This is a genomic window from Microbacterium sp. Se5.02b, assembly GCF_019464375.1.
Lineage (GTDB): Bacteria > Actinomycetota > Actinomycetes > Actinomycetales > Microbacteriaceae > Microbacterium.
Genome location: NZ_CP080491.1, coordinates 336709 through 450604, shown reverse-complemented (window position 1 = coordinate 450604; position 113896 = coordinate 336709). Strand labels below are relative to the sequence as shown.

Annotated in this window: 106 protein-coding genes and 11 pseudogenes (2 of these 117 running past the window's edge); 59 read left to right on the top strand and 58 right to left on the bottom strand. The window is 68.0% G+C overall.

Annotated features, from left to right (window positions below; genetic code table 11):
* The 3 genes in view from K1X59_RS02270 to K1X59_RS02260 are tightly spaced (at most 55 nt apart) and all read right to left on the bottom strand, a layout consistent with a single transcriptional unit that may run on beyond the window.
* Nucleotides 1–696, bottom strand: partial view of a hypothetical protein gene (locus K1X59_RS02270; protein WP_183151699.1) — the 5' portion only. It extends 342 nt beyond the left edge of the window; 696 of the gene's 1038 nt are visible here — the first part of the coding sequence; it begins with the start codon at nt 694–696; the stop codon falls past the left edge of the window.
* Nucleotides 697–1317 carry a hypothetical protein gene (locus K1X59_RS02265; RefSeq protein ID WP_183151698.1) on the bottom strand — a complete coding sequence of 207 codons (621 nt, stop codon included), beginning with the start codon at nt 1315–1317 and terminating at the stop codon, nt 697–699.
* A gap of 55 nt (nt 1318–1372) precedes the next feature.
* Nucleotides 1373–1663: a hypothetical protein gene (locus K1X59_RS02260; RefSeq protein WP_183151697.1), complete on the bottom strand. Its 291-nt coding sequence runs from the start codon at nt 1661–1663 to the stop codon at nt 1373–1375.
* Nucleotides 1664–1766: 103 nt separating this feature from the next.
* On the opposite strand from K1X59_RS02260, the gene K1X59_RS02255 reads away from it, so the two are divergent.
* The 6 genes from K1X59_RS02255 (at nt 1767) to K1X59_RS02230 (ending at nt 9608) form a co-directional block, all read left to right on the top strand.
* Entirely contained in the window at nt 1767–3113 is a 1347-nt protein-coding gene (locus K1X59_RS02255; protein ID WP_258567027.1) for an ROK family protein, read from the top strand.
* The gene (locus K1X59_RS02250) at nt 3113–4057 is read left to right on the top strand and encodes a carbohydrate ABC transporter permease (protein ID WP_183151696.1); all 945 of its coding nucleotides are present in this window, start codon (nt 3113–3115) and stop codon (nt 4055–4057) included. The genes K1X59_RS02255 and K1X59_RS02250 overlap by 1 nt, the downstream gene beginning before the upstream one ends.
* Nucleotides 4050–4865 carry a carbohydrate ABC transporter permease gene (locus K1X59_RS02245; protein ID WP_183151695.1) on the top strand — a complete coding sequence of 272 codons (816 nt, stop codon included), beginning with the start codon at nt 4050–4052 and terminating at the stop codon, nt 4863–4865. The genes K1X59_RS02250 and K1X59_RS02245 overlap by 8 nt, the downstream gene beginning before the upstream one ends.
* Before the next feature lie 68 nt (nt 4866–4933).
* Nucleotides 4934–6193: a sugar ABC transporter substrate-binding protein gene (locus K1X59_RS02240; protein WP_183151694.1), complete on the top strand. Its 1260-nt coding sequence runs from the start codon at nt 4934–4936 to the stop codon at nt 6191–6193.
* Between the two features lie 72 nt (nt 6194–6265).
* Complete coding sequence (locus K1X59_RS02235; RefSeq protein WP_183151693.1) at nt 6266–7366, top strand: glycoside hydrolase family 15 protein; 1101 nt, start codon at nt 6266–6268, stop codon at nt 7364–7366.
* Nucleotides 7317–9608 carry a TIM-barrel domain-containing protein gene (locus K1X59_RS02230; protein ID WP_396652562.1) on the top strand — a complete coding sequence of 764 codons (2292 nt, stop codon included), beginning with the start codon at nt 7317–7319 and terminating at the stop codon, nt 9606–9608. Before K1X59_RS02235 ends, K1X59_RS02230 begins: the two co-directional genes overlap by 50 nt.
* 98 nt (nt 9609–9706) lie before the next feature.
* Here the strand turns inward: K1X59_RS02230 and K1X59_RS02225 are convergent.
* Nucleotides 9707–10351: pseudogene (locus K1X59_RS02225) on the bottom strand (GTP pyrophosphokinase family protein); the annotation flags it as partial.
* 107 nt (nt 10352–10458) lie between these two features.
* Between K1X59_RS02225 and K1X59_RS02220 the strand changes: the two are divergent.
* Nucleotides 10459–10821, top strand: a complete 363-nt coding sequence (locus K1X59_RS02220) for a nuclear transport factor 2 family protein (RefSeq protein ID WP_183151692.1) — start codon at nt 10459–10461, stop codon at nt 10819–10821.
* Between the two features lie 29 nt (nt 10822–10850).
* Here K1X59_RS02220 and K1X59_RS02215 read toward each other — a convergent pair whose 3' ends face one another.
* Entirely contained in the window at nt 10851–11945 is a 1095-nt protein-coding gene (locus K1X59_RS02215; protein WP_220173875.1) for a VanZ family protein, read from the bottom strand.
* A 115-nt stretch (nt 11946–12060) separates the two neighbouring features.
* Here K1X59_RS02215 and K1X59_RS02210 point away from each other — a divergent pair, with 115 nt between their 5' ends.
* A complete protein-coding gene (locus K1X59_RS02210) occupies nt 12061–14166 on the top strand; it encodes an APC family permease (RefSeq protein WP_244632331.1) in 2106 nt (701 codons plus the stop codon).
* A gap of 34 nt (nt 14167–14200) precedes the next feature.
* Here the strand turns inward: K1X59_RS02210 and K1X59_RS02205 are convergent.
* Nucleotides 14201–15606, bottom strand: a pseudogene (locus K1X59_RS02205) (PLP-dependent aminotransferase family protein).
* Here K1X59_RS02205 and K1X59_RS02200 point away from each other — a divergent pair.
* Together K1X59_RS02200 and K1X59_RS02195 are read left to right on the top strand one after the other, a co-directional pair.
* Nucleotides 15605–16540, top strand: coding sequence for a DMT family transporter (locus K1X59_RS02200; RefSeq protein WP_183151690.1), 936 nt, complete (start codon nt 15605–15607; stop codon nt 16538–16540). The pseudogene K1X59_RS02205 and the gene K1X59_RS02200 overlap by 2 nt on opposite strands.
* Nucleotides 16540–17148 carry an FMN-binding negative transcriptional regulator gene (locus K1X59_RS02195; RefSeq protein WP_183151689.1) on the top strand — a complete coding sequence of 203 codons (609 nt, stop codon included), beginning with the start codon at nt 16540–16542 and terminating at the stop codon, nt 17146–17148. Before K1X59_RS02200 ends, K1X59_RS02195 begins: the two co-directional genes overlap by 1 nt.
* 5 nt (nt 17149–17153) lie before the next feature.
* On the opposite strand, the gene K1X59_RS02190 is transcribed toward K1X59_RS02195, so the two are convergent.
* The 4 genes from K1X59_RS02190 to K1X59_RS02175 form a co-directional block, all read right to left on the bottom strand.
* On the bottom strand, nt 17154–17504 hold the full coding sequence (locus tag K1X59_RS02190) for a PASTA domain-containing protein (protein WP_183151688.1): 351 nt from the start codon (nt 17502–17504) through the stop codon (nt 17154–17156).
* A gap of 157 nt (nt 17505–17661) precedes the next feature.
* Nucleotides 17662–18063, bottom strand: coding sequence for a hypothetical protein (locus tag K1X59_RS02185; RefSeq protein ID WP_210274226.1), 402 nt, complete (start codon nt 18061–18063; stop codon nt 17662–17664).
* Nucleotides 18064–18188: 125 nt separating this feature from the next.
* Nucleotides 18189–18599, bottom strand: a complete 411-nt coding sequence (locus K1X59_RS02180; RefSeq protein ID WP_220173874.1) for a hypothetical protein — start codon at nt 18597–18599, stop codon at nt 18189–18191.
* A gap of 98 nt (nt 18600–18697) precedes the next feature.
* Nucleotides 18698–20284, bottom strand: a complete 1587-nt coding sequence (locus K1X59_RS02175; protein WP_210274225.1) for a hypothetical protein — start codon at nt 20282–20284, stop codon at nt 18698–18700.
* 661 nt (nt 20285–20945) lie between these two features.
* Here K1X59_RS02175 and K1X59_RS02170 point away from each other — a divergent pair.
* The 6 genes and pseudogenes from K1X59_RS02170 (at nt 20946) to K1X59_RS02145 (ending at nt 28710) form a co-directional block, all read left to right on the top strand.
* On the top strand, nt 20946–21035 hold the full coding sequence (locus K1X59_RS02170; protein ID WP_183151684.1) for a potassium-transporting ATPase subunit F: 90 nt from the start codon (nt 20946–20948) through the stop codon (nt 21033–21035).
* Complete coding sequence (kdpA, locus tag K1X59_RS02165; RefSeq protein WP_183151683.1) at nt 21035–22714, top strand: potassium-transporting ATPase subunit KdpA; 1680 nt, start codon at nt 21035–21037, stop codon at nt 22712–22714. Before K1X59_RS02170 ends, kdpA begins: the two co-directional genes overlap by 1 nt.
* Nucleotides 22715–22716: 2 nt before the next feature.
* A pseudogene (gene kdpB, locus K1X59_RS02160) lies at nt 22717–24856 on the top strand (potassium-transporting ATPase subunit KdpB).
* A gap of 36 nt (nt 24857–24892) precedes the next feature.
* The gene (gene kdpC, locus K1X59_RS02155; protein ID WP_183151682.1) at nt 24893–25495 is read left to right on the top strand and encodes a potassium-transporting ATPase subunit KdpC; all 603 of its coding nucleotides are present in this window, start codon (nt 24893–24895) and stop codon (nt 25493–25495) included.
* Nucleotides 25492–28042, top strand: a pseudogene (locus K1X59_RS02150) (ATP-binding protein). The gene kdpC and the pseudogene K1X59_RS02150 overlap by 4 nt, the downstream one beginning before the upstream one ends.
* Nucleotides 28039–28710 (top strand): response regulator, encoded by a 672-nt coding sequence (locus K1X59_RS02145; protein ID WP_183151681.1) that lies wholly within the window; start codon nt 28039–28041, stop codon nt 28708–28710. Before K1X59_RS02150 ends, K1X59_RS02145 begins: the two are co-directional and overlap by 4 nt.
* Before the next feature lie 100 nt (nt 28711–28810).
* Here K1X59_RS02145 and K1X59_RS02140 read toward each other — a convergent pair whose 3' ends face one another.
* Complete coding sequence (locus K1X59_RS02140; protein WP_258567024.1) at nt 28811–29521, bottom strand: tryptophan-rich sensory protein; 711 nt, start codon at nt 29519–29521, stop codon at nt 28811–28813.
* Between the two features lie 100 nt (nt 29522–29621).
* Entirely contained in the window at nt 29622–30188 is a 567-nt protein-coding gene (locus K1X59_RS02135; protein ID WP_183151679.1) for a TetR/AcrR family transcriptional regulator, read from the bottom strand.
* A 96-nt stretch (nt 30189–30284) separates the two neighbouring features.
* On the opposite strand from K1X59_RS02135, the gene K1X59_RS02130 reads away from it, so the two are divergent.
* The 3 genes from K1X59_RS02130 to K1X59_RS02120 are packed head-to-tail and all read left to right on the top strand — an operon-like array spanning nt 30285 to nt 32944.
* On the top strand, nt 30285–31127 hold the full coding sequence (locus tag K1X59_RS02130; protein ID WP_183151678.1) for an alpha/beta fold hydrolase: 843 nt from the start codon (nt 30285–30287) through the stop codon (nt 31125–31127).
* Between the two features lie 60 nt (nt 31128–31187).
* On the top strand, nt 31188–31838 hold the full coding sequence (locus K1X59_RS02125; RefSeq protein ID WP_220173873.1) for a TetR/AcrR family transcriptional regulator: 651 nt from the start codon (nt 31188–31190) through the stop codon (nt 31836–31838).
* 17 nt (nt 31839–31855) lie between these two features.
* Nucleotides 31856–32944: a zinc-binding dehydrogenase gene (locus K1X59_RS02120; RefSeq protein WP_183151676.1), complete on the top strand. Its 1089-nt coding sequence runs from the start codon at nt 31856–31858 to the stop codon at nt 32942–32944.
* Between the two features lie 53 nt (nt 32945–32997).
* Here the strand turns inward: K1X59_RS02120 and K1X59_RS02115 are convergent, their stop codons facing one another.
* From K1X59_RS02115 to K1X59_RS02065, 11 genes and pseudogenes are all read right to left on the bottom strand, one after another.
* Nucleotides 32998–33960, bottom strand: coding sequence for a siderophore-interacting protein (locus K1X59_RS02115; protein WP_220173872.1), 963 nt, complete (start codon nt 33958–33960; stop codon nt 32998–33000).
* The gene (locus K1X59_RS02110; protein WP_183151675.1) at nt 33950–34750 is read right to left on the bottom strand and encodes an ABC transporter ATP-binding protein; all 801 of its coding nucleotides are present in this window, start codon (nt 34748–34750) and stop codon (nt 33950–33952) included. Before K1X59_RS02110 ends, K1X59_RS02115 begins: the two co-directional genes overlap by 11 nt.
* Nucleotides 34747–35798, bottom strand: a pseudogene (locus K1X59_RS02105) (FecCD family ABC transporter permease). The gene K1X59_RS02110 and the pseudogene K1X59_RS02105 overlap by 4 nt, the downstream one beginning before the upstream one ends.
* Before the next feature lie 26 nt (nt 35799–35824).
* The gene (locus K1X59_RS02100) at nt 35825–36868 is read right to left on the bottom strand and encodes an iron ABC transporter permease (protein ID WP_183151674.1); all 1044 of its coding nucleotides are present in this window, start codon (nt 36866–36868) and stop codon (nt 35825–35827) included.
* Nucleotides 36869–36901: 33 nt separating this feature from the next.
* The gene (locus K1X59_RS02095) at nt 36902–37927 is read right to left on the bottom strand and encodes an iron-siderophore ABC transporter substrate-binding protein (RefSeq protein ID WP_183151673.1); all 1026 of its coding nucleotides are present in this window, start codon (nt 37925–37927) and stop codon (nt 36902–36904) included.
* A gap of 180 nt (nt 37928–38107) precedes the next feature.
* Entirely contained in the window at nt 38108–38311 is a 204-nt protein-coding gene (locus K1X59_RS02090; protein WP_017831237.1) for a cold-shock protein, read from the bottom strand.
* Between the two features lie 75 nt (nt 38312–38386).
* Nucleotides 38387–40777: a helix-turn-helix transcriptional regulator gene (locus K1X59_RS02085; protein ID WP_258567249.1), complete on the bottom strand. Its 2391-nt coding sequence runs from the start codon at nt 40775–40777 to the stop codon at nt 38387–38389.
* Complete coding sequence (locus K1X59_RS02080) at nt 40696–41274, bottom strand: AAA family ATPase (RefSeq protein ID WP_183151670.1); 579 nt, start codon at nt 41272–41274, stop codon at nt 40696–40698. The genes K1X59_RS02085 and K1X59_RS02080 overlap by 82 nt, the downstream gene beginning before the upstream one ends.
* A gap of 68 nt (nt 41275–41342) precedes the next feature.
* Complete coding sequence (locus K1X59_RS02075) at nt 41343–41570, bottom strand: hypothetical protein (protein ID WP_220173871.1); 228 nt, start codon at nt 41568–41570, stop codon at nt 41343–41345.
* Between the two features lie 109 nt (nt 41571–41679).
* Nucleotides 41680–42243, bottom strand: coding sequence for a DUF998 domain-containing protein (locus K1X59_RS20600; RefSeq protein WP_258567022.1), 564 nt, complete (start codon nt 42241–42243; stop codon nt 41680–41682).
* Nucleotides 42244–42784: 541 nt separating this feature from the next.
* The gene (locus K1X59_RS02065; RefSeq protein WP_183151669.1) at nt 42785–43240 is read right to left on the bottom strand and encodes an SRPBCC family protein; all 456 of its coding nucleotides are present in this window, start codon (nt 43238–43240) and stop codon (nt 42785–42787) included.
* A gap of 170 nt (nt 43241–43410) precedes the next feature.
* Here K1X59_RS02065 and K1X59_RS02060 point away from each other — a divergent pair.
* The 4 genes and pseudogenes from K1X59_RS02060 to K1X59_RS02045 all read left to right on the top strand — a co-directional run bounded on the left by K1X59_RS02060 (nt 43411) and on the right by K1X59_RS02045 (nt 48577).
* Nucleotides 43411–44446 (top strand): annotated as a pseudogene (locus tag K1X59_RS02060) (aromatic acid exporter family protein).
* Nucleotides 44447–44465: 19 nt separating this feature from the next.
* Nucleotides 44466–45134, top strand: coding sequence for a DNA alkylation repair protein (locus tag K1X59_RS02055; protein WP_183151668.1), 669 nt, complete (start codon nt 44466–44468; stop codon nt 45132–45134).
* Nucleotides 45135–45280: 146 nt separating this feature from the next.
* Complete coding sequence (deoD, locus tag K1X59_RS02050) at nt 45281–45994, top strand: purine-nucleoside phosphorylase (protein ID WP_183151667.1); 714 nt, start codon at nt 45281–45283, stop codon at nt 45992–45994.
* 48 nt (nt 45995–46042) lie between these two features.
* Entirely contained in the window at nt 46043–48577 is a 2535-nt protein-coding gene (locus K1X59_RS02045; RefSeq protein WP_183151666.1) for an RNA helicase, read from the top strand.
* 12 nt (nt 48578–48589) lie between these two features.
* Here K1X59_RS02045 and K1X59_RS02040 read toward each other — a convergent pair whose 3' ends face one another.
* The 5 genes and pseudogenes from K1X59_RS02040 to K1X59_RS02020 form a co-directional block, all read right to left on the bottom strand.
* On the bottom strand, nt 48590–48979 hold the full coding sequence (locus tag K1X59_RS02040; RefSeq protein WP_183151665.1) for a VOC family protein: 390 nt from the start codon (nt 48977–48979) through the stop codon (nt 48590–48592).
* Between the two features lie 40 nt (nt 48980–49019).
* Nucleotides 49020–50063: an acyltransferase family protein gene (locus K1X59_RS02035; protein WP_183151664.1), complete on the bottom strand. Its 1044-nt coding sequence runs from the start codon at nt 50061–50063 to the stop codon at nt 49020–49022.
* Entirely contained in the window at nt 50060–51010 is a 951-nt protein-coding gene (locus tag K1X59_RS02030) for a D-alanine--D-alanine ligase (RefSeq protein WP_183151663.1), read from the bottom strand. The genes K1X59_RS02035 and K1X59_RS02030 overlap by 4 nt, the downstream gene beginning before the upstream one ends.
* Nucleotides 51007–52001: pseudogene (locus tag K1X59_RS02025) on the bottom strand (alanine racemase). The gene K1X59_RS02030 and the pseudogene K1X59_RS02025 overlap by 4 nt, the downstream one beginning before the upstream one ends.
* 122 nt (nt 52002–52123) lie before the next feature.
* Nucleotides 52124–52795, bottom strand: a complete 672-nt coding sequence (locus K1X59_RS02020) for a M15 family metallopeptidase (protein ID WP_183151662.1) — start codon at nt 52793–52795, stop codon at nt 52124–52126.
* A gap of 87 nt (nt 52796–52882) precedes the next feature.
* Between K1X59_RS02020 and K1X59_RS02015 the strand changes: the two genes are divergently transcribed.
* Nucleotides 52883–53554, top strand: coding sequence for a response regulator transcription factor (locus tag K1X59_RS02015; RefSeq protein WP_183151661.1), 672 nt, complete (start codon nt 52883–52885; stop codon nt 53552–53554).
* Nucleotides 53555–53564: 10 nt separating this feature from the next.
* Nucleotides 53565–54645, top strand: a pseudogene (locus K1X59_RS02010) (sensor histidine kinase).
* Nucleotides 54646–54774: 129 nt separating this feature from the next.
* Here the strand turns inward: K1X59_RS02010 and K1X59_RS02005 are convergent.
* Nucleotides 54775–55431 (bottom strand): FMN-dependent NADH-azoreductase, encoded by a 657-nt coding sequence (locus tag K1X59_RS02005; protein WP_183151659.1) that lies wholly within the window; start codon nt 55429–55431, stop codon nt 54775–54777.
* A 77-nt stretch (nt 55432–55508) separates the two neighbouring features.
* On the opposite strand from K1X59_RS02005, the gene K1X59_RS02000 reads away from it, so the two are divergent.
* Nucleotides 55509–55847: a helix-turn-helix domain-containing protein gene (locus K1X59_RS02000; RefSeq protein ID WP_183151658.1), complete on the top strand. Its 339-nt coding sequence runs from the start codon at nt 55509–55511 to the stop codon at nt 55845–55847.
* Between the two features lie 13 nt (nt 55848–55860).
* On the opposite strand, the gene K1X59_RS01995 is transcribed toward K1X59_RS02000, so the two are convergent.
* Complete coding sequence (locus K1X59_RS01995) at nt 55861–57381, bottom strand: SDR family NAD(P)-dependent oxidoreductase (protein WP_220173870.1); 1521 nt, start codon at nt 57379–57381, stop codon at nt 55861–55863.
* 206 nt (nt 57382–57587) lie between these two features.
* Between K1X59_RS01995 and K1X59_RS01990 the strand changes: the two genes are divergently transcribed.
* Complete coding sequence (locus K1X59_RS01990) at nt 57588–57869, top strand: helix-turn-helix transcriptional regulator (protein WP_183151657.1); 282 nt, start codon at nt 57588–57590, stop codon at nt 57867–57869.
* The gene (locus K1X59_RS01985; RefSeq protein ID WP_183151656.1) at nt 57866–58258 is read left to right on the top strand and encodes a VOC family protein; all 393 of its coding nucleotides are present in this window, start codon (nt 57866–57868) and stop codon (nt 58256–58258) included. Before K1X59_RS01990 ends, K1X59_RS01985 begins: the two co-directional genes overlap by 4 nt.
* 24 nt (nt 58259–58282) lie before the next feature.
* Here the strand turns inward: K1X59_RS01985 and K1X59_RS20595 are convergent, their stop codons facing one another.
* The 10 genes and pseudogenes from K1X59_RS20595 to K1X59_RS01950 all read right to left on the bottom strand — a co-directional run bounded on the left by K1X59_RS20595 (nt 58283) and on the right by K1X59_RS01950 (nt 67526).
* On the bottom strand, nt 58283–58537 hold the full coding sequence (locus K1X59_RS20595) for an ROK family protein (protein WP_258567248.1): 255 nt from the start codon (nt 58535–58537) through the stop codon (nt 58283–58285).
* Nucleotides 58420–59202 carry an ROK family protein gene (locus K1X59_RS01980; RefSeq protein WP_220173869.1) on the bottom strand — a complete coding sequence of 261 codons (783 nt, stop codon included), beginning with the start codon at nt 59200–59202 and terminating at the stop codon, nt 58420–58422. Before K1X59_RS01980 ends, K1X59_RS20595 begins: the two co-directional genes overlap by 118 nt.
* A gap of 32 nt (nt 59203–59234) precedes the next feature.
* A complete protein-coding gene (locus K1X59_RS22265) occupies nt 59235–59660 on the bottom strand; it encodes an ABC transporter ATP-binding protein (RefSeq protein ID WP_309491614.1) in 426 nt (141 codons plus the stop codon).
* Nucleotides 59555–60901 carry an ABC transporter ATP-binding protein gene (locus K1X59_RS01975; protein WP_309491613.1) on the bottom strand — a complete coding sequence of 449 codons (1347 nt, stop codon included), beginning with the start codon at nt 60899–60901 and terminating at the stop codon, nt 59555–59557. The genes K1X59_RS22265 and K1X59_RS01975 overlap by 106 nt, the downstream gene beginning before the upstream one ends.
* Entirely contained in the window at nt 60898–61776 is an 879-nt protein-coding gene (locus K1X59_RS01970) for an ABC transporter permease (RefSeq protein WP_244632322.1), read from the bottom strand. The genes K1X59_RS01975 and K1X59_RS01970 overlap by 4 nt, the downstream gene beginning before the upstream one ends.
* Complete coding sequence (locus K1X59_RS01965; protein WP_183151655.1) at nt 61773–62795, bottom strand: ABC transporter permease; 1023 nt, start codon at nt 62793–62795, stop codon at nt 61773–61775. The genes K1X59_RS01970 and K1X59_RS01965 overlap by 4 nt, the downstream gene beginning before the upstream one ends.
* Before the next feature lie 12 nt (nt 62796–62807).
* Nucleotides 62808–64616, bottom strand: coding sequence for a peptide ABC transporter substrate-binding protein (locus tag K1X59_RS01960; protein ID WP_183151654.1), 1809 nt, complete (start codon nt 64614–64616; stop codon nt 62808–62810).
* Nucleotides 64617–64771: 155 nt separating this feature from the next.
* On the bottom strand, nt 64772–66046 hold the full coding sequence (locus tag K1X59_RS01955; RefSeq protein ID WP_258567021.1) for a M81 family metallopeptidase: 1275 nt from the start codon (nt 66044–66046) through the stop codon (nt 64772–64774).
* A 127-nt stretch (nt 66047–66173) separates the two neighbouring features.
* Nucleotides 66174–66218, bottom strand: a pseudogene (locus K1X59_RS22665) (hypothetical protein); the annotation flags it as partial.
* A 132-nt stretch (nt 66219–66350) separates the two neighbouring features.
* The gene (locus tag K1X59_RS01950) at nt 66351–67526 is read right to left on the bottom strand and encodes an ROK family transcriptional regulator (protein ID WP_220173868.1); all 1176 of its coding nucleotides are present in this window, start codon (nt 67524–67526) and stop codon (nt 66351–66353) included.
* A gap of 101 nt (nt 67527–67627) precedes the next feature.
* Here K1X59_RS01950 and K1X59_RS01945 point away from each other — a divergent pair, with 101 nt between their 5' ends.
* Nucleotides 67628–68071, top strand: a complete 444-nt coding sequence (locus K1X59_RS01945) for a hypothetical protein (protein WP_183151650.1) — start codon at nt 67628–67630, stop codon at nt 68069–68071.
* 125 nt (nt 68072–68196) lie between these two features.
* Here K1X59_RS01945 and K1X59_RS01940 read toward each other — a convergent pair whose 3' ends face one another.
* The gene (locus K1X59_RS01940; protein ID WP_220173867.1) at nt 68197–69405 is read right to left on the bottom strand and encodes a hypothetical protein; all 1209 of its coding nucleotides are present in this window, start codon (nt 69403–69405) and stop codon (nt 68197–68199) included.
* Nucleotides 69406–69470: 65 nt separating this feature from the next.
* A complete protein-coding gene (locus tag K1X59_RS01935) occupies nt 69471–70256 on the bottom strand; it encodes a hypothetical protein (RefSeq protein ID WP_183151648.1) in 786 nt (261 codons plus the stop codon).
* A 562-nt stretch (nt 70257–70818) separates the two neighbouring features.
* Between K1X59_RS01935 and K1X59_RS01930 the strand changes: the two are divergent.
* The 5 genes and pseudogenes from K1X59_RS01930 (at nt 70819) to K1X59_RS01910 (ending at nt 74606) form a co-directional block, all read left to right on the top strand.
* Nucleotides 70819–71888: pseudogene (locus K1X59_RS01930) on the top strand (M4 family metallopeptidase).
* Nucleotides 71863–72168, top strand: a complete 306-nt coding sequence (locus K1X59_RS01925; protein ID WP_183151647.1) for a protealysin inhibitor emfourin — start codon at nt 71863–71865, stop codon at nt 72166–72168. The pseudogene K1X59_RS01930 and the gene K1X59_RS01925 overlap by 26 nt, the downstream one beginning before the upstream one ends.
* A gap of 432 nt (nt 72169–72600) precedes the next feature.
* Complete coding sequence (locus tag K1X59_RS01920) at nt 72601–73371, top strand: ribonuclease H (protein ID WP_183151646.1); 771 nt, start codon at nt 72601–72603, stop codon at nt 73369–73371.
* A gap of 29 nt (nt 73372–73400) precedes the next feature.
* The gene (locus tag K1X59_RS01915; RefSeq protein ID WP_183151645.1) at nt 73401–73790 is read left to right on the top strand and encodes a DoxX family membrane protein; all 390 of its coding nucleotides are present in this window, start codon (nt 73401–73403) and stop codon (nt 73788–73790) included.
* 108 nt (nt 73791–73898) lie between these two features.
* A complete protein-coding gene (locus K1X59_RS01910; RefSeq protein WP_183151644.1) occupies nt 73899–74606 on the top strand; it encodes a Pr6Pr family membrane protein in 708 nt (235 codons plus the stop codon).
* Here the strand turns inward: K1X59_RS01910 and K1X59_RS01905 are convergent.
* Nucleotides 74597–75760: an FAD-dependent oxidoreductase gene (locus tag K1X59_RS01905; protein ID WP_244632640.1), complete on the bottom strand. Its 1164-nt coding sequence runs from the start codon at nt 75758–75760 to the stop codon at nt 74597–74599. The two genes, K1X59_RS01910 and K1X59_RS01905, sit on opposite strands and share 10 nt — an antisense overlap.
* Nucleotides 75761–76154: 394 nt before the next feature.
* Here K1X59_RS01905 and K1X59_RS01900 point away from each other — a divergent pair, with 394 nt between their 5' ends.
* The 6 genes from K1X59_RS01900 to K1X59_RS01875 are packed head-to-tail and all read left to right on the top strand — an operon-like array spanning nt 76155 to nt 84063.
* A complete protein-coding gene (locus K1X59_RS01900) occupies nt 76155–77816 on the top strand; it encodes an ABC transporter substrate-binding protein (protein WP_183151643.1) in 1662 nt (553 codons plus the stop codon).
* A gap of 31 nt (nt 77817–77847) precedes the next feature.
* On the top strand, nt 77848–78816 hold the full coding sequence (locus K1X59_RS01895; protein WP_183151642.1) for an ABC transporter permease: 969 nt from the start codon (nt 77848–77850) through the stop codon (nt 78814–78816).
* The gene (locus tag K1X59_RS01890) at nt 78813–79712 is read left to right on the top strand and encodes an ABC transporter permease (protein WP_183151641.1); all 900 of its coding nucleotides are present in this window, start codon (nt 78813–78815) and stop codon (nt 79710–79712) included. Before K1X59_RS01895 ends, K1X59_RS01890 begins: the two co-directional genes overlap by 4 nt.
* A complete protein-coding gene (locus K1X59_RS01885) occupies nt 79709–81370 on the top strand; it encodes an ABC transporter ATP-binding protein (protein WP_220173866.1) in 1662 nt (553 codons plus the stop codon). The genes K1X59_RS01890 and K1X59_RS01885 overlap by 4 nt, the downstream gene beginning before the upstream one ends.
* Nucleotides 81367–82617 carry an acyl-CoA dehydrogenase family protein gene (locus K1X59_RS01880; protein WP_220173865.1) on the top strand — a complete coding sequence of 417 codons (1251 nt, stop codon included), beginning with the start codon at nt 81367–81369 and terminating at the stop codon, nt 82615–82617. Before K1X59_RS01885 ends, K1X59_RS01880 begins: the two co-directional genes overlap by 4 nt.
* A 57-nt stretch (nt 82618–82674) precedes the next feature.
* Nucleotides 82675–84063 carry an NtaA/DmoA family FMN-dependent monooxygenase gene (locus tag K1X59_RS01875; RefSeq protein WP_258567019.1) on the top strand — a complete coding sequence of 463 codons (1389 nt, stop codon included), beginning with the start codon at nt 82675–82677 and terminating at the stop codon, nt 84061–84063.
* A gap of 92 nt (nt 84064–84155) precedes the next feature.
* Here the strand turns inward: K1X59_RS01875 and K1X59_RS01870 are convergent.
* The 4 genes and pseudogenes from K1X59_RS01870 to K1X59_RS01855 all read right to left on the bottom strand — a co-directional run bounded on the left by K1X59_RS01870 (nt 84156) and on the right by K1X59_RS01855 (nt 87640).
* Nucleotides 84156–85132, bottom strand: a pseudogene (locus K1X59_RS01870) (SRPBCC domain-containing protein).
* A 1-nt stretch (nt 85133) separates the two neighbouring features.
* Nucleotides 85134–85523, bottom strand: a complete 390-nt coding sequence (locus K1X59_RS01865; RefSeq protein ID WP_183151638.1) for a helix-turn-helix transcriptional regulator — start codon at nt 85521–85523, stop codon at nt 85134–85136.
* A 456-nt stretch (nt 85524–85979) separates the two neighbouring features.
* Nucleotides 85980–87329, bottom strand: a complete 1350-nt coding sequence (locus tag K1X59_RS01860) for an NAD(P)/FAD-dependent oxidoreductase (RefSeq protein ID WP_183151637.1) — start codon at nt 87327–87329, stop codon at nt 85980–85982.
* Entirely contained in the window at nt 87326–87640 is a 315-nt protein-coding gene (locus tag K1X59_RS01855; RefSeq protein WP_167163704.1) for a thioredoxin family protein, read from the bottom strand. The genes K1X59_RS01860 and K1X59_RS01855 overlap by 4 nt, the downstream gene beginning before the upstream one ends.
* A gap of 54 nt (nt 87641–87694) precedes the next feature.
* Here K1X59_RS01855 and K1X59_RS01850 point away from each other — a divergent pair, with 54 nt between their 5' ends.
* From K1X59_RS01850 to K1X59_RS01830, 5 genes are all read left to right on the top strand, one after another.
* Complete coding sequence (locus K1X59_RS01850) at nt 87695–88099, top strand: heavy metal-responsive transcriptional regulator (RefSeq protein ID WP_183151636.1); 405 nt, start codon at nt 87695–87697, stop codon at nt 88097–88099.
* Nucleotides 88100–88284: 185 nt separating this feature from the next.
* The gene (locus K1X59_RS01845; RefSeq protein ID WP_060921759.1) at nt 88285–88881 is read left to right on the top strand and encodes a recombinase family protein; all 597 of its coding nucleotides are present in this window, start codon (nt 88285–88287) and stop codon (nt 88879–88881) included.
* Between the two features lie 7 nt (nt 88882–88888).
* Nucleotides 88889–90277 (top strand): Mu transposase C-terminal domain-containing protein, encoded by a 1389-nt coding sequence (locus tag K1X59_RS01840; RefSeq protein ID WP_183152732.1) that lies wholly within the window; start codon nt 88889–88891, stop codon nt 90275–90277.
* Nucleotides 90277–91086: an AAA family ATPase gene (locus tag K1X59_RS01835; RefSeq protein WP_060921758.1), complete on the top strand. Its 810-nt coding sequence runs from the start codon at nt 90277–90279 to the stop codon at nt 91084–91086. The genes K1X59_RS01840 and K1X59_RS01835 overlap by 1 nt, the downstream gene beginning before the upstream one ends.
* Before the next feature lie 167 nt (nt 91087–91253).
* Nucleotides 91254–91565, top strand: a complete 312-nt coding sequence (locus K1X59_RS01830) for a hypothetical protein (protein ID WP_029153956.1) — start codon at nt 91254–91256, stop codon at nt 91563–91565.
* Between the two features lie 228 nt (nt 91566–91793).
* Here the strand turns inward: K1X59_RS01830 and K1X59_RS01825 are convergent, their stop codons facing one another.
* The 6 genes from K1X59_RS01825 to K1X59_RS01800 form a co-directional block, all read right to left on the bottom strand.
* The gene (locus K1X59_RS01825) at nt 91794–92327 is read right to left on the bottom strand and encodes a signal peptidase II (RefSeq protein WP_029264099.1); all 534 of its coding nucleotides are present in this window, start codon (nt 92325–92327) and stop codon (nt 91794–91796) included.
* Complete coding sequence (locus K1X59_RS01820) at nt 92324–92932, bottom strand: cadmium resistance transporter (protein ID WP_036275918.1); 609 nt, start codon at nt 92930–92932, stop codon at nt 92324–92326. Before K1X59_RS01820 ends, K1X59_RS01825 begins: the two co-directional genes overlap by 4 nt.
* A complete protein-coding gene (locus K1X59_RS01815; protein ID WP_197491836.1) occupies nt 92932–94857 on the bottom strand; it encodes a cation-translocating P-type ATPase in 1926 nt (641 codons plus the stop codon). The genes K1X59_RS01820 and K1X59_RS01815 overlap by 1 nt, the downstream gene beginning before the upstream one ends.
* Nucleotides 94854–95213 carry a helix-turn-helix transcriptional regulator gene (locus K1X59_RS01810; RefSeq protein WP_036275916.1) on the bottom strand — a complete coding sequence of 120 codons (360 nt, stop codon included), beginning with the start codon at nt 95211–95213 and terminating at the stop codon, nt 94854–94856. The genes K1X59_RS01815 and K1X59_RS01810 overlap by 4 nt, the downstream gene beginning before the upstream one ends.
* 321 nt (nt 95214–95534) lie before the next feature.
* The gene (locus K1X59_RS01805) at nt 95535–96053 is read right to left on the bottom strand and encodes a DUF305 domain-containing protein (protein ID WP_200838872.1); all 519 of its coding nucleotides are present in this window, start codon (nt 96051–96053) and stop codon (nt 95535–95537) included.
* The gene (locus tag K1X59_RS01800; protein WP_082750002.1) at nt 96050–96451 is read right to left on the bottom strand and encodes a four-helix bundle copper-binding protein; all 402 of its coding nucleotides are present in this window, start codon (nt 96449–96451) and stop codon (nt 96050–96052) included. The genes K1X59_RS01805 and K1X59_RS01800 overlap by 4 nt, the downstream gene beginning before the upstream one ends.
* A gap of 215 nt (nt 96452–96666) precedes the next feature.
* On the opposite strand from K1X59_RS01800, the gene K1X59_RS01795 reads away from it, so the two are divergent.
* From K1X59_RS01795 to K1X59_RS01730, 14 genes are all read left to right on the top strand, one after another.
* A complete protein-coding gene (locus K1X59_RS01795; protein ID WP_053095982.1) occupies nt 96667–96948 on the top strand; it encodes a metal-sensitive transcriptional regulator in 282 nt (93 codons plus the stop codon).
* Nucleotides 96949–96978: 30 nt separating this feature from the next.
* The gene (locus tag K1X59_RS01790; RefSeq protein WP_060921756.1) at nt 96979–97302 is read left to right on the top strand and encodes a heavy-metal-associated domain-containing protein; all 324 of its coding nucleotides are present in this window, start codon (nt 96979–96981) and stop codon (nt 97300–97302) included.
* 55 nt (nt 97303–97357) lie between these two features.
* Nucleotides 97358–99496: a heavy metal translocating P-type ATPase gene (locus K1X59_RS01785; RefSeq protein ID WP_183151635.1), complete on the top strand. Its 2139-nt coding sequence runs from the start codon at nt 97358–97360 to the stop codon at nt 99494–99496.
* 50 nt (nt 99497–99546) lie between these two features.
* Entirely contained in the window at nt 99547–99984 is a 438-nt protein-coding gene (locus tag K1X59_RS01780) for a DUF6153 family protein (RefSeq protein WP_220173864.1), read from the top strand.
* An 86-nt stretch (nt 99985–100070) separates the two neighbouring features.
* On the top strand, nt 100071–100667 hold the full coding sequence (locus K1X59_RS01775; RefSeq protein WP_026049681.1) for a DUF305 domain-containing protein: 597 nt from the start codon (nt 100071–100073) through the stop codon (nt 100665–100667).
* A 212-nt stretch (nt 100668–100879) separates the two neighbouring features.
* Nucleotides 100880–101656, top strand: coding sequence for a F510_1955 family glycosylhydrolase (locus tag K1X59_RS01770; protein WP_244632319.1), 777 nt, complete (start codon nt 100880–100882; stop codon nt 101654–101656).
* Between the two features lie 420 nt (nt 101657–102076).
* Entirely contained in the window at nt 102077–102331 is a 255-nt protein-coding gene (locus tag K1X59_RS01765) for a hypothetical protein (RefSeq protein WP_081859903.1), read from the top strand.
* A 324-nt stretch (nt 102332–102655) separates the two neighbouring features.
* Nucleotides 102656–103465 carry an RNA polymerase sigma factor gene (locus K1X59_RS01760; RefSeq protein ID WP_029264083.1) on the top strand — a complete coding sequence of 270 codons (810 nt, stop codon included), beginning with the start codon at nt 102656–102658 and terminating at the stop codon, nt 103463–103465.
* Nucleotides 103462–103626 carry a hypothetical protein gene (locus tag K1X59_RS01755; RefSeq protein ID WP_157547053.1) on the top strand — a complete coding sequence of 55 codons (165 nt, stop codon included), beginning with the start codon at nt 103462–103464 and terminating at the stop codon, nt 103624–103626. Before K1X59_RS01760 ends, K1X59_RS01755 begins: the two co-directional genes overlap by 4 nt.
* A gap of 189 nt (nt 103627–103815) precedes the next feature.
* The gene (locus tag K1X59_RS01750; protein ID WP_017201940.1) at nt 103816–104022 is read left to right on the top strand and encodes a hypothetical protein; all 207 of its coding nucleotides are present in this window, start codon (nt 103816–103818) and stop codon (nt 104020–104022) included.
* A 575-nt stretch (nt 104023–104597) separates the two neighbouring features.
* Nucleotides 104598–105425 carry a TnsA-like heteromeric transposase endonuclease subunit gene (locus K1X59_RS01745; protein ID WP_210274224.1) on the top strand — a complete coding sequence of 276 codons (828 nt, stop codon included), beginning with the start codon at nt 104598–104600 and terminating at the stop codon, nt 105423–105425.
* On the top strand, nt 105415–107451 hold the full coding sequence (locus tag K1X59_RS01740) for a Mu transposase C-terminal domain-containing protein (protein WP_183151632.1): 2037 nt from the start codon (nt 105415–105417) through the stop codon (nt 107449–107451). Before K1X59_RS01745 ends, K1X59_RS01740 begins: the two co-directional genes overlap by 11 nt.
* Nucleotides 107448–108491 (top strand): TniB family NTP-binding protein, encoded by a 1044-nt coding sequence (locus tag K1X59_RS01735; protein WP_183151631.1) that lies wholly within the window; start codon nt 107448–107450, stop codon nt 108489–108491. Before K1X59_RS01740 ends, K1X59_RS01735 begins: the two co-directional genes overlap by 4 nt.
* Nucleotides 108488–110815, top strand: coding sequence for a zinc-ribbon domain-containing protein (locus K1X59_RS01730; protein ID WP_183151630.1), 2328 nt, complete (start codon nt 108488–108490; stop codon nt 110813–110815). Before K1X59_RS01735 ends, K1X59_RS01730 begins: the two co-directional genes overlap by 4 nt.
* 185 nt (nt 110816–111000) lie before the next feature.
* Here K1X59_RS01730 and K1X59_RS01725 read toward each other — a convergent pair whose 3' ends face one another.
* The 5 genes in view from K1X59_RS01725 to trxB are tightly spaced (at most 25 nt apart) and all read right to left on the bottom strand, a layout consistent with a single transcriptional unit that may run on beyond the window.
* A complete protein-coding gene (locus K1X59_RS01725) occupies nt 111001–111408 on the bottom strand; it encodes an arsenate reductase ArsC (RefSeq protein WP_183151629.1) in 408 nt (135 codons plus the stop codon).
* Between the two features lie 25 nt (nt 111409–111433).
* Complete coding sequence (locus K1X59_RS01720) at nt 111434–112426, bottom strand: metalloregulator ArsR/SmtB family transcription factor (protein WP_029264079.1); 993 nt, start codon at nt 112424–112426, stop codon at nt 111434–111436.
* A gap of 2 nt (nt 112427–112428) precedes the next feature.
* Nucleotides 112429–113523: an ACR3 family arsenite efflux transporter gene (gene arsB / locus K1X59_RS01715; RefSeq protein ID WP_183151628.1), complete on the bottom strand. Its 1095-nt coding sequence runs from the start codon at nt 113521–113523 to the stop codon at nt 112429–112431.
* Nucleotides 113520–113846, bottom strand: a complete 327-nt coding sequence (gene trxA / locus K1X59_RS01710; RefSeq protein ID WP_183151627.1) for a thioredoxin — start codon at nt 113844–113846, stop codon at nt 113520–113522. The genes arsB and trxA overlap by 4 nt, the downstream gene beginning before the upstream one ends.
* Nucleotides 113843–113896, bottom strand: partial view of a thioredoxin-disulfide reductase gene (gene trxB, locus K1X59_RS01705; RefSeq protein ID WP_183151626.1) — the final stretch only. The gene runs 924 nt beyond the window's last position; only the last 54 of its 978 coding nucleotides appear in the window; its start codon lies beyond the right edge, outside the window — the gene reads right to left on this strand; its stop codon occupies nt 113843–113845. Before trxB ends, trxA begins: the two co-directional genes overlap by 4 nt.

Below are 113896 nucleotides of genomic sequence, written 5' to 3'. Positions count from 1 at the left end.
TACGCCGAAGACCTGGAGCCTCCGATCCCCGGGGACCACCTGTTCGGCTTCGTCGCTCACCAACGACAGCGCTGTCAGGATGCTCGACGTCGTGGCGAAGGTGGATTCGGGCATGTAGCGTTGTCCGACCTTCGCCTCGCAGATAGCGACTGCCGCAGCTCCGGCAGGCACCCAGAGGAAGTCCGTGAGATGGAATCCTCCGTCGTCGAAGGCCAGGCCGTCCGAATCCTGAATCGCGGACAGGGCCTCGAAGACGTCCCTGCTGAACCCGCCGGATGCATCGACCGAGTACCCCAGCACCGCGAGGGCCCGGCGGAGAGAGTCCACATCGGGACCGGTGTCACCCCAGCGAAGATCCCGGTAGAACGGCACGTCCGTGGACAACGCGACAACGGGGTTCCCATCGACGGCGAACGCCGCTTTGCCCGAGACCAGGGCGTGGCCCGGAACGCAGGCGCTCGACGTCACTGTTCCTGATGCTGCTGCTCGTAGCTCCGAGCCCTCCGAGAATGTCGGAGCCAACGGCAGCGTCCGTTCGTCGACGAAATCCACGAACCTCACCGGGTAGGTCCTGTCTTCCGGGGTGGGGGCCAGATCACCGCCCGGAGCCGGTAGGAGGTCGTACGCGACCGCCGCACCCACGACGACGCCACAGCTCAGGACGAACGCGACGGTCAGGGTGAACGCGCGCTTCACTCACTCAGCAATCTTCACGGAGTACCCCAGCGAGTACAGGCATGTCTGAGCCTCTGGGGACATCACGTCGAACGGATACTCGGCCGGCCCCGCTCCAGAACCAGACGCCTTCTCGAAATCAGCTTTGGTGAACTCGTCATCCACCACTCCAGCCTTCTTGAGACAGTTCACCGCGGCCTGAGGGAAGTCGGCCAAGAGGTCAGGATTCGCCTGCTGCAGGGTGAAGATCTCTTGGGTGACGGCATTCACCGAACACTCGTACTGCGCCTTCGCCTGCGCATCGATCTCGGCTTCGGAATAGTGCCCGGGCGGCGGCTGGAACTCGATGACGCCGTTCAGGAGGACCGTCCGGTCGAACTCGATCCCCGCCGATTTCAGGCATGCATCGAACAGATCCATCCCTTCGACGTAGTCTGCCTGCGAGATCTTGCCCTCGGCACTCGCCTTCTCCAGAGCTGCCCTGTCCCACTCCGACAGATCGTTTCGCCCCAGCGCCTGTTCGATGAGGGCATGCAACGACGGGGCAAGGTGCCCTGCACCTTCATCGGGTGCGGGCGTACATGCCGACGCCGTCAATGCCGACATCGCTGCCGCCACCAAGAAGAGTCCGCGTCTTTTCATCAATCCTCCTCCCTGCGGTGCAGGGCGTCGGCCCCCACCGCGACACCCTTAGTCTTCACCCTTGGGCTCGCGCCCAGATGATGCCGTCGCGGTAGAGGACGGCGTTGTGCGTGAGGTTGTAGCCGTTCACCTCTGCCTTCGTGTTGTACTGCGACTTCACCCCCCAGGAATGGGTGTTCCCCAGGTAGGCGTGGGCTTGAAAGACCCCGTTTCCGCCCGTCGAGGTGAGGGCTGCGACCGCCTGGAACCAACTGGAGTACACGTCCCAGAACCCGACGGTCGCCTGCGCCGGTGCAGCAGCACCCACCGCAAGACCGACGGCCATCGCACTCCCGACCGCGGTCATGGCGATCCGATTTCTCAACCCGACCTTCGTCGATTTCTTTCTCGATGGCATGAACATCACTTCTCCCTTGAAGTCGTCGTCACTGTATTGGGTAAAACTTTAGATGATACCTGCGGGATATTCAACTATTGCAGCAGGATCTCAAGTGCGCGCCCCGAATCGGCCTGGCATTGACACGACCCGGACTTGTTTCTATAGTTCATTTAGTCCTAAACAAAGGGGTTCCTGTGACTCAGTCCTCGGCACGGTCCGACATCATGCGCTCCGCCGTCCTCGCCCAGGTCGGCGCGCTCGGGCCCACGTCCCGAGCGAGCCTCGCGCGACTGCTGAGCGTGTCGCCCGCCCTGGTCACGCAGGTCACGAAGCAGCTGATCGCCGACGGCCTGCTGGTCGAACTCGACCACAGCCCCTCCCAGGGCGGACGCCCCGCCCGCCTGCTCGGTCTCGTCGCCGATGCCGGCCGCGTCATCGGGGTCAAGGTCGTCGCCGACCACATCACCGTCGTCGAGGTCGGCATCGACGGCACGGTCGTGCGCTCGGCGACGGAACCCTTCGACGCCGCATCCGCGACGGCGATCCCGACCCTCGCGAGCCTGCTGCGCACCTTCATCGCCGGCGGCAGCGACCGGCCCCTCCTCGGCGTCGGGGTGGGCGTGCCGGGGACGTCGATGACCAGAGCCTCGGCAACGTCGACTCGACCCAGCTCGGGTGGAGCCACGTGCCCCTCGGCGACGTGCTGCGGCGCGAACTGGCCCTCCCCGTGCTCGTCGAGAACAACGTCAACGCCCTCGCGATGGCGGAACTCCTTCACGGCCAGGCCCGCGGCCACGACAACGTGCTGGTCGTCACTATCGGCACGGGCATCGGCGCCGGCATCATCGCCGACGGCTCCGTGCTGCGCGGGCACGGCGGCGGTGCGGGCGAGATCGGCCACCTCCCCACTCAGGAGGACGGCCCCCGGTGCAGCTGCGGGGCGGACGGATGCCTGGAATCGCTGATCGGCGAAGGCGCCCTGGTGTCGGCGGCCCGCACCCGCGGGATCATCGGCGAGGCCGCGGGCATGTCCACGCTCCGTGGACGCGCCGACGCGGGCGACACCGCCGCACAGGAGCTGTTCTCACACGCCGGCCACCTGCTCGGCCGCGCGCTCGCGGGCGTCGCGAACGCGATCGACCCCGAGATCCTGATCATCCTCGGCGAAGGCGTCGAGGCCTGGAACCACTGGTCCTACGGTTTCGAGCCGGCGCTGCGCTCCGGACTCATGCCCCGCAAGCGCGGCATCCCCGTCGCGGTCGAGACCTGGCAGGACGACCGCTGGGCGCAGGGAGCCGCGAGCCTCGTGCTCGCGACGCCGTTCGACGCCGCAGGGCGCACCGGCGAGCAGGGCCGTCTGGTCCGCGAGCGCCTGACCGAGCCCTCCCTCCGCGACGGAGCACAGGAGTCCCGTTGATGACCGCGCTCGACTCCCGCCCGACCGTGGAGGCCCCGCCCCCCACGCGCACTCCCGCACGCGCCCGTCGCTCCCGCCGTGCGCGGTATGCGATCACCGTGCTGATCTTCCTGCTCCCCAGCGCGCTCCCGCTCGTGATGTTCACGCTGTACCCGATGGTCGGTGCGCTGTGGACGAGCCTGCACAGCTGGAACCTCCTGTCTCCGATGCAGTGGGTCGGCTTCGACAACTACATCCACCTGCTGCAGGACCCGGCGACGCACCGCGCCTTCCTCAACACGCTCTACTACCTCGTCGGGTACCTGCCCCTCGTCTACGTCGGGGGACTCGCCCTCGCACTGGCCCTCAACAGCGCGATCCCCGCCCGCAACTTCCTGCGCGGCGTGTACTTCCTCCCCGTGGTGACCAGCTGGATCGTCGTCGCACTCGTCTGGCGCTGGCTGCTCAACCCCGACATCGGCATCGTGAACGCGGTGCTGGGACTGGTCGGCATCGACGGTCCAGGATGGTGGACGGATCCCGCGTGGGCGATGCCCTCGATCATCATCGCGTCGGCGTGGAAGGACCTCGGCTTCGTGATGATCATCCTGCTGGCCGGCCTCCAGGCCATCCCGGCCGACCTCTACGAGGCCGCCCGCGTCGACGGTGCAGGGCCGTGGCGTCGACTGGTGAGCGTGACCATGCCGATGCTCTCGCCGTCGACGTTCTTCGTCATCGTCATCTCGCTCATCAACGGGTTCCAGGTGTTCGACCAGGTGTATGCGATGACCGGCGGCGGTCCGGCCGGTGCGAGCACGGTCGTCGTGCAGCAGATCTACGACCTCACCTTCCGCTACGGGCGGGCCGGCGAGGCATCCGCCCTCTCGTGGATGCTCTTCCTCGTCGTGCTCCTCATCACCGTCATCCAGATCCGCGGCCAGAAGAAGTGGGTGAACTATGCGTAAGCGTCTCGGCACCGTCGCCCTGACCACCGTGGTCATCCTCGGGGCGCTGGTCATGTTCTTCCCGTTCCTGTGGACGATCGTGACCTCGATCTCGCCCGGCGCCGGACTCTCCTCCACGCCGCCGTTGATCCCGGAGAACCCCTCGTTCTCGGCATACGCCGAGCTGTTCGCGAATACGCCGTTCGCCAGGGTCGTGCTCAACTCGCTCGTCCTCGCCGTGGTCGTCACACTGCTGCAGCTGCTCACGAGCTCGATGGCCGCGTACGTCTTCAGCCGCATGCCCTTCCCCGGTCGCGACGCCGTGTTCGCGGTGTACCTCGCGACGATGATGATCCCGATCCAGGTGCTGATCGTGCCGCTGTTCGTGCAGATGCGCGACCTCAAGCTCGTCGACACCTACCTCGGTGTGCTGCTGCCGAGCGTCGCGAGTGCCTTCGGGGTGTTCCTGCTCCGGCAGGCGATGAACTCGGTGCCGCGGGAACTCGACGAGGCCGCGACCCTCGACGGGGCGGGGCACTTCCGCATCTTCGGGACGATCGTGCTCCCCCTGGTCGGTCCGACCATCGCCACGCTCACGGTCTTCGCGTTCATGAGCAGTTGGAACAGCTTCCTGTGGCCGCTGATCATCCTGCGCTCCGCCGAGCTGCAGACGCTTCCGCTCGCGCTCGCCGGCCTGCAGGGGCAGTACACCACGCAGTGGGACGTGATGATGGCGGGCTCCGTCGTCTCGATCCTGCCGATGCTCGCCATCTACGTCTTCGCCCAGCGCTACGTCATCCAGGGCGTCGCCAGCTCCGGGATCAAATGACCTCGGAGCATCCGCACCGACTGCACCACCCGATCACGCACCACCCGATGAGAAGGAGAACCCCCACCATGTCACGCACAGCATGGACCCCGGTCGGCACCGTCGCCGTCCTCGCCGTCGTCGGCCTGACGGTCGCCGGCTGCTCGTCCGGAGGCACGGATGCCTCCGGCGATGGCGACCAGGTCACCATCACCTACTCGAACTTCATCTCGAACGGCGGCAACGAGGAGAACCTCGCCACCATCGTCGAGGCCTTCGAGAAGGAGAACCCCGATGTGAAGGTCGACGTCACGACACTTCCGTACGCCGACTACTTCACCGCCCTGCAGACCGACCTGGCAGGCGGCACGGTGTCGGATGTGTTCGACATCGAGTTCGCCAACTACGCCGCCTACCAGGCCAACGGCGTGCTCGCACCGCTCGAAGGCGTCGACACCGACGTGTACCAGACCTCCCTCGCCGAGGCCTACGCCACCGACGGCACCCAGTACGCCCTGCCGAGCTCGTTCTCGAACGTCGTGCTCTTCTACAACGCCGACCTGTTCGACGCCGCCGGACTCGAGTACCCGACCGCCGACTGGACCTGGGCAGACGAGCAGGCCGCGGCCGAGAAGCTCACCGATGCCGCCGCAGGCGTCTGGGGCGACTACCAGCCGATCAGCTACCACGAGTACTACAAGGCGGTCGCACAGGCGGGCGGCGACTTCCTGAACGACGACGGCTCGGCGGTCGCGTTCAACTCCCCCGAGGGTCTCGCCGCAGCGGAGTGGCTGGTCGGCAAGAGCGGCACCACGATGCCGACGGCCGAGCAGGGAGCGGGAACGCCCGACTTCGACAGCGGCCTCTTCGCCGAGGGCAAGCTCGCCATGTGGCACACCGGCATCTGGATGTTCGGCGGCCTCGCCGATGCCGGCTTCGCCTGGGACATCGCCGTCGAACCGGGCGACACGACCCCCGCGAGCGCGCTGTTCTCGAACGGCGTCGCCGTCTCGGCCGGCACGAAGAACGCGGACGCCGCCCAGCGGTTCGCCGAATTCCTCACCAGCTCGAAGACCATGGTCGACGTGCGCCTGGACAGCGGATGGGAGCTGCCGCCGATCGCCGACGAGAGCCAGCTCGACGTGTACCTCGACAAGGGCGACCCCGCCAACCGTCAGGCCGTGTTCGACTCGCTCGAGCAGGTCGCTCTCGCCCCGTCGATCGGCGAGGGCCAGACCGAGATGCAGGACATCGTGAGCGAAGAGCTCACCGAGGCCGCGGCCGGGCGCAAGAGCGTGCAGGAAGCCCTCGACTCGGCTGAAGAGCGCGTCAACGCGCTGCTCGGCTGACGCCACCCCACCCCGGGGCGGGCCGACCGGCCCGCCCCCTCCGACCCCAGGAGTCCCCACGATGACGTCCCCGTGCACACCGACCTCGGTGCGCTCCTCGCGCACTCGCGATCCGTGATCACCTCCCTGCAGGAGCCGAACGGCGCCTACCCCGCCAGCCCCGACTTCTCCGCCTACCGCGGATACTGCTGGTTCCGTGACGGGTCGTTCATCGCCGACGGCGTCTCGGCCGCCGGCGCCGTGGACTCCGCGACCCGATTCTTCGACTGGTGCTCCGACGTGCTGCTGCGGCATGCCGGCTCGATCGAGGAGATCGTCGCCGCCGCGCGGGCGGGGCAGCCGGTGCCGGACGATCGGATGCTCCCCGCACGCTTCACCTTCGCGGGCGACCTCGGCCACGACGACTGGTGGGACTTCCAGCTCGACGGCTACGGCACGTGGCTGTGGGCCGCGGTCGCGCACGCCGAACGGCACGGACTCGACGTGCAGCGCTGGCGCAGGGCGGCGGAGCTCACGGTCGACTACCTCGTCAGCTCGTGGCAGCGACCCTGCTTCGACTGGTGGGAGGAGCACTCCGAACAGGTGCACATCTCGACGCTGGGCTGCATCGCGGCCGGGCTCTCGGCCGCCGCATCGTCGGGCCTGATCGAGGGACCTCGCCTCGAAGCCGCGCTCGACGCCCGGTCCGCGATCGACGATCTGCTGCACGGCGACGGCACGGCAGACGGACACCTGGTGAAGTGGATCGGCGACGACGCGGTCGACGGCAGCCTCAGTGCTCTGATCTCGCCGCTCGGAGTCATCCCCGCGGCCGACCCGTTGGCCGCGGGCACGATCACGGCCGTTCGCCGCGACCTCTCGGTCGACGGCGGCGTGCACCGCTTCCGCGCCGACACCTTCTTCGGGGGTGGTCAATGGCCGCTGCTGACCTGCTTCCTCGGACTCGCGCAGGCGGCCGTCGGCGACCGCGACAGCGCCCGCCGGGCACTCGAATGGGCAGCGAACACCGCCACCGTCGACCTGATGCTGCCGGAGCAGGTCGACGATCACCTGCTCGACCCGTCGTTCCGTCAGGAGTGGATCGACCGGTGGGGCACCGTGGCTACCCCGCTGCTGTGGAGCCATGCGATGCTGCTGCGACTCGCGGTCGAGCTCGGGGAGGTCGTCGAATGATCCGCCATCGTCCGGCCGGTTCGGGCCACCCGTACTCCGACGACACCGAGCAGCGCTCGCCCGTGCATCCGTCGCCGGCGAACCGCTGCGGCTCGGCGTGCGCACCTCTGCCGATGCGGATGCCGTCGACGTCGAACTGGAATGGCGGGACGCGGCCGGCACTCGCCTGGAAGGGCATGCCCTCTCCCCCGTCGCCCGTTCGTCCCGCGGACAGGCAGTCGACGGTGGACACCTCGCCTCGGCGCAGGCCCGCCAGAACAGGGCCGCCGGCGGGTGGGAGCTGACCTTGCCGAGCGTCCCCTCCGGCGCGGAGCTGCGCTACCGTTTCACCGCGCAGCGCCGGGACGGTGCCGCCGAGAGCACCCGCTGGTTCTCGTGCCGGGTCGCTGCCTGGCGTCCGGGAGCCGCCGACACCGTGCGTGTGGACGCCGCATCATCCGTGCCTGCGCGCCCGAGCGAGGTCGAGGTGCTCGACGACGGCGAGCGCGTCCTTCGGGTGCGCTTCGCGCTGCCGCTGACCACCGGGGAGCATGTGACCGGATTCGGGGAGCGCTTCGACGCCCTCGATCACCGCGGGCAGCGGCTCGATTCCATGGTGTTCGAGCAGTACAAGAGCCAGGGCGCTCACCGGCGCACGTACCTGCCCATGCCCTTCGCGCACGTCGTCGGAGGCGCGGGGTGGGGCTTCCATGTGCGCACCTCCCGGCGCGTGTGGTTCGACATCGGCGCCTCCGATGCGTCACGTCTGGTCGTCGAGGCCGAGACGGATGCTGTCGCCGAGGCCGCCGCGATCGAGCTCGCCCTCTACACCGGCGCACCAACGGAGGTGCTCGACGCCTTCCTCGCCGAGGTCGGGCGTCCGACCGAGCTGCCCGACTGGGTGTTCCGACTGTGGGCCAGCGGCAACGAGTGGAACACGCAGGCCGAGGTCGAGCGGCAGATGGCGCTGCACCGCGAGCACGACATCCCCGTCGGCTCCGTGGTGATCGAAGCCTGGAGCGACGAGAGCACCTTCACGGCGTTCCGTGACGCCCGGTACGAGGTGCGCGCCGACGGCGGTCCGTTGCGGTTGGACGACTTCGACTTCCCCTCCGAAGGCGCATGGCCCGACCCCAAGGGCATGGTCGACGCGCTGCACGAGAGCGATGTACGGGTGCACCTGTGGCAGATCCCGCTCATGAAGATGCGCCCGCATCCGCAGGGGCAGGCGCGCGCCGACGCGGATGCCGCGATCCGTGAGGGCGTGCTGATCAAGGAGGTCGCCCCCGACGGGTCGCTTCGGCCCTACCGCAACCGCGGCTGGTGGTTCCCGCTGGGACTCATGCCCGATCTGACCGACGAGCGCGCTGCACGGTGGTGGACCGAGAAGCGCCGCTACCTCGTGGAGGAGGTCGGCATCGACGGGTTCAAGACCGACGGGGGCGAGCACGCGTGGGGCGCGGACCTGCGCTATCTCGACGGCAGCCACGGCGACGTGTCGAACAACCTGTTCCCCGTGGCCTACGCCGCGGCATACGGACGACTGCTCGCGTCGGCGGGCAAGGCGCCGGTGACGTTCAGCCGTGCGGGCTTCACGGGCTCGCAGGCGCACGGTGCGTTCTGGGCGGGCGACGAGAACTCCACGTGGGAGGCCTTCCGGTGGTCGATGCTCGCCGGGCTCTCGGCCGCAGCCAGCGGCGTCCTCTACTGGGGATGGGACATCGCCGGGTTCTCGGGCGACATCCCGGACCCCGAGCTCTACGTACGGGCGATGGCCGCGAGCGTGTTCGTGCCGATCATGCAGTATCACTCGGAGTTCAACCACCACCGGCTGCCCTCGCGCGACCGCACGCCGTGGAACATCGCCGAGCGCACGGGGGACGACGCCGTGATCGCCGAGGTGCGGGAGCTCGTGCACCTGCGCGAGCGTCTGGTGCCGTATCTCGCCGCGCAGGCCCGGGAGTCGATCCGCACGAGCCGTCCGCTGATGCGACCTCTGTACTTCGACCACCCGGGCGACGAGGAGGTGTGGGCGCATCCGATCCAGTGGATGCTGGGCGATGACCTGCTCGTGGCCCCGGTGCTCGAGCCAGGGGTCTCCGCGTCGACCGTGTACCTGCCGCCCGGAGACTGGGTCGATGTGTGGACCGGGAGCGCTGCGCGCGGTGGAGCGGTGGTGACCGCTGCGACGACGCGCGACCGCGTCCCGGTGTTCGCCCGTGCCGAGTCCTGGCCCGCACTCGCCTCGGTGTTCGGGGACTGAGGGCTCCGATCAGACGCCGACGACTCGAGGGTTTTCGGGGCCGCGGGCGACGTGCGGGGGGCGGGCGGGGGCGGCGGGGCGAGCTGGCGCTGCGGCACGCCGTGGGCTTCGCGGTGCAGCCGCTCCATGCGGCTGTCGAGCTCGGCGGCGGCGTCTGCGGCATCCGACAGACTGTCGACGAGGTGCGAGGGGACCTGGTTCGAGAACTTGTAGTAGATCTTGTGCTCGAGGCTGGCCCAGAAGTCCATCGCGATCGTGCGGAACTGCACCTCGACCGGCACCGACAGCGCGCCGGTGGAGAGGAAAACGGGCACCTCGATGATCGCGTGAAGACTCTTGTAGCCATTCGGCTTCGGGTGCGCGATGTAGTCCTTGACCGTGCGCACCGTGATGTCGTCCTGCGCCGTGAGCAGGTCGAACAGCCGGTAGACGTCGGCAACGAAGCTGCACGTCACACGGACGCCGGCGATGTCGGTGATGTCGGCACGGATGCGGTCGAAGTCGGGTTCGTCGATGCCTTTGCGGGCGAGCTTCTCGACGATGCTGTCCGGCGACTTCAGCCGGCTCTTCACGTGCTCGATCGGGTTGTACGCGTGATCGTGCGTGAACTCGTCACGGAGGATCGAGATCTTCGTCTCGACCTCGCGCATCCCGAACTCGTACTCGCGCAGGAACCGCTGCAGCTCGTCGCGCAGCTCGCGGGCCTGGTTGATCGTGTCCTCGGTGACGTGAACGGTCGTCATGCCCTCGACGTTACGCGTTCGTGATCGGAAACCGCTGTGGATCCCCGATGTCCCTACGATTCCCGAACGGGTTGACGCGGCGTCCGCAGCGGCTTAGAACGGAGCACATGACGACAGCAGGCGAGGACTGGACGAGGGCTTACATCGACGCGTGGCGATCGAACGATCCCGAGCGGATCGGGACGCTCTTCACGCACGACGCCCGATACCTCACGAGCCCCGACTCGGAACCGCGGGTCGGACGCGACGCGATCGTGGCCGGCTGGCTGGAGGATAGCGACGAACCGGGCACGTGGACTTTCGAATGGGAGGTCCTCCACGAGGTCGGTGGATTCGTGGTCGTCCGGGGCCGGACCGAATACCCGGCGGAGCGCGACTACCTCAACCTCTGGATCATCCGGCTCGCACCCGACGGGCGCGCCACGGAGTTCACGGAGTGGTACATGCCGCGAGCCCACGCGGAGGGTTGACCGCAGGGCGCCGTCGGCCTCCCCACCCGTCACGCATCATGCGAAGCGGCCGCGGGACCTTCCGCGCCGGATACTCGGACCACCCCGCCCGCCCTGGCATCGGAGAGCTGCTGGCCGGACAGGAGTCCGGGCAGCCCTCGTCCGAGCCGCGTGGTGAAGAGCAGCACGACGGCGACGAAGATCAGCACAGAGGACGCGGGATCGAACAATCCGCCGAGCAGCGGAAGCGCGCCGAGTCCGCCGATGCCACCCACCCAGCGCAGGAATCGCGCGACGGGGGCGGGCATCCTGGAACCCGTGTAACGCAGCTGCACGGCGAGATCGCCGACGGAGCGGCCGCCGGCGAGGATCAGCACCAACCACAACGCCGACGCGGTGATCGTGCCCGCGGCGTTCGCGACACCGCCGTCGAGGACCGCCGCCCGGTCGCCCACGACGAACTGCAACCAGAACTGCACCGCGACGCTGACCCCCGCCCCCACGAAGAAGTAGGCGAGACCGTCGCACAGCATCGCGAGTGCGCGGCGACCGCGGGTCACGGGGCGTGCCCGGTCGGCGTCTGCGCGCGCCTCACTGCCGCGCAGCGACCGAGGGACGACGAGCGCCAGCGTGCATCCGACGACCGCGCCGAGCGTGTTGGTCATGAGGTCGCCGACGTCGAAGAAGCGGTACGCGCAGGGGTAGAGGCCCCAGACACCCGTCAGCTGCGTCGTCTCGACCAGGAGCGACAGACCGAAGCCCGCGGCGAGCGCGACCGCGATGCCGCGCCCGGCGAGCACACGCACGAACACCCCGAGCGGAACGAACAGCAGCACATTGAATGCGAGCTGCAGAAGCGCCGGGTGTCGCAGCGGGTTCCCCGGTGCGGCGAGCGCGGTCTGCACGTCGCGGACGACGGACATCGGATCGGTGATCGCCCCGACGCAGCGGATCGCGTCGGGGTCGGGCAGGGGGAGGAGCGTGTAGGTCCAGATGGCCCAGAAGTAGATCAGTGCGGAGAGCCAGAGCAGAGTGCGGCCGAGCCCCAGGCCACCCCGTCGGCGATAGCTGATCGCCACGAAGGGGACGAAGAGCACGACGCCGAAGGCCATGCCGATCCCGATCGCGATGAACCCGAGCAGCATCTGATCTCCCACAACGTGTCAGTGTAGGCGTCGCCCTGACCCCCGGATGACGGCCGTAAGGATTCCGTGAGGAGAGGGGAGCCGCCCGTAGGGATTCCGTGAGGATCACGTGAGGATGGCGCATGTGGGCGTAGTGTCGCGGGACGTGTCAGACGAAAACAGGGAGAGCGCGGACGCGCCGCCACGCGCGAAGCGCATCCTCATCGGGGAACCGCTGACGAGTCAGCAGGTCGACGATCAACTGCTGCCGAAGCGGATGGCTCTGCCGATCTTCGCCTCGGACGCATTGAGCTCGGTGGCATACGCCCCGCAGGAGCTCGTGATGATCCTCCTGATCGGCGGATTGACGTTCCTGTCGTTCACGCCCCTCGTCGCCGTCGCGGTGGTGGTGCTGCTGCTCGTGGTCGTCCTCAGCTACCGGCAGCTCATCAAGGCCTACCCCTCGGGCGGCGGAGACTACGAGGTCGCCTCGAAGAACCTCGGCGAGATCCCCGGTGTGGTCGTCGCCGCGGCGCTGCTCGTCGACTACGTGCTGACCGTGGCCGTGTCGGTGGCCTCGGGCGTCGACAACATCATCTCCGCGGTGCCGGGGCTCGATCCGTTCCGCGTCGAGCTGGCGGTCGGCTTCGTGATCCTGATCATCATCGTGAACCTCCGTGGCGTGCGCGAAGCCTCGCTCGTGTTCGCGATCCCGACGTACGTGTTCATCGGCTCGGTGGGGGTCATGATCGTGACCGGCCTGATCCGGACCTTCCTCGGTGACGCCCCCGTGGCCTCGAGCGCCGAGTTCTCGGTGCAGGCCGAGAGCCTGAGTCAGGCCGCCGTGATCCTGCTGATCCTGCGGGCGTTCTCGAGCGGCTGCTCCGCTCTCACCGGTGTCGAAGCCGTGTCGAACGGCGTGCCCGCCTTCCGCGCCCCGAAGGTGCGCAACGCGCAGTCGACCCTGGTGCTGATGGGGACGATCGCGATCTGCCTGTTCTCTGGTCTGACCGCACTGGCGTTGATCACCGGTGTGCACTATGCCGAGAACCCCTGCGACCTGATCGGCTTCGACTGCACCAATCCGCAACCGAGCCTGATGGCGCAGATCGCCTCGGCGACGTTCGGCGGGGGGAGCATCGCCTTCTTCATCGTGCAGGCGGCGACCGCGTGCGTGCTGCTGCTCGCCGCGAACACCGCGTTCAACGGCTTCCCCCTGCTGGGCGCCGTGCTCGCCCGTGACGGCTACGCCCCCAAGTCGCTGAACACCCGCGGCGACCGCCTCGTGTTCTCGAACGGCATGATCCTTCTCGGCATCGCCGCGATCGCGGTGCTCGTCGTGTTCCAGGCGAGGCTGACGACGCTGATCCAGCTCTACATCATCGGCGTCTTCGTCTCGTTCTCCCTCGGGCAGATCGGCATGGTCCGGCACTGGCGGCGCGTGCTGCGCGGACCCGTGGAGGGCGCGGCGGGGTCCGGTATCGACGGGGCTTCGGCATCGGACCGACGCTCGGCCAAGGTGGGACTCCTCATCAACTCCGCGGGAGCGACCCTGACCGTGCTCGTCCTGGTGATCGTGACGATCACCAAGTTCACTCACGGCGCCTACCTCGTCTTCTTCGCCATCCCGGTTCTCGCCTTCCTGATGATGGGCGTGAAGCGGTACTACCGCGATGTCGAGCACGAGATCGCGATCGACGACACCACGAAGTTCGGCGCGACCGGCGACCTCGCCATCGTCCTCGTCAACCGCCTGCAGAAGCCGGTGGTCAAGGCGATCGACTATGCGATCGCGGCGAAGCACGGCAAGACCCTGGCCGTGCACGTCGCCGTGGCCTCCGACGATGCGACGGCGCTGCAGCAGGAATGGGCCGACCATCTCGTGCCGATCCCTCTCGTGATCGTGGAATCGCCGTATCGATCCTTCGCCCAGCCGATCACGCAGTTCATCAAGCAGTATCGCGAGAAGCACGGCTCCTCGGTCGTGACCGTGTACCTGCCGCAATACATCGTGGGGCACTGGTGGGAGTCGTTCCTGCACAACCGCCGCGCCCGCCGCCTCGCCAACCAGCTCATGCTCGTGCACGGGGTGTCGATCACCCTCGTGCCGTGGCTGCTCGACTCGTCGGAGCTCATCTACGGCCGCCGCTCCCGCCCCCTGCCCGGCCAGGAACGTGCAGGGCGCCCGGTGGTCGTGAACGGTCGCCGTGCTCATCGGCCGGCCGGCCCGCCGCAGGAGTAGTCCGTCACCCGCTCCCTTCGCGAGCGAACGGGAATCAGGTGGCCAGCACCTCGCCCAGGATGCCCGCAGCCTCGGGGAATCGGGCCGGATCGGCGTTGGCGTAGTTGAGGCGCACGAAGGCACCGGAGGGCTCGGCGGGGAACCACTCCGACCCTGGCGCGATGATCAGGCCCCGCACCTCGCAGTCGCGTACGACCTGAGCGACATCCGTCCCCTCAGGCAGCCGTACCCACAGGTTGAGGCCACCGACGGGCACGTGCTCCACCTTCGCGCGCGGCACCGAGGCAGCCAGACTCGACACCAGCAGATCGCGACGCGCGCGCAGGTGCTCACGGAACCCGCGCTGGTGGGTCCGCCAGGCGGGCTGCGTGACCACGTCGAGCGCGGCGGCCTGCAGCAGGCCGCTCACGTACATCGACTCGGCGGCACGGTCGGCGAGGATCCGATCCCGCGCGGGTCCCCTGGCGATCACCGCTGCCACGCGCAGTGCGGGTGAGACGCTCTTGGTAAGCGAGCGCAGGTACACGACATGGCCGTCGTCGTCGGATGCGGCGATCGGTCGTGGCTCGGCGTCGATTCCGAGGTCGTGCGCCCAGTCGTCTTCGATCAGGAAGGCGCCGTGGCGTCGGACCGCCTCCAGGACGGCGGCTCCGGTGGCTGTCGGCCACTGTGCGCCGGTCGGATTGGCGAAGGTCGGCTGTGCGTAGAACGCCCGAGCGCCGGTCAGCGCGAACGCGCGCTCGACCTCGTCCGGGTCGGGACCCTGGGGTCCGGAAGGGACCGGCACCAGCACCACCCCCGCCTGTGCCGCCGCGAGCAGCGCACCCCAGTAGGTCGGCGACTCGATCAACAGCGGCTGTCCGACGCCGACGACCGCACGGAAGATCGAGCTCAGCCCGCTCTGACTGCCCGAGATGATCAACGCGTCGCGCCCCGACGCCGGCGTCGCCCCCGCCGGGGCCGAGGCGGCGAGCTCGCCGGCGAACCAGGCCTGCAAGTCGGGATTCCCGGCCGCCGGAGAGCGCGTCAGCGCCGCCTCGGATCGCGCGGCCCGCACGATCGCCTGCCGGACGAGCCGCTCCGGCAGCAGGTCTCTGCCGCCGGGTATCCGGAGTGCAGTCCGATGGCGTCTGGGGCGACGGTGCGCTGGGTCGACGAGAGCCCGGCGAGTCCGGCCGGCGCTGCGCCGAGAGCGGCGGTCTGCCAGCCGTAGTCGGCTGCGCGCACGGTGGGCGTCGCCCGCACGAAGGTGCCAGCGCCGGGGCGCGACTCGACCAGCCCGAGCCGGACGAGCTGCCGCATCGCCTTCTGCACCGTCACCGGGCTCGCCCCGTATTCGGCCATCAACGCCCGGTTCGAGGGCACCCTGGCACCCGCAGACGCGGACGCGATCCAGGTACGGACTCCCGCGACGATCCGGTCACTGCTATCCTGACTCATGAAAATAGAGAGTAGCGTTATCGCTCCGCGCGAGCCAGTGCTATCGACTCGCGCCGGACTGTGGTGGGGACTCCTCGGCGTCACCGCCTTCTCCTTCACCCTCCCGTTCACGCGTGTCGCGACCGGCGGACTATCGCCCCTGTTCACCGGATCGGGTCGCGCCGTCGTCGCCGCGCTCCTCGCGGGCATCGCCCTTGCCGCCACCCGTCAGCCGCGCCCCACGATGAGGCAGGTGGCGCGACTCGCGATCGTCGCCGGCGGCGTCGTGGCCGGGTTCCCGCTGCTCACGTCGTTCGCGATGACCACGACTCCGGCCAGTCACGGTGCGGTCGTGATCGGTCTGCTGCCCGCCGCCACCGCGGTCGCCGTAGTCCTCCGCACGGGCGAACGCCCCGCTCGGTCGTTCTGGGTCTTCGCGATCCTGGGCGCCGCCGCCACTGTCGTCTTCGCCGCACTGCAGAACGGCGGGATCGGTGCGCTCACCGGAGCCGACCTGCTGCTGTTCGGGGCCGTGCTCGCCGCCGCGGTCGGCTACGCGGAGGGCGGCCTTCTCGCCCGGGAGCTCGGGCCATGGCAGACGGTGTCGTGGGCGCTGATCGTCGCCGCTCCTCTCATGGCCGCGCTGACCGTGACGTCGGCGATCACGCAGCCGCCATCCGCAACGCCGGTGCAGTGGCTCGCCTTCGCCTACCTCGCCGCCGTGAGCATGTTCCTCGGCTTCTTCGCCTGGTACCGCGGCCTCGCGATCGGGCCGATGGCGCAGGTGAGTCAGATCCAGCTCGTGCAGCCGGTGATGGGCATCGCCTGGGCCGCGATCCTGCTCCACGAGCCGATCGCCTGGGCCACCGCCGTTGGTGGACTCGCCGTCATCGCCTGTGCCGCCCTGGCCGTGCGCACCCGTCTGATCACCCGCCCCCGCACCGAGGAGTCCTGATGCGACACACACCCCGCTACCTGATGACCGACCCCGACGAGGTCAAGCGCCTGATCCGCGGCAACCCGTGGGCGACGTTCGTCTCTCCGACGAGCACGGGCCTGATCGCCTCGCATTACCCGGCCCTGCTGCTCGAGGATGAAGACGAGATCGTGATCGCGAGCCACTTCGGACGTCCGGACGAGCAGCTGCATGAGCTCGGCCGACACGAGGTGCTGGTGATCATCCAGGGTCCCCACGACTACGTGTCGTCGAGCCTCTATGCGCCGGGCGACCTGGTCCCGACGTGGAACCACGTCACCGCGCACCTGTACGGCACCCCCGAGATCCTCGGCGAGGAGGAGAACTACGCGATGCTCACGCGTCTGACCGACCACTTCGAGAGTCGCCAGGAGCACGGTCGGCATCTGTCGGAGGACGAGCAGGGAACGCGCCGGGCGGCGAAGGGCACGGTGGGTCTGCGGATGCGCGTCGACCGCTTCGACGCGCGCGCCAAGCTCAGTCAGAACAAGCCGCCCGAGGTGCGAGACACCATCACGGCACGGCTGGCGGAGACGAACCAGGCACTCGCGGCGGAGATGCGGCGGGTGAGCGAAGGGCGGACATGACCGTCTTAGAAGTCACCGCCGGGATAGGTGCGCCCCCGCGGGCGCTCGTCGGGATCGTCATCCGCATGGCTTTCGAGCGACGGCAACGGCCCGGATGACTGCGCCGGCACGTCACTCCTGGCTTGACCATCCTCCACAAAAGTGACGCGCAACGGACTTCCGCGCTCGACGATCGCTCCCGCCTGAGGATCTTGGCTCGTCACCCAGAAGAGCCCAGGCCAGGTACGTGCGCGGATACCCGGGCCGTCGAGATCTCCGCTCGACAGAATCAACCCGATTGCGGCTGCGGTTTCGCCGGCGATGTCCACCGGTTGGCCGACCACATCAGGAACAATCACCATCGGGCGTTCAGCCATCTCTGGTTCCTCCGATCAGCTGGGTGAGCAGAGCGTGCGCGGGCTCAACTCATGGCGCGTTGAACTGCGAGCAGGCGGGGGCTGACCCGAGAGGTCAACCCCCAGTGCCCTCATTCAGCAGTGAATGCCACCGCACCACCTCCTGTCCACCCCACGCTCAGAAGTCACCGCCGGGATAGGTACCCTCCGGGAGCGTGAAGCACACCGACCAGGAGTCGATCACGATAGTTCCTTCGTCGCCTTGCCCGAGAAGAACAGCCTCTCCCGTCGTCTTCGACTGCGCCGTCAGCGCGTAATCGCCGAAGATGTCGCTTCGATGCGAAACGGTGAACTCGCCTCTGTGATGCAGCGCATCTGCGATCTGGCCCTCCAACGTTTTCAAGAGCGACTCGATGTCGACGCCGGGGACAAGAGTGAGTGTGGTGATCCCCGTCCATCGATGCCGTGTTTCATCACAACTGAACAGGCCTCCCTTCTCGTTCTGATCGACGCGAACGACATCCTTGTCCGGCACGAGGGCAGCGACCTCCCGTTCCATCGCCTGCGTTGAAGCCTTCACCTCCTCCCAGCTCCGGTCCGGGTTCCGTTCTGGTGGCACTTTCGCTCCAGAGCACCCGCATAGCCCCATCATGATTGCCACCGCCGCTACCGACGCCTGGCCACTACCTCTCGTTCGCCCCATGCTCAGAAGCTCCCGCCGGGATACATACCCTCCGGGAGCGTGAAGCACACCGACCAGGAGTCGATCGAGATCGTTCCCGGTTCATCCTCGCCGAAAAGGTACCCTTCGCCTGTCATCGGTGAGTCCACTGTCGCTACGTACTCGTCTGTGATTCCGCGATAATTCGCCACCTCGAATTCGTCGGAGAACAGATCCGCTACGCGCGCTTCTACTTTTCTCGTGGTCGCCTCGGCGTCAGCCCCCGGGACCAGCGTCACGTACGTGATCCCGGTCCACCGGTGCCGTCTGTCGTCGCAACTGAACAACGTCCCGGTCTCGTGCTGGTCTACAGCGACGACGTCCCCAGCCGGTATGAGTGCGACGATCTCCAACGTCTTCGCTTGCGCTGCTGCCTTCGCATCCTGCCAGGTCACACTCGACTCCTTGTCATGCGTTCGCGCTTCCGGTTGCGCGCACGCGGTTAACGCCACCAGAACTCCAGCCAGGCCCACGATCGGGACCCGGAACTTCTTCATTTCTTCACCAGCCTTTGCATATCGCGTAGGGCGCGTCTGTTGTCGGGATCATCGGTCGCGATCAGGCTGTGGTTCTCCGTCAACACCCGTATGTACTCGGGCGAGACATTGACCGTCGGGCCAACAAGGCTGCTCGCCTCCTCCTGATCGAGCACCGCGTCGTCCGGGCCGAGGTAGTAGCCGCCGTGCTCGAAAGCCGGGTGAGAGCGCGGGTTGTTGCCGTCCCAGACGAGTCCCATGTGCTGTCCCTCCTGAAGAAGATCTCGATAGGAGAGGTCGGCGTACGCTGTGTCGGGATCCGGGGACCACTCCGGCGGCATCCCGGCTCCGGAGAGCGAGATCACCTTGTCGAACTCGGCACCGGCGACCTCCGCGCTCGTCACGTTCGCAAGCCCCCAGCTGTGCCCCAACGCATCCTGCTCCGCTGCACCGGTCGCCGGATCTGCCCGCATCCCCGCCTCGAACCGCGCCAACTGCCGCCCCGCCTCGACGGCACGATCATGGTCGTTCGCCTCCCCGATCCGCATCGGGTTCACTCCACCCGCCTCGGAGTCCTCGCCAGGGAACTCACCGTCCTTGTACACGAACGCGAGGGTTCCAGGCACTTTGTCGACCAGTGATGTCGCGACCTGCTGCACGTCGCCGCTGTAGAAGCTCGCGAGGCTCGTGAACGTACCGGGCACATACGTGAGCACGTGCGTCGGCGCGACGCGGAGATCCCCGACGACCTCGACGATGCGCGAGAAGTCGCGGTCGTACAGATACAGCTGCACCCCGCCGTGCTCCACCTTCCGGAGGTAGGCGATCTCCTTCGCGAGAAACGCCGCTCGCTCCGATCCGTCCGGTTCACGCTCGCGCTCCGTCAGGGCCTCCTCGATCCACGCGGCAGCGCTCCGCTGATTCGCATGCACCCGCACAGCCGCGGGGAGGCCATCCAGAGCACCCAAGGCCGCAGGGTCCGCATCGATGAGTTCCTCCTGCAACTCGGGGTGCAGGAGCCACAGGGCGAGAACCTCCTGCGGCGAATCCGCCGCGAGCAGATCCTGCAGGAGGTCCCGCGACTCGTGCGAGAGGTTCACGCCCGCGCTCTCCCCGAGCGCGCGCACCGCTGTGTCGTAGGCCTCGTCCCAGGCTCCGAAATGGAACTCGTAGCGGGTCCAGAGGTCGTCGAGCTCCTCCTCCGCCCTTCGGCGATCCCTGATCAGGTCGGTCGCCAGCTCCTCCGCCGCCTGCGCGACGACCGGATCGTCGCCCTCTGCGGCAGCCAGAGCACCCCGACCCGCCTCATCCGACGCCGCGTTCAGTGTCAGCCACGCCGCGTGCGCCGACTCGATCTGCTCGATCAGGTCGTTCGCCCTGTGCGCGTGCTCGTCATAGGCCCTCGCATACCTCGACAGGGCCGCCGAGAGCCTCTGAGCGACCGCTACGTGCGGGCCGATCGTCGACAGGATCTCCCGCGCGTCGGTGCGCGCGGCGGTGACCGCCCTGCCCCGCCCCGGCAGAGCTGCGGCGCGTCCTGACGCGCCGCGCAGCGTGCGAAGGTGCGCTGCCACGATCTCGACCTGATCGACCGATCGGGACATCGTACCGACGTCCCCGGCGATCCGCTCCAGGGGGTATCCCCGCCGTGGCGACGACAGGTTCACGGCGCGCCCTCCCCGTCAGCTCCTCATCGAGGTCGGAGTAGGTCGCCGCGATCGCGAAGAGCGAGGCGGCGAGCGTCGATCCGGCATCGCCATGCGTGGCGGCGGCGTCGTGCAGCTCGACCATCCGGGAGTGCACCTCGACCTGCAGCCCATGGCGGCCGACCGGTGCCTCCACCCCGAAGTCACCCCCGCCGATGCGAGACATATCGAACAGGAGTCCCCTCGACGCGTCTTCGCACTCGCGAGCGGCCTCGTCCAGATCGCCGTAGAACAACTCCACCGTCGTCACGCAGGCAACCTCCTTCGCATGGTCGTCATATGACGACATAATAATCACATCCGTAGACATGAAGAACCACCAGCGTCGGTCCGCTCTGAGCGCGATCTCCGATCCGTGCCGCGACCGACGTCCGGAAAACCGCGGCTGCTGTGAGCAACGCGCATGCATCGGCGCCGGGGGCGTAGGGGAAGCGTGAGGATCGCCGTTCGCACGCTGCCGCGGGAGTTGTATCGGATCCGTGCTCGACATCATCTACATCGCGCTGACTCTCGCGCTGTTCGCCCTCGTATCCCTGGTCGCCAAGGCGGTGGACCGCGCATGATCGTCTTCGAGATCCTCGCGGCCGTGCTCGGCGTCGCCGCCATCGTCTACCTCGTGGTGGCACTCGTCGCCCCGGAGCGGTTCTGATGGACGCGACGATCTGGTTCGGCATCCTGCAGGTCACGGCCGTCGTGGTCGTGCTCGTGCTCCTCTACCGCCCGCTCGGCGACTACATCGCGCACGTCTACACCTCGGCGCGCGACCTGCGAGCGGAGCGCGGCATCTACCGGATGATCGGGGTCGACTCGTCGTCCGAGCAGACCTGGCGCGCGTATGCCCGCAGCGTGCTGGTGTTCTCGGTGGTCGGAGTGCTCCTCGTCTACGGGCTGCAGCGCCTCCAGGCGTTCCTGCCGCAGTCGCTCGGACTCCCCGCGGTGCCGGAGGGGCTCGCCTTCAACACGGCAGCCTCGTTCGTGGCGAACACGAATTGGCAGTCGTATTCGCCGGAGCAGACGATGGGCTACACCGTGCAGCTCGCGGGCCTCACGGTGCAGAACTTCGTGTCGGCAGCCGTCGGCCTCGCGATCGCGATCGCACTGATCCGCGGCCTCGCCCGCCGAGGCTCGACGACCATCGGCAACTTCTGGGTCGACCTGATCCGCGGCCTCGGGCGCATCCTGCTTCCGATCGCCCTGATCGGCGCGGTCGCGCTGCTCGCGGGCGGCGTCATCCAGAACTTCGCCGGGTTCACCGATGTCACCACGGTGTCCGGCGCGCCCCAGAGCATCCCGGGTGGGCCTGTCGCCTCGCAGGAGGCGATCAAGCTGCTCGGCACGAACGGCGGCGGGTTCTTCAACGCCAACTCCGCGCACCCGTTCGAGAACCCGACCGGATTCACGAACCTGCTCGAGGTGCTGCTGATCCTCGTGATCCCGTTCTCCCTCCCGCGCACGTTCGGCCGCATGGTCGGCGACCACCGTCAGGGCTACGCGATCGCGGCCGTCATGGGCGCGATCTTCCTCGTGTCGACCTTCGCCCTCTCGGCGCTCGAACTCGCCGGGCGCGGCAGCGCACCCGAGCTCGCCGGGGGCGCGATGGAAGGCAAGGAGGTGCGCTTCGGCATCCTCGGGTCCACCCTGTTCGGCAGCGCGAGCACGCTCACCTCCACCGGCGCGGTCAACTCGATGCACGACTCGTACACAGCACTCGGCGGCATGATGCCGATGCTGAACATGATGCTCGGCGAGGTCGCCCCCGGTGGCGTCGGCTCCGGCCTCTACGGCATGCTCGTGCTCGCGATCATCGCGGTGTTCGTGGGCGGACTGCTCGTCGGGCGCACGCCGGAGTACCTCGGCAAGCGGATCGGACCGCGGGAGATCACCCTCGCGAGCCTCTACATCCTCGTGGTGCCCGCGCTCGTCCTCGGCGGCACCGCCCTGAGCTTCGCGATTCCCGGCATCCGGGAAGACGTGGAGTCGACCAGCATCCTCAACCCCGGCGTGCACGGCATGAGCGAGGTGCTCTACGCCTTCACCTCGGCCGCGAACAACAACGGTTCCGCCTTCGCCGGACTCACCGCGAACACCCCGTGGTTCAACACCGCGCTCGGCATCGCGATGCTGCTGGGGCGCTTCCTGCCGATCGTGCTCGTGCTCGCCCTCGCGGGTTCGTTCGCCGCGCAGGAGCGGGTGCCCGCCACCTCGGGAACCCTGCCGACGCATCGCCCGCAGTTCGTCGGGCTGCTCCTCACCGTGACGGTCGTCGTGACCGCTCTCACCTACTTCCCCGTGCTCGCACTGGGACCCCTCGCCGAAGGACTCGTCTGACCATGACTCTCACCACCACCCCCTCCGAACGGCAGGATGCTCCGGCACCGGCCGCCGTGCAGCCGTCGCGCTCCTTCGGCTGGACGCAGCTCCTGCAGGCTCTCCCCGGCGCGCTCCGCAAGCTCAACCCCGCAGCGCTCGTCCGCAACCCGGTCATGCTCCTGGTGTGGGTCGGCGCCGCGTTCACCACCGTGCTCGCGATCGCCGAGCCCTTCCTCGGCGGCCCCGCCGACTCCGGCGGCACCCCGGTGCCGGCACCGTTCACGGTGGGCATCGCCGTGTGGCTCTGGCTCACGGTGCTGTTCGCGAACGTGGCCGAGTCGGTCGCCGAGGGACGCGGCAAGGCCCAGGCGGCGAGCCTGCGCAAGACCCGCACGAGCACCATGGCCCGCCGCGTCGTCGGCTACGACCCCTCGTCGGATGCCGCCGCAGAGCACGCCGCGACCGCGCAGGTGTCGTCGGCCGAGCTGCAGCGCGACGATGTCGTGCTCGTCACCGCGGGCGAGCTGATCCCCGGCGACGGCGACATCATCGCCGGGATCGCGACCGTCGACGAGTCGGCGATCACGGGCGAGAGCGCTCCGGTGATCCGCGAGTCGGGCGGCGACCGCAGCGCCGTGACCGGCGGCACCCGCGTGCTGTCTGACCGCATCGTGGTGCGCATCACCTCGAAGCCGGGCGAGACCTTCGTCGACCGGATGATCGCCCTGGTCGAAGGTGCGAGCCGCCAGCGCACCCCCAACGAGATCGCCCTGAACATCCTGCTCGCCAGCCTGTCGATCATCTTCCTGGTGGTGGTGCTCGCCCTCAACCCGATCGCGTCGTACGCCGCGTCGCCGGTCAGCATCCCGGTGCTCATCGCCCTGCTCGTGTGCCTGATCCCGACCACCATCGGCGCCCTCCTCTCGGCGATCGGCATCGCGGGGATGGACCGGCTCGTGCAGCGCAACGTGCTGGCGATGTCGGGGCGCGCGGTCGAGGCGGCGGGAGACGTCACCACGCTGCTCCTCGACAAGACGGGCACCATCACGCACGGCAACCGCCGCGCGCACGAGGTGCTGCCCCTCTCGGGCGTCGACGAGGAAGAGCTGCTCCGGGTCGCTGCCCTGTCGTCGCTCGCCGATCCCACGCCAGAGGGCGCCTCGATCGTCGAACTCGCCGAGGCGCGCGGCATCCGGGTGACGGCACCCGCCGACGCCGTGGTCGTCCCCTTCACGGCGCAGACCCGCATGTCGGGGCTCGACCTGGCCGACGGCACGCAGATCCGCAAGGGTGCAGGCTCGGCGGTGCGGGCGTGGCTCGGACTCGACAGCGACGACGAGCTCACCGCCTCGACCGACGGTGTCGCAGCGAGCGGCGGACACCCCTCGTCGTCGCAGTGCGCGCATCCGCTGTCGATGCCACGCGGATCCTCGGCGTCGTGCACCTCAAGGACATCGTGAAGGACGGACTGCGCGAGCGGTTCGACGAGCTGCGCAGCATGGGCATCCGCACGGTCATGATCACGGGCGACAACCCCTGACCGCAAAGGCCATCGCCGCGGAGGCCGGCGTCGACGACTTCCTCGCCGAAGCCACACCGGAGGACAAGCTCGAGCTCATCCGCCGCGAACAGCAGGGCGGCCGCCTGGTCGCGATGACCGGCGACGGCACGAACGACGCCCCCGCGCTCGCTCAGGCGGACGTCGGTGTCGCGATGAACACCGGCACCTCGGCGGCGAAGGAGGCCGGCAACATGGTCGACCTCGACTCGGACCCGACCAAGCTGATCGACATCGTGCGCATCGGCAAGCAGCTGCTCATCACGCGCGGAGCGCTCACCACGTTCTCGCTCGCGAACGACATCGCGAAGTACTTCGCCATCATCCCGGCGATGTTCATGGGGGTCTTCCCCGGCCTCGCGGCCCTCAACATCATGCAGCTGCACTCTCCGGCCTCCGCCGTCACCAGCGCGATCATCTTCAACGCGATCGTGATCGTGTTCCTGATCCCCCTGGCCCTGCGCGGGGTGAAGTACCGTCCGGCGAGCGCCTCCCAGATCCTGCAGCGCAACCTGCTGGTCTACGGCCTCGGCGGCATCATCGCGCCGTTCCTCGGCATCAAGCTCATCGACCTCGTGGTCAGCCTCATCCCCGGCTTCTGACCCGGCTCCGACCACGCACCTCAGGAAAGGCACCTCATGTCCTCCACCCGCACCGCCCTCCGCACCACCGGGGTCGCCGTCCGCGCGATGATCGTCCTCACCCTCGTGCTCGGGGTCGGTTACACGCTCCTGGTCACCGGGATCGGCCAGGTGCTGCTCCCGGGGCAGGCGAACGGCTCGCTGCTCCCCGACGACAAGGGCAGCGCGCTCATCGGCCAGTCCTTCACGGATGCCGATGGCGAGGCCCTGCCGCAGTACTTCCAGTCGCGCCCATCGGCGGCCGGCGACGGCTACGACGGAACCTCGTCCGGCGGCAGCAACCTCGGGCCGGAGAACCCCGACCTGGTTGCCGCCATCGAGGAGCGCAAGGCGGCGATCGCGGAGCGCGAAGGCGTCGACCCGTCGCAGGTGCCGGCCGATGCGGTGACGGCTTCCGGCTCGGGGCTCGACCCGCACATCGGCGTCGAGTACGCGCTGCTGCAGGTCCCGCGCGTCGCCGAGTCCCGCGGGCTCCCGACGCAGGAGGTGCGGGAGCTCGTGGAGTCTAGGATTCAAGGGCGGGATCTGGGATTCCTCGGTGCGGAGCGCCTCAACGTGGCCGAACTCAATCTCGCGCTCGACGACCGGGAGGGCGAATGACCGGAGAACCGCTCCGTCGAACCCCTGCGCGCCGCGGTCGGCTCCGGGTGCTGCTCGGGGCCGCGCCTGGCGTCGGCAAGACGTACGAGATGCTCGCGGAGGGGCGGCGCATGCTCGACGAGGGCCACGACGTGGTGATCGCGATCGTCGAGACCCATGAGCGCGCGGCGACCAGGGCCCAGACCATCGGCATCCCCGAGGTGCCGCGCCGCGTCGATCTCCACCGCGGGATCACCCTGACCGAGCTCGACATCGACGCCGTGCTCGACCGTGCGCCCGAGATCGCCCTCGTCGACGAGCTCGCGCACACGAACGCCCCCGGCTCGCGCAACGCGAAGCGCTGGCAGGACGTCGACGAGCTGCTCGACGCCGGCATCGACGTGGTCACGACGGTCAATGTGCAGCACATCGAGTCGCTGAACGCGGTGGTGGAGAAGATCACGGGCGTCGCGCAGCAGGAGACGATCCCGGATGCCGTCGTCCGGGCTGCCGACGAGATCGAAGTCGTCGACCTGGCCCCGCAGACGCTGCGGGACCGGCTGTCCGCGGGACTCGTGTACCCGGCGGAGCGCATCGACGCCGCGCTGTCGAACTACTTCCGCCTCGGCAACCTCACCGCCCTGCGCGAGCTCGCCCTCCTGTGGCTCGCCGACGAGGTCGACAGCGCGCTGCGCAGCTACCGCGCCGAGCAGGGCATCGAGGGTGCGTGGCAGGCCAGGGAGCGCGTGGTCGTCGCCCTGACCGGCGGCCCTGAGGGGGAGACGCTGATCCGTCGCGGCGCTCGGATCGCCGCCCGTTCGGCCGGCGGCGAGCTGCTCGCGGTGCACATCACGGCGCAGGACGGCCTGCGCGACGAGACACCCGGAGCCCTCGCAGCGCAGCGCACGCTCGTGGAGTCGCTCGGCGGCTCGTACCATCAGGTCGTCGGGGACGACATCCCCGGCACGCTCGTCGAGTTCGCCCAGGGCGCCGATGCCACGCAGCTCGTGATCGGCGTCAGCAGGCGCGGTCGTCTCACGGCCGCGCTCACCGGTCCGGGCATCGGGTCGGAGGTCATCCGGCGCTCCGGCGACATCGACGTGCACATCGTCACGCATGCGGCGGCGGGCGGACGCATCGCCCTGCCGCGCATCACGGGTGGGGCTCTCGGCTGGCGGCGACAGGCTCTCGGCTTCGGGTGGCCCTGGCGATCGGTCCCCTGCTCTCGTGGATCATGTTCACGTTCCGCAGCCCCGAGTCGATCACGGCCGAGGTGCTCGCGTATCAGCTGCTCGTGGTCGTCGTCGCCCTCATCGGCGGCATCCGTCCGGCGGTGTTCGCCGCTGTGCTCTCGGGCGTCACGCTCGACTTCCTGTTCGTCGCACCGCTGTTCACCATCACGATCGCGCATCCGCTGCACGTGCTCGCCCTCGCGCTCTACGTCGTGATCGCGATCCTCGTGAGCCTGATCGTCGACCAGGCGGCTCGACGCGCCCGCACGGCGCAACGTGCCGCCGCGGAAGCCGAGCTGCTCGCCGCCGTCGCCGGCAACGTGCTGCGCGGCGACAACGCCGTGCTGGCCCTCGTCAGTCGCACCCGCGAGGCGTTCGGACTGAGCGGAGTGCGTCTGCTCTCGCCCGACGGTGACGTGCTCGCGAGCGATGGGGAGCCCGTGGCCGACGGGCGCGCGACGACGATCCCGGTCGGCATCCGGCCCGGCGGCGGCCCCCGCGCGGTGCTCGAACTCAATGGCGACCCGCTGGCCGGACCCGAGCGGCGTCTGCTCGACGCGATCGTGGCGCAGTTGTCGGCCGCGATCGAGCACACCGACCTCCGGGCGACCGCGCGTGAGGCCGAGTCCCTCGCCGAGACCGACCAGGTGCGAAGCGCACTGCTCTCCGCCGTCAGCCACGACCTCCGTCGCCCGCTCGCATCGGCTGTCGCGGCGATCGGCGGTCTCCGCGGCGCGCACCGGCTGTCGGCCGCCGACCGCGACGAGCTGCTGGCCACCGCCGACGAAAGCCTCGCGACGCTGTCGACGCTCGTGACCGATCTGCTCGATGTGAGCCGCGTGCAGGCGGGCGTGCTCGCCGTCTCGGCCTCCCGGATGGATGCCGCAGGCACGGTGCTCGCTGCCGTCGACGAACTGGGCCTCGGACCGGCCGATGTCGAGCTCGCGCTCGACCCCGACCTGCCTCCCGTGTTCGCCGACCCCGTGCTGCTCCAGCGCGTGATCGTCAATGTGCTCGCGAACGCCCACCGCCATGCCCCGGACGGCACCAGAGTCATCGTCTCGACGAGTGCGCTCCTCGATCGCGCCGAGATCCGCATCATCGACCGGGGGACGGCGTCTCCCCGGAGCGACGCGACCGCATCTTCCAGCCGTTCCAGCGCTTCGGCGACACCGACAACACGACCGGCCTCGGTCTCGGGCTCGCCCTGTCGCGCGGGTTCACCGAGGGCATGGGCGGTACCCTGACACCCGAGGACACCCCCGGCGGGGGCCTCACCATGGTCATCTCCCTGCCTCTGGCCGCAGGACCCCGCGACACGGAAGGCTCGGAGTGAAGCTCCTCATCGCCGACGACGACCCGCAGATGGTGCGAGCGTTGAGGATCACGCTCTCCGCGCATGGCTACGACGTGGTCGTCGCACCGGATGGCGCGGCCGCGATCGCGGCTGCCGCGCAGACCCACCCCGACCTCATCATGCTCGATCTGGGGATGCCCCGGCTCGACGGCATCGAGGTCATCCAGGCTCTGCGCGGCTGGACGAACGTGCCGATCATCGTGGTGTCGGGTCGCACCGGGTCGGCCGACAAGGTGGAGGCGCTCGATGCGGGCGCGGACGACTTCGTGACCAAGCCGTTCCAGGTCGATGAACTCCTCGCCCGCCTGCGGGCTCTGTCGCGGCGTTCGGCCCCGGTGGGTGGCGAGTCGACCGTGTCGTTCGGCGATGTCGTGGTTGACCTCGTCACCAAGACCGTGACCAGGGCGGGCGCACGCGTGCACCTGACCCCGACGGAGTGGCGGATGCTGGAGCACCTGTCCCGGCACCCCGGAGCCCTCGTCACCCGACAGGATCTGCTCAAGGAGATCTGGGGCAGCGAGCAGGTCTCCGATTCCGGCTACCTGCGGCTGTACATGTCGCAGCTGCGGAAGAAGCTCGAACACGAGCCCGGTGCCCCGGTGCATCTGCTCACCGAGGCGGGGATGGGCTACCGCCTGGTGCTCTAGCGTCCGAGCGGCGCCGTGCGTGCTGCGGGGGCTTCGCGCCGACGACGGAGCACGGCGACGATTCCCACGACGACGAGCAGGACGGCGACGATGATCGCCGTCACCGCGGTCGGCGTGCTCTCGGGCTCCCCGTGAGCCGCCCGACCGCGAGCCAGCTCAGACCCCACGCGGTCGCGAGGGCCGGGGCGATGCGTCTTGTGAACCAGGCCGCTGCCGCGCCGATCACGAGCACCACGACCAGGACGGCCACGGCCCACGCGTCGGCCGCCTCGGCCCAGTCCTCTGGCGCGATCTGCGTGAGCCACGCGGCGGTGTTGGCCACGGTCGCGATCGTCACCCAGCCGAAATGCAGGCCGTTGGCACCGTCGGTGAGCACACGGTCGGCGAGGTTGCGGGCGGGGAATCGGCCGAGGATCACGATGATCCGCGCGAGCACCGCCAGGAGCGCCGCGATCACGAGCACCGTCAGCCACAGGGTCAGATACCGCGCCGTGACCAGCCACAGTCCGTTGAGCACCATGGAGGCGGCGATCCATCCGCCCACCGCCTGCTGGCGATCGTCCTGCCGCTGTGCGGGAAGCGCCTGCCACACGGTGTACGCGATCAGCCCGAGGTAGATCAGCGACCAGATCGAGAACGCCGGCCCTGCCGGTGCCAGGTACGAGCCCTGAGCCGAGAGCGCGCCATCCTGCAGGTCGTCGACGGATGCTCCGCCGAAGGCGCCCGCGCCCACCGCTGCCGCGATCAGCATGAACGACGCCGCGGCGATGGTCAGCGACTGGCGGACGATGCCTCTGGTGCGTGATTCCATGCCCCGACCGTAGGCATCCTCACCCTCGGACGCACCCGCCTTGACAGCGCTCCACGATTTCGCTAACCAGGTTAGCCACTCTTCACGGGCTGACCCGGCATCAGGTGCGGGCGAACGCCGCGTCGATCAGGACCTCGGCGGCTTGGCGCGCCTGCACGGCGACCGCAGGATCGGCCGAGATCGCCGCGGTGCTCTGGGCGCCCTCCGCAAGGATGGAGAGCTGGGCCGCGAGCGCCGCCGGGGCCCCGGTCGCGGCGACGAGTCCTGCCATGTACTCCTGGAACGACGCCTTGTGCGCGCGGACGATCCCGGCGACCTCGGGGTTCGTGCCGCCGAGTTCACCGAACGCGTTGATGAAGGCGCAGCCCCGGAAGTCGTCGGCGCAGAACCAGTCCTCGAGGTAGCCGTAGACGGCGAGCAGACGCGTCCGCGGGTCGTCGCCCGCATCGGTCACCGCTCCTGCGAGCCCGGACTCCCATTCGACGTGCTTGCGCGCGAGGACGGCGGCGACGATGTCGGACTTGGCCGGGAACAGTGCGTACAGACGGCGCAACGACACGCCGGCCGCCGAGCGCAGCTCGTCCATGCCCACGGCCGCGTACCCCTTGCGGTAGTAGAGCTCCTCCGCGGCGGAGAGGATGCGCTCGCGTGCCTCGTCTTCGGTCATACCCAGAAGTTTACTTGACATGAGAACGCACGTTCTCTATGTTGGTCATATCGAGCGAGAACGATCGTTCTCACCGGAACCGAAAGGACCATGATCATGGGTTACATCACCGTCGGAAACGAGAACAGCACCCCGATCGAGCTCTACTACGAAGACCAGGGAGCCGGCCAGCCCGTCGTCCTGATCCACGGCTATCCGCTCGACGGTCACAGCTGGGAGCGTCAGACCCGCGAGCTCCTCGCCCAGGGCTACCGCGTCATCACGTACGACCGCCGCGGTTTCGGGCAGTCGTCCAAGGTCGCCTCCGGCTACGACTACGACACGTTCGCGGCCGACCTGAACACCGTGCTCGAGACCCTCGACCTGCGCGACGTCGTGCTGGTCGGCTTCTCGATGGGCACCGGGGAACTGGCCCGCTACGTCGCCCGCTACGGACACGACCGCGTGGCCAAGCTCGCCTTCCTCGCCTCGCTCGAGCCCTTCCTCGTGCAGCGCGACGACAACCCCGAGGGCGTGCCGCAGGAGGTCTTCGACGGGATCGAGGCCGCCGCGAAGGGCGACCGCTTCGCGTGGTTCACCGACTTCTACAAGAACTTCTACAACCTCGACGAGACCCTGGGCTCGCGCATCAGCGAAGAGGCCGTGAGGGGCAGTTGGAACGTCGCGGTCGGCAGCGCTCCGGTCGCCGCCTACGCCGTGGTCCCTTCCTGGATCGAGGACTTCCGCGGCGATGTCGAGGCCGTCCGCACCGCCGGCAAGCCCACCCTGATCCTGCACGGCACGAAGGACAACATCCTGCCGATCGACGCCACCGCGCGCCGCTTCCACCAGGCCGTCCCCGACGCCGAGTACGTCGAGGTCGAGGGCGCCCCGCACGGGCTGCTGTGGACCCACGCCGACGAGGTCAACGCGGCACTGAAGTCCTTCCTCGCGAAGTGACCCCTCCGGGCATACGCCCGTTTCTAGACACATGTCCAGAAACGGGCGTATGCTCGTTCCATGCCTCGCGATGCAGCGACGGCGGACATCTCCGCCATCCGTGACACGATCCGGTCCTCCTCCGACCCCCGCGTGCTCGCGACCCGTTCCCGCCTGTACGAGGCCGTCCGCGCGCTGGCGGACTCCGGCGCGGAGATCACCGTCCGCAGCGTCACCGTCTCCGCAGGAGTCAGCCGGGCCACGTTCTACACGCACTTCTCGGGCGTGGAGGATCTCGCCCTCCACCTGCAGGAGCAGGCGTTCCATGACATCGCGGGCTCGGCCCGCAGCACCGACTCCGTGACCTCGTTCGACGAGACCGCGATGGCACGGTCGCAGCGCGCGCTCATCGCGCACTACGCCGCCTACCGTTCGCTGTATGCCGGCGCCTTCGCCGTCGCGACGCCCCGGGGAGCCGAATCCCGCGTCGCCGCCTTGATGCGGACCGAGATCCTGGCGCATATCCGTGACATCGCCCCTCCGCCTCCCGGCGTGGACCCGGAGATCGCGGCGACGTACATCGCACACGCCGCGACCGGCCTCATCGCCTCGTGGGTGCTGGGCGAGACCGAAGCGACGGAGGACGAGCTCGCGCAGCATCTGACGCAGCTCATGCCCCGCTGGATGCACACCGGCATCCCGTCGTCCGCCGGAGATCCCGACGGGCTCTGAAGAAAGAAGAATCAGGAATGAAGGCAACACTCGTCCGCGAGATCGGCGCGGGATTCGTCAGCGCAGACATCGACATCGCCGAGCCGATCGGCCGCGAGGTCCTGGTCGATGTCAAGGCTTCCGGCCTCTGTCACACCGACCTCACGATGTCGCGGTTCGAAATGGGCAACCCGCTGCCCGGCGTCTTCGGGCACGAACTGGCCGGGATCGTCACGCAGGTGGGCCCTGACGTCACCGACATCGCCGTGGGCGACCATGTCGTGGGATGCCTCGTGCAGTATTGCGGGGCGTGCGAGAAGTGTCTCTCGGGCAAGGTGTTCCAGTGCCTGCACCCGGAGAAGACGCTCCGCGCAGAAGGCAGCGCTCCCCGTCTCAGCGAGAACGGCGCACCGGTGGGCCAGGCGTTCGGCCTCGGGGGCTTCGCCCAGCAGGCTCTGGTCCACGAGAACCAGCTCGTGAAGGTGCCGGACGAGGTGCCTTTCGCGCAGGCGGCGCTCCTCGGCTGCGGCGTCGTCACCGGTGCCGGCTCCGTCCTGAACACCGCGAACGTGCAGGCTGGGGACTCCATCGTCGTGATCGGCGCCGGCGGCGTGGGGCTGAATGCGATCAACGGCGCCCTGATCGCGGGGGCGACCACGATCATCGCGATCGACATCGCCGACGACAAGCTCGCCAAGGCGCGCGAGTTCGGGGCAACGCACGTCGTGAACTCGAAGAGCAGCGACCCCGTCGCGGCCGTCCACGAGATCACGGGCAACGGCGCGGACGCCGTGTTCGACTTCGTCGGCACCAAGACGGTCGCGGAGCAGGGCCTCGAGATGGCAGCGCCCGGCGGCGGGCTCTACCTGATCGGGGTGATCGACCCGACGTCCCACATCGACGTGCACCAGGTGGGACTGATCGGATCGCAGAAGCGCATCCAGGGCGTGTACATGGGCTCGACCACCGCCAAGCACGACATCCCCATGTACGCGAAGCTCTACCTCGAGGGCCGCTTCGAGCTCGACTCGCTGCTGTCGAAGGAGATCGCGCTCGACGAGGTGAACGAGGGGTACGAGTCGCTCAAGGACCCGAACATCACCCGCGTGGTCATCACCTCGCTCTGAGCTCGGCGTTCCCCGAGCAGGTGCCTCCACGGCATCCGCTCGGGGAGGGCGGGTCAGCCGCGCATGGCGACGCCGCGGCGCCAGTAGCCCATGAAGGCCACCTGCCCGCGGTCGATGCCGAGGTCCTTGACGAGGTGCCGGCGCAGGGTGGTGACCACACCGCTCTCTCCCGCGATCCAGAAGTACCGCTCGGCCGGGGCCTCCCGCGTGGCGATGTCCTCCCCGAGGCCGGAGTAGTCCGGTGTCTCCCACAGCAGGTCTTCGCCGTCGATGTCCTTCACGCTGATGGCATCGGTCGCATCGGCGTCGCCGAGGTATCCGAGCACCGCGGGGATCAACCGCAGACCGTGCGGCTCTCCCGCATCGCGTGGCAGCCAGTGCACCTCCACCCCGACGGGCGCGTCGATGCGCAGGACGTCGGCCGGAGACGGCACCTCGATGAACGCGACACCGCGGACGTCCCGCGGCGCGTCCTCCAGAATCCGCGCGATCGCCGGAGCGGCCGTCTCGTCCCCGGCCAGCACGACCGAATCGGCGGCACCCGGGGCGTACTCCGCTCCGCCGTGCGCATCGACGTCGACGCCACGACGCGGCCCCACGACATACAGCTCCTGCCCGACGGCGGCCTGGCTCGCCCAGAGCGACGCGGGTCCGGTCAGGCCCGGTTCGAGGTGCAGGACGAAGTCGACGTCGACCTCGGTCCCGCCGTCCGTGTCGACCCGCAGCTCGCGCACCGAGTACGTGCGCATCGACCCGCGCTCGGCCTCCGGCACGGCGAGGAACGCCTGCCACCAGTTGTCCGAGCTCCGATCGAGATCGGGAAGGATTCCGGATGCTGGGGGGAAGACCAGCTTGATGCGGCTGTCGAACACCTCGCCGGGCGTGCCGAACTCGAACAGCTCATCGCCGCCGAACGTCACCCGCACGAACGACGGCGAGACACGTTCGACGGCCCGCACCTCGGCGCGGGTGAGGATGTAGGTCGGGCGCTCGGTCGTGGTGGTCTCAGCGGACATGGTGCCTCCCGATGGGTGTGACCATCGGCTTGCCGGAGACCGGATCGATGGTGATCTGATTGGCGAGGCCGAAGACCTCTTCGACGAGTTCGGCGGTGACGACGTCTTGCGGAGCGCCCGTCGCGTGCACCCGACCGTCCTTCATAGCCACGAGTTCGTCGGCGTAGCGCGCCGCGAGGTTGAGGTCGTGCAGCACCATGACGATGGTCGTGCCGCGCGAGACGCTCAGGTCGGTGAGCAGGTCGAGCACCTCGACCTGGTGCGCGACGTCGAGGAAAGTCGTCGGCTCGTCGAGCAGCAGGATGTCGGTCTCCTGCGCGAGGGCCATCGCGATCCAGACGCGCTGGCGCTGTCCGCCGGAGAGCTCGTCGACGCTCCGATCGGCGAGGTCGGTGATGCCGGTCGCGTCGAGGGCGTCGGCGACCACTTCGTAGTCGTGGGTGCTCCACCGCGCGAGCATCTTCTGGTGCGGGTGCCTGCCCCGGCCGACCAGGTCGGCCACGGCGATGCCCTCCGGGGCGACGGGCGACTGCGGAAGCAGTCCGAGCACCCGCGCGACCTCCTTGGTGGGCCGCGCGTGCACGGACTTGCCGTCGAGCACGATCTGCCCCGCGGACGGAGACAGCAGGCGGGCGAGCGAGCGGAGCAGGGTCGACTTGCCGCATCCGTTCGCTCCGACGATGGTCGTGATCCTGCCGGGTGCGATCTGCAGGTCGAGGCCGTCGATCACGGTGCGGTCGCCGTAGGCGAGAGTCACCCCGTCGGCAGAGAGGCTGTGCGACACGGTCATAGCGAACCCCCGGAACGGTTGGTGCGGATGAGCAGGTAGATCAGGTACGGCGCGCCGACCACGCCCGTGATGACGCCGACGGGATAGCGGGTGCCGAAGACGAACTGGCCGATCAGATCGCCGCCGAGCACGAGGACGGCTCCGACGAACGCCGACGGCAGCAGGAGGTTCGCCCCGGCCCGGTGATGCGCGCGGCGATGGGCCCGGCCATGAATGCGACGAACGCGATGGGACCGGTCGCCGCGGTCGCGAAGGCGAGCAGGGCCACCGCGCCGAGGATGAGCAGCAGCCGCGTGGCATTGACGCGGATCCCGAGCCCTGCGGCGGAGTCGTCGCCGAGCTGGAGAGCACCGAGGGCGCGCCCCTGCGACAGCATCACGGGTACGATGACGGCCGCGGCGATCGCCATCGGCAGCACTCGCTCCCACGACGCGTTGTTGAGGCTTCCGGTCAGCCATTGCATCGCGGTCTGGATGTCCCAGTTCGCGGCCCGCGACAGCAGATACGAGATCACGCTCTGCAGCATGGCCGCGACGCCGATGCCGATCAGGATGAGACGGGTGCCCGCGAATCCGCCCTTGATCGAGAGCAGATAGATCGCGAGGGCCGTGACGATGGCGCCGGCGAGGGCGAACAGCGAGACGAGCGGACCGTTGAGCGAGAGCACCACGATGCCGAACACCGCTGCGGCGCCGGCGCCGTTGGAGATGCCGATGATGTCGGGGGATGCGAGCGGGTTGCGCAGCATCGTCTGGAAGCACACGCCGGCCATGCCGAACCCGATCCCGGTCAGGACGGCGAGGACAGCCCTCGGCAGCCGCAGCTCGCCCACCGTGAACGAGGCGCCGGGCACGGTCTCGCCCAGGATCACCCGGATCACCTCGTCGGGCGTGTAGAACGTGTTGCCCACCATGAGTGCCACGGCGAAGAGCACGAACAGCACGGCGCCGAGGATGATCGTGGCGACCGCGTGCCGACGGTGTCGCGCACGCCTGCCCGTCACGATGCGGGCGACCCGTGCCGAGGCGGACTCCTCCGCGCGCGCCAGCGTGTGCTCGGTGTGCTCTGTCGTGGTCACAGCTCACGCACCTTCTGCCGACGGACGATCCAGATGAAGAACGGGGCGCCGATGACGGCGGTGATGATGCCGACCTGGATCTCCTCCGAGGAAGGAGCGATCACCCGGCCGACGATGTCGCTCGCAACCAGCAGGGCCGCGCCGGCGATGGCCGAGAACGGCAGCAGCCAGCGGTGGTCGGTGCCGACGAGCATCCGGCACACGTGCGGGATGATCAGTCCGACGAACCCGATGGGTCCGGCGATCGCGGTCGCAGCGCCCGCGAGGATCACCGCGCCGAGCGCCGAGATCAGTCGTGTGCGGAACACGTTCTCGCCGAGCCCCTTCGCCATCTCGTCTCCCAAGGCGAGCGAGTTCATGCCCCGGGCGCACAGGAAGCAGATGAGGGCGCCGAGAGCGAGGACCGGTGCGGTGAGGGCGATGCGCGGCCACTCCGCCCCGCCCACGCCGCCGATCTGCCACGACTGGAACGTCTGCAGCAGATCGACCCGCGGCAGCATGACCGCGCTGATCAGCGAGGCGAAGGCGGCCGACGTGGCTGCTCCAGCCAGAGCGAGCTTGAGCGGGGTCGCGCCACCGCGACCGAGCGAGCCGACCGCGTACACGAAGACGGCGGCGATGCCGGCGCCGGCGATCGCGAAGGCCATCTGCCCGTAGGGGTCGGCGAGGCCGAAGAACGCGATGCCGAGGACGACGGCGAGCGAGGCGCCGTTCGAGACACCGAGGATGCCGGGGTCGGCGATCGGATTGCGGGTCACGGCCTGCATGGTCGCACCGGCCAGCGCGAGCGCCGCCCCGACGAGGAGCGCGAGCACGGTACGAGGGATGCGCTTGACGATCGCGGCCTGGGCGATCGTGTCGGTGTGGCCGCCGAGGGCCGCGACGATGTCGTCGAAGGAGACCGCCCGCACGCCGAAGGAGATCGACAGGACGCTCAGGACCACGAGGATCACGACCCCGGCGACGAGCCAGAGGGTGCGCCGCAACACCGGGCGCCGCAGGTCTGCGGCGCCCGGTGCGAGGACGGTTGCTGAGGTCACAGGAAAGTCACTCCGCGGATGCGGACCGAACGACTACGACGCGAGCGGTGCGGCCAGGATCGCGAGGTAGTCGGTGAGACCCCACGGGATGGACAGCGGCGACGGGTTGGCCGAGGCCGCGATCGGGCTGGCGTCGGGGAGCACGGCGATGCGCCCATCGGCGATGGCGGGGATCTTCGACAGGAGCGGGTCGGCCTGCAGGAGCGGGATGATCGAGTCGTCGCCATAGGTGATGAACAGGTCGACGTCGTCGAACTTCTGCGCCTCCTCGGCGCTGACCGTCAGGTAGAACTGGTCGCTGTCCTTGTTCTCCTCGACGATCGACGGGAACGGCAGTCCCAGGTCGTGCAGGTATCCGGGGCGCGTGTCGATCGCGGTGTAGTAGCCGACCTGGCTGAGGTCGGTGGGGTCGATGTACGAGAAGAGGACCTTCTTGTCCTTCAACACGCTGTTGGCCTCGAGTGCCGTGTCGGCGTCGGCGTGCAGCTGCTCGATCAGCGCCTCGCCTTCCTTCTCGAGCCCGAGCGCCTTCGCGTCGAGCGCGATCATGTCGTCGACCGACGTGCCCCAGGCGACCTCGGGGTAGGCCACGACGGGGGCGATCTTGGAGAGGGTGTCGTACTCCTCCTGCGTCAGACCGGAGTACGCGGCGAGGATCACATCGGGCTCCGTGTCGGCGACCGCCTCGTAGTCGATGCCGTCGGTCTCGTCGAAGAGCACCGGCGTCTCGGCGCCGAGCTCGTCGAGCTTCTCCTCGACCCAGGGCAGCACGCCGTTGTCGTCGTCGTCGCCCCACGTCGCCTTGCTCATGCCGACGGGAACGATGCCGAGGGCCAGCGGCACCTCGTGGTTCGCCCACGCGATCGTCGCGACGCGCTCGGGCTTCGCCGAGATGGTCGTCTCGCCGTAGACGTGCTCGACCGTGACGGGGAACGCGTCGTCCGAGGCCGGGTTGCCACCGGTCTCCGCCGTCGACTGCGGTGCGGAGGAGGCACAGGCGGAGAGGCCGACGGCGAGCGCGGCGGCCGCGCCGATGGCGAGGATTCGAGAGATGCGCACAGGCGTTCCCTTCGGGTTTCGGGGTGGGGTTCGGCGCGAGAGCCGCGCCCAGCCTTTGGTAAGCCTGGCCTAATCTAACACGGAGGTTAGGTCCGCCTCACTTCGAGTCGTTCTCGCAGGGTACGAAAAAGCCGGCCGGATCCGTGAGGATCCGGCCGGCTTCAGGAAGTCAGCGCGCGCTCAGAGAGCGCGGATGTTCGCCGCCTGCATGCCCTTGGGGCCACGCTCAGCGTCGAATTCGACCTTCTGGTTCTCGCGGAGCTCCTTGAAACCGGAGCCGGCGATAGCCGAGTAGTGGGCGAAGAGGTCGTCCGAGCCGTCATCGGGAGCGATGAAGCCGAAGCCCTTTTCCGCGTTGAACCATTTCACAGTGCCAGTGGCCATGTGTTTTCTACTTTCTGTTGACTTAGCCGTTTGCACGGCCTACGCCGAGTCGGAACATCCGACACGCGCGCTCTGTCACGCTACCACGGCAGGCTGACCAGGAGCACCGAACGTCGGATTCCTCTGCAGGAGCGCGGCTTCGGTGCGCGTGCTCACCCCGAGTTTTCTCAGCACCGCCGAGACGTGCACGCTCACGGTCTTGACGCTGATGAACAGTCGCTCGCCGATCTGCCGATTGCTCAGACCTTCGGCGATGAGCTCGAGCACCTGCTGCTCGCGGGCCGTGAGGGCCTCGCCGCCCTGCGCGGATTCCGCAGTCGCCCGCGGGGCCAGTCCCGCGACGGCGGCGAATCGGGTGACGGCGGTCTGCAACTGCGCGTGCCCCAGCGCCTCGGCGATGTCGGCGGCGATGGCGAGCTCCATCGACGCCGTCGACCGGTCGCCGTCCCGCACCAGCAGCCGTGCACGTTCGAGCCGCAGGACGACCCGGAGTGTGACCGGCACATCGTCTCCGTCGGCCCGGCTCATCGCGGCATCGACCGCATCATGACGCGGGTAGAGCAGCGCATCGAGGATCGTCGACCAGGCATCGTCCTGCAGTTGCGGAGGCTGCGAGAGCCAGGCCCCGCGGATGGCGGCCGACGCCTCCTCGACGTCGACGCCCTCTGCGCGCAGCTCGGCGACGATCGCGGCACCCTCCAGCAGAAGTCGACGCTGATGCAGCAGCGCGGGTCGGTCGTCGTGCAACATCTCGAGGATCGTGGCGAGTGCGCCGCGGAGGTCTCCCTCGCTCTCGGCGACCGCGACCGTCATCATGACCCGGTCGTACCAGATCTGCCGCTCCGAGACACCCGTCTCCTCGAACGCCGGAAGCCAGTCCCGCAGCATCTCGGCCGCTTCTGCCGACCGGCCGCGCCAGGCCAGCACCCGCACTCGCGTCATGCTCATGTACATGCGGAACACGCGCAGAGTCCCCTGCACGAAGTCGCGGGACAGCATCTCCTCCACGCGCTCGATCTCGCCGAGCTCGAGCAGCGGCACGACCATGTTCTGCGCCATGATCGAACCCGAGGTGCGCTCGACCCGGAGCTCGCGTGCACGCCGAAGCCCCTCTTCTGCGACCTCAACCGCCTCGCGGTAGCGGCCGAGGAGCGTGAGCAGGTCGGAATAGTTCACGCGGTAACGCATCTCGGCATTCGACCCCGTCGCGAGCTCTCTGGCACGTTCGTATTCACGCACGCCCGCTTCGACCTCGCCCAGGTGCGCCAGCGAGCCGCCGCGCACGTTCGCCGCGATCGAGAGCTGATCGGCGGACCCCGCGCCCGCGGCCCCACGCTCGGCCTCATCGGCGAGCCGGATCGCCTCCTCGCGGTCGCCCGCGATCATGCGGCGGCTGGCGAGCTGATTGAGCAGCTCGGCGTGAAAGGCCTCGTCATCGATGTGCTCCTCGGCGATCGCCAGCGCCTGTTGCAGTAGCGGGATGGCACCGAGCCGACCGAGGTTGACCAGGTAGAGCGCCTTGTTGCGCAACAGTCGCGCATGCAGACGAGGATCGACCGTCGCGGGATCGACCTCGGCGAGGGCCACGTTCGCCACGGCCAGTGCACGTTCGCCGTCGCCGGCGTTGCGCAGGACCGACCCCAGCACGAGGAGCAGGTCGAGGCGCTCGACTCGGGCGGCCACCGCCGCATCGGGCACCAGTGGCCACAGCTCCAGCACGAGCTCACCGAAGCGGGCGGCACTGGCGAACGCGTACTGCGCCTTGGCGTGGCGCATGGCGTCTGCCGCGGCCACGAGCGCCTTCCGGTCGTCTTGCGCGAGCTGCCAGTGATACGCGAGCGCCGCGGCATCACCGTTCTCGGAGCCCGCGCCGTGCGCCTCGAGGGTCTCGGCATATGAACGATGCAGTCGCGCCCGCTCCCCCGGAAGCAGGTCGTCGTGCACGGCCTCGCGCAGGAGGGCGTGCCGGAAGCGGTAGTCGTCGTCGACCACGACCAGGATGCCGCTGCGCGTCGCCTCCCTGATCGCCTCGTCGAGCCGCTGCTCCGGGAGGTCGACCAGGCGCGTGATCAGAGGATGAGACAGCGGGCGCTCCGCTCCCGACACGACCTGCACGACGTGGCGGGCGTCATCGCCGAGCCGGTCGAACCGGGCGAGCAGCAGATCGCGAAGGCCATCGGGCAACGGGCCGTTCGAGCACCCGGCGATCTCCTCGATGAAGAAGGGCACCCCCTCGGCGCGCTCCTGCATGCGCCCCAACGCCGCCTCGCTGAGCGGGCGGCCCGTGATCTGCTCGGCCAGCTCCCGCACGGCGACCTCGTCCAATCGGCGCAGGGTCAGCCGTTCGAGCAGCCGCGCCCTGGTGGACTCGCCGATGAAGCGGCTCACCGCGTCTCCTCGGCGCACGTCGTCGGTGCGGCAGGTGATGAGCAGCAGGATGCGCCCGCGCCCGAGCGCCCGCAGCAGGAAGGAGAGGATGGCGAGAGTCGACTCATCCGCCCAGTGCAGGTCTTCGACGACGAGCACCTGGGGGCGCGCTCGGCCGCTGCCTCGATGAGCGAGGCGATCGCGTCGCGGAGTCGCTCCGGGCTCGTGCGGTCACGGTCGGCGGGGGCGTCGACCAGTTCGGGCAGCAGCATCCCGAGAGCCTCGGCGCCGACGCCGACCGACTCGTGCACCCGATCCACCCCCATGCGGGCCACGATCGAACGGAGGATGCCCGTGAGCGGACCGTACGGTGTGCGGGCGGCTCCGAGGTCGAGGCACCACCCGGCGTGCACGTCGGCGGTCTGCTCTATGCCCGCCGCGAACTCGCGCAGCAGCCGCGACTTGCCGATCCCGGCCTCGCCTTCGACCAGGAGCGCCGCCGGCATGCCGTCGCGCACGCCGGCGAACAACCGGCGCACCTCGGCGAGCTCGGCCGCGCGGCCGACCATCTCGGCGCTCGGAGCGGAAGGGGGCATGGATTCATCGTCCCACTCCCGACCGACATTCGGGCCGGGCCGCCGGCCGGGTTCCGCGACGACACCGCTCACCGCGCTGGCGCCGCCGTTTCGCAGACCTTCGTCGAACGTGCGGTCGCCGTGCGGGAGCGGTCGACGCCGAGCACGCGGTCGAGCATCCGACGCACCGCTCCCGCCGGACGCGGCACGATCTGGTCGGCATGCTCGATGAGGAAACGCCGCTGCGCGGCCGCGCGCTCCATCTGCTCTTGCTCGAACTGGGTGATCTGATGGGTGAGGTAGGGGTGCTCGTACATGGGTTCTCCTCGACGGTTCGCTGTATCCCTACACTCCGCTCTGAGGTACCCCGTCGGCATCGGACGGTTTCCCTATCTTCTTGGTGCGGTCGGCTAGGGATGCCGCGCGCTAGCGGGCCGGCGGTGCCTGGCGCAGGAGAGTCGGACGCGCCGATGGCCGGGACTGCGCCGGCGTCAGGATCGCCAGGACCCGCACCATGGTCAGCATCCACAGCAGTCCGAGTCCGACGATCACGGCTTCGACGGCCGTGACCGAGTACAGCCCGAACGGGATCCACAGAGCGAGGGCGACCACGACGAGCACCGCGACGCCGATCGAGGTGATCAGCAGAGCGCGGGGTCTGCCGGGGATCGCGACCACGGTGGCAGCGGCCGCAGCGGCGAAGAGCACCAGTGTCGCGAAAGCGGCGATGTCGTGCGGCACGGGCACCCTGTGCAGCGGCAGCAACCCGACGGCGGCCAGGGCGACCCCGCAGGCGGCCCAGAGGGCGACGATACCGGCGATGCGCCCGACCGCGGGATCACCCAGCATCCGATGCAGGTCGCGTCCGATGTACGACCCGACGGTCGCGACCAGCAGACCGGCCACGACGAGCGTGCCGTTGAAGGCCCACGACCCGCCCAGCTGCGAGAAGTTCTGCTCCCACCAGAGCGGATCGGCCGCCGTGACCATGGCGAAGAGCGTGCCGATCGCGAGGAAGCCGAACAGGAGCGCGGCGAGATCGGTCGTGCGCAGATCGATGCCCGCCCCGAATGCCGACCGCCCGCCGACCGCCGCGGCGACGCCCGTGAGCAGTCCCCGCCGATCGCTCCGAGCCGCAGCCCCTGGAGCCCTGCCGCGAGCACCTCGGCGGTGAGCAGCACCCCCATCATCGTGACGGCCCCGAAGGCGATCGTGAGCGCGAGTGACGACAGGTCCGACACCACCGCCTGCCAGCGCGGCATCGACGCCGTCTCGCCACGACGGTGCATCAGGGTGCTCGTGAGGAATGCGGCAGCAACGACGGCCGCGGCGATCGCCGCGGCCGGCATCGCCAGCGACCCCTCTCCGGTGAGCGGCCGCGGGTCGCCCCGCAGGAGCAGGACGCCCGCGGTCACACCGACGACGAAGCAGAACGCCGTCGCCCACACGGCCCTGGTCTCGCCGCGCAACCGCTCGTCCCGCTCCATGTGCTCATGCAAGCACGGGCAGCGGACACCCGAAAGCCCGGGCGTCAGGCGTCGACGTCACCGCGCCACGCGCCGGTCTCGACCCCGCGTCCCTCGATGAACTCCTTGAAGTTCTGCAGGTCCTTCTTCACGGCATGCGAACCCGCGCCCACCAGTGAGCCGAGCTTCTCGAGCAGACCCTCGGGCTCCCAGTCGAGCTGCACCGTGACCCGGGTGTTCGTGTCGTCGAGGGTGTGGAAGGTCACCACTCCGGCATGCTCCGTCTCGCCGCCAACACTGTTCCACGCGACCCGCTCGTCGGGGTGCTGCTCGGTGATCTCGGCGTCGAACTCGCGCGTCGCCCCGCCGACCTTCACCTTCCAGTGCGTGTGCGTGTCGTCGATCTGCGTGATCGACTCGACCTCGTCGAGGAACTTCGGGAAGCTCTCGAACTGCGTCCACTGGTTGTACGCCGTGCGGACGGGAACGTGGACGTCGATGGTCTCGATGATCTGCACCATGGGATGCTCCTCACTGTTCGTCGTTCGTGTGTTCCCATTCAGCCGGTGATCGCGAGGATCGGCGACGGGGTTGACATCCGCCGCCGATCCCGCGACCCTCGTCGGCTGCCCGACATCCGAGCGAACATCACGTCGATGTCGGCGGCCGTCGCACGACTAGCGTTGAGGTCATGCGCATCCCCGCCGCGATCCGCGCCTCCAAGCGCTCCCCGCTGCTGCAGGTCGTGAAGTCGGCCGCAGCGACGATCGCGGCGTGGCTGATCGCCGGATGGGTGTTTCCTGCGCAGCTGCCCGTCTTCGCCGCGATCGCCGCCCTGCTCGTGGTGCAGCCCAGCGTCAACCAGTCGCTGTCGAAGGCGCTCGAGCGCAGCATCGGGGTGATCGCGGGCGTCATGATCGCCGTCGCGCTGGGGCTGCTGCTCGGCTCGCCCAGCTGGATCGTGCTGCTCGCGATCGTGGTGGCCATGCTCGTGGCCTGGATCTTCCGCGCCTCCCCGGCACCGGCAACCAGGTCGCGATCTCGGCGATGCTCGTGCTGGCGCTGGGCTCCTCCAGCCCGGAGTACGCGTTCGCGCGCATCGTGGAGACGTTGATCGGCGTGGTGATCGGCATCGTGGTGAACGCGCTCATCGTCCCACCGGTGCTGGTCGCGCCCGCGCGCCGCGACGTCGGCCTGCTCGGTCGGGAACTCGCGGCGAGCCTCGACCGGTTGGCGGTCGCACTGCCCGAGCCGCAGACGCCGGCGAAGCTGCAGGAGCTGATGCTGGAGGTGCGCCTGCTGCGCCCGATGAAGGACGCCGCTGACGCGTCCATCGCGGCGGGGAGGAATCGCTCACCCTGAACCCGCGGCGCTCGACACACCGCGCGGAACTGCGTGAGCTGCGGGCCCTGCTCGAGCGTCTCTCGCCCATCGTCACGCAGACGATCGGCATGACGAGGGCGTACTTCGACCACTACGACGACACCCTCGGCGACGAGCCCGTCGTATCGGCCATCGCCGAGCAGCTGCGCAGGGCCGGCCACGACGTGCGGCTGGCCGTGCAGGTCGCGGAGGCCTCCCCCGAGCCCGACACGCTGACATCGACCATCCCCGCGCTCACGGCGCCGCTCGTGGTGCGGCCGCCCTCGTCGCAGCACTGGATCCTGATCGGCTCGCTCCTGGAAGACCTCCGTCGCATCCGCGGCGAGCTGCTGGACGAGGACTGAGCCCGCGTACCCTGAGAGCATGTCCGAGATGACCGTGCCCGAGGCTCTGGGCGAGCTCGCGGCCCTGGAAGATCCGAAGGTGCGCGCCGCAAACGAGAAGCGCGGCGATGACCACGGCATCAACCTCAGCCGGATGCGCGCGCTCGCGAAACGCATCAAGACCGACCAGCCGCTGGCACGCGAGCTCTGGGCGACCGGGGAGACACCGGCGCGACTGCTGGCCCTGTTGATCTGCCGCCCGCGCGACTTCACCGCCGACGAGCTCGACGCCATGCTGCGAGAGACCCGCCCGCCGAAGGTGAACGACTGGTTCGTGAACTACGTCGTCAAGAAGTCGCCGCTCGCCGAGGAACTCCGGCTGCGGTGGTTCGACGACTCCGACCCAACGGTGGCCGCCGCCGCCTGGTCGCTGACCACGGTGCGGGTGATGAAAGACGCGGATGGCCTCGACCTGCCGCACCTCCTCGACCTGATCGAGCGCGATATGAAGGACGCTCCGAGTCGTCTGCAGTGGGCGATGAACGAGACCCTCGCGAACATCGGCATCTTCCACCCGGAGCACCGTGCGAGGGCGTTGGAGATCGGCGACCGGCTGCAGGTCCTCGCCGACTACCCGACCGCCCCCGGCTGCACCTCGCCCTTCGCGCCGCTGTGGATCGGCGAGATCGTCCGACGCCGCGAGGGCTGAACCGCGCCTCCCGCGGGTCCGGGTCGCGCTACGGAGGAGATCCTCGGTTCGGAGGGCCATATCCGCAATTCCCACCTCCGAACTGCGGATCTCCTCCGCACCACGCGCATCGACGAACTCCCCGATAGAGCACCTACGCTGAGGACATGAGCACGCACATCGCCGCAGAGCCGGGCCAGATCGCCCCCATCGTCCTGTTCCCCGGGGATCCGCTGCGCGCGAAGTGGATCGCCGAGACGTTCCTCGACGACGCCGAGCTGTACTCGCAGACGCGCGGGATGCTCGGATTCACCGGCACGTGGGAAGGGCACCGCATCTCGGTGCAGGGCTCGGGCATGGGGCAGCCGTCGATGGCGATCTATGCCAACGAGCTCTTCGACTCCTACGGCGTGCAGACGATCGTCCGGGTGGGGTCGTGCGGTGCGCTGACCGAGCGCGTGAAGGTGCGCGACATCATCATCGCCAGCGGCGCGTCGACCGATTCCGGCATCAACCGCGTGCGCTTCCACGGACTCGACTATGCGCCCGTGGCCGACTTCGGACTGCTGCGCGCGGCGGTCGAGGCGAGCGAGGACGCCGAGCTCGAGTCGATCGTGCACGTGGGGCAGCTGTTCTCGAGCGATCAGTTCTACAGCACCCGCCCCGAGCTCATGGAGCCCTTCGTGCAACACGGCATCCTGGGGGTCGAGATGGAAGCGGCCGGCCTGTACACGCTCGCGGCGTTCCATGGTCGGCGCGCCCTCGCGATCTGCACGGTGAGCGACCACATCGTCACCGGCGAGGAGACCACGGCGCAGGAACGCGAGCAGACCTTCGGCGACATGATCCGGATCGCGCTGCGCGCCGCGACCGCCGCCTGATCAGCCTCGCAGGTCGGCATCCCCGCCGGATGGGATGATCGGAAGACCATGACTTCCTCCCCGCGGCTCGATCCCGCCATCGTCCAGGACGCCGCGGACCCGGACGCCGTCTACCTCGCCTTCGTCGAATGGGCGGAGAGCACGGGCATCAGCCTCTACCCCGCGCAGGACGAGGCGACCATCGAGATCGTCTCGGGCAACAACCTGATCCTGTCGACCCCGACCGGCACCGGCAAGTCGCTCGTCGCGGTCGGCGCGCACTTCAGCGCTCTCGCGGCGGGGCGCCGCAGCTACTACACGGCACCGATCAAGGCCCTCGTGAGCGAGAAGTTCTTCGCGCTGGTCGACGTCTTCGGCGCCGAGAACGTCGGCATGGTCACAGGCGACTCCTCGGTCAACGCCGACGCCCCGATCATCTGCTGCACGGCGGAGATCCTCGCGAACCTCTCCCTGCGTCAGGGCACGGATGCCGACGTCGGGCAGGTCGTGATGGACGAGTTCCACTTCTACGCCGACCCCGACCGCGGATGGGCCTGGCAGGTGCCGCTGCTCGAGCTCCCGCAGGCGCAGTTCATCCTGATGTCGGCGACCCTCGGCGACGTGACCGAACTCGCGGCCGACCTCACCCGTCGCACGGGCCGCGAGACGGCGACGGTCACCGGGGTCGAGCGCCCCGTCCCCCTGCACTTCTTCTACGAGACGACGCCCATCCACGAGACGATCGACGACCTGCTGAACACCGGGCAGGCGCCGATCTACGTCGTGCACTTCTCGCAGGCCGCAGCGATGGAGCGTGCGCAGGCGCTGTCGAGCACGAAGGTCGCCACCCGCGAGCAGCGCGACGAGATCGCCGCGCTGATCGCCGAGTTCCGCTTCACGACCGCGTTCGGCAAGACGCTCTCGCGCTTCCTGCGTGCGGGGATCGGCGTGCATCACGCCGGAATGCTGCCGAAGTATCGGCGCCTGGTCGAGCAGCTCGCGCAGCGCGGGTTGCTGCGCGTGATCTGCGGCACCGACACGCTCGGCGTCGGCATCAACGTCCCGATCCGCACGGTGCTGCTCACCGCGCTCACGAAGTTCGACGGCACCCGGATGCGGCAGCTGAACGCCCGCGAGTTCCACCAGATCGCGGGGCGTGCCGGTCGCGCCGGGTATGACACCGCCGGCACGGTCGTCGCGCAGGCTCCCGAGCACGAGAGCGAGAATGTCGCTGCGGTCAAGAAGGCCGGCGACGACCCGAAGAAGAAGCGCAAGATCGTCCGCAAGAAGGCGCCGGACGGCTTCGTGTCGTGGGGCGAGCCGTCGTTCCGCAAGCTCATCGACGCGGTCCCCGAGACCCTGACCTCCCACATGCAGATCACGAGCGCCATGATGTTGAACGTGATCGCCCGCGGCGGCGACGTCTTCGCGAATATGCGCGCGCTCGTATACGACAACCACGAGCCTCGGAAACGGCAGCGCGAACTCGCACTCCGCGCCATCGGGATCTACCGCACGCTCCGCGAATCCGGCATCGTCGAGAAGACGCCGGAGGGCGATATCCGACTGACAGTCGATCTGCAGCCGAACTTCGCACTCAACCAGCCGCTGTCGCCGTTCGCTCTCGCCGCGTTCGAGCTGCTCGACCCCGATCCCACCGCCGGCACGGGGACGGGCTCCTACGCGCTGGACATGATCTCGATCGTGGAATCGACGCTCGACGACCCACGCGCCGTGCTGAGCCAGCAGGAGTTCCTCGCCCGGGGCGAAGCGGTCGCCGCGATGAAGTCGGAGGGCATCGAGTACGACGAGCGGATGGAGCTGCTCGAGCAGATCACGTATCCGAAGCCGCTCGACGAGCTTCTGACAGCCGCATTCGAGACCTTCAGCGCCGCCCAGCCGTGGATCCGCGACTTCGAACTGCACCCGAAGTCCGTCGTCCGCGACATGTACGAGCGGGCCATGTCGTTCGGGGAATATGTCGCCTACTACAAGATCGCGCGCTCCGAGGGCGTGGTGCTGCGCTACCTCTCCGACGCCTACCGCGCGGCCTCGCAGACCGTTCCGGAGGAGTTCAAGGACGAGGATCTGCGTGACCTGATCGAGTGGCTCGGCGAGCTCGTCCGGCAGGTCGACTCCAGCCTGCTCGACGAGTGGGAGGAGTTGATCGCCGGCGTCGACAACGGACGCTTCGACCCGCACGCGCCCGACGAGCCGATCGTGCCGCCCGCTCCGAAGCGGCTCACGAGCAACATCCGCGCCTTCCGCATCCTCGTGCGCAACGAGCTGTTCCGACGGGTGCAGCTGGCGGCGCGGGAAGATCTCGACGGCCTCGCTGAGCTCGACCCCGGTTTCGGCGCCGATGCATGGTCGGACGCCCTGGACGGATACTTCGCCGAGCACGACGAACTCCTCACGGGCGCGGATGCCCGCAGCTCGAAGCTGCTGATCCTCGATGAGGGCGCGACGGCGTGGACGGCACGGCAGATCCTCGACGACCCCGCCGGCGACCACGACTGGGCCATCACCGCGACGATCGACCTCGCCGCCTCCGACGAGGCAGGACAGGCCGTCGTGACCGTGACCGCGGTGGACCGGCTGTAGCGCCCCTCGACGTCAGGCCTGCATGACCGCGAGCACGTTGCCCGCCGGGTCGCGGAACCACGCGATGTCCGGGCCCTGACCGTTGCCGCGCACGATGCCGCGCGAATCCGAGGGGAACTCGTCGTCGCTGTAGATCTTCGTCTGCACGCCCCGTTCGATGAGCTCGTCCACCGCGGCGTCGACGTCCGCCACCGGGAAGTTCAGGATCGTGAAGCTCGCCGGGGTGTGGTTCGGCTTCGCGTACACGAGGATCGACCCGCCGCTGGGCAGCCGCAGGTCGAGGAACCCCATCGCGTTGACCTCGACGTCGAGGCCGAGGGTCGTGCCGTAGAACTCTTTCGCCGCGTCGATGTCGTCGACGCTGAATCCGCTGAACGCGTTGTCCGTTGTGAAGGCCGCCATGCTTCCATGGTCCGCCGTCGCCCGGCGGTTGTCGAGGGGGTCATCGACGGACGCGGGCCGTGAGACCGTCCGTCACCCGCAGCGGGTCGAACAGGGCCGCGAGCCCGCAGCGCACCAGGAGCGCGTGAGCCGCCACACAGATCGCGATCACCACCGCCGTCAGCGCGATCGGACCGACCGCCTCGAGCACCGGTGTCGTCCGCCACCCGGCAGCGCGCACCCCCGCGTCGATCAGCGCGAGAGGGATCATGTGCAGCACGTAGATCGGCAGGGTCCGCCGGCCGAACCAGCGCAGCGGTCGCGCGACGACGTCGACATGCCGGTCGAGGAGCACGCTGAGCGACACCCCGAAGGCCACCGCGACCAGGCACAGCAGCGGCCACGTTCCGGGCACGAGGCGGATGCCGAGCACGGAGACGACCGCGAGTGCTCCCGCATACACCGCGGCGAGCGCGAGCGCGACGCCCGGGCCGCTGACCCTGGCGAAGCGCTCGATCAGTCCGCGCAGCCGCAGCCCGACGAGGAAGAAGAACAGGTTCTGCACCAGCTGCCACAGGTTGCCGAGATCCGGAAGGAGACCCGCACCGGCGACCGCCGCGACGACGAACGCGACAGGCAGCACCCCGGCGGTCGGGAGGCCGCGCGTCGCCCGCCCGACCACCAGGTACATGGCGAGAGCGAGCAGATACCAGAGGTTCGTGGGGCTGATGGTGAGCTGCGCGAGCAGCTCCCACCCGTCGGTCGCCCGAGCCGTGTCGAACTCCGGCGCCAGCGCGAGCACGACCGTCTGGATGAGCACCCACACGAGGTAGAGCAGCGCGAGCCGCGCGGCCCGTCGTCGCCAGGAGCCGCCGCTCGCCGCGGAGACCGCCCGTGCGGCGAACATTCCGGACACGAGGAAGAACAGCGGGATGCGCAGCGGCAGCAGCTGGGCGTTGAGCATCACCCAGGCATCCGTCACCGGACCCGCGCCGGGGATGCCGACCGCGACCTTCGTGACCACGTGCCAGAGCACGACGAGCAGGATGCAGATGCCCTTCGCGACATCCGGCCAGCCCAGACGCGGCGCACGGACCTCTGTCACGACGCCGCACGCACGAGCCGCGCCACCAGGTCGACGTACGGCACCCCGACGGCGGCGAACATCCGCGGCACCTGTGATGCGGCGGTCAGCCCCGGCATCGTGTTGACCTCGTTCAGCACCGGCCCCCGCTCGGTGAGGAAGAAGTCCATGCGCGCGACCCCGTCGCACCCGAGAGCATCGAACACGGCGATCGCGGCCCGCTTGAGGGCGGCCGTCTCCGCCGCGTCGAGCACGGCCGGGACCGTGAACCGCGCACTGCCGTCGTACTTCGCAGCCGTGTCGAACAACCCGGTCGCGTGGATCTCCAGCGGGGGCGCCGCCCACCGCACACCGCCCTTCTCGCGCAGCACCGCGACGTCGATCTCCCGCCCCCGCACCACCTCCTCGACGAGGATCCGCCGATCGAATCGCGCCGCCTCCCGCAGAGCCGCGAGCAGCTGCCCCTCCTCTGTCACCAGGCTCACGCCGTGGCTCGATCCTGCCGACACGGGCTTGACCACGACCTCTCCCTCGAACTCGACGTCGCCGATGTCCTCCGCCGCGACCAGCCGTCCGCGCGCGGTACCGAGGCCCACGGCGTCCGCCACCAGCTTGGTCGTCCACTTGTCCATGCCGATGGCCCCGGCCCGCAGCCCCGACCCCACCACGGGCACTCCGGCGAGCGCGCACAGCGCCGCGAGGGCACCGTCCTCCCCGAGCGCGCCGTGCACCGCAGGGAACACCACGTCGGTGCGGGTGAGGAGCGGCAGAGCGAGGGCGAGCGACTCTGCCGGAGTCGCGCCGTTCGGACGCCCGTCCACTCGCCAGATCCCGCCGCGATCGATCGTCACGCTGGTGACCTCATGATCGCCCATCCGCAGCGCGGCCGCGACAGCGGCTGCCGAGGCCAGCGAGACCTCGTGCTCGGAGTTCTGCCCTCCGCCGATGACCAGCACGTTCGTCGTCATGCCACGCTCCTCTGCACCCGTGTGCCGATGCCGGTGACGACCGTGTGCGGGATGCTCCCTGCCCATCGCGCCCAATCCTGCACGGCGGGCACCGCTCCCCCGTCGGGTCCGAACACGGTCGCGACGGTGCCGCGGGGAACAGCACCGCGCCGGTGTCGACGACGATCTGGTCCATCGACACCCTCCCCACGATCGGGTGCCGCATCCCCCGATCTCGACGCCCGCATCCGGCGCCAGCTCCCGAGGGATGCCGTCGGCGTACCCCACCCCACGACGCTGAGGTGCGTCTCCCGGTCGGTGACGTGCGCGCCGCCGTAGCCGACGGCGGTGCCCGGGGAGGCGAGGACGCTGTGCACGACCGGCGCCGTCCAGCGGGACGCCCCGGCGAGCACGGTCCTCTCCGACGGGTCGATGCCCACGAGGCCGGCGCCGATCCGCACCATGCCGAAGTGCGTCGCCGGATCGGTCAGCGCACCGGAGGTCGCGGCGAGGTGCACGAGCACCGGTCCGAAGCCGGCCCGCAGCACGGCGTCGCGCCCCTGCCGCATGCGCAGCACCGCAGCCGCGTTCGCCGCCGGGTCCCCCTCGTCCGCGCGGGGCAGATGGCCCATCACCCCCACCACCTCGACCCTGCCCCGACCGGAGCGGGCGAGGCGGAGCAGTTCCGGCCACTCGTCGAGCGGACTCCCGCCTCTGGCCATGCCGGTGTCGAGGTGCAGGTGCACACGCACCGGACGCCCGGCATCGGCGATCAGCTGGCGCAGCTCCTCCGCGGAGCCGACCGCGATGTCGACCCGCTGCGTCGCGGCTTCCTCGGCATCCACGCCCGACGGATTCAGCCACGACAGGATCGGCACCGAGAGTCCCGACTCCCGGAGCGCGCGCGCCTCGCCGACATCTGTCACCCCGAGCCATCCGCCCCCGCGGCGACCGCGGCCGTCGCGACCGCGACCGCCCCGTGCCCGTAGCCGTCGGCCTTCACGACGGCCATGATGCGGGCGGTCGTGGCCGCCCGCACGCGATGCACGTTCTCGGCGACGGCCGTCGGCAGCGTACACAGCGTGGGGGCATGCAGCCGCGAGAAGGTGGCACGCTGCGGTGCGAGAACAGTGGTCATCGGGTCATCCTCGGGTCGGCGGTCGGATCGGCGAGCATCTCCGGGCACCCGTCGTCGACGGCGTCTGAACGCAGTTCGTAATGCCACGGTTCGTTGGCGTAGATCTGGCACAGCCCGTAGCGCGATCCGCGTTGCGCGAGCCAGTCCAGCGCGGGCCACGGCCCCAGGTCGACCGCATCGCCCGTCACGTGCTCCGAGGTCTCCGGCGTCGCCACCCAGCGGCGGGCCTCGTCCTCCGACCCGTACTGCACGATCGCGTCCTGCAGCATCCGCTCCTGCAGCGCGGGAGAGCGCCATCCGCTGTTGACCCGGAACGTGATGCCGTCCGCGTCGGCGTCGGATGCGGCGCGCTGCAACGCCTCCCGCAGCGCGGGATCGAGGTTGCCGATCGCGACCCGGTCCACATCGAACACGGTCGGCTTGTCGTCGTCGCGGATCACGCCGTCGGCCTCGCTCGGTGCGATGACCGAGCCGGTGACGTCTCCGCTGTCGTACTCCGGAGTGGGTGAGGGCGCCGGTCCGGTGCGGGTCGCGTCGGCGAAGGCGACCGACAGCGACTGCTGAAGGCCGAACGCGAGGACGACCACGGCGACCGCAGTGGCCAGGGTGACGACGACCCGACGGCGACGGCGCGCTCGTGGGGGATGGGAGGTGGTGCGGGTGTTCATGCTCCCAGTGAAGAAGGGGCGCGGTTGCCGGGGCGTATGCGCTTTTCCATATGCTCCCGATATGCCGCACTGCGTAGGATCGCAGCCATGCGTGTGCTGATCGTCGAGGACGAGCCCTACCTCGCCGAGGCGGTGCGCGACGGCCTGCGCCTGGAGGCGATCGCGGCCGACATCGCCGGCGACGGCGACACCGCGCTGGAGCTGCTGAGCATCAACGCCTACGACATCGCCGTGCTCGACCGCGACGTGCCCGGTCCCTCCGGCGACGACATCGCCCGATGGATCGTGGCCTCGGGCAGCGGCATCCCGATCCTGATGCTGACCGCCGCCGACCGCCTCGACGACAAGGCGACGGGTTTCGAGATCGGAGCCGACGACTACCTCACCAAACCGTTCGAGCTGCGGGAGCTCGTGCTGCGCCTGCGTGCCCTCGATCGACGACGCCAGCGCAGCCGTCCGCCTGTGCTGGAGGTCGCCGGGCTGCGTCTGGATCCGTTCCGCCGCGAGGTGTACCGCGACGACCGTTACGTCGCCCTCACCCGCAAGCAGTTCGCCGTGCTCGAGGTGCTCGTCGACGCGGGCGGCGGGGTCGTCAGCGCCGAAGAGCTGCTCGAACGCGCCTGGGACGAGAACGCCGACCCGTTCACGAATGCCGTGCGCATCACGGTCTCGTCGCTGCGCAAGCGCCTGGGGGAGCCGTGGCTGATCCTCACCGTGCCGGGTGTCGGGTATCGGATCGGGACGGATGCGGATGCCTAGGCGCCGCGGGATGAGCGCCCGCCTCAAGCTCACGCTCAGCTATGCGGGGATCGTCGTGGTGTCGGGGCTGCTGCTGCTCGCCGCGGTGGCCCTGTACCTGCTGCGCTACGTCCCTGACGTGCAGATCCCGGTGCTCACCGACCTCCGCGTACCGAACCGGTCCGACCTGATCCGCGCCTTCGTGCCGGTCGCCGCGACGGTCATGGTCGTGCTGCTCGCGCTCGGCCTCGGCGGGGATGGCTGCTCGCCGGACGGATGCTGGCGCCGCTCGAGCGCATCGGCGACGCGGCTCGGCTCGCGGCGCAGGGATCGCTGTCGCACCGGGTGAGCCTTCCGGGACGCCGTGACGAGTTCCGCGACCTCGCCGACGTGTTCGATGCGATGCTCGAGCAGCTCGAGGCGCATGTGGCTGAGCAGCAGCGCTTCGCCGCCAACGCCTCGCACGAGCTGAGGACGCCCCTCGCGATCTCGCAGACCCTGCTCGAGGTCGCGCGCGACGATCCGGATCGCGATGTGGATGCGCTGATCTCCCGCCTCCGAGAGGTCAACACACGCGCGATCGATCTGACCGAGGCCCTGCTGCTGCTCAGTCGCGCGGATCGTCGGACGTTCACCCGCGAGATCGTCGACCTCTCGCTTCTCGCGGAGGAGGCGGTGGAGGCACTGGTCCCGCTCGCGGATCGCCGAGGCGTCGCGGTGGAGGTGGGTGGCGCTCCCGCCCCGGTGCTCGGATCGGCGGCCCTGCTGCCGCAGCTTGTCACGAACCTCGTGCTCAATGCGATCGTGCACAACCTGTCGTTCGGCGGCTCGGTCGCGGTGCGCACGCATACGATGCCGCACGCGGTCGCGCTCGTGGTCGAGAACACGGGCGAGGTGCTGCCGGCCCACCGCGTGGCGACGCTGGTGGAACCGTTCCAGCGCGGTGCCGAGCGCACCCGCAGCGACGATCATGCCGGCGCGGGTCTCGGCCTCGCGATCGTCGACCGCATCACGCAGGCGCACGGCGGCACGCTGGTGCTCACCCCGCGCAGGGAGGGGGCCTGATCGTGACGGTCTGGCTGCCGCACCCCTACCCCGCACCCCTCGGCTGACCCGTCCGCTCCGCCCCGGTATCCTCCCGCGAGTGCACGGATGTCGGAGGGATTCACGGATGTCGGACCGGAACGCGGTCTCCGGTCCGACATCCGTCCGCTCGCCCGACAGGTGGACGGAGTCGGGGTTCAGGCCACGCGAGGATCGCGCGTCGCGGCCAGCTCGCGGCCGAAGGTGCGGGCGTCGGCCTCGGCGTTCTCCTTGAGCTCGCGGGCGGTGTCGGCGAACGCATCGAGCGCCGGGTTCACCCCGACCAGCGTGAACGGACGCTGCACCACGCGGAGGTCGAGGCCCCACACGTCTTCGAGCACGCGGCGCAGCCAGCCGGTCGAGTGGTCCCAGCCCTCCTTGGGCGAGCCCTCCGCGTAGTTGCCGCCGAGCACTGTGACGAGCGTCGCGGGCTTGCCGTTGAGCGCCGTGCCTGTCGGGTCGATGCGCGAGTCGGTGTAGGCCAGGTCGAACCAGGTCTTGAAGTGCTGCGAGACCCCGTAGTTGTACAGCGGCACGGCGATGAGCAGCGCGTCGGCGCTGATCAGCTCGTCGGCGAACGACGTCGCGAGCGCGCGGGCCTCGTTCTGTGCGGGGGTGCGCTGCGCCTCGTCGACGAAGCCGCCTGTGACGGCATCCGCCCACGCGGTCGCCGGCACCGGGTCGCTGGCCAGGTCGCGGCGGAGCACGGTCGAGTCGGGGTGGGACGCGGTCCACTCGGCCTCGACGATGTCGGCGAGCGCGCGGCTGGCGGACGACGCGGGAAGGATGCTGGCATCCAGGCGGAACAGGGACATGGGCCTACCTCTCGTTTTCGTAGTCACTAGCTTTTTATGAGCGACATTGGTTAACGTAGCACGGGTAGGATGTGGGCATGGCCGAGGTCGAGGAAGAGCGTCAGGTGTGCGACGCCGCCGTCACACTGGCCTTCAGCGTGCTCGGAAAACGGTGGAACGGCATGATCGTGTCGTCGCTCGGAGGCGGGCCCTCGACCTTCGTCGTCCTTCGCCGCGCCGTCGCCGGCATCAGCGACACCGTGCTGTCCGACCGACTGGCGGAACTCGCCGATGCCGGGCTCGTGGCCCGCACGGTCGACCCCGGCCCGCCGGTCACCGTGTCGTATGCGCTCACCCCGAGCGGGACCGGCCTGTTGCCGATCCTCGATCAGCTGGGGCAGTGGGCCTCGGCGAACCTCGCCGAACGCGCCCACTGACGCGCACTCGCCGTCACCAGGGGCTGGGCTCGTAGTCCTTCAGGAACACGCCGTGGATGTCTTCGCCGGCCTCGCCGCGCACGATCGGGTCGTACACGCGGGCGGCGCCGTCGACGAGGTCGAGCGGGGCGTGGAAGCCTTCTTCGGCCAGGCGCACCTTCGTGTAGTGCGGACGCTCGTCGGTGATCCAGCCGGTGTCGACCGCGGTCATCAGGATGCCGTCCTTCTCGAGCATCTCGCCCGCACTGGTGCGGGTCAGCATGTTCAGAGCCGCCTTGGCCATGTTCGTGTGCGGGTGCCCAGGACCCTTGTAGCGGCGGGAGAACTGCCCCTCCATCGCCGAGACGTTCACGACGTACTTCCGGTGCGACGACGACGCGGCCATCGACGCCCGAAGACGACTGATCAGCAGGAAGGGCGCGGTGGTGTTCGCGAGCTGCACCTCGAGCATCTCGAGCGGATCGACCTGCTCGATCGACTGCACCCAGCTGTTGACGCGGTTCACATCGGGCACGAGTCCTCCCGCGTCGATGGCCGTGCCGTCGGCGTGCTTCTCGAGCGACGAGGAGCCGGGAGCCATGGCGAGCCTGGCGAGGTCTTCGGCCGTGAGGGCCTGCCCGCCCTGCTCGGCGACCGTGCCGCCGAGGGCTGCGACCGAGAGCAGCGGATGCGCATCGACGGAGGCCTGCAGCGCCTGCGGATGCGGGTCGGCGGTGTGCCCGAACGTCTCCATCTCGGGCAGCGGTCCGTCGGGCAGGGGCTGCAGCTCGGCATCCGCGAGCAGCGAGTACGCACCGGGCGAGCGGCGAACGGTCTGGGCCGCGTTGTTGATGAGGATGTCGAGCGGACCTTGAGCCGCGACCGAGTCGGCGAGGCCGATCACCTGGGCGGGGTCGCGCAGGTCGATGCCGACGACGCGCAGTCGGTGCAGCCAGTCGGCCGAGTCGGGCAGGGCCGAGAAGCGGCGCACGGCATCGCGAGGGAAGCGAGTGGTGATCGTGGTGTGCGCGCCGTCGCGGAGCAGCCGCAGCGCGATGTGCATGCCGATCTTGGCGCGGCCGCCCGTGAGCAGGGCGCGCTTGCCGGTGAGGTCGGTGCGGGCGTTGCGCTTGCCGTGGCTGAAGCGCGCGCAGTCGGGGCAGAGCTGGTGGTAGAAGGCGTCGACCTGCGTGTACGGCTGCTTGCAGATGTAGCAGTTGCGCGGCTTGAGCAGCTCGCCGGCGATCGGGGCGTCCACGACACTGGTCGCGAGGTCGTTGCCGCGGGTCTCGTCGTCGATGCGGTCGGGTGCTCCCGTGGCGGTGCGGGCGACCACGGCCTTGTCGGCTTCGGCGATCGCGTCGCGGATCTCCTTGCGGCGCACGCGCTTGACGGCCTTGAACATCGCGGCGGTCGCGTGGCGCACGGCGACGAAGTCCGGATGCTCGTTGTCGATCTGGTGCAGCTCGGAGAGGACGCGAAGAGTCGTGGCGAGATCGTCGGGGTCGACGCCCGGTCCGAGGTCGGGTGCAGCGTCGGAGGGGGCGTCGGTCATTGTGCCGATTTTACGCGAGTGTCCTGGGCATATGCCCCTCCTCTCCTCTCCCCTCCCGAGCATCCGTCCTGCCGCCGAGTGCACGGCTTGTCGTCGAGTGCACGGCGTACCGACGCACGGAAGCCGTGCACTCGGCAAGAGGCCGTGCACTCAGCGACACCGCGTATCCCTTGATATGCAAGTCTCCACTTGCCTATCATGAACGGATGACCGATCTGTTCCACGCACTCGATGACGAGACGAGGCGCCTCATCCTCGACGAGCTGTCGGTGCACGACGGACAGACCCTGTTCGAGATCTGCACCACCCTGACCATGCGCCACGGTGTGACGCTGACTCGACAGGCCGTCTCGCAGCACCTCGCCGTGCTCGAGTCCGCGGAACTGATCTCCACGGAACGACGCGGACGATCCAAGTTCCACTATTTCCACCCGGAGCCTCTCGCCCGCATCGCCGAGCGGTGGCCGTACACACGGAGCACCCCATGAGAATCGAACTGACAAGCATCTTCGTCGACGACCAGCGCACGGCTCTGGCGTTCTACACCGACGTGCTCGGCTTCACGAAGCACCACGACATCCCCCTCGGCGATGCCGCATGGCTCACGGTGCGGTCGCCCGAAGCGCCCGACGGACCGGAGCTCCTGCTGGAGCCCTCCGGGCACCCGGCGGTCAAGCCGTATCGCGATGCTCTCGTCGAAGACGGCATCCCGCTCGCTCAGTTCGCCGTCGACGACCTCGCCGCCGAGCATGCGCGCCTGACCGGACTCGGCGTCGTCTTCACCCAGCCGCCGACCGATATCGGCACGGCATGGGTCGCGGTGCTCGACGACACCTGCGGCAACCTCATCCAGCTGATCCAGATGAAGGCCGCCTGACCCGCCCCCGCCCCTGCCGCGGAGTCAGACCAGGGCGTGCTGGCGACGGAGCGCCGTGAGCACCGTGCCGTTCACGCCCGCCCACTCCCCGAGCGTCGCGGGCACGATGGGCGGAACCCGGTGGAACGAGGCGCGCGCGCTCACATACCGCGCCGCGAGCGTCACGAGCTCGTGCGGCGCCTGGGCGAGTCCGCCGCCGATGACGATGCACCCCGGGTCCACGAGGGCGCAGAGGGTGAGGATCGCCTCGGCGAGCGCCGACGATGCGCGCTCGACGATCGCCGTGGCCGCGGCATCCCCGGCGTTGCTGGCCGCGAGCAGCTTCTCCGGACCTCCCGCACCCCGGCCTTCGCCCAGGCTCTGCGCAGAGCGGGGGCGCCGATGATGGTCTCGAGGCAGCCGCGCCGTCCGCAGGAGCAGAGGTGGCCGTCGGGCTCGATCGTGATGTGGCCGAGCTCCCCAGCGGAGCCGTGCGCCCCGGGCACGACGCGTCCGTGCGCGACGTGCGCCCCCGCGATCCCGGTGCCGAGTGCGAGCACGAACACATCGTCGATGCCGGCGCCCGCACCCCACGAGGCCTCCGCGACAGCCGCAGCGTGGCCGTCGTTGATCACATCGACGGGGACGCCGAGTGCGCCGCTGAGCTGGGCACCGAGCGGACGGCCGTCGAGCGAGGGGATGTTGGTCGAGCGCACGACGACGCCCTCCGCCTCGTCCACGAGCCCCGGGATCGACAGCACCACGCGCTCCAGGTCGGCGTCGCCGCGGAGGGAGTCCACGATGGCGGACAGCCCCTCGACGGGCGCGGCCTTGGGCGTCGAGTGTCGGCCGCGGGCGAGCGGTGTCGGAGGAGCGTCCATCGATGCCAGGGCGGGGGCGAGCAGGTGCTTCACGCTCGATCCGCCGACGTCGAGCCCCAGGACGACAGGTCCCACGTGGCTCACACCCCTGCTCGTTCGGCTCGGTCCTCCCGCGGTCACTGCGTCATCACCAGGGCGGCCGCTCGGGCCTCCCGCCGCAGCGCCTGCTTGTCGGGGTCGGGCACGGGGACCGACGCCAGCAGGCGTCGACTGTAGGGGTGCTGCGGGGCGAGGAGCACGTCATCCGCGGAACCGGTCTCGACGATCTCGCCCTTCAGCATCACGGCGACCCGGTCGGAGATCTCGTGCACGACCGCCAGGTCGTGGCTGATGAACAGGCAGGCGAAATGCATCTTCTCCTGCAGGGTGCGCAGCACGTCGAGCACGGCCGCCTGCACCGACACGTCGAGAGCCGAGGTCGGCTCGTCGGCGATGATCAGCTCGGGCTCCAGCGCGATCGCCCTGGCGAGGCCAATGCGCTGGCGCTGGCCTCCCGAGAGCTCGTGCGGGTAGCGGGAGGCGTAGTTCGTCGGCAGTTCCACGGCGTCCAGCAGCTCGGCCACCCTGGTCCGACGCCCGGCCGCGGTGGTCGAGACGCGTCGACGCTGCACGAGCAGCGGCTCGGCGATCGCCTCCCCACGGTCATGCGGGGGTCGAGGCTGGAGCCGGGGTCCTGGAAGATCGCTCCGACACGTCCGCGCAGCGCGCGCTCGCGACGCCCGGAGACTCCTCCGCGTCCGACTTTCTCGCCGAACAGGGTGATCGAACCGCTCGACAGCGGCAGCAGACCGAGCGCCGCACGCCCGAGAGTCGACTTGCCGGAGCCGGATTCCCCGACCAGCCCGACGATCTCGCCCGGTGCGATCGCGAGGCTCACCCCGTCGAGCGCGAGGAACGGACGCCCACCGCGGCGGTACGTCACACTCGCGGCATCGAGCTCGAGCACGGCGGCCGGCACCTCGGTCTCGGGCTCCCGTTCGATCACGGTCGCGATGTCGGGCAGCGAGGGCACGGCGCTGAGCAGCTTCTTGGTGTAGGCCTCGCGGGGTGCGGTGAGCACGGTGCGCGTGTCGCCCACCTCGACCATCGTGCCGCGGAACATCACGGCGACCCGGTCGGCGATGTCGGCGACCACGCCCATGTTGTGCGTCACCAGCAGGAACGCGGTGCCCGACTCCGCGGCGAGCCGCCGGATGAGGTCGAGGATCTCGGCCTGCACCGTGACGTCGAGCGCGGTGGTCGGCTCGTCGGCGATGATCAGCTGCGGCTCGCACGCGAGGGCGATCGCGATGACCACGCGCTGGCGCTGCCCGCCGGACAGCTCGTGCGGGTAGCTCTTCGCCCGACGCGCAGGGTCGGGGATACCCACGCGCTGGAGCATCTCGACCGCGCGCTTCCAGGCCTCCGCCTTCGAGATGTCGCGGTGGTTGAGGATGGCCTCGGTGATCTGGTCGCCGATCCGCATGCTCGGGTTGAGCGCGGTCATCGGCTCCTGGAACACCATGGAGATCTCGGCGCCGCGCACGGCGTTCATCTCGGCTTCCGCGAGCGGGAGGAGTTCGCGTCCGGCGAGGGAGATCGACCCGGTGACCGTCGCCGTCCGCGGCAGCAGCTTGAGGATGGCCATGGCCGTGACCGACTTGCCGGAGCCTGACTCGCCGACGAGCGCCAGCACCTCTCCCGGACGCACCTCGAGGTCGATGCCCTTCACGGCCTCGACGGATCCGTCCTCGGTGCGGAACGTGACCTTCAGGTCGGAGACCGACAGCAGTGCGTCGCTCATGCGGCACGCCCCTTCACGTCGAAGAAGTCGCGGAGTCCGTCGCCGATGCTGTTGAAGGCGCAGACCGTCAGCACGATGCAGAATCCGGCGGGGAAGATGAGCCACCAGGCGCCCGCGTACGTGTAGGTGATGCCGCTGGTGAGCATGGCGCCCCAGTCGGTGGCCGGCTTCTGCAGCCCCATGCCGAGGAACGAGATGTAGGCGACGAGCAGGATCGCGTCGGCGACCTGGAAGGTGGCGTTCACGACGATCGTGCCCACGGTGTTCGGGACGATGTGCTTGAGCACGGCCCGCGAGTGGGTGCCGCCCATCGCTCGCAGCGCCAGCACGTACTCGCGCGACTTGAGCGAGATCGACTCGGCCCGCACGAGACGGGCCGGGACGAGCCAGGAGACGAGGCCGATCACGCAGATCATGAGCGGGACGCTCGGGCGCAGGATCGCGGAGAGGATCAGCAGCAGGAAGGTCGCCGGGATCGCGATGCCGGCGTCGACGACGCGCATCATCACGGTGTCGACGGCGCCGCCGACGTAACCGGCGATCGCGCCCCAGAGGGTGCCGATGACGGTGGCGAGGATGCCGGCGGCGAGCCCGATCAGGATCGAGATCTGGCCGCCGACCATGAGCCGTCCGAGCACGTCGTACCCGACGTCGTCGGTGCCCAGCGGGTGGCCGGGGCTCCCCGGCGGCAGCATGGTGCTGCGGAGGTCGGTGTGGATCTGATCCGTCGGATGGATCAGCGGGCCCAGGAAGCAGAAGAGCAGGAACAGGACGATGGTCACGATGCCGAAGACCGCGAGCTTGTTCTGCAGGAAGCGGCGCATGCCGCGCTGACGCGGGGTCAACGTGCGCATCACGATGGTGGTCGTGCTCACGAGAGCTCCTCTCGGGTGCGCGGATCGAGCAGCGCCTGGATGATGTCGGCGAGGAGCGATCCGATGACCGTCGCGAGCGCGATCACGAGGATGCAGCCGATCAGCACGGGGTAGTCGGAGGTCTGGGCGGAGGTCCAGAACAGCAGCCCCATGCCGGGGTAGTTGAAGAGCGACTCGACGACGATCATGCCGCCGAACATGACCGGCAGGTAGTAGCCGAGCATGGCGATCACGGGCGTGAGCGAGTTGCGCACCACGTGACGGGTGATCACGACGGGCACCGAGGTGCCCTTGGCCCTGGCGGTGCGGACGTAGTCCTCGGACAGGTTGTCGATCGTCGCCGACCGCATGTACCGCGAGAAGGTCGCGATGATGCCGAGCGCGGCGGTGAGCACGGGGAGCACGAGGCCGGCGGGGTTCGCGAGCACGTCGCCGACGGTCTCGCCCTGCGGCGCCTGGGCGGGCACGAGCCGCAGCCACTGCGCGAACACGATCACGAGGATGAGCCCGAGGAAGAACGACGGCGTGGAGTAGACGATGAAGTTCACCGTCGTCAGTGCGTAGTCGGCGGCCTTGCCGCGGCGCACGGCCTGGAAGATGCCCATCGGGATCGCGATGATCAGCGCGAACAGCATCGAGATCAGGGCGAGGATCAGCGTCTTCGGAAGCCGCTGCCCGATCGCGTCGGCCACCGGCCTGTTCAGCTTGAAGGAGTCCCCGAGGTCGCCCTGGACGAGTTGGGCGAGGAAGTGGAAGTACTGCTGCCACAGGGGCAGATCGAAGCCGTTCTCCTTGTTGAAGGCGTCGATCTGCGCCTGCGAGGCCTGCATGCCGAGGATGCCGGCGGCCGGCCCCTGCGGCATCGCGAGGTGGAGCAGCGCGAACACGATCAGCGTCACGATGAGGATGACGATCCCGCCCTGGCCGACCCGTCGCAACAGGTACCACCAGAACCGGGGGCCGCCGGCCCTCTCCTTCTTCTGCTGCTGCGCGTTCTGCGCTGCTTCCACCACGCTCATGTCACCTGCTCGTTACTTGGTCCAGGACCAACGCTGCGGAAGGAACGACGCGCCCGGGTCCTGGGTGGCGATGTCGAGTCCGTCACGGACGACCGAGACCTGGTACACCGGGTTCGGCATCCACATGACCGGGAGGTCGGTGGCGAGGTACTCGGAGTACTTCTTCGCGATCTCGGGGTCGGTCGAGAAGGCCATCGCCTGGACGAGCTCCTCGGCCTCGGGGTTGTCGTACTGTCCGGCGTTCCACTTGGTGTCCTTCGCGAAGACGCGCTCACCGGTGGCGTAGGGCGGGAAGTACCAGCTGCCCGCGGTGCCGAAGAAGACGAGCTCCCACGTGCACGCGCTGCCGGTCTTGCACTCCTGCGCCTGCGTGAGGACGGTGTCCAGCGGCTTGGAGTCGATCGTCATCTTGACGCCGATCTTGCCCAGCGACGACTGGATCTCGGCCATCATGTTGTCGGTCTCCTGCGAGCCGTTCTGCGTGGTGACGACGATCTCCGCCTTGTCACCCGCGGCGATGCCCTCGCCGCACTGACCTGCGCCCGCGCCGGCTTCGGCGCACTCGAGCGTGCCGTCGGATCCCTTGACCCAGCCGTTGTCGGTGAACAGCTTCTCGGCCTTCTTCAGGTCGAACGGGTAGGGGTTGTCCTTCTGCACGTCGGACAGGCCGTTGGAATCCGCGGTCTGCGGGATCGGGCCGTAGTCGGGCGTCGCCGCACCGTGCCAGACGACCTCGGAGATGGTCTCCTGGTCGACCGCGTGCTGCAGGGCCTGACGCACGTAGAGCTGCTTGTAGAAGGAGCCCTTCTCGGGGTTGGCGAAGTTGTACGGCATGTACGTGATCGACCAGCCGGCCCACGGCTCGATGCTGTAGCCGAGGTCGGTGAACTGCTTCTCGTTCGTGAGCTGCGAGCTGGTGACGTAGCCGTAGTCGACGTCACCCGAGCGCACGACGTTCATCTCGGCGTCGGCCGAGGTGAAGGGCAGGAACTCGACGTTCTCGATGCTGGGCTTGTCCTCGCCGGTGTACTCCTTGTTGGCGGTGAGCTCCACCAGGCCCGAGTCCGACCAGCTCTTGACCGTGTAGGGACCGGCGACGGTCTTCCACAGGTCGTTGGTGGCGTAGGTCTTCATGTCCTCGGCCTCGGAGAAGAGGTAGTCGAGGACCGCGGTCGCCCCGGCCTGGTCACGGTCGTGGTCGCCGATCTCGCCGTCGGCGCTGGTCTTGTCCCACACGTGCTGCGGCATCGGGTAGATCAGGCTGAGCTGGTTGCCGAGGAGGAACTCCTCGTTGTAGACCTTGTCCATCGTCAGCGAGAACGTCTTGTCGTCGATGGTCGTGAACTCGGTGATGTTGTCCGGCATGAGGCCGGCGGAGTAGCCACCGGTCTTCTCGCCGTTGAAGCGCACCAGGTTGTACCAGAACTCCACGTCGCGCGAGGTGACGGGCTCGCCGTCCGACCAGTCGAGGTCGTTCAGCGTGATCGTGATGGTCTTGCGGTCGTCGGAGAACTCGTAGGACTTCGCGGCGGAGGCCAGCTCGTCCCAGCCCATCTCGCCGTCGACGCCGTTGTACTCGAACAGGCGCGGCCACATCGTCGCCTTGATGGCGCTGTTGTGCGTCGCCATCTTGTCGGGCGACGAGATCGGCAGGATCCAGTTGGGTCCGGTGCCCACCTGAAGGGCGAAGCTGACCGTGTCCTTCTCGCCTGCCTCGCTGTCTCCCGAGGTGCCGGCCTGGCACGCGGTGAGGGCGAGCGTCGCGACGGCGAGCGCACCCAGGGGGGCGAGCAACCGGCGGCGCAGCGACTGAGATCGCATGTAAACCTCCTTGTTCAACGCCCCGTCACCCGAAGCGTTCGTCCAATTTGTGACGTACTTTGCATCATGCCCGAATAAAGTCAGCCGCAAAAGTCAGGCTTGTTACGTTTAAGTAACTAACTTCATTCGATAGCGGGGGAAAGCTGGGGCAGCTCTCAGCCGACCATCTCTGCCGAGAGGTCGGGGGTCCCCGCGAAGGCGTCGAACGGATGCATGGGCCGCTGGATGCGGTGGTGCCCGAGGCGCTCGAGGTCCTGATCCACGCCTCCGGGGGTGAGGGCGAGCGTCCACCCGCGCATGATCGCGTACAGCTCCGGCTCGAGGTAACCGATCTTGGTGACGACGATCTGCGCCGCGACGGGGTCGAGTCCGATCGAGGTGAAGTCGGAGACGTCGTGGTAGGCCTTGCGGAACTCCGTGACGATCACGTGCAGGCCGCCGACGCGGATGACCGCGATGCCGCCCGCATCCACATCGCCCTCGTGCAGGCTGTGCAGCACGCCTTCGACGAGGACCGGTCCGTGCGGTCCGCTGTCGATCCGGGCTCCGACCTCGACCGACACCCTGTCGCCGACGGTGTGCGCGCGCAGGACCTCGAGGGCGCCCTTGTCGAACACCGACGCGCACAGCGTGACGGGCGCGCCGTCGGAGGTGAGCTCGGGCTTGCGCAGCAACTGCGCGAGCGTCCAGGTGACGTCACCCGTGCCGCCGGCACCGGGGTTGTCACCCGAGTCGCTGATGAAGTACGGGGTGTCGGTCGCAGCGAGTCCTGCGGCGATCCCCTCGTCGAGGGTGCCGGGAGGGCCGACGAACTCGAAGTCGTCGCGCACGTCCCAGAATGCGCGGCCCAGTTCCTCCGCGGCTGCGGCCGTCGCCGCGTCATCGGTACCGGTCACGACGACCGTCGCGTGGCAGCGCGGCTCATCCGCCCACGCGTAGCCGATCCAGATCGCGGCGTCGGTGATGCCCGGTCGCGCCTCGATCTCGGGGATCCGCGCATACAGGCTCTTGGCCGGCTCCACCCTGGTGCTGGTCTTCTCGCCGGGGAGCAGGATCGGCACGCGCACCCATGCGCGGCGCGGGGTGACGCCGCTCTCGAGCGCCTCGACGAGGTTGCGGATCGCGCGGTCGCGCGTCTCCCACGTGTCTTCGTGCGGGGCCAGCCGGTAGCACGTGATGATGTCGACGTTCTCGATCAGGGTGCGCGAGACGTTGCCGTGCAGGTCCATCGACGCGGACACCACGACGTCGGCGCCGATCACCTCGCGGATGGCGGTGATCAGGTCGCCCTCGGCGTCGTCCAGGCCGTCGACACTCATCGCGCCGTGGATGTCGAAGAAGAGCCCGTCCAGCTTCTGCCCGTCGGCGACCAGGGCGCGCAGCCCGTCGCAGATGCGCGCCTTGATGCTCTCGTAGACCTCGCGCAGCACCGCACCGCCGGGGATCGAGCGGGCGTAGTAGACCGGGAGCCACTCGGCTCGATCCGTGAGCTCGCCGTCGCGCAGCAGCGTCGTAGCGCGTCACGAGCTCGTCGCCCTCCACGCGCAGGAAGTCCCGCTCGCCCGCACGGTGGGGCGAGAAGGTGCTGGACTCGATGGCCATGCCGGCGATGGCGATGCGCGGAAGCAGGGAGGTCGCGGTCATGCTTCGAGTCTAGATCGCAGCTCGAAGAAAACCCGACGTCTTATTCCGAATGAGTAGGAACTTGAGTCGATTTTCGAAGCTACGATGAGGTCAGGCCGCCGCGGTGCGCAGCTCCTCATCGATCCGGGCGGGGTCGAGCATCCGCTCCAGCAACTCCCATGCCACTCCGCGTGCGCCGGCGAGCGCGCCCGCTCGGCTGACGCCGATCTCCAGGGCATCGGTCGACATGGGCAGGCAGAGCGTGAACAGCGCCTGCCGCACGCCGGCGACGAACGCATCCGCCGTGGCCAGGCGTCCCCCGAGCGCGAGCGCCTGCGGGTTGAAGAAGTTGATGATCGTGGCGAGCACCTCCCCCGTACGCGCGCCGGCCTCGCGCAGCGCGGAGGTGGCCTTGGGGTGAGCATCCTGCGCGAGGGCGAGCACGTCGTCGAGGGTCTCGACCGCGACTCCCGCCTCCTTGAGCGCGTCGACGATCGCTGCGCCACTGGCGACCACGTCGAGGCAGCCGACCCGACCGCACGAGCAGATGATCGGCGGCGCGTTGTGCAGGGCGACGTGGCTGATGTCGCCGGCGACGCCCCGGAACCCGCGGTAGACCGCGCCCTCCAGGATGATGCCGCAGCCGATGCCGCTGCCCGCCTTCACGAAGACCAGCTGCTCCTGCTCGCCGCCGCGCTCGATGAACTCCCCGACGGCCATCGCGTTCGCGTCGTTGTCGATCAGGAACGGCAGCCCCGTGACGGAGCCGAGCACCTCGCCGACGTCGACGCCGTTCCATCCCGGCATCCGCATCGGCGCCAGGAGCCGGGAGGTGCGCGAGTCCACCGGTCCCGGCAGGCTCATCGCGATGCCCTCGAGGGTCAGCCCGCCGTTGGCCTTCGCGAGCTCCCGTGCCGACTCCCACACCTGGCCGACGACGCTCTCGACGCCGTCCAGGAGCGAGACCTGAGCGACGGTCGACACGACGACCTCGGCGCGGCGATCGAACAGCGCCACGGTCGCATGCTGCTCTCCGAGCTCCACACCGGCGACGACGCTGCCACCGGCCCTCACCGTGAGCACACGGGGCCGACGACCACCACGCGACTCCCCCTCGCCGTTCTCCTCGATGTAGCCGTGGGCGATCAGCTCTTCCACCCGAAGTGCCACGGTCGAGGGGGAGAGGCCGGTCAGGCGGGCCAGGTCGGCGCGTGACTGGGCCGCTCCGGTGCGCACCAGCCGGAAGATCTCACCCTCGGAATGTACGGTCTGGGTCGCCGGCGCCACGGTGTCCTCGAATCATCTTGCTTCGGTAGTCAAACAAAGATAGCCCCCGGACTGGAGAAGCGCCATCCCTGCGGGTCGGCCGGAGGGCGCAGACTGGCATCATGACAGAATCCGATCCGCACCTGCTCGGCCCCGGACTCCTGCCCACGCCGTTCACGGCCGCCGAGATCCGCGACGCCACGGGGCAGGGCAAGACCATCCACCTGCTGCTGGAGGGGCCGGACGGACCCCTCGGCGAGCACGTCAACCGCTTCCACGACGTCGACGACGAGGGGGCGACGCTCGACCGCTGGGCGGTCGCAGACCCGAAGGCGGTCGTGTCGAGCCGTGTGACGTGGGCCGAGCTGCAGGGGCACGCGGCGTTCGACGCCGGCACCACGAGCGTGTCGACCGTGACCCTCCCCTCCCCCCTGGGCGAATTGACCTGCCGGCGGTACGACACCGAGGACGGCGTCTTCTGGTTCTCGGTGTCGCACCCCGGGATGCCGGTGCAGTACGAGTCGGACGGGATGCGCACGACCGTCCTGAGCATCGAACCGGACTGACGCCGACACGCTCGGCCTGAGGGCATACGATTCGCCGACGGGACGACGAATCACCGAGGTTCCGGCACCGAACCGTCGGCTCATCGTCATCTCGTCGGCGGATCGTCACGCCGAACGGATCCGGGTCAGTGCCCGGCGGCGCCGACCACCACGAACTCGTTCGGCACCACGTCGAGGGTGGCTTCGGCCGACACCTCTCCCGTGTGCAGGTCGACCGCGAGGATGCGGCTCTTCGACGGCTCGGTCACGTAGGCGATGTCGCCCACCACGCGCAACCCCGGGTGCGGCTGCTGCCACTCGGTCGGGCTCTCCCACGCGTCGATGACCGGCCACGACTCCTGCAGCGCTCCGTCTTCGTCGAGCACGGAGAGGGTGCCGTCGGCTCCGAGCACGATGACATCGTCATGCCCGCTGCGGCCGACACCACGCCACGTGTACCGGAGGTCACCGGGAAGATCGACCACCGAGATCTCCCCGGCATCGGTGTCGACGCGCACGAGCTGTGACAGCAGGTAGCCCTCGGCATCCGGATCGGTCTTGTAGTCGCCGAACGCGATCGAGCTGGTCTCCGTCACGTAGGCGTTGCCCGTGCGGCCGAAGTCGTCCGGCGCATCGAGCTTGGTGAACGCGCCCGCGTCGAACACCAGCACGCCGTCCTCGCAGCCGAAGATCACGACCTCGTCCTTCAGCGCCCCCTCGCCGTGCACGCCGGGGCACTGCTCGTCGCGCGCGAGCTCGGTGCCGTCCGCCGCGAGGTGCCGCACGCCGCTGCGCGTCTCGGAGGTGCCGATGGTCGACAGGGTCGTGCCGTCGGCGAGTTCGATCGCGACGCCGTGGTGGGCGGTGTCCGAGGTGAGGGTGTCGGTCGGCGGGAGCGTGCCAGAGCCCACGGCATCCGTGTCGAAGATCTGCACCTCGCCGGTGCCGTCGTCGAACAGCGCCGTCCGTCCTGCGTGCGGGGTGGCATGGCCGGGCGCGACGGCATCGAACACCTCCCCGGTGAACGTCACCGTGCCCGATGCGAGACCGGAGTCGAGCACGTGGAAGCCGTCATCCGCGGAGACGAAGACGTGTCCGTCATGGTCGCCGGCGTCGTTGACACGGAGGAAGCCGCCGAGTTCGGCCTGCCCGACGACGTCGAGTGTCTCGCCGTCGAGCACGAGCACACCGCCGTCGTAGGTAACGGCGATGCGGGTGTCGCCCTCGTGGTGCTCCTCGGCGGCAGGGGCATCGGAGTTCTCGGCACCGGGCGCGGTCGTCGCGCATCCGGCGAGCGCCACGGCGGCGATCAGGCCGAGGGCGCCGTTCGCGAGGCGGCTGCGGGGTCGGGACATGGATCGTCTCTCTTTCTTCTGGGTGGGTGCGCGGGATGCGCGACGACGACGGAGTCGTCGAGGGATCAGCCGACCTGCTGGACGAACCAGGGGTCCAGGTCGGTGAAGGTGCGGGCGACGCGGCCGTCGCGGTGATCGATCTCGTGCACCGCCCCGTCGGCCGGGTCGGTGAGGTACGCATGGCGCGCGTCGACGACAAGCTGCACGCGATCGCGCAAAGCGGGAGCGGCGACGGATGCCGCCAACAGCGGTTCGGTCCGGACGAGCACCTCCCCGTCCGGGGCGAGCACCCGCACCCGACCGTCGATGTCGAGGACGACCGTGCGGCTGCCATCGTCGCCGAGCGCGACCGCCCGGATCAACGGGACCTCCGAGCGGAGCAGCGTCCACCGCCGCTCGCGCACATCGAGCAGCCACGCTCCGATCTCACCCGCGACGCCGGCGAGGTCGGGCCGATCCGCGCGTCCGGACAGAGTCGTCGGCGGCGGGGCCTCGACAGGGAAGGGGATCGGCTCAGCGGCGAGCGCGCCGCCGACCTCTCGTGTGAAGAGCACAGCCCCGGCGTCGCAGGTGAACACGGCGCCGACCCGCGTGGTATCCGCATCGGATGCGCCGGTGCACGCGGCACTCTCTCCGGGTGCGGGGTCGCCCGAGAGGTCGATGATCTCGATCGAGCTGCCGGCGGTGGGGACGAGCAGCCGGTCCGCGAAGGGCATGACCGGCCCTGACGCGTCGACGACGAGGCGGGGTGTCGCATCGACGGTCTCGCCGAGGTCGTCGTGCGCGAGGAGGACGATTTCCCCGCTCTCGAAGGCGACGGTGGTCTGCTGACCGCTCGTCGTCGCGCGCACCTCCCCTGCCCCTCGATGCGACCGAGACTCCGCGGCTCTCCGCGGAAGGAATGGGTGTGGTCGCCGTGCGGCATCGTCCAGCGCGCGGAGTCGATGACCTCGACGGAGGATGCTTCGCCTTCGTCGTGCTCGCGGAAGACGAGTCGACCGTCGCCGAAGACGCCTGTCACGCTGTGCGCCGCGGGGGCGAGCGTCGAGCGTTCCTCGGAGGAGAGGTCGAGGAGCGTGACCTCGCCGTCCCGGTCGGCGATAACGAGGGCCAGCGCAGGGGTCGAGACCTCGGCCGCGGCGCCGGCGTCGATGCCGTGCGCATCGGGTGTCGACGGCGCCGAGGGTGCGGTCGACTTCTCCGTCGGCGCCGAGGAGGGGTGCAGGCGGTGGCCGCGAGGAGCAGGGCCAGGGCGGACGGGAGGAGCGCCGCGCGGCGCAGAGTGGAGAGCTTCATGACTCTGCCACCTTATTGAGAACGATTCTCAATCTCAAGTCGAGGATCATGCCGGCGACAGCGAGTACTGCGCGCCGGGAGGGTCCCGACGTCGGCGCCCCGGCGTAGGGTCTCAGCATGAGCAGCACAGCACCCGCACGACGTCATGGAGTGGTCCCGTCCTACCTGCTCGCGCGTCTGGCCGAGTCGGGCCGCTTCCCCGAGCGGCCGCAGCGGCGCGTCAGACGCTGACCGCCGGCCGACCGCCGTTCCGCGCGCGCATCGACCTGTCGATCGACGAGAACGGCGACCTCGTGGCGCAGCTGTCCGACGCGCCGAACCGCACGATCAGCGACGCGGCCAACACGCAGCAGCTGCCGGGAGTCGTGGTGCGCACCGAAGACGACGCCCCTGTGGCGGACGACGCGGCGAACCAGGCCTTCGACGGGCTCGGCGCGACGTTCGAGATGCTGCTGGCCGCGTTCGCGCGCAACTCCCTCGACGACGCGGGCGCGCCCCTCGATGCCACCGTGCACTACGGCGTCGACTACGACAACGCGTTCTGGGACGGAGAGCGCATGGTGTTCGGCGACGGCGACGGCGAGGTGTTCCAGGGCTTCACCGGCTCGCTCACGGTCATCGGTCACGAGCTCGCCCACGGTGTCGTGCAGCACACCGCCAACCTCGAGTACCAAGGTCAGCCGGGGGCTCTGAACGAGTCGATCGCCGACGTGTTCGGGGCGCTGACCGAGCAGTACGCACTCGGGCAGTCCGCCGACGAGGCGACCTGGCTCATCGGCGCCGAGATCTTCACCGAAGCGGTCGAGGGTGCAGCGCTGCGGTCGATGATCGCTCCCGGCACGGCGTACGACGACGACGAGCTCGGCCGAGACCCCCAGCCCGACCATATGAGCGGGTTCGTCCGCACGACCGAAGACAACGGCGGGGTGCACATCAACTCCGGCATCCCCAACCGCGCGTTCGCCCTCTTCGCGATCGACCTCGGCGGCAAGGCCTGGGAGCGCGCAGGCACCACCTGGTATCGGGCGCTCACCGGCGGGTTGTCGAGCACCGCGACGTTCACCGAGTTCGCCGATGCGACAGTCGCCGCTGCCACGGCGATCGACGATGCCACGGCTGCCGCCGCTCGACGCGCCTGGGCGCGCGTGGGAGTCTATGAGGATGAGCGAGTCCCCTCCACCGACTGACGCCCAGGTCGTCATCGCGGTCGTGCGCTCGGGCGGCATCGCCGGCATCCGCCGTCAGTGGCGCGTGGAGGCGGAGTCCGACGACGCCGTGGAGTGGATCGACCTCATCGACAGCTGCCCGTGGGATCAGGAGACCGAGGCCGACAGCGGCGCCGACCGGTTCGTCTGGAGCATCCGCGCTCGCACACCCTCGGAACGGCGCGAGCGCGAGCTGCCCGACTCGGCGCTCGACGGCCCCTGGCGCGCACTGGTCGAAGCCGTACGCGCAGCCTCCGCCTGACGGTTCGTCGTCGGCGCGTCATCCGATCAATCCCGTGTGAATCCGGTGCTCCCGGCCGAGCACGGGGTCACAATGGAACCCATGGGACTGTTCCAGCACAAGCCTGAAGAAGAAGAGAACCAGTGGATTCTGCCGTCTGAGCCGCTCGAGCGCTCCGAATCGGAGATCCTCGACACGGCACCCGTCGTCGATCCGCTCTCGATCGGCCTCGGCGCGGAGGCCAGCGGCGACCTGAGCTCCGTGCTGTTCCCGGTCGCACCCCGGCCCCTGACGCCGTCTCGATCGAGAGCCGCGAGCCCGAGCCCGAGCCCGGGCCCGGGAAGGACTGATCCTCGGTTGCCGTCGCAGATGCAGCCTCGCGGCGCAGGATTCCCGCGTATCCGTGCGACCTCGACGTGATTCCGCGTCGGCGCCCACCGTTACGGTTGAGGGATGACGATCACCGCCGCCGCAGACGGCTCCGCCCTGGGCAACCCCGGCCCCAACGGGTGGGCCTGGTACATCGACGACGCGAACTGGGCGGCAGGCGGGTCCCCGCACGGCACGAACAACCAGGGCGAGCTGCGCGCCGTGCTCGAGCTGCTGCGCGCGACCGCCGGCACCGACGAGAAGCTGCTGATCGAGTGCGACAGCCGATACGTGATCGACTCCGTGACCAAGTGGATGCCGGGGTGGAAGCGCAAGGGCTGGCGCAAGTCCGACGGCGGGCCCGTGCTCAACCGCGACCTCCTGGAGGGTATCGACGAGGCGATCCGCGGCCGTGACGTCGAATTCTCCTGGGTCAAAGGCCACGCCGGCCACCCACTGAACGAAGCCGCCGACGAACGTGCGAACGCCGCGGCGAAGGCGTATCAGCAGAAGCAGGAACCGCGTCGAGGACCGGGCTTCACCCGCGGAACGGATGCCGGAGCCGCGGTCGCCGCGTCGGCACCGGTCGCCGCGAACGCGCCATCCACCGCGCCGGCGCCGGCGTCCGGGGCCACATCCGCTTCGCCGACACGGCCGTCTTCCGCTGCCGCGTCGACCTCGGTCGCGGAGCCGTTGTGGGCCGAACCCTCCGACCTGCTCGACGGCCTCGACGCCCCCGAGGACGACCCGATCGAGCTGCGCATCCCGCTCTCCTCCGACGAGCACGCGCGGCTGCGTGACCGTGCCGAGGCCCAGGGCATCTCGCTCGAAGAGGCGCTCCGACGCCTGATCTGAGCGCAGAAGCCGAGGCGTACACTCGCACCATGTCGACTCCTGCCCGCACCATCGGCCGCGTGTTCCTCGGCGCCTCCCTCGTCTTCGCCGGCGTCTCCCACCTCACGGTGGCCCGTGAGGAGTTCCAGGCGCAGGTACCCGAATCGCTGCCCCTCGATCCGGATACGACGGTGCTCGCCTCCGGCGTGGCCGAGGTCGCGCTCGGCTCCACCCTCCTCCTGGCGCGCAAGCGCCGGCGCACGGTCGGCGTGATCGCCGCACTGTTCTTCGTCGCGGTGTTCCCCGGCAACGTGGCGCAGTGGATGCACCATCGCGACGGCTTCGGCCTCGACACCGACATGAAGCGCTTCGTTCGCCTGTTCTTCCAGCCGGTGCTCGTCGCGCTCGCCCTGTGGTCGACCCGCGCACGCCGCCGCTGACCCTTCTCCTCCCCTGGCGAGGCCGGGGACATCGGCCGGCCTCGATGAGGCTTCGCGCAGCACCCCTCCGTAGACTCGGCGGATGAGGAGACGGCGGGTGACGCAGCGGTGAAGGCCCGCACCGTCTTCGGCCTGCTCCGCCTCGGCGCCGCCGCCGTCTGCCTCGTGGCGCTCATCCACCGGCTCGCGTGGGGCCTGGCGTCGAACACGATCGCGAGCCAGAACTTCTTCGCCTACCTGACCAACCAGTCGAACATCGCCTTCGTCGTGCTGCTGAGCATCGCCGGCGTCATCGCCCTCCGCCGCGCGAGGGATCCGCGGTGGCTCACCGTCGCGCTCGCGCTCGTGCTGACCTGGACGATCACCGCGGGTCTCGTGTTCGCGATCCTGGTGTGGCAGGCCGGTCTCCGCGGCATCCGCATCGACGTGCCGTGGTCGGATCAGGTGCTGCACTTCTGGCTCCCCGCCGTCACGGTGGCCGCCTGGGCGCTCGCGCCGGGGCATCGCTCCGTGCCCTGGCGGGTGGTGCCGGTGGCTCTCGCGTACCCGGTGCTGTGGGGCATCGCGACGATGATCCGCGGACCGTTGATCGGCTGGTACCCGTACTACTTCCTCGACCCGCGCCAGGTGAGCGGGCCCGTGGAGTTCCTGGTCTCCGCCGCGATCGCCCTCGGCACCTTCGCCGCCGTCGCGACGGTGCTCGTGCTGATCAGCAGGATGCCGCTGCCGCGACGGCTGCGCAGCGAGGCGGAGCACAGCGCGCGGAGATCGACGAAGGAGCAGGTGCCGATCGACGAGCGCGTCGGTCAGACGTAGAGCGAGAGCGAGGCGAGGGCGGCTTCGATGGCCTCGTCCTCATCGAGCTGCGCGAGCTCCGCCGCAGCCGCCCCTCCGACGATCCCCACGAGCACGTTCTCACCCGTCGCGGGTCGCAGATTGATCCAGGTCGCAATCGCCACGTCGGCGCCGACCGCGTGCCAGATCGTCTCCTCGCTGTCCCAGAACGCCTCTTCCCAGCGCAGCCAGACCGTCTCGATCGCGCCCATGCCGAGTGCCGCGATCGCGCCGCGGTTGGAGAAGGGCAGCGGCGGTTCGAACTCGATGCTCCGATCCTGCAGCACCCCGAGCGGCACGGTGACGACGACGCGGTCGAACGACAGCGCCTCCCCGGTGCCGAGGCGGATGCTCACGCCCGAATCGTCGTACGCGACTCTTGCGACGGGCGAGTTGAGGCCGACGGTGACGCCGTCGAGCGCCTGTTCGATGAACGGCGTGAGGTCGCCCGTCGCGGCCTTCGGCTCACCCGCGGGGAGCGGCGGGGCGAACCAGCTCGAGAGTTCGTCGGCGCCGGCTCCCGTGCGGGTCGCGAGGATCCCGAGCAGTGCGGCGGTCGCGGGGTCTGCGGGGTCGATGCCCGCGGCGGTCAGCGCATCGGCGACGGACGTGTCCTCGGGAGCAGCCTGCGCCGTCGCGATCGCGGCGTCGAACGGCTGCGGGTCGACCGGCTCCGTGTCGCCGTCCGGGGTCCGCCATCGTGCGCCGGTGAGGTCGACGATGCCGATGTCACCGCTGCTCAGGCGGTCGAGCACGTCGCCGTCATCTTCGCCGAAGAGCCAGGCGCCGAGCTGCACCGGCATCGGCCACGAGTCGTCGGTACGGGAGTACACCCGTCCGCCGACACGGTCCCTCGCCTCGACGACCGTCACCTGCAGCCCGTTCTCGGCGAGCAGCGCCGCGGCCGTTGCACCGGCGAGTCCGGCGCCGACCACCGCGATGCGCTCGCCCGACGTCGCCGGGACCAAGACCTCTTCGGCGGCGCGCGTCCCCGACGCGATCGCACCGCGCACGGTGCCGGGGGCTTCGGTGTCGGTCGCCTCTCCCGCGAAGAAGAGGCGCTTGTCGACCGGCGTCGCCAGCGCGGAGCGGGTGTCCGACAGCACGCCGACGGGTGTGAAGCTGGCCGCACCCAGGGCGAACGGGTCTGTCGTCCAGCCGCTGCGGATGCTGCCGGCGGGGGCGGGGACCCCGGGGGCGGCTCCGGCTCACGGGTGCGGGTGGGCGTCGGGGTGGGCGCGGGCTCCGGGGTGCACGAGGCGAGAAGCACCGAAGCGACACCGGCTCCGGCGCCGAGGAGCAGTGTACGGCGCGTGATCCTCATCGTGTCGCCACCCTATCCCGAACACCGCCGTGGCGGTGCGGCGCGCTCGGTCCCGCCGAGCAGTCCGGACCTCCCCGGATGCGACACAGAACGACGGCGCGGGTAACCCGGGGTAACCGCCGGTAACGCCCCGACTCCCCCGTCGGCCGGTACTCGCACCTCACATAGCGTTTCACCACCAAGACCCCCCACCGCAAGGAGCGGCCATGACGACTTCCCGGAATCGGTTGCTCGGAGCGATCGCGGCGACTGTGCTCACCATCACGCTCGCCGCCTGCTCGACGAGCACCGGCGGCTCCGCCGGACCCACCGACAGTGGCGAGCCCGAAGCGGGAGGAACACTCAAGCTCGCTCTCAACGCGTGGGCACCGACCAACCTCGACCCCCACCAGCAGGGGAACTCGAATGACCCGCTCATCTTCCGTGCGATCTTCGACACGCTGTTCTGGCAGAAGGAGGACGGCACCTTCGAGGGCCTGCTGGCCGAGTCGTACGATCTCTCCGACGACGGCCGCGTGTACACGATCCACCTGCGCCCCGACATCACGTTCCAGGACGACTCGCCGCTCACCGCCGCGGTCGTGCAGCAGAACATCGAGCACATCTTCGACCCCGCGACGGCGGCGCCGCTGCAGGCGTCGTACCTCGGGCCGTACGAGAGCTCGAAGGCCATCGACGACCTGACCCTGGAGATCACCCTCTCCGAACCGTACTCCGCGCTCATCAACGTGCTGTCGCAGGCTTACCTGAGCATCATCTCGGGAAAGCAGCTCACCGAGGCGCCCGAGACGATCGTCGATCACCCGATCGGCACCGGACCGTTCGAGGTCGTCGACTGGCGGGCGGACGAGTCCCTCACTCTCGAGCGCAACGACGACTACGGCTGGGCGCCGGAGTCGGATGCCGGAAGGACGGGCGCCGCCTACCTCGACGGCATCGAGATCAGCTTCGTCGCCGAAGACAGCGTGCGCTACAACGGCCTGGTGGCCGGCGACTTCGATGTCATCGACTGGACTCCGCCGCAGAGCGTGGAATCGGTGCAGAGCAACGACAGCCTCGAGTTCACCAGGTTCGACCGTCCCGGCCATCCGTATTCGCTGTGGCTCAACGAGAACAATGCTCCTCTCGATGACCAGGCGGTGCGGCAGGCGATCTTCGCCGGCCTCGACCGCAAGGCGATCATCGACGCGGTCTCGTTCGGGCAGTGGACGGTGGCGGACGGCTTCCTCGTGCCTTCGACGCCGAACTACGCCGAGAACAGCACCGCCACATTCACCCATGACGTCGATCAGGCCAATGAGATCCTCGACGACGCCGGCTGGTCCGAGGTGGACTCCGAGGGGTTCCGCACGAAGGACGGCCAGCGCCTGTCGCTCTACTTCCCCACGACGGGTGACGTGACGCAGGCCAACCAGATCCTCGAGATCGTGCAGGACCAGCTCAAGGACATCGGGGTCGAGGTGCAGATCGATCTGCTCTCGTCAGAAGATCAGCAGGCCCGCGTCGCCGCAGGCGAGCAGGACATCAGCGCCGGCATCTGGACCACGAACACCGCCGACGTCCTGTTCATCAAGTACAGCTCGACAGAGGTCACGACACCTGAGCGCCGCGGGACCAATCAGACCAACACCGCGGATGCGGAACTCGATGAACTCGTCGCGACCGCGCGGGCATCGACCGACGCCGACGAGATCGCGGATCTGTATGCGCAGGCGCAGGAGCGCCTGACCGAGATCGTCCCCTCGATCCCGCTGTACTACCGGCCCTCGCTGGTCTCGTCGCAGGACAGCGTGCACGGTCTGGCATTCGACCGCGCCTACGGCAACCTCTGGTTCTACAACACCTGGAAGGAGGGCGCGGGTTCGTGACCTTCCGCCGGCGACCATCCCCCGGAGCCCCATGACCTCGACACGAACCGCCCACCAGGTGACGGGGTATCTGCGCCATGCGGCGCTGCGCGCCCTCAGCGGCATCGGAGTGCTCTTCGGCGCCATCAGCCTCGCCTTCGTGGCCCTCTACGTCCTCCCCGGAGACCGGGTGTACGCCGTCGTCGGCGGCGCCGAGGTCAGCCTCACCGCCGATCAAGAAGCGGCGATCCGCGAGCAATACGGTTTCGATCAGCCGCTCTGGGCGCAGTACGGCACCTACCTCGGACGACTTCTCACCGGAGACCTCGGCACCTCGTATCAGCGCGACCTTCCGGTAGTCGACATCATCGGGGAGCAGCTCGGCCCGACGCTGCAGCTCGCCGGCGCAGCAGCGCTCGTCACGATCGTCCTCACCGTCGCCGTCGCGCTGCTCACCGCGAAGCGTCCGATCCCGCACCGTGTGTCGTCGGTCGTCGAGATCTTCTTCCTGTCGGCACCGGGATTCTGGATCGGCATCGTGCTGCTGACGATCTTCTCCTACTCCCTGCACCTGCTGCCGTCCGTCGGCAGCGACGGCCCAGCGACCCTCGTCCTCCCGGCGCTGATGATCGGTCTGAGCACTGCTCCCGCTCTCATCCAGGTCTTCCGCGGGGCACTGGAGGACGCCCTCGACGAGCCGTTCATCATCACCGCGCGTACACGCGGCGTGAGCGAGGTGACCGTGCGGCTCCGTCACGCGCTGCGACATGCGCTGATCCCCCTCAGCACGCTCTCCGGCTTCCTGATCGGCGGCCTGCTCGGGGGTGCGGTGATCGCGGAGACGCTCTTCAGCAGGCAGGGTATCGGCCGCGTCCTGGTGACGGCCGCGAACGCGAGCGATGTCCCGCTCGTTCTCGGGCTCGTGCTCCTCGCTGCGACCGCCTACGTCGGCGTCAACTTCATCGTCGACCTGCTCTACCCGCTCATCGATCCGCGCATCCGAACGGAGGCACACGCATGAGCGTGACAGAATTCGCCCCACCTGGTCTCGTCCTCGCGCAGACGCCGACCGATCCCGTTGACGAACACCGCACACGGCGGCGGCGCACCCTTCGCGGATACCCGGTCGGTTTCTGGATCGCGGTCGCCTTCTTCGCCGTCGTCGTGCTCGCGGCCATCGCCCCTGCCGCCCTCGCCCCGTTCGATCCCCTGTCGACCGACACGTCGAACGTCCTCGCTCCGCCGAGCATCGCTCATCTGCTCGGTACCGACGAAGCCGGACGCGACGTGCTCAGCCGCATCATCTACGGCGCCCAGCCGGCGCTGTTCCTCGGCATCGGCGCGACGATCATCGCGCTGGGGATCGGAAGTCTGATCGGGCTCGCCGCCGGACTCGGCAATCGGTTCCTGGATGCCCTGCTGATGCGCGTGACCGATGTGTCGCTCGCGTTCCCCGAGCTGCTGCTCGCTCTGCTCATCATCTCGATCTTCGGTGGAGGGCTGCTCAACACTCTGCTCGCGATCGGCATCGCGGGAATCCCCAGCTACGCGCGACTCGTCCGCGGCCAGACCCTCGCCATCCGCAACGCGGGCTATGTCGAGGCGGCGCGCGGCATCGGTCTCAGCCCCACGCGGATCGCCCTGCACCATGTCCTGCCCAATGCGATCCGTCCGGTGCTCGTGCTCGCGACGATCGGCGTCGGCACGGCGACCCTCGCCGGAGCTGCGCTCACGTTCCTCGGTCTCGGCGTCGCGCCGCCCACCCCGGAGTGGGGATCGATGCTGTCGATCTCACGCAACTTCCTCGAGCGCGCCTGGTGGTACGGCATCTTCCCCGGGCTGACGATCACCGCTCTGGTGGTCTCCACGACCACGATCGGCCGAACACTGCAGCGCCGTCTGGAGGGAAAGCGATGAGCCGACCCCTTCTCGACGTCGCGGGCCTGCGCATCTCGTTCGGTCGCCACGCGGATCGTCTCGACGTCGTCCACGGGATCTCGTTCTCGGTCGAGGCCGGCGAGACCGTCGCGATCGTCGGCGAATCCGGGTCGGGCAAGAGCGTCACGGCACGCACGCTCGTCGGGCTCACCGGTCCGGACAGCGGCGTGAGCGCGAACGCGCTGCGCTTCGGCGACCACGATCTCCGGACGGCCTCGAAGCGCGCCTGGCGCGGCATCCGCGGAGGCGAGATCGGATTCGTCCTCCAAGACGCGCTCGTCTCGCTCGACCCCCTCCGGACGATCGGCCGCGAGATCGAAGAACCGCTGCGCGAGCACTTCGCCTGGGACGCCTCGCGTCGGCGGGACGAGGTGCACGCGCTGCTCCGAGACGTCGGAGTGCCCGAGCCGGAGCTGAGACGCCACCAGCGCCCCCACGAGCTCTCCGGCGGCCTGCGCCAGCGTGCCCTGATCGCCAGTGCCATCGCGGCACGGCCGCCGTTCCTCATCCTCGACGAAGCGACGACGGCGCTGGATGTGACCGTGCAGGCGCAGATCCTCCGCCTGCTCGAGCTGTTCAAGGAACAGGGGCGCACGCTCCTGCTGATCACCCACGATCTCGCCGTCGTCTCGCAGATCGCCGACCGAGTGATCGTGATGAAGGACGGAAGGATCGTCGAGACCGGCACGACCGCCGACGTGTTCGCCGCGCCCGAACACTCCTACACCCGCCGGCTCATCGCCTCGATCCCCTCGCACCGCCCACGGCGGGCCGCGACCGTCGTGGATCGTGCCGCGCTCGAAGACGGGCCTGTTCCCTCGGCCGGTGTCACCGTGGCGGAGGTGGACCACATCAGCCGGACGTTCCGCCTTCCGGGCGGGTCCGCGCTGCGGGCGCTCGACGATGTCTCGTTCACCCTGCACCCGGGTCGCACGCTGGGGCTCGTCGGAGAGTCCGGATCGGGCAAGACCACGGCGGGCCGCATCCTGTTGGGCCAGGAGAGAGCGGATACCGGAGAGGTCCGAGTCGTCGGCACCCGCTGGACGGATGTCGAACGACGCGAGCGATCCGCTCTCCGTCAGCGCATCCAGGCCGTGTACCAGGACCCGCTGAGCTCATTCGATCCGCGGCACTCGATCGATCGGATCCTGACCGAGGCGGTCGGGGTGCTCGGCCGCCACGATCGCACCGGCCGTCGACTGCGCGTCCGTGAGCTCCTCGACCACGTCGAGCTGAGCGCGCTGCTGCTCGACCGGCGACCGCTGCAGCTGTCCGGCGGACAGCGCCAGCGCGTCGCGATCGCCCGGGCTCTCGCTCTGGAACCGACGATCATCGTCGGCGACGAGCCGGTGTCGGCACTAGACGTGTCGATCCAGGCGCAGATCCTCGATCTCCTCGTCCGCATCCAGCAGGAGACGCAGGTCGCCCTTCTGCTGATCTCGCATGATCTCGGCGTCGTGAACGCGATCAGCCATGAAGTGCTCGTGTTGAAGAACGGCAAGGTCGTCGAGCACGACTCGGTGTCGAACGTGTTCGACCGCCCGCAGGCCGACTACACGAAGGAGCTCCTCGCCGCGATCCCGCGCATCCACGGCGCCCCCCAGCCCATCTCCCCCACGATTGGAAGCATCATATGACCGCCCCCACATCGACCCCACCGGTCAGCACCTACCAGCGCCTCGCCGAGCGATTCCGTCCGGTGTTCGCCGAGATCGCCTCCGGTGCGACGGACCGGGAGAGCAACCGCACGCTCCCGTTCGAACAGATCCGGCTGCTGCGGGATGCCGGATTCGGGGCCGTACGCGTGCCCGAGGAGTACGGCGGCGATGGGGCATCCGCGGTGGACCTCTTCCGCCTCCTCATCGAACTCGCCAGAGCCGACTCCAACGTCGCCCACATCTGGCGCGGGCACTTCGCCTTCCTCGAGGTGCGGCTCACGCATGAGGATCCGGAGTATCGCCGGCATTGGGGGGAGCAGGCCGTCGCCGGCGTGGTGGTCGGCAATGCACAGAGCGAGCCGGGAAGCGGGGCGCCGACGGAGAGCAACACCGTCATCACCGAGAAGGATGACGGCACCCTCGTGCTCGACGGTGAGAAGTACTACAGCACGGGCACGATCTTCTCGGACTGGGCGAACGTCACCGCGCGATACCGGGACCGTCACGCCACCATCGCGGTTCCGCTCGATGCCCCAGGAGTCACGGTCCACGACGACTGGGTCGGGTTCGGCCAGCGCCTGACCGGAACCGGGACGACCGCCTTCTCGGAGGTCGTGGTCGATTCCGCACATCTCACGGTGTACTCGCCCGGAGCGCGCGACCGCAGCTACATCTCCGGCTTCTACCAGCTCTTCCTCCTCGCCGTGGTGGCCGGTATCGGGCACGCGGCCGTCGACGACGCCGCGGACTACGTACGCTCGCGCACGAGACCGCTGCTCAGCGGGGCGGCGGCGCAGGACGACCCGTTGTCGCAGGCCGTGCTCGGCAGAGCTGCGGGGTCCGCCTTCGCGGCCGAGGCGGCCGTGCTGCACGCTGCGCAGCGGATCGACGATGCGCACCGCGCTGCGCTGGACGGCGTCTCGGAGAGAGAACCGTACGAGGCGGCCGACGTTGCCGCGTACTCGGCGCAGATCGCCGTGATACCCCTGGTGCTGTCGGTGACCACGGATGTCTTCGACGTCGGCGGATCGTCATCCGTCGCGCAGAGCCGAGCACTCGACAGGCACTGGCGCAACGCCAGGACGATCGGCGTGCACAACCCGATCGCCGCGCGACAGCGCGCGGTCGGGCACCGGGTGCTCTTCGGTGCACTGCCCGATCCGTTCGCGGAGCGTGAGGCACGGAGAGAGCGGAACGGATGCCGTGCAGGATTCTGCGTCCGATGAAGCCGCCGCCGGTGCCGCCGACGAAAGCGCGACCGTCTCGGAGAGCGAGGGCACCGCGTGAGCGAGCGCGATCGGCCTCTCGTGCTGAGCCTCTTCGAGATGGCATCCCCCGTGCACCTGTCGCACGGGCTGTGGACGCACCCGCTGGATCAGCGTCACCGTGTCGCCGACATCGGGTTCTGGCGAGAGCTCGGCTCGCTGCTCGAGTACGGGACGTTCGACGAGCTGTTCCTCGCCGATGTGCTCGGCGCATACGACGTGTTCGACGACGGACTCGGCACCGCCGTGCGCGAAGGTTTCCAGATCCCGGCGCTCGATCCCCTCATCGTGCTGGGGGCGCTCGCGGACGCCACCGACCACCTCGGGCTGGTCGCGACGTTCTCGACGACCTACGAGCCTCCCTTCACGTTCGCGCGACGGCTCGCCACGCTCGATCACCTGTCGAAGGGGCGCATCGGCTGGAACATCGTCACCTCGTACCTCACGAACGCGGCGAGGAACTTCGGCCTCGCAGATCAGATCGAGCACGACGCCCGGTATGAGATCGCCGACGAGTTCCTCGACGTCGTGTACCGCCTGCTGCTGGAGTCGTGGGACGACGACGCGATCACCGCCGACCGTGACAGGCGCGTCTACGCCGAGCCGGACGCCGTGCGCTACATCGACCATGTCGGCTCTCGGTTCCGAGTGGCCGGTCCCAGCCTGACCGCACCCAGCGCCCAGCGCGTGCCCGTGCTCTTCCAGGCAGGCAGTTCGCTTCGGGGGCTTTCGTTCGCGGCGAAGCACGCGGAGGTCGTGTTCGTCGGCGGATCGACCCTCGACGACATCCGTGCGAACGTCGACGCGATCCGTGTGCAGGCGGCGGAGTTCGGCCGTGATCCCGACACCATCTCCTTCCTCGCCGGCGCGCACGTCGTCGTCGCGGAGACCGAGCAGGCGGCGCGCGAGAAGGCGGCGGACTACGCCCGATATCGCACGCCCCGGGAGGCTCTCACACAGCCTGCCCGCACTCCCGACCTGACCCGCTACGACCCGACAGAGCTCGTCGAAGACATCATCCGGCGCGAAGATCACGGGTACCGGCTGCTGATCCGGGAGTGGCGTCCTGGGCAGACGGTCGGCGACCTCGTCGCGAAGGCGCCGAGCTCGCGGAAGGGGATCGGAGGCGACTGGTCGATCGTCGGCGACCCGGTGCAGGTCGCCACTCGGCTCGAGGAGATCGCCGACTACGCCCACCTCGACGGTTTCAACCTGAGCCAGGATGTGAGCTTCGAGTCGGCGCGCGACTTCATCGAACTCGCCGTGCCGGAGCTGCGGCGACGCGGTCTCGCCCGATCGAGCTATCGCGACGGGGAGACGCTGCGGGAGCGTCTGTCGCGCGACCGGTCCGGAGCCCGCCCGCACCCGACCCACCCCGCGTGGCAGGTGTCGTCACCCGTGCGGTGAGCACTCCAGGAACACTCTCAGCCGGAACCCGAAGACCGGCCGGTCCTGGGCGGACCGGCCGGTCTTCCTGAGTTGTGGACGCGGCGCCGCGCTCAGACGGTGAGCAGCTCCCGCTCCAGGCGGGCGAACGACGCCTCCATCCCGTCGGCCATGCCAGTGGCGAGGATCATGTCGCGCGTCTCCTTGTCGGGGTATTCGACGAGCAGCGTGACGAGGGTCGCGCCGTCCTCCTCATAGAGGTTGAGATCGTTCAGAGTCTCGGTCGGCAGGCCCTGCATCCGCTCGGTGGTGACCGCGCGACGGGGGCGTCGATCAGGAGCGCCTCGCCCTCGAACCCGAACGGCTCGCCCTCGGTGTCGCCGACCGGCGCCCAGGAGTTGCGGTACGACTGACCGACCTCGGTGGCGGCGACGCACTCCGTCATCTCCCAGCCGTCGGGGCCGAGCATCCACTTGCGGATCAGCTCGGGCTCGAAGTGCGCGCGCCACACGAGCTCGCGCGGGCCCTCGACCAGACGCGTGATGCGCACGTGCGTGTCGTCGAGCAGCTCGACCCTCGTGCCCTTGCCCTGCGCGTACTCGCGGAGGTCCTGCAGCACGGCGTCGAGCTGACTCATGGCCATCTTGATGCCCTCGACCTGGCCCATCTCGACGACCTGTTCGAGAGCGTCGACCGAGTCGAAGTGGCTCGTCGTGACCATGCGGGTGCCGGCGGCGGTCGGCTCGAACGCGAACGACATCCGCTGTGCAGGGAAGCCGTCGAGCGGGTTGCCGTCCTCGTCGACGAACGAGTCGATGACCTCGAAGCTGCGGGGCGCATCGATCGACACGAACTCCCATGCCCCGGACGACTTCTCGCCCCGTGGACCGTTCATGGAGTAGACCGCGCGACCGCCGACCGTGTGGTCCCACGAGGTGAAGGTCGCCGGCCATCCGGGAGGACCCCAGAAGCGTTCGAGCTGGCGCGGGTCGCTGTAGGCGCTCCAGACCCGCTCGACCGGGGCGGCGAAGTCCGCGACCACGGTCATGGTGAGGTTGTCGGCATCGGTGGTGACGTCGGTGACAGGCATTTCAGTCTCCTTGTTCGTTCTCGTTGGTGTCGCTGTTGTCGGATGCGCCGGATCGAGGTGTCTCGGCCAGCAGGTCGTCGAGTCGGGCGATGCGCGACCGCCACAGCTCTTCGTATCGGGCGAGGAGCGCCCTGGCGCGGGCGATCATCTCGGGGTTCGCGCGGACGAGCCGCTCGCGTCCCTCGGCGCGCTTGACGATGAGGTTCGCGGCCTCGAGCACGGCGACGTGCTTCTGCACCGCGGCGAATGACATCTCGTAGTCGGCGGCGAGGGTCGAGACGGACTGCTCCCGCTCGATCGTCCGGCGCAGGATGTCGCGCCGGGTCGACGTCGCCAGTGCGTGGAAGACACGGTCGACCTCCGCTTCGCTCAGTTCTCTTTGTGCAACCATTTGGTTGTACGTTATGCCTGAGCGCGGCGGATGTCAAGGGCCGACTTGTGACTTGCGGCTTTAGATCGGACTAGATGCTTTACATCGGACTACCCGAGGCTGAGCCGGACTGAGTCCGATCTAAAGCAGAGTGCTGGGGGCCGCCTCCCTTCGGAGTGGCAATGAAGCCAGCTGCGGTCGCGAGGAAAGTCAGATCGTCAGGCCGACTCATGCAGGACGACGGTCAAAACGCGCGCACATCCAGACCCCGAATACGGATGGTTGGCGGTCGGCAGAACCTGCGCCGAAACCCATACACCACCCGTTTCGGCGCCCTAACGTTTCGGCAGGGGGTTACGGCGGGGCGACGTGTGGACATTGTCGCTTTTTGGCGGTGTTTTGTGATCGCTTAGTGACGGGTGTGGCTGGCCGGCAACTGACGGAAAGCAGAGGTAGTCGGCTCTGTGTGTTAGTTGGTCAGAGTAGGGAGCCGAGGTCGGAGCCGAGGGAGGGGTAGGTGGCGGTGGTGGATTTGAGTTGCCGGGTGGTGAGACCCAGTTTGATGGCGATGCCGAAGGTGTTGATCAGTTCGGAGTAGCCGGGGCCGAGCAGGTGCGCGCCAAGGATCTGATCGGTGTCGGTATCGATGATGATCTTCGCGGCGGCGGTGGTTTCGGCGACCCGGTAGGTGGAGTACCAGTTGCTGGTGTCAGTGAAGCGAACGGCGGTGTTGTGGCTTGTGGCGGCTTCTTCTTCGAGGAGGCCGACCCGGTTCAGCTCCGGGATGGTGAACACGGTCGTGGGGACCCCGGTGTAGTCGGGTGCTGTGGTGGTTCCTTTGAGCATGTTCGACGCGGCGACTTTCCCCTCAAACACGGCCACCGGAGTCAGGGGACGTCCCGCGGTGTCGGCGGCGTCTCCTGCGGCATAGACGGCGGGGTTGGTGGTGCTTTGCAGGTGCCCGGCGACGGTGACTCCACGTAGGCTGCCGGCAATACCGGCAGCGTCCAAATGGAGGCCATCGAGGGCGGGGACGCGACCTGCTCCATGAACGACGAGGTCCGCGTCAAGACGGGTGGTCGTGCCGTGGGTGTTGATGCTGATCTGGAACCCGGCGGGGGTGGCCTCGATGGCGGTGACGTTGGTGTTTCGGTAGACGTGGATGCCGGCTTGCTCGGTGCGGGAGGTCAGCAACTCCACCAGGTCGGGGTCGAACTCGCGCAGGGGTCGCGGGCCGTGGTCGATGATCGTGCACTGCGCGCCGGCGCGGGCGGCGATGTGCGCGAACTCGAACGAGATGAAGCCGCCGCCGATGAACACGATCCGCTGCGGTAGAGCATCGAGGTCGAGGAATTGGGTGCTGTCGATGAGGTGTGCCGCACCGGGGAACGTCAACGGCCTCGGGGTGGCCCCGGTGGCGATGAGGAAGCGGTCGGCGTGGTGGGTAGTGCCATCGATGGTGAGGGTGTTCGGGCCAGTGAACTCGGCGTGGCCGTGAAAAGTGGTGGCACCGTTGCCGGTGAGTTCGTCTTCCATGCCTTTCGGGACACCGTCGGTGAAGCCGCGCTTGCGCCGCATCAGGGCCGGCCAGTCGACACGGAGGCCGCCTTCTGTGATGCCGGTGTCGTTCATCAGCCGGGCGGCATCGACGATTTCGGCGCCGCGGCGGAGGATCTTTTTCGGGTCGCATCCCCGGAGCGCGCAGGTACCGCCGTAGGGTAACGCGTCGACAATCCCGACCCGCCAGCCCTGCGCCGCACACTTGTTCGCAGCGGACGTGCCCGCCATGCCTGCACCGATGACCAGCAGATCGAACGCGTCACTCACCGGATACCCGCTTCGACGGTCCTGATGGCGTCCCGGATCTGCTCTGTCGTGGGCGACCCGGCAAGACCTGCCGGTGTCAAATACACCCGGCACGACAGGCCGGGCGGAGCTTCTGGCGCGGGAAACAGCGGCACACCGTCGGCCAGGAGAGTCGGGGACCCGCGGAAGTCGAGAGCTTCCGCTTCCTCCTGCGTCTCGATGAGCTGCCGGCTCACCGTGACGTCGGATCGTTCCGCGGCGATCACCGCGAGGCGATCCGCGGCCGTCTCCCAGTTCGGGCACCCATCGAAGTACTGCAACGTGATCTGCATGCATCGACCGTAAACGTTGCAGCCCGGTACAAGGTCAAGTGGTGAAATGGGGGTATGCGCATTGGAGACCTCGCCGCCACCACGGGAGTCAGCACCCAGACCCTTCGTTTCTACGAACGCGAAGGGCTACTTTCTGCACCGAGTCGACAAAGCAATGGATACCGGGTCTATGACGATGAGGTCGCTTCCCGCGTCGGATTCATTCGCGCCGCTCAATCTGCCGGATTGACGCTGGCCGACATCGCCGGAGTCCTCACTCTCCGGGAAGACGGGCAGGCGCCCTGCTCGCACGTGCACTCGCTGCTCGATGGCAAACTCAATGAAGTCAGGGTCCGTCAACAAGAACTCGCCCGTCTCGAAACAGAACTCGTCGACATGCTCACCACCAGTTCGGCCGTCGACCCAGCGACGTGCTCGGAGCGCAGCATCTGCAACGTCATCCCGCGGCCGCTACCGTAAACCCGTCGTTGTACGCACCAGCAGGGCATCTCGAAAAGCTACAGCTTTTCGAGACATCGGCCGGATCCCGGCTGTGTGATCGCTGATCCGTGTGATCCTCGGTCAGCGTCTGTCTCAACAATGCGTCTCACCGGAAAGTGTCTCAGCGCGATGACGCGGCGGGGTTTGTGAGGCACAATGGCCGAGTGAGACTTCTTGGATACACCCGCGTGAGCACATCGAGCCAGGATGCGCAGCTGCAGCTCGACGCACTCGTCGCCGCTGGTGTTCAGAAGCGCGACGTGTTCGCCGATGTCACCTCCGGGAGCAAGACCGCGATCGAGCGTCGTGGGATGAAAAAACTCCTCGAGCACGCAGAAGCCGGTGACACCGTCGTCGTCTGGCGCGTGGACCGCCTCGGCCGCTCCCTCATCGACGTGCTGAACACCGTAAACCTGCTGCGCGAGCGGGGCATCCATGTGCGTTCTGTCTCGGATGGGATAGATCCAGCGACATCGACGGGCCGGTTGATGCTGAACATGCTCGCCACGCTCGCGGAGTACGAGCGTGAACTGATTGTCGAGCGGGTAAATGCTGGGATCGCCGCCGCCAGGCAGAGCGGCACTCGCTTCGGTCGTCCACTCTCGGACCCAGCGGTAATCGCCGACAAGCTCGCGATCGCCGCCGACGCCCGAGCGAAAGGTCGCACCGCCGAAGATGCAGCACGGCTCGTCGGGTGGAGTCGCGCCACGCTCTACCGCCACCAGCAAGCCCTCGCCAGCCGCGAGAGCATCACCATCTAGCGATGTGATGAGCGGCGGGGAGCGGTGGCGAATTCTTCGACTACACGTCGAGGACCAGATACCTCTCACCGCTCTCTCCCGAGAAACCGGGATTGGCCTGCGCACGCTCCAACGCTGGCACCAGCTCTACCGAGACCACGGCATCACTGCACTCGACCCTCAACCGAGAGCCGACGCCGGCATTCGTCGCACGGGGGGCGAATTGGTCAGATTCATCGAGCACCTCGCGTTGACCAGGCCGAGGCCAGCGATCGCGACGCTGCACCGCCTTGCGAGTACCGAAGCGGAGCGGCAAGGCCTGGCGGTGCCCAGCTACGCCACTGTCAGAGATATCGTGCAGTCCCTCGACCCGGCACTGGTAACGCTCGCGTTGGATGGACCCATTGCGTATCGCGATCGATACGAGCTCGTATACCGGCGCCGAGCCGACGGGCCCAACCAGATCTGGCAGGCCGATCACACCGAACTCGACATCCTCATCACCAGTGCCGTAGGCGGCAAATCTGATCGACCCTGGCTCACGATCGTGATCGACGACCACTCACGCGCGATCTGCGGATACACCGTCTTCACCGGTGCACCATCAGCGATGAACACGGCCCTCGCGCTCAGGCAGGCGATCTGGCGCAAGACCGACCCCGCGTGGGCCATGTGTGGAATACCCGACGTGCTCCACGTCGACCACGGCTCCGACTTTACCAGCCATCACCTCGAACGCACCGCCATCGAGCTGCGCATCCGGATCATCCACTCCACCGTGGCTCGGCCCCAAGGCCGCGGCAAGATCGAACGCTTCTTCCGCACCATCAACACAGAGCTTCTCTCCACTCTCCCCGGGCACCTCAGACCAGGCGACAGGAATCCTCACCCCGCTCTAGATCTGGCCGCCCTCGACCAGGCGATCGGCGGGTTCATCGGGATGTACAACGCACGCCCGCACCGGGAGCTCGGAGTATCGCCTCGGGACGCGTGGGTCGCGGACGGCTGGCTTCCGCGAATGCCCGACAGTCTGGAACAACTCGACGGCCTCCTGCTCACGGTCCCCAAGAACCGGGTCGTGCAGCGCGACGGCATTCACTTCCAGGGCCAGCGCTACCTCGCTCCGACACTCGCCCCCTTCGTCGGGCACACGATCACAATCCGCTACGACCCGCGCGACATCTCCGAGATCCGCGTGTACGACCGCGACACATTCGTCTGCATCGCCGTCGACGAAGCCCACCCCAATCTCCGCCTCAGCCTCCGCGACATCGAAACCGCCCGCCGAGCCCGCCGCCGCGCACTCCGACACACCATCAACGACCGCATCCTCACCGCCGTCACCCGCGACGAGCCACGCGACGTCGCGGCACCTCCGCATCGCCGCCGGCTACGCACCTACGAAGAGGACGAGTGATGAACCAGCCATTCATCGTCACCAAAGAGCACCGACGCTTCACCGAATTCGCGAACGCCGTCCGCAAAGAGAAAACCATCGGCATCTGCCACGGCGACGCCGGCGTCGGCAAGACCAACTCCGCCCGCCGCTACGCAAACTGGGACGCTCTGGAGCCCTACATCAACAAGTGGGGACCTCGCGGCGAGCACGACGCCAAGCACTACGCCCTCGCCAACCGATCCCGGACTGTCTTCTACACACCCGAGGTCCTCTGCAGACCCAAAGATCTCATGCACGACATCGACCGCTGGCAGGCAAAGGTCGAGATCTGCGCCGACGAACACCTCCGCTCGCGTGAGACCGAACCGACCACCACGCCGATCGGCATGTCTCACCTCGTGGATCTGCTCATCATCGACGAAGCCGAAAGGCTCACACCGACTGCGCTCGAGCTGCTCCGCGACCGCCACGACCGTGAACACCTCTCTATGATCCTCATTGGCATGCCCGGCATCGACCAACGGTTCCGCCACTACCCACAGCTCTACAGCCGACTCGGCTTCTCCCACCACTACCGAACCCTCGGCCGAGAAGAACTCCTCTTCGTCCTCGACCGCCACTGGAAACACCTAGGACAGCAACTCGACCCAGAGGACTTCACCGACGCGCAGGCGATAGCTGCGATCGAACGCATCACCCGTGGCAACTTTCGTCTCCTTGAACGGCTCTTCCCTCAGATCGCCCGAGTGCTGAAGATCAACGGGCTTGAGACCATCACCGACGACGTCATCGAAGCCGCAGCTAGCATCCTCGTCATCGGCAACTAACGCCGCCAAGCGATCACAGAACACCGCCACCGAGCGATCAACTCCACAGGGGCGACGCTCGGCGTGTCGCACTTCCCCAGCACCACCACGGGTGCCCGGCCGCAAACGATCGTTTTCGGTGGTAGCCCGGGCACGACATCAACAGCGAAGTCGAGGATGATTGAGTCGTGGAGATTGAGCTGCTTTATATCGCCGGTTGCCCCAGCTGGGTTGAGGCTGGCCGTCGTGTTTCTGAGGCGCTACGAGAAACAGGCCACGACGAATCGGAGGTTCACTACCGACTCATCCGGACGGAGGAGGACGCGGGCGCAGTCTCGTTCGCGGGCTCCCCCACGATCACCCTGGATGGCAACGATCTCTTTCCGGGGTCGGGGCGAAGCAATGACCTCGCCTGCCGTATTTACAGCACCCCTGCTGGGCTGGCCGGGATGCCAACGGTTGAACAGATTCGAGAGGCGCTCTCCGCTCATGGCGACTGACGAGGACGTTGCGTGCACGTGCTGCGGGCGACATCTGCCACGCAAGAAGCTGCACGCACTCGGAGACGATCGCGCTTTCATCTGTCGACGATGCGGCTGGTGGGTGGCTCTGCGCCTACATCGCGACCGCCCGCCTGCCTAAGCGTGAACTCACTCAACGGCTGCCCACGGCGATCGCGCCGATGTAGAGGGCGAGTTGATGGGTGTCCCACCACCGCACAACGGATCTCACTCGGTGCTCTCATCCCCGGCGCGGATCATGAAAACTGCTCCGGTGATCGCTGCGGCGAAGATTACGATGTCGGCGATGTTGCCGATGAACCAGTTTCCGTAGGCGAGGAAGTCCACGACGTGACCACGGGCGAATCCGGGGTCCCGGAAAAGGCGGTCGCCTGCGTGTGAGGCGGAAGCGCCGCCGAGCGCGCCGATGACGATCGCCCATCTCACGCGTTGCACTCGGAACGCGAACACGATCGCTGTGACCGTGGCGGCGACAGCGAGCAGCGCGAACACCCAGGTGAAGCCTTCCCCGAAGGAGAATGCCGCTCCGGGGTTATAGGCGAGCTGCAAACCCAGCAGGTCACCGATCAGCGGGATGCGCTCACGGTCGGTGAGGGTCGCTTCGGCCCACACCTTGGTTCCCTGATCGATCAGCACGACGACCACGGCGATCAAGAGCGCTCCACCAGTGAGCTGCCGCCGCCGGGTCGACGACAGCTTGCGCGCAGCGGGCGGATGAGCCTCTGACTGGGAGGAGGTCATGCGAGCACCTCGATCAGACGGACGATGACCCCAGATTCGATCAGGATGAACAGGCCCAGGCCGATGAACACGGCCGGTACGAGCCAGTGCTCGACGCGCTCCAGCCCCTCGGTAACAGCCTTGTTGGTGCCGATCAGCCGGCCGGCCGCGCACCAGACCGCGACGAGGATCAGGAATACGACGATCATGATCGCGACGTCGCTGGGGGCGCTGGTGCGGAAGATCGGCGTGTAGAGGGAGATGTTGTCGGCCCCGTTGGCGATCGTGATCCCTGCGACGCCCCATAGTCCGACCGCGGTGATCTTGGAGTCGTCATCATCGTCATCGCTGTTACGGCGCAGGCCGCGAATGAGCGTCCAGATGCCGATGCCGAGCGGGATCAGACCCAGGAAACCGACCCATTCGTCCGGAACGATGGTGAGACCGAGAGCGGCGATCACGCTGATCACGACGAGGGTGATGAACCCGAGATACTGGCCCGCGACGATCTGCCACGGCCGGGGCTTCCCTCGACTGGAAGCCAGGAACAGCACGGTGAGCACGACAATGTCGTCGATGTTGGTTGCCGCGAACAGGCCGATCGCTGAACCGATAGTTGCGAGCATCAGCTTTCCAGTCGTGGCGTGCGGGTGCGTGCGGCGCGCAGACCGTTGAGGATCACGATGACCTCCGCGACCTCGTGGACCAGGACGACGGCCGCGAGCCCCAGGACGCCGAAGAGCGCGAGCGGGAGCAGTGCAGTGATGATCAGCAGCGACAGGATGATGTTCTGGTTGATGATCCGTCGACCGCGGCGGGCGTGATCGAACGCTCGCGGGATGAGGCGCAGATCATGGCCGGTGAAGGCCACGTCGGCGGATTCGATTGCCGCGTCGGAGCCGGTGGCGCCCATCGCGATACCGATGTCTGCGCCAGCGAGGGCCGGTGCGTCGTTGATTCCGTCGCCGATCATCGCGACCGGCCCCGCCTTTGACAGCTCGCCGATCGCGGTTGCCTTATCCTCGGGACGCAGTTCCGCGCGCACGTTGCTGATCCCGGCCTGCGCGGCCAGTGCACGAGCGGTGCGGGCGTTGTCTCCGGTGAGCATCGTCACGCCGACGCCTTGGTTGGTGAGCGTCCGGACTACCTCGGGGACTTCAGGGCGCAGTTCGTCGCGGACGCCGATCGCGGCGACGGGGGTTCCGTCGCGGTGGACGATCACGACGGTCATGCCCTGCTCCTCCAACTCCGCGACCTGCTTCCCGAGGTCGCCCGCGTCCAGCCAGCGAGGACTGCCGACGGTGATTCTCGATCCGCCGACAGTGCCGTCGATGCCGTGCCCGGCCTGCTCGGTCACATCTGCAGCTGCCGGTGTGCCCGGGGCCGCGGCGGTGATCGCAGAGGCAAGGGGATGCGTGCTGTGCTGCTCCAGTGCGGCCGCCCAGGCCAGCGCCTGTGTCTCGGTCACGCCGTTCGCAGTGAGCACCGCGGTGACCGCAGGTTCGTTGCGGGTGAGGGTGCCGGTCTTGTCGACCGCGACGTGGCGGACCGTGCCGAAGCGCTCGAAGACGGCGCCGGACTTGATGATCACGCCGAACTTGCTTGCTGCGCCGATCGCGGCGACGACCGTCAGCGGCACCGAGATCGCCAGCGCACACGGAGAAGCGGCGACCAGCACGACAAGCGCGCGGGTGATCCACACCTCTGGATCGCCCAGCAGCGACCCGATGATCGCGACGAGCGCTGCGAGGATCAGAACGCCGGGTACGAGCGGGCGGGCGATCCTGTCCGCGAGACGTGCACGCTCGCCCTTCTCGGTCTGCGCCTTCTCGACCAGCTCCACGATCGTGGTGAGCGAGTTGTCGGTGCCCGCAGCGGTCGTTTCGACCTCCAGCGCGCCGGCGCTGTTGATCGCACCGGCCGACACCGCATCGCCGGGCTCGACCTCGACGGGGATCGACTCCCCGGTGATCGCCGAGGTGTCCAGGCTGGAGCGGCCAGAACGGACGATCCCGTCGGTTGCGATCCGCTCGCCGGGACGGACCACCATGACCTGGCCGACCGTCAGCTCTCTCGCGGGCACCTGCGCAGAGACGCCGTTCTGCAGCACGGTCGCTGTCTCCGGCACGAGCTTCAGCAGCGCCCTCAGCCCGCCCCGGGCACGGTCCATCGCCTTGTCCTCGAGCGCCTCAGCAATCGAGTACAAGAACGCCAGAGCCGCAGCCTCCTCCACGTAGCCGAGGATGACCGCGCCGATCGCGCTGATCGTCATCAGCAGCCCGATACCGAGCTTGCCCTTGAACAGTTTCCGGATCGCGCCGGGCGTGAACGTCGACGCACCGAGGAGCAGACCGGCCCAGAACAACACCAGCGCCGGGATCTCGAGGCCGGACCATTCAAGGATCAGACCGGCCAGGAATGCGACACCGGAGAAGACCGGCACCATGATCCCACGGTCCCTCCACCAGGGCCGCACAACCTCTTCGGTCTCATCCTCCGCCGCAGTGGCAGGCTGGGCAGGCTCGTGCTCGCAGCCACACGCCGCGCTCACGCGTCCGCCCCCGTCCCACAGCAGCCAGCCACCGTGCACGCAGAGTCCACGCACGGCGCGTGCTCATCGACCGCCAGCGTCACGTCCACGAGCGCGACGAGCGCAGCCGTAAGATGCGGGTCGGCGATCTCGTAACGAGTCTGGCGACCCTCCGGCTCGGCAACGACAATCCCGCAGTCACGCAGGCAGGTGAGATGGTTCGACACGTTCGAACGCGTCAGCTCCAGCTCACGAGAGAGCACAGCCGGGTAGCTCGGTCCACCGAGCAGAGACATTAGGATTCGGGAACGCGTGGGATCGGCCATGGCCCGGCCGAGCCGGTTCATGACATCGAGGCGTGAGGAAATAGTCAGCACACACTGAACTATACAGTGATTGATGACCTATTGGAACGGCTTCACCCCAGGCGACATCTCTGGGGCCTGGGTGTAAGTACATCCGGCTCACACCCCACCGAATACGCCTACCGAAACCCGCTTACGGCGCACGTTTCTGGCATTCGATCTGGTGTGCCTTCACTCACCGCGCCGCAAACGATCGTTTTCGGCAGCTCTCGCGTAAGGCTGAGGCGTAAGGTTGCCTGGTCGACCCGGACCCTGTCGACGGCGGTGATCCGGTCCGCTCGTCATGAGCGCGGTAGCCGGTCCACTCGTCGCAAGGGTGGTGCCGACGCCCCACTAATCGTCGAGACGGTCGAGAATCTCATTCATCTGGTCGATCTCTTCCTGCTGTGACGAGATGATCTGCTCACAGAGATCTTGGATCTCCGGGTCGCTGATGTCTGATTGCTCACACACCAGAATCGCTCGAGAGTGATGCGGGATCATGGAACGGAGGAACTGGTCGTTACCGACGAACGCTTCCGAGCGTCCCATGAAGAAGGCGACAAGGAAAAGCGCGGCGAAACCTACGAGCAAGCTGATGTTCGCGGCCTTGTTCGGGAACATCTTCCACATGACGATGACCATGATGATGCCCATGGGGAAGACCATCATCAGTGCCATGTAGAGGTTGCTGATGTTGAGGAAGAGATCGTCCAGGACGTTGATCATCGCAAACGTGAGGAAGTACATCACAACGAAGCTGAGCGATAGCGAGACGGCGAGCTTAAGGTAGCTCGACATCCCGCCCTGATTCTTCCCCTGGGAGTGGCCGGCCGGCGGGCGTGAACCGTTGTCGGCGTGCTGGCTTGTCATAGCGACTCCAGCAGTGCAACGCACGCCTGTTCGCAGCGTCGGCATGCCTCAGCGCAGATCGTGCAGTGTTCGTGCATGGTGTGCTGTTCACACTCGTTAGCACAGCTCAGGCACGCCGCTCGGCAAGCTTCGAGCGCGGCACGGGTGACGCTGGCGTCGTGCCCGGTGCGACGGGAGAGGATCCGGGTGGTGGTTACGCAAAGGTCTGCACAGTCCTGGTTCGCGCGAATGCACTTGATTAGGTCAGCAACCATGTCCTCGCTGAGGCAAGCGTCGGCACATGCGGTGCAGGCTTGCGCGCACGCGAGACACGCGTCGATGCAGTCGACGAGCTTCTTCTGATCAATTCCGCCCAGATCTTTCGGATACGTGCTGAGCATTTCTTCGGTGACGGTCATGAGAGAACTCCTTTCGTGAGCCACGAAAGTACGCTCGCATCGCCCGCGCACTGAGGCCCTTGAATACCCCGCTGGGGTCTGGTAACCCGGTATTGATAAGCCGCCGCGCTGCGCAGATCAGCCTGTGAGCTGAACAGAGTCGGCGACCACGTTCGCCTAGCGGGAATAGAAGCGAAAACATTGAGTTAGATACCCCCAGGGGGTATGCTCGAGGCATGAACGGGTACGACGGAAGCAAGGACGACCTGCGCAAGCGGTTGAATCGCGTCGAAGGCCAGGTGCGGGGGATCTCCCGGATGGTTGATGAGGACAAGTACTGCATCGACATCCTTACGCAGGTCTCTGCGGCGACGAAGGCCCTGGAGACGGTGGCGTTGTCGTTGCTGAGCGATCATCTGAGTCACTGCGTCGCTCAGGCAAGTGCTGAGGGTGGCGACTTCGCAGCGGAGAAGGTTCGTGAGGCCAACGAAGCCATCGCCCGCCTGGTTCGTTCATGACCACACGTCTGTTTAGTAAAGGAGAACACCATGACTGATCGCATCGAGCTGGGACTGACGGATGCGAACGCTGGTTGCGCATGCTGCGCTGCCCCATCGAACACAGAGACAGCCGTCCACGACGATTCTGCGGTCACATCGGAGGTGCTCGTCGACGGGATGACATGCTCGCATTGCGCATCGAGCGTCAGTGAGGAGCTGGGCGCTGTCGACGGTGTCGAGTCCGTCACCGTGGATCTCAACGCGGGTGGCACCTCCCGGGTGACCATCCGCAGCACCGCCCCGGTTGACCCCGCCGCTGTGAAGGCTGCGGTGGAGGAGGCCGGCTACGCTCTCGCGACCAGCCAGCCCTGAGTTGCATCTGTCGGCGTCCGGCTTACCCCGGGCGCACCTGAGCAAGGAGTCTCCGATGAGCCAGCACGACGAACACACCGATCACACCGCGCACCGCAACCACACGGCGGCGGCAACGACGGAGCACGACCATGGGGCGATGAGCCACGATCACGCTGCACCGCACGAAGACACCGGGCACGGCGGCCACGAAGATCACGCCGGTCACGGCGGGCATGGCGGCCACGGGGATCATGTGGGGCAGTTCCGGCGCCTGTTCTGGATCATGCTGCTCCTCGCCGTGCCGGTGGTCGGATTCTCGACGATGTTCTCGATGATCCTGGGGTACCCGCTGCCGGACGCGGCGTGGGTCGCGTGGGTGTCACCGGCTCTCGGAACGGTGATGTACGTGTGGGGCGGTGCCCCGTTCCTGACCGGTGCGGTCGGTGAACTTCGTGCCCGCAAACCGGGGATGATGCTGCTGATCGCCCTCGCGATCACCGTGGCGTTCCTCGCCTCCTGGGGGGCGAGCATCGGGCTGCTGCACCACGAGCTGGATTTCTGGTGGGAGCTGGCGCTGCTGATCGTGATCATGCTGCTCGGCCACTGGATCGAGATGCGTTCCCTCGCCCAGACGACGTCGGCGTTGGATTCCCTCGCCGCATTGCTGCCCGACGAGGCGGAGAAGGTCGATGGAGACACCACTGTCACCGTCGCACCGGCTGATCTGCAGGTCGGAGACGTGGTGGTGGTGCGTCCGGGCGGGCGGGTCCCCGCGGATGGGCGGATCGTGCAGGGTTCGGCCAGCATGGACGAGTCGATGATCACCGGAGAGTCTCGGCCGGTGCGCCGCAGCGATGGTGACCCGGTAATCGCTGGAACCGTAGCCACCGATTCCGGGGTGCGGGTAGAGATCACCGCCATTGGTGAAGACACCGCACTCGCGGGCATCCAGAAACTGGTCACGGAGGCGCAGAGTTCATCGTCGCGGGCGCAACGACTCGCGGATAAGGCAGCGGGGTGGCTGTTCTGGTTCGCGCTCGGCGCTGCCGCGATCACCGCGATTGTGTGGACTCTCGTCGGCCAGCCCGAGGCAGCCGTGATCCGCACCATCACCGTGCTGGTCATCGCCTGCCCGCACGCGCTGGGTCTCGCGATCCCACTGGTCGTGTCGATAGCGACCGAACGCGCCGCCCGTGGAGGTGTGCTGATCAAGGATCGTCTCGCCCTGGAGAGCATGCGCACCGTCGACACGATCCTGTTCGACAAGACCGGCACGCTCACCACGGGCACCCCCGCCGTGACCGCGATCGATCCCGTCACAGGGGCCGACGCCGATCAGCTGCTCGCGTGGGCGGCGGCCGCGGAAGCGGACTCCGAGCACCCCCTCGCCCGTGCGATCGTCAACGCAGCGAAAGAGAAGAACCTCACCGTTCCGCGATCGACCGATTTTGAATCCTCCCCCGCCGTGGGGGTGCGTGCCCGTGTCGACGGACACGTCGTGCAGGTCGGCGGCCCGTACATGCTCGAGCAAGAACACGCCGCCGAGCTGCCGGTTGCCGACGAGTGGCGCGGTGAGGGTGCGATCATCCTCCACGTGCTCGTCGACGGTCAGGTGACGGGCGCGCTGCGCCTCGCGGATGAAATCCGCTCCGAGTCGCGTCACGCGGTCGTTGCGCTTCACGAGCGCGGCGTGCAGGTGGTCATGATCACCGGTGACGCTGACGCGGTCGCCGCGTCCGTCGCCGGCGAGCTGGGTATCGACCGGTACTTCGCCGGGGTCCGTCCGGAGGACAAAGCCTCCAAGGTGAAAGAACTGCAAAACGAAGGCCGCAAGGTCGGGATGGTCGGTGACGGCGTGAACGACGCCCCCGCCCTCGCCCAGGCAGACGTAGGGATTGCGATCGGTGCAGGAACGGACGTTGCGATCGCCTCCGCAGGTGTCATCCTCGCCAGCGACGACCCCCGATCGGTGATCTCCGTGATTGAGCTGTCGCGGGCCAGTTACCGGAAGATGAAACAGAACCTCTGGTGGGCCGCCGGGTACAACCTTCTCTCGGTGCCGTTGGCTGCCGGTGCGCTCGCCCCCGTCGGGTTCGTGTTGCCGATGTCGGTCGGTGCAGTGTTGATGTCACTATCCACGATCGTTGTCGCGCTGAATGCGCAGTTGCTGCGACGGCTGAACCTCAGCCCGGACGCCGTCGTCGACAAGTAGGCGCACGGGCGGCGGCGACGTACCCTGGAAGAAAGGGAGGTGGGACAGTGTTGACGACGATCGCACGGCGCGTGCGAGACCAGCGCACCCTCACCCGCACCCTCCTGACCGTCGTCGCCGTCGCCTTTTCCGTGATCTTCGGGCTTCTGGCGATGCACTCGATGAACACGCACACCATGCCCTCCGGGCACAGCGAAACCATCGCGGTCGCACCCGCGCATGCCGACGCTCACCCCGCACACGCCTCAGGCGAAGCTGCAGCGATGGATGAGACGGGCTGTGCGACGTGCTCTGACGATCACGGCATGTCGTGGATGGCCTGCGTTCTCGCGCTCCTCATCGCCGTAGTGCTGGTCACCCGGCCGCCCGCCTGGTGGCGCTCACTCACCGAAACCCCTGGTCCGCTCCTTTCACGTTTTGCGCTTCGCGGCGCGCTGTACCCGCTGCGGCCGCCGTCTCTCACCGTTCTCTGCATCAGTCGCACCTGATGGCTGGCATGCCCGTTCTATGGGCAACGCCCCCTCGCCCAGCCTGTCTCGCTGGGCACCATCATCGACTCTTGGAGAGAACCATCATGAAGACCCGTTTTGCGGCGACCGCCGCACTCACTCTCACTGCTGTGCTCGCCCTTGCCGGCTGCGCTGGAAACACCTCCGGCGGAGGCGATATGCCCGGCATGAATCACGAGAGCAGCAGCTCCGCCCCGGCGTCGGCGGACGCCAATGACGCCGACATCATGTTCGCCAGCATGATGAAGGAGCACCACGCTCAGGCCATCGAGATGTCTGACATGCTCCTCAGCAAGGACGGCGTCAACGAGCGCGTCGCCGCCCTCGCGGAAGAGATCAAGGCAGCGCAGGGCCCCGAAATCCAGAAGATGGAGCAGTGGCTCGAAGAGTGGGGCGCTGATACCTCCAACATGGAAGGCATGGACCACGGCGGCGGCATGATGTCCGACGACGACATGCAGGCCCTCGAAGATGCCACCGGGGCGGACGCCAGCCGTCTGTTCCTCGAGCAGATGATCGAGCACCACCAGGGTGCCGTCGAAATGGCCCAAGACGAAGTCGACAACGGCCAGAACAGTGACGCGGTCGCCCTGGCCGAGACGATCATCGAGGCACAGACCACGGAGATCGCCACGATGAAAGACCTCCTCGACACACTCTGATCTACCTTCGGGGGTGCGGCGCTCGCCCGCACCCCCGAACTGGCCTTCTCGCAGTAACCCACGCCACCGCGCTGGTGCCATGTCGCGACTCTCATTCGCGTACCGCTCGCGCACCTGCATGCATTTCTTCACGTCGGAGTCTCATGAACCGCCACTCGCCCCTACCCGCTTTCGCGATCGCTCTCGCAGCCGTCGCCCTCACCGGCTGCGCCGTGCCGCAGGCCTCCGGCACCAACGCGGTCCCCCCCGTTATCCAACACATTCACGGTGTTGCCGCTGACCCCCGCGGTGAGGACCTCTTCATAGCCACCCACGGAGGACTCTTCACCCTCAATCCTGAAGGTGCGATCGCCGGTCCCATCGGAGGCCACGATTTCGATGCGATGGGCTTTACCGTCCTCGACGACGCCCTCTTCGCATCCGGTCACCCGGGCACACAGACACCCGCAGAGCTCGGCTCCCCGAACCTAGGTGTCATTCGTAGTGACGACTTCGGCGAATCGTGGTCACCGATCGCCCTCACTGGCAGTACGGACTTCCATGTCCTCACCGCCGGACCAGACGGCACTCTCTACGGGATCGCCTCCGATGGCGTCGATCTGCTCATCAGCACTGACGACGGTCTCGAATGGACCCGCGGCGCAACACTTGCCGCGGCAGACCTCGCCGCCACCGGCGACGGTCTCTACGCCGCCGCGGAAGAAGGACTGCTCCTCAGCACCGACAACGGCGCCACCTTCACCCCCGTCGCCGACGCCCCGCTGCTCTACACACTCGACGCCAAACCCAATGGCTCGCTCGCAGGAGTCGGAACCGACGGTGCCCTCTGGTCACAGAACACCGAAGGAACATGGCAACGCCTCGACGCGCTTCAAGGGGCCGCTCAGGCCTTCACCGCGATCGATGACGAACGCTTCATCGTTGTCGACGACCGCGGCATCGTCCAGATCACAGCCGACGACACAACCATCCTCGCCCCCGCCCGGTAGAGAACGCCACCACCAGAACGGCCACCCATGGTCCCCCGCCGCAATCCCTTCCGACGCATATCCGTCTTCATCGCGTGCGCCACAGTCCTCGCCCTGCTTCTCGCCCTTGCGAGCTTCTACCTCATCGGAGCCATATTCAGATGACCCGCCACCTGCACCCAGCTCGGCACCGTCCACGAGCACACGTTCCCACGCGCACCAGCCACATGTCCCCACAGCGGCGTCACGATCGCCTCGTACGTATCGGGGCCTTCCTTCTCCTGGCCGCCGTCGCACTGATCGCAACTCATCTCCTCATCGACACAACCGTTCCAGACCAACGGTCACTCTGGGCATACACGCTCGGAAGCTACGAAACAGCGTTCATCCTCGCGATCGTCGGACTGGCGCTCGTGCTGCGTGAACCCCCGGGAGGCGCGGATGAATCTCAATGACTACTGGACCAACGCCTTTTGGTCCGTCATCCCCACGATCGCCGTCGTCGCAGCATTCTGGTTCGTCCTGCGGTCCATCATCAGAGCCGACCGCAACGAACGAAAAGCACACGCCAAGATCGAGCAACAACTCCGCGCGGAACGAAACCATCCTCGCCAACTCGCATCGGCGGACGACGAGCGAGACCCGCTACCTGAACGCCGGAAACGTCTGCCGAAAGCAGATACCGGCGAACGTTAACGGCGGGCGCACGATGACGGGCGACGCGAACTCGCCGGAAACGATCGTTTTCGGCGGGTCGTCTGCTGCACGCTCCCTCCTGCTGTGCTCACTCGCGTCTTCAGCGGGAGATTTTGGAAAGCGGAGATGGGTCCGAGGCCTCGCTTGCGGCACCACCAGTAGAACCGAATGCGAAACCACGCCGCAAACGATCGTGTACGGCGGGCGGCACCGAACCGTGAGGTTGCTCAACATTTTCTTGCGAGAGGCGAGGGGAAGTCTGCAATGTCGGACATATGAGGGATCGTGGTGACTATGAGCTGACCAGGATCGTGAGGGAACGCTATGACCGGTAACGACGAGCCCGAAGGGCATTCGTCCCCCGATGGCGTTCCTACTCTCATCGCGTGGGCAACGGATCAGGCCTGGCTGGCCGAGGCAGACCGCGATCGCGCCGAGGAACGTTTCGACCGGCTCGCTGGAGACCGCGAACTCGCGACCGCACTCCAGGCCAGCGGATACCGTGGCCGGAACTACGATCTGTTCGCGAATGAGATCGCGAAGTACGGGTGGGCTGTCATCCGCGGGTGGATCTACAAAGGGCAGATTCGTGGCGAGGTGAAGCGAAAAGGCTTCGGCGCACTGGAGCCTGAGCCCCGCCCGGGCTCGATGATCGAAGAGGCCGAGAGCCTGGCGGATGAGACGATCGTGCTCGCCCTCACCGCGTTCCGAGACAAGGTGCTCGTCCCGGGCAAGTGGGACCCCGCCAAGGGAGCTTCCCTGCGCACGTTCTTCGTGGGCCAGTGCCTTCTGCAGTTCAGCAACGTCTACAAGCGTTGGCGTCGAGAAGAGCTGCGTTCATATGCGGAGCCGCAGGCTCCGCCGCCCGCAGCGGCCTGGGCCGACGACTTCGAGGAGGGTCCGTCGACGTCGGCTGCTCCCGACGCGAGCGAGGCGGCGCACATCAAGGACGAGCTGCGTCGTGCATTCGGGAGCATCAAGGACGAGCGTGTCCGCTCAGCCTTTTATCTGAACGTGACGCATGGCTTCACGCACGCGGAGATCGGCGAGAAGCTTGGCATGACCGCGAAAGCGGTGGAGTCGGCGATCGCGCGCGCACGTCAGCAAGTACGACAGAACCGGGAGTCCGCATGAGCAGTGAATTTCGAGGCAAGATCGAGCGCTCGTCCTTCGGGACCCAGAACGCGAAGGCGGCACGCCGAACCGTTTCCGCCAACAAAGCGCAGTCGCTCGTCTCGCGATCGATGACGGGCAAGACTCAATCGAAGCAGTTGAGAGGCCGCGAGGGGAAGTGACCAGCGGCGGACATATACCGAGATGTCGGGATCACAACGGAAAAGAGCCGCCCCGCGGTAACGGGACGGCTCACAAGCCCTGAGAAGGTCAGGTCTCATCCAGAGCACTGACTGTACCGGAGTTGGCAGCCGCAGACTAGCGGCGCTCCATCTCATGGCACCCCGGCACCAATCAGTGAAGGAGTTCCCATGGGAACCGTTCGTCGCTCTGCATCCACCGGTCGTTTCGTCTCCAAGGCCGCTGCGGCCCGCTGGCCCGGAAAGACCACCACCGAACGTGTCGGTTCCGGCACGAGCAACTCGACCACGGTGCACCGCTCCGCGTCGTCGGGCCGGTTCGTCACCGAATCGACCGCCAACCGCAACCCGGGCGGCACGATCAGCCAGCGCGTCTAATCGAACCTGAGGGCCTGCACGTGCACACGTGCAGGCCCTCGTTGTGTAAGTCGAGGGCCTCCAGAACCCCGTCGGTGGCGGTCAGTAGTTCACCTTGTCGATGACGAGGTTCCCGTCGAGCATCTCGTGCGGGACGGGTCCTGCACTGGGGGAGCGGGATGGTCAGTCTCACGAGGTCGGGGTCCGCAACGGTCTCCGCGGACGCCAAGGCGTGAGCGCCCGGGACGGCAACGCCGACCGGCATCTCAATGTCTGCCGCAGCGCCGGAGCCGGCAATGTTCACCGGAAGCCGGCGGCGAGTACTGTTCACCCGAAGGCTAGTGGGGGAGCTTTCCCCTCGTTCGTTCAAGTCTGGCCTTGCGTTGCCTAGACCTTGCGACGGAAGCCGGTGGAGTCCCGAGTGACATCGGGCGACCAACGATGCGGTTCTCGCTTCACGTCGGGCCACTCGAGATCAGATCGAACGATATCCGGTCCGCGCCGGTGTGTCGGAAGCCCGTCGAAGCCGACCGGGCTGATCCTGGGCGCAGGCGACGAAGATGTGCCTACCGGCACTCCGCCTCCCTCCGGGAGTGATGATGAAGCCAGCTGAGATCGCACGGATGATCGCTCGTCGACGGTTCTCGAAAGAGTCGGAGCTGCACTGGGTGCCGCGTGATCATCGTTCGGAGACTGGCTATGCGAACAACACCTCGTTCGCACCGGTCGACCGAAGTCTCGGCCGTTTGGATTGGTCTGTCATCGACCCCATGAAGGTTCGAGTATCGAAGGGCGCCAGCCACTTCTTCACAGGATCTGAGTACTTCTGGAGTCGCACCCGCAGCCACGTGTGGTGTGAGTCTCAGTTCGAGCGCGACGAGTTGATGTGGCTCGATTTTGCCGGACAGGTCGAAAGGGTGTGGTCGCAGCCGTTTGGCGTGGTGTTCGGCGTCCGCTCACCGATGGCCGGTCATTGGCACGTGCCGGATTTCTTGTTGCAGATGTCGGACGGCTCCTACGCCGTCCGAGATGTGAAGCCGAAGGAACGCATCGACGAGTCCGTGCAACTGCAGTTCGATGAAACCGCACGGCTGTCGGCAACGCTCGGCTGGCACTACGAGGTGCTCGCCGGTCACAGCGTCCATGCGACTCGCGTGGTCGAATGGTTGTCGGCGTCGCGTCATGACCGTTGCAGGCCGTCGGCGGACATCGAGGACAAGATCCTCGACGCAGCTACTCAGGGCAAAACACGCCGGGAGTTGTGTGAGCTGGCGTCTCCAGATTGCCCGCTTCTAGCGTGCGCATGGGTTGACAACCTCGCCTGGCGCAGACTTCTCGCGCTCGACTTGTCGTCCGTATTCAATAGCAACACGCTACTGACTACCGCACATCGGGAGAGAACGGACGCGATCAGTGTCCGATGAACGCAAACTGAAGCTCGGAGACTCTTTCGAGATTGACGGCGAGAGCTGGGTCTGGGTCCACATCATTCCTGGCCTGGAGGTGAAGCTCCGCTCTGAACACGCGCCCGATCGACACCTGATCATGTCCGTAGACGAGTTCCTGCTCCAGGCCGGAACAGCCCAACGGGATCGCAGCGTATCTCTTCGACCGGACGGGGATGCATGGCCGACCGACGTATGCGATATGGAAGCCCATCTCCTTGAGGCGTTCACGGGCAGGCCGATGGATCCGTTGGCCTCCGCTTCTCGGGCACAATACGACCCTGCGCTGACAACTCAGAACGCACGCGTTGACGCGAAGCTGCTCGAGCTAAAAGGCACGTCACTTGGGCGAGCGCGCAGCACCTTTCACCTCCTGTGGAAGACGTACCAGCAAGACGGTGCAGCCGGGCTGAATGCCCGCATGCATCGCAAGGGCGAGCAGCGACTCTCCATCAGCCGGGCAGATGCACGGCTGGTGACGATCATCGATCGATTCCTCGATCGCCAAACGGACAAGTCGACGAGCAGCAAACGCCGGTGCGCTGTCTTGGTGAGGCGAGAGCTCGAGACCACTTACCCGGGCGATCCTCTATGCGAGATCAAGGCTCGCACCCTCCAGGGTTACATCAACGAGCGGGCGGCCGGCCGTTACAGCTTCGACAAAGCGACCACCCGGCGAAACACCGATAACAGCCCCAAGCGTCAGTACTACTCCGGGGCTGCCTATCAACTTGGGGAGCGATGCGAGATCGATTCAACGAAACTCGACGTTCTCGTCTGGGATGAGAACAGTGAGTTCCGGCCGACGCTCACCGTGCTTCTCGATGTCGCAAGCCGGGTACCGCTCGCTTGGGCGATTCACGCGGACAGCCCTGGCGGATTCGACCATGCACTCCTGCTCGCCCGGGCTGTCATCGGGCGCAAAGCCGTACCTGGTTCGGGAGCAGCCACCCTCGCGGGATCAGCCACGTTGCCTTCTGACCTGATGAAGCAGGTGAACCCCTACCTCACCGACGATTCTCTGGCCCTCCCGTGGATCTTCCCGCGATCGATCACTATCGACGGCGGAGCAGATTTTCGGTCCCGCACGTTCAGAGATGCCTGCAGTGCGTACGGAATCCACAGGGAACTTGCCCCCTCCAGAACGCCGACGGTAAAGCCACACGTAGAGCGCAACTTCGGCACCCTCTCGACAGACTTCGCCGCATGGCTGGCCGGTTTCGTGGGGAACTCCGTCGCCCATCGGGCCGCCAAAGACGACCCCACCCTCACCCTGGATTCGCTTCGCCTCATCCTCGACAGCTGGATAACGAACATCTACCTGAACAGGCCTCACCGTGGCTTGAAGTCGACGAGCTCCCCAGGGCGCATCTTCACCCCGAATCAGATGTACACCGAACTGTTCGCTGTAGGACCCGGCGTCCCGGTGCCTTTCGGAGTTGAGGAGTACCTCGCGCTCTTGCCCACGGAACGGCGCATGATCGGTCGTGCAGGGATCGAACTCCACAATCGCCGCTACGACTCACCCCACCTGGAAGATCTCCGCAATCGCTCCCTCACGGGCGCTGAACCGGGATCCGCGAAAGCCAGGAAATTCCCAGTGAGCTTCGACCCCTACAACGCCAATGCCGTCTGGGTGCGTCACCCAGAAACCGGTGTGTGGATCGAGTGCTGGGACATCGCTCTGCGGGAGAAGACAGCACCGATGGTCGCCGAGATCGACATGAAACTCCTTGCCCGATACCCCGACGCCGCAATCGACGATCCCGACCGCCGCCGCGAGTGGATCGACCACGTCGAAAGTCGCGAACGAGGAGACAAACGGAAACGTACCCAGCACAAACGAGAGCAACAGCGCCTCAAGGTCGAAGCGCAACGTGAACCAGGCCCCTCGACAACGACACCGATCCCACTACGGCAATGGGCCAAACCCGTCGACATCACCAGCATCGATTGGACATCCCCCGACATACATCTCGCGCAAGCAGAGGAGCTTGATTCATGAAGATCACCCCGCTCGTCCTCCGCCATGACCGCAAGACCAGCCTTGCAGGGCTTCGAGAAGCATTCGACGCCGAGCCCGCATCCCCGCCGAAGATCACCTTCCGGCAGTACACAAATCTGGACAGTGAAGCACGAGAACTATACGACCAAGCTCGCGAAGACTTTCTCCGACTGACACTGAGGGTGAAGACACGCGAGCAAGCGGTCTGCGCTCGCATTCTGGAGGACCTCATCCGGATCAACCCTCGGCTAAAGAACTCGCGGCGCGGGCTGATGATATCCGCGCCGATGTTCTCCGGCAAGACAGAGCTCGCTCTCCTGTTGGCTCGATCCGTAGAACGCAGACACGCAGCCCAACACCCCGACTACCTCAGAGACGGAGACGCACCGGTCGTCTGGGTGGAGATGACCGAACACTCGACCGGGAAAGCTCTCCTTGCCCAGATCGTGGAGTTTCTCGCCCCCACCATCGTTCTCCCCAAACAAATCGCCACCGACAGGCTGCGGAAGCTTGCCGTCGAAGCCCTCCACCGTCACGGCACGAAGCTGCTCTTGATCGACGAAGCGCACAAGCTCGGCGGGACTGAACCCTCCAGTGTCATCAAAGCCCTCCAGAACGAGTCCTGTGCGACCGTCGTCCTGGTTGGAATCAGTCTCGACCAAGCATTCAAGACGGGCGACGGCCTGCAAGTCAGCGCACGCTGCGACTTCGTCACACTCGACAAGATCGACCCGGACGTCAAAGAGGACTTCGAACAATGGATCAAATGGGTCGCCACCTTCGACAGCTTCCTACCACTATGCGGGCACTCCCACGGCCTTCTCACCCGCAACGCCGGCACGCTAGTCCACGCCGCCGACGGGCAGCTCGCCGTACTCGCGATGATTGTGGACCGCCTCGTCGCGTCCATCTTGCGAGACGAATCGCGCACCTCTGAGACCGTAACCCGCCAGCGACTCTTCGGGGTTCTCGATACTCTCCGGCGCACCACGCTCAACAAACACAACGTCACCCTGGACGACTTGGTTGACGCCGCATGATCAGCACGCAGGCGTGGGCGAAACGACCCAAGTGGCATCATCTTGAGACGCCACGCTCCTACGCGCAGCGGCAATGCCGCGCCGCAGGAGTGCCGTTCGACTTCGCCGAGAGGGCACTGACCAACCGAGCGCAACCGAACATCCACCGCGTCTGGATCGACGACGAAGCGGCCGCTCGGACGGTCGAGGCGACGGCGGGGCGCCCAGCCGGTCATTACCTCCGCATGAAACGTCTAGCGCAACCGGACTCCACACGGGCCTACCCGCAGCGCTTCCTGTGCCGCCTATGCAGTGCCGGGGAGACGATCGAGCAGATTCCCCACGATCGGGAGAACTTCTGTCTCCGACACCCGGGGCAGATGGTGTGGTTCGGTCCCGGAACCGAAACCGATACCCAGGTGATCGTTCCCTTCGATCCCTCTCTTCGGAACGCGGAACTCTCCTTCCGTCGACTCGTCGCTACTGGTCAGGTCACCACGCAAATGCACGGTCAGGTGTGGGCCATGGTGCGCGACAACGACACGCTCTCCGCCCAGAACGCAGAGACCGGGCAGAGTCCGTCTTTGATGAGCGCGGTACGCGAGATCGATCGCCGCGCACATCTGTACCGCGCGACGGTGCGCGTTCTGCAGATCTTGTCCAATCATTCGCACTGCGCACGATGGCGCACTCAGTCGGCGGCAGATCTACGGCTCGACATCAAGGCAACGTTGGGCTTCACCAACAGCGACGTCCTCGTCGAACGGGTGATTCTCTGGCTCCGCCCCCTCCGCCGCCACACCATCCCCACGAAGTTCCGCCCCCTGGAAGCTGCCCTCGACACTGTCGACGTCCCCCGCATCCTCGACACCACCGCCAACTACCCGCTGTGGATCCTCCGCCACCCGAAAGCCATCTCCGAATGGGACTGGGATCGCAACCCGCCCACCCGCGACCCCTGGTCGGGAGTAGATGTCTCCCACAAAGCCTGGTGGTTGTGCGAGGAGGGGCACTCCTGGGAAGCAAGCCCCCACGTGCGAGGCTTTGCCGAGACAAACTGCTCGTACTGCATCGGCATGGACTTCTGGCCTGGACACACCGACCTTGGCACCCTGCGGCCAGACATCGCCGCGGAATGGGACACCACCTCAGGAGCCAACCGCGGGGACCCCCATCACGTCAGCGTCACCTCTGCCCGGAGAATCAACTGGAGGTGTACTGCTCGAGAGCACACCTGGCCCGCCCAGGTGCGTTCCCGCACCACGCAAGAAACCAGCTGCCCCTACTGCAGCGGTAGCCGGGCGATACCGGGTGAAACAGACTTAGCCACACTTCACCCGGGCCTTGCAGCAGAGTGGGATTGCGAACGCAACGACAGCTCCATCACTCCGGAGACAGTCACCCCCGGATCGGACCGTGTCGTCTGGTGGCGCGGCCCCTGCGACCACAGCTGGGACGCGGCCGTCGGCGACCGTTGCTCGGGATACGGGTGCCCGTACTGTTCAAATCAACGCACCCTCGCCGGTTTCAATGACCTGGCCACCACCCACCCTCGACTCGCCGGCCAGTGGGACCCCTCGAACTCCAAGACTCCGCGAGAGGTCACCGCGGGTTCGGATTACCCTGCGGTATGGCGTTGCGCGCTGAGCCACACGTGGGAGCTTCCCGTCTGGGGTCGCACGACGGACAAGACGGGATGCCCCGTGTGCGCGAATCGGGTCGTCCTCGCGGGATTCAACGACTTGGGAACCCTCGACCCTCGTCTGGCTTCGGAGTGGGACCATGAAGCGGGGGCGAACGACCGAACACCCTCCGAAGTGACCGTTAGTAGCTCCTATGAAGCCCAGTGGCGCTGCGCTGAGAATCACACGTGGCCAGCGACAGTCGCCAACCGACACGCAGGCTCCGGGTGCCCCTCATGCTCCGGACGGGTCGCCATCCCGGGAGCCACTGACCTCGCGACACGCCGACCGGATATCGCCGCACAATGGGACCCCAGCAACGACTGCTCACCGAATCAGGTCACAGTCTCCTCCCACGTGAAAGTGTCATGGATCTGCCACCGCAACCACTCGTGGCCGGCGACAGTCAAGAATCGGACGTGCGGCCACGGCTGCCCCTACTGCGCAGGAAAGCTGCCCATCCCTGGCGAGAACGACCTTGCGACTCTGCGCCCCGACCTCGCCAAGCAATGGGACCCAGCGAACGCCCTCTCTCCTACCGAGGTCACCGTCGGGTCGGGTCGAAAAGTCATGTGGATCTGTGCGTGCGGATATTCGTGGCCGTCCAAGATTCAGACCAGAACCCGCAGACCTCACGCCCACTGCCCCGAATGTCGCAAGTAGTAACAGGACCCGATGCGAACCTCGTCTGGGGTTTTACTCGTGGCGCTGAGTCCTCCTCGCATCCAGCGCTAGCTCTCTGTTTGGCGCTGACGCTGACACGAGCGAATCGGGAGTGATCGAGAGACTCGAGCTCCCGATTCGATCACTGACGAAAGCATCCCGGATCGGCGAGCACATTCCCCTCGTTAGACGAGTTCGCTCACCAGCTGCTCGATTCGCGCCTTGATGTCGTCACGGATGGGACGCACGGCGTCGATGCCCTGGCCGGCCGGGTCGTCGAGCTTCCAGTCCTCGTAGCGCTTGCCGGGGAAGAACGGGCAGGCGTCACCGCATCCCATCGTGATGACGACATCGGATGCCTGCACGGCCTCGGTCGTCAGGATCTTGGGCTGCTCGGCGGTGATGTCGATCCCGAGTTCATTCATCGCTTCGACGGCAGTCGAGTTGATCTGGTCGGCGGGCATGGAGCCGGCGGAGCGGACCTCAATGCGGTCGCCGGCGATGTCGCGGAGGAATCCGGCGGCCATCTGCGAGCGTCCGGCGTTGTGGACGCAGACGAAGAGAACGGAGGGCTTGGTGGTCGTGTCAGTCATGGTTGCTCCTGGTGCGAGGGGTTGGTCAAGGGAGAAGGTCTTCGACGAGCGCGCGCACGCGGCCGGCGATGTCGTCACGGATGGCTTCGACACCGTCACGCGATGCGAGAGCAGGATCGCCGACTGCCCAGTCGTCGTAACGGACGCCGGGGATGATCGGGCAGACATCTCCGCAGCCCATCGTGATGACGACGTCCGCCGCACGGACGGCATCATCGGTGAGCGGCTTCGGAAAGCGCTCGACGGCAGCGTCACCTTCGATCTCGGCGAGAATCGACCGGACGTGAGGATGGATGACGTCGGCAGGAGCCGATCCTGCCGAGCGAGCCACGACCTTGCCGCCCGCCATCTTGTTGACGAGCGCGGCGGCGAGCTGCGAACGCCCCGCGTTGGCGACACAGACGAAGAGCACCTGGGGCACAGCAGAGTCGCGGTCCCGTGTGAGGTCGGCGAGTCGCTGACGTGCGAAGCGTTCGGTCAGTGGCACGAGTGCTGAGGTGACTCGCGCGGTGCGGGCGAGGGCGGTGTAGGACTCGCGGACGATGGTGAGCACGACATTGGGGTCGAGCTCGGGGACTTCTGCTGCGAGTTCATCTGCGAGATGGGTCACCCGCGCGTCGAAGTCGGGCCGCGGCTCATCGCGGCCGTCAGAGACACTCCACGGTGCGAGCGTCGCGGGCGCGAAGGATTCCAGCAGGGCCGTGACGGCGCTGCGCAGGTTCGGGTTGATCCGATACCAGACCCAGGTTCCACGCCGCTCCGAGGTGAGGACATCGACGTCCTTGAGCACCTTCAGATGATGAGAGACCGTCGGCTGGGAAACCTCGGCGAGCTCGGCGAGATCGCAGACGCACGACTCCCCTCGAGGGTCGGATGCGATGGCAGACAGCATTCGAAGACGGAGCGGATCCGACAGCGCCTTCAGAGTAGAGGCGACCGAGGTGGCCGCATCGACGCCTATGGCGTGGCTGGCGACAGGACTGCAGGTGTCGCCCTGGGTGGTCAGCACGGCGTTCATGTCTACATCCTTTCAGCGGTGAATGGATCGGTGTGGAACCAGCGTCGGGCTGCCCAGAGAGAGACATAGACCAGTCCGACGAGAACAGGGACTTCGATGAGCGGGCCGACGACTCCGGCGAGGGCCTGGCCGGATGTCGCGCCGAATGTGCCGATGGCGACGGCGATGGCGAGCTCGAAGTTGTTGCCCGCTGCGGTGAATGCCAGCGTCGACGAGCGTGCGTATCCGAGACCCAGTGCCTTGCCGGTGAAGAGGCCGATAAACCACATGATCCCGAAGTACGCCAGCAGTGGGAGGGCGATCCGAGCGACGTCCCAGGGGCGGCTCGTGACCTGTTCGCCCTGGAGCGCGAACAACAGCACGATGGTGAAGAGGAGACCGTAGAGGGCCCAGGGGCCGATCTTCGGGAGGTAGCGGTCTTCGTACCAGTCGCGTCCCTTCGTGCGCTCCCCGATGAAGCGGGAGGCGAATCCGGCGACGAGGGGTATGCCGAGGAAGATCAGCACGTTGAGCGCGATCTGCCAGACCGAGATCTCCAGGCCTTGGGAGTCGAGGCCGAGCCAGCCGGGCAGAACCGTCAGGTAGAACCAGCCGAGCAGCGAGAAGGCGAAGACCTGGAACACCGAATTGATGGCGACGAGCACTGCCGCAGCCTCGCGGTCGCCACAGGCGAGGTCATTCCAGATGACGACCATGGCGATGCAGCGGGCAAGACCGACGATGATGAGCCCGGTTCGATACTCAGGCAGGTCCGGGAGGAGGGCCCACGCAAGAACGAACATGAGCGCCGGTCCGACGAGCCAGTTGAGCACCAGGGAGGAGATGAGCAGCTTCTTGTCTCCGGTGACCGCGGCGACCTTGTCGTAACGGACCTTAGCGAGAACCGGGTACATCATCACCAGCAAGCCGAGGGCGATGGGAATCGAGATTCCACCGACCTCAAGATCGGCCAGGAGACCGGAGACGCCGGGGATGAAGCGGCCGATGACGATGCCGCCGACCATGGCGAGACCGATCCAGAGCGGCAACCACCGGTCGAGGGTCGACAGACGGCGCGTGGTGGTCGGGACGGTGGTAGGTGCGGTGGCGGTGCTCATGCGAGGAGAGCCTCCATCTTCGTGGCGATGATGGGCTTCGGGTGGGCGCCGATGAGTGTGTCGACGCGCGCGCCTCCCGTGTAGAACCCGAGGGTGGGAATGGACGTGACACCGACTGCGGTCACCGTCTCAGGGTTCTGGTCGGCGTCGAGCTTGACGATCTTCACACGGCCGTCGTACTCGGCGGCGAGCTGATCCAAGAGGGGTGCGACCTGCTTGCACGGCCCGCACCAGGTGGCCCAGATGTCGACGACGACGGGGATCTCGGAGTCGATGACCTCGGCCTGGAAGGTGGCATCGGTGACGGTGATGGGCGCGCTCATGCGAAGACCTCCTCGGTCTCGGTCGGTACCGATGCGGTCTCGTCCAGCGC

What these genes read in the sequence shown, in the direction of transcription:
- K1X59_RS02265 (WP_183151698.1), bottom strand. Translation starts at nt 1,317, where the DNA reads ATGAAAAGACGCGGACTCTTCTTGGTGGCGGCAGCGATGTCGGCATTG.
- K1X59_RS02260 (WP_183151697.1), bottom strand. Translation starts at nt 1,663, where the DNA reads ATGACCGCGGTCGGGAGTGCGATGGCCGTCGGTCTTGCGGTGGGTGCT.
- K1X59_RS02255 (WP_258567027.1), top strand. Translation starts at nt 1,767, where the DNA reads ATGATACCTGCGGGATATTCAACTATTGCAGCAGGATCTCAAGTGCGC.
- K1X59_RS02250 (WP_183151696.1), top strand. Translation starts at nt 3,113, where the DNA reads ATGACCGCGCTCGACTCCCGCCCGACCGTGGAGGCCCCGCCCCCCACG.
- K1X59_RS02245 (WP_183151695.1), top strand. Translation starts at nt 4,050, where the DNA reads ATGCGTAAGCGTCTCGGCACCGTCGCCCTGACCACCGTGGTCATCCTC.
- K1X59_RS02240 (WP_183151694.1), top strand. Translation starts at nt 4,934, where the DNA reads ATGTCACGCACAGCATGGACCCCGGTCGGCACCGTCGCCGTCCTCGCC.
- K1X59_RS02230 (WP_396652562.1), top strand. Translation starts at nt 7,317, where the DNA reads ATGCGATGCTGCTGCGACTCGCGGTCGAGCTCGGGGAGGTCGTCGAAT.
- K1X59_RS02220 (WP_183151692.1), top strand. Translation starts at nt 10,459, where the DNA reads ATGACGACAGCAGGCGAGGACTGGACGAGGGCTTACATCGACGCGTGG.
- K1X59_RS02215 (WP_220173875.1), bottom strand. Translation starts at nt 11,945, where the DNA reads ATGCTGCTCGGGTTCATCGCGATCGGGATCGGCATGGCCTTCGGCGTC.
- K1X59_RS02210 (WP_244632331.1), top strand. Translation starts at nt 12,061, where the DNA reads ATGGCGCATGTGGGCGTAGTGTCGCGGGACGTGTCAGACGAAAACAGG.
- K1X59_RS02200 (WP_183151690.1), top strand. Translation starts at nt 15,605, where the DNA reads ATGAAAATAGAGAGTAGCGTTATCGCTCCGCGCGAGCCAGTGCTATCG.
- K1X59_RS02195 (WP_183151689.1), top strand. Translation starts at nt 16,540, where the DNA reads ATGCGACACACACCCCGCTACCTGATGACCGACCCCGACGAGGTCAAG.
- K1X59_RS02190 (WP_183151688.1), bottom strand. Translation starts at nt 17,504, where the DNA reads ATGGCTGAACGCCCGATGGTGATTGTTCCTGATGTGGTCGGCCAACCG.
- K1X59_RS02175 (WP_210274225.1), bottom strand. Translation starts at nt 20,284, where the DNA reads ATGTCCCGATCGGTCGATCAGGTCGAGATCGTGGCAGCGCACCTTCGC.
- K1X59_RS02170 (WP_183151684.1), top strand. Translation starts at nt 20,946, where the DNA reads ATGATCGTCTTCGAGATCCTCGCGGCCGTGCTCGGCGTCGCCGCCATC.
- kdpA (WP_183151683.1), top strand. Translation starts at nt 21,035, where the DNA reads ATGGACGCGACGATCTGGTTCGGCATCCTGCAGGTCACGGCCGTCGTG.
- kdpC (WP_183151682.1), top strand. Translation starts at nt 24,893, where the DNA reads ATGTCCTCCACCCGCACCGCCCTCCGCACCACCGGGGTCGCCGTCCGC.
- K1X59_RS02140 (WP_258567024.1), bottom strand. Translation starts at nt 29,521, where the DNA reads ATGGAATCACGCACCAGAGGCATCGTCCGCCAGTCGCTGACCATCGCC.
- K1X59_RS02135 (WP_183151679.1), bottom strand. Translation starts at nt 30,188, where the DNA reads ATGACCGAAGACGAGGCACGCGAGCGCATCCTCTCCGCCGCGGAGGAG.
- K1X59_RS02130 (WP_183151678.1), top strand. Translation starts at nt 30,285, where the DNA reads ATGGGTTACATCACCGTCGGAAACGAGAACAGCACCCCGATCGAGCTC.
- K1X59_RS02125 (WP_220173873.1), top strand. Translation starts at nt 31,188, where the DNA reads ATGCCTCGCGATGCAGCGACGGCGGACATCTCCGCCATCCGTGACACG.
- K1X59_RS02120 (WP_183151676.1), top strand. Translation starts at nt 31,856, where the DNA reads ATGAAGGCAACACTCGTCCGCGAGATCGGCGCGGGATTCGTCAGCGCA.
- K1X59_RS02115 (WP_220173872.1), bottom strand. Translation starts at nt 33,960, where the DNA reads ATGTCCGCTGAGACCACCACGACCGAGCGCCCGACCTACATCCTCACC.
- K1X59_RS02110 (WP_183151675.1), bottom strand. Translation starts at nt 34,750, where the DNA reads ATGACCGTGTCGCACAGCCTCTCTGCCGACGGGGTGACTCTCGCCTAC.
- K1X59_RS02090 (WP_017831237.1), bottom strand. Translation starts at nt 38,311, where the DNA reads ATGGCCACTGGCACTGTGAAATGGTTCAACGCGGAAAAGGGCTTCGGC.
- K1X59_RS02080 (WP_183151670.1), bottom strand. Translation starts at nt 41,274, where the DNA reads ATGCCCCCTTCCGCTCCGAGCGCCGAGATGGTCGGCCGCGCGGCCGAG.
- K1X59_RS02075 (WP_220173871.1), bottom strand. Translation starts at nt 41,570, where the DNA reads ATGTACGAGCACCCCTACCTCACCCATCAGATCACCCAGTTCGAGCAA.
- K1X59_RS20600 (WP_258567022.1), bottom strand. Translation starts at nt 42,243, where the DNA reads ATGGTCACGGCGGCCGATCCGCTCTGGTGGGAGCAGAACTTCTCGCAG.
- K1X59_RS02065 (WP_183151669.1), bottom strand. Translation starts at nt 43,240, where the DNA reads ATGGTGCAGATCATCGAGACCATCGACGTCCACGTTCCCGTCCGCACG.
- K1X59_RS02055 (WP_183151668.1), top strand. Translation starts at nt 44,466, where the DNA reads ATGTCCGAGATGACCGTGCCCGAGGCTCTGGGCGAGCTCGCGGCCCTG.
- deoD (WP_183151667.1), top strand. Translation starts at nt 45,281, where the DNA reads ATGAGCACGCACATCGCCGCAGAGCCGGGCCAGATCGCCCCCATCGTC.
- K1X59_RS02045 (WP_183151666.1), top strand. Translation starts at nt 46,043, where the DNA reads ATGACTTCCTCCCCGCGGCTCGATCCCGCCATCGTCCAGGACGCCGCG.
- K1X59_RS02040 (WP_183151665.1), bottom strand. Translation starts at nt 48,979, where the DNA reads ATGGCGGCCTTCACAACGGACAACGCGTTCAGCGGATTCAGCGTCGAC.
- K1X59_RS02030 (WP_183151663.1), bottom strand. Translation starts at nt 51,010, where the DNA reads ATGACGACGAACGTGCTGGTCATCGGCGGAGGGCAGAACTCCGAGCAC.
- K1X59_RS02020 (WP_183151662.1), bottom strand. Translation starts at nt 52,795, where the DNA reads ATGAACACCCGCACCACCTCCCATCCCCCACGAGCGCGCCGTCGCCGT.
- K1X59_RS02015 (WP_183151661.1), top strand. Translation starts at nt 52,883, where the DNA reads ATGCGTGTGCTGATCGTCGAGGACGAGCCCTACCTCGCCGAGGCGGTG.
- K1X59_RS02005 (WP_183151659.1), bottom strand. Translation starts at nt 55,431, where the DNA reads ATGTCCCTGTTCCGCCTGGATGCCAGCATCCTTCCCGCGTCGTCCGCC.
- K1X59_RS02000 (WP_183151658.1), top strand. Translation starts at nt 55,509, where the DNA reads ATGGCCGAGGTCGAGGAAGAGCGTCAGGTGTGCGACGCCGCCGTCACA.
- K1X59_RS01995 (WP_220173870.1), bottom strand. Translation starts at nt 57,381, where the DNA reads ATGACCGACGCCCCCTCCGACGCTGCACCCGACCTCGGACCGGGCGTC.
- K1X59_RS01990 (WP_183151657.1), top strand. Translation starts at nt 57,588, where the DNA reads ATGACCGATCTGTTCCACGCACTCGATGACGAGACGAGGCGCCTCATC.
- K1X59_RS01985 (WP_183151656.1), top strand. Translation starts at nt 57,866, where the DNA reads ATGAGAATCGAACTGACAAGCATCTTCGTCGACGACCAGCGCACGGCT.
- K1X59_RS01975 (WP_309491613.1), bottom strand. Translation starts at nt 60,901, where the DNA reads ATGAGCGACGCACTGCTGTCGGTCTCCGACCTGAAGGTCACGTTCCGC.
- K1X59_RS01965 (WP_183151655.1), bottom strand. Translation starts at nt 62,795, where the DNA reads ATGAGCGTGGTGGAAGCAGCGCAGAACGCGCAGCAGCAGAAGAAGGAG.
- K1X59_RS01960 (WP_183151654.1), bottom strand. Translation starts at nt 64,616, where the DNA reads ATGCGATCTCAGTCGCTGCGCCGCCGGTTGCTCGCCCCCCTGGGTGCG.
- K1X59_RS01945 (WP_183151650.1), top strand. Translation starts at nt 67,628, where the DNA reads ATGACAGAATCCGATCCGCACCTGCTCGGCCCCGGACTCCTGCCCACG.
- K1X59_RS01940 (WP_220173867.1), bottom strand. Translation starts at nt 69,405, where the DNA reads ATGTCCCGACCCCGCAGCCGCCTCGCGAACGGCGCCCTCGGCCTGATC.
- K1X59_RS01925 (WP_183151647.1), top strand. Translation starts at nt 71,863, where the DNA reads ATGAGCGAGTCCCCTCCACCGACTGACGCCCAGGTCGTCATCGCGGTC.
- K1X59_RS01920 (WP_183151646.1), top strand. Translation starts at nt 72,601, where the DNA reads ATGACGATCACCGCCGCCGCAGACGGCTCCGCCCTGGGCAACCCCGGC.
- K1X59_RS01915 (WP_183151645.1), top strand. Translation starts at nt 73,401, where the DNA reads ATGTCGACTCCTGCCCGCACCATCGGCCGCGTGTTCCTCGGCGCCTCC.
- K1X59_RS01900 (WP_183151643.1), top strand. Translation starts at nt 76,155, where the DNA reads ATGACGACTTCCCGGAATCGGTTGCTCGGAGCGATCGCGGCGACTGTG.
- K1X59_RS01895 (WP_183151642.1), top strand. Translation starts at nt 77,848, where the DNA reads ATGACCTCGACACGAACCGCCCACCAGGTGACGGGGTATCTGCGCCAT.
- K1X59_RS01890 (WP_183151641.1), top strand. Translation starts at nt 78,813, where the DNA reads ATGAGCGTGACAGAATTCGCCCCACCTGGTCTCGTCCTCGCGCAGACG.
- K1X59_RS01885 (WP_220173866.1), top strand. Translation starts at nt 79,709, where the DNA reads ATGAGCCGACCCCTTCTCGACGTCGCGGGCCTGCGCATCTCGTTCGGT.
- K1X59_RS01880 (WP_220173865.1), top strand. Translation starts at nt 81,367, where the DNA reads ATGACCGCCCCCACATCGACCCCACCGGTCAGCACCTACCAGCGCCTC.
- K1X59_RS01865 (WP_183151638.1), bottom strand. Translation starts at nt 85,523, where the DNA reads ATGGTTGCACAAAGAGAACTGAGCGAAGCGGAGGTCGACCGTGTCTTC.
- K1X59_RS01855 (WP_167163704.1), bottom strand. Translation starts at nt 87,640, where the DNA reads ATGCAGATCACGTTGCAGTACTTCGATGGGTGCCCGAACTGGGAGACG.
- K1X59_RS01850 (WP_183151636.1), top strand. Translation starts at nt 87,695, where the DNA reads ATGCGCATTGGAGACCTCGCCGCCACCACGGGAGTCAGCACCCAGACC.
- K1X59_RS01840 (WP_183152732.1), top strand. Translation starts at nt 88,889, where the DNA reads ATGAGCGGCGGGGAGCGGTGGCGAATTCTTCGACTACACGTCGAGGAC.
- K1X59_RS01835 (WP_060921758.1), top strand. Translation starts at nt 90,277, where the DNA reads ATGAACCAGCCATTCATCGTCACCAAAGAGCACCGACGCTTCACCGAA.
- K1X59_RS01825 (WP_029264099.1), bottom strand. Translation starts at nt 92,327, where the DNA reads ATGACCTCCTCCCAGTCAGAGGCTCATCCGCCCGCTGCGCGCAAGCTG.
- K1X59_RS01820 (WP_036275918.1), bottom strand. Translation starts at nt 92,932, where the DNA reads ATGCTCGCAACTATCGGTTCAGCGATCGGCCTGTTCGCGGCAACCAAC.
- K1X59_RS01805 (WP_200838872.1), bottom strand. Translation starts at nt 96,053, where the DNA reads ATGACAAGCCAGCACGCCGACAACGGTTCACGCCCGCCGGCCGGCCAC.
- K1X59_RS01800 (WP_082750002.1), bottom strand. Translation starts at nt 96,451, where the DNA reads ATGACCGTCACCGAAGAAATGCTCAGCACGTATCCGAAAGATCTGGGC.
- K1X59_RS01795 (WP_053095982.1), top strand. Translation starts at nt 96,667, where the DNA reads ATGAACGGGTACGACGGAAGCAAGGACGACCTGCGCAAGCGGTTGAAT.
- K1X59_RS01790 (WP_060921756.1), top strand. Translation starts at nt 96,979, where the DNA reads ATGACTGATCGCATCGAGCTGGGACTGACGGATGCGAACGCTGGTTGC.
- K1X59_RS01785 (WP_183151635.1), top strand. Translation starts at nt 97,358, where the DNA reads ATGAGCCAGCACGACGAACACACCGATCACACCGCGCACCGCAACCAC.
- K1X59_RS01775 (WP_026049681.1), top strand. Translation starts at nt 100,071, where the DNA reads ATGAAGACCCGTTTTGCGGCGACCGCCGCACTCACTCTCACTGCTGTG.
- K1X59_RS01765 (WP_081859903.1), top strand. Translation starts at nt 102,077, where the DNA reads ATGAATCTCAATGACTACTGGACCAACGCCTTTTGGTCCGTCATCCCC.
- K1X59_RS01760 (WP_029264083.1), top strand. Translation starts at nt 102,656, where the DNA reads ATGACCGGTAACGACGAGCCCGAAGGGCATTCGTCCCCCGATGGCGTT.
- K1X59_RS01755 (WP_157547053.1), top strand. Translation starts at nt 103,462, where the DNA reads ATGAGCAGTGAATTTCGAGGCAAGATCGAGCGCTCGTCCTTCGGGACC.
- K1X59_RS01750 (WP_017201940.1), top strand. Translation starts at nt 103,816, where the DNA reads ATGGGAACCGTTCGTCGCTCTGCATCCACCGGTCGTTTCGTCTCCAAG.
- K1X59_RS01745 (WP_210274224.1), top strand. Translation starts at nt 104,598, where the DNA reads ATGATGAAGCCAGCTGAGATCGCACGGATGATCGCTCGTCGACGGTTC.
- K1X59_RS01735 (WP_183151631.1), top strand. Translation starts at nt 107,448, where the DNA reads ATGAAGATCACCCCGCTCGTCCTCCGCCATGACCGCAAGACCAGCCTT.
- K1X59_RS01730 (WP_183151630.1), top strand. Translation starts at nt 108,488, where the DNA reads ATGATCAGCACGCAGGCGTGGGCGAAACGACCCAAGTGGCATCATCTT.
- K1X59_RS01725 (WP_183151629.1), bottom strand. Translation starts at nt 111,408, where the DNA reads ATGACTGACACGACCACCAAGCCCTCCGTTCTCTTCGTCTGCGTCCAC.
- K1X59_RS01720 (WP_029264079.1), bottom strand. Translation starts at nt 112,426, where the DNA reads ATGAACGCCGTGCTGACCACCCAGGGCGACACCTGCAGTCCTGTCGCC.
- arsB (WP_183151628.1), bottom strand. Translation starts at nt 113,523, where the DNA reads ATGAGCACCGCCACCGCACCTACCACCGTCCCGACCACCACGCGCCGT.
- trxA (WP_183151627.1), bottom strand. Translation starts at nt 113,846, where the DNA reads ATGAGCGCGCCCATCACCGTCACCGATGCCACCTTCCAGGCCGAGGTC.